The organism is Paracoccus versutus (assembly GCF_000763885.1).
GTDB classification, from domain to species: Bacteria; Pseudomonadota; Alphaproteobacteria; order Rhodobacterales; family Rhodobacteraceae; genus Paracoccus; species Paracoccus versutus.
Genome location: NZ_JRKO01000019.1, coordinates 1 through 98,325, shown reverse-complemented (window position 1 = coordinate 98,325; position 98,325 = coordinate 1). Strand labels below are relative to the sequence as shown.

Here is a 98,325-nt window from a genome sequence, read left to right as displayed (position 1 = left end):
CCCCCGCGGGAAGCCCCCGCGGAGAGAAAAGAATGTGCCGCGGGGCCCGTTCCCCCCCCCCCCCGCCCCCCGGCCCCACGGCGCCTGCCCCGCCGGCGCCAGTCCCTGGGGGGGGGGGGCGCTGGGGGCGCCGGCCGCGGGGGGGGGGGCGGCCCGGTGGGCCGCCGCGGGCGCCCCCCCCGCCGGAGCCTGCGCGACGGCCCCCGGCACCGGCAGATGCTTGCGGTCGATCTTGCGGTTCGGCGTCAGCGGCATCTTCTCAAGCCGCAGGATCCGCCCCGGCACCATATGCGCCGGCAAATGCGCAAGCAGAGCCTCGCGCAGCGCCTTTTCGCACAGTTCGGCCGCGCCGGTGACATAGGCCACCAGCCGCTTGTCGCCGGGCACGTCCTCGCGCACCAGCGCCACCGCCTCGCGCACGCCGGGCAGGCTGGCCAGCTGCGCCTCGATCTCGCCCAGCTCGATGCGGAAGCCGCGCAGCTTCACCTGGTGGTCGGCCCGGCCGATATAGTCCAGCCCGCCGTCCTCGCGCCAGCGCACCAGGTCGCCGGTGCGATAGATGCGTGCGCCCCAAGGCGCGGCGCGATCCGCCGGCACGAAGGGATCGGGGCGAAAGGCCGCCGCGGTCAGATCCTCGCGCCGCCAATAGCCGCGGGTCACGCCATGGCCGCCGATCCACAGCTCGCCCTGCGCGCCGGGGGGCACCGGCACGCCGTCGCCGTCCAGCACATAGACCTGGGTATTGGCGATCGGCCGGCCCAGCGTCACCGCGCCGCCGTCGCTCAGGTCGGCCACCGTGGACCAGATCGTCGTCTCGGTCGGGCCATACATGTTCAACACCCGCGCCCGCGTCGCCGCCTTGATCTCGGCCAGCAGCGAGGGCGGCAGCGCCTCGCCGCCCACCATCACGCATGTCAGCCCGGCCATGGCCGCCGCCACCTGCGGGTCCGAAACCAGGATGCGCGCCATGCTGGGGGTGCATTGCAGATGCGTCACGTTCCAGCGCCGGATCTGCGCCGCGATCGAGAAATCGCCCTCCTCGGGTTCGGCGCCATGCGGGTTCACCTCGGCCCGCAGCCGCGCCAGCAGCGGAAAGCCGGCCATCACCTGCTCGGGCGCGATGCCATAGTCGATCAGGCAGGCGATCTCGCCCACGCCGATGGCCTTCAGCTGCTCGACCCGCGCGATCCCATCCTCGAGGGAGCCGAACAGGCCCGAATCCTCGAAATAGCGCAGGAAGGCGAATTCCAGGATGCCGTCCAGCTCTTCCTCGCTGAGCGAGCCCAGGTCGATGGCCATCGGGTTGGTCATGCCCGCCGGGCGACGGAAGGCCGGGAAGTCCCAGGCATATTGCTTGACCAGCGCCGCGGCGCTCTTCAGGTAGTTCTTCATCGGCTCGCGGGCGATCTCGCGCGCCGTCTCGCGATCCTCGGCCAGGCAGGTATGCAGCATCAGCGTGACGGTGAAGCGCGCCGGATCATGGCCGGCCTCGCGCAGCGCGGCGTGGTAATCCTTGATGCGGCTTTCCACCGTGTCGATGCTTTGCCCCAGCAGGTGGGTCAGCACGTTCATGCCCAGTCGCCCGGCCTCGATCCAGGTTTCCGGGTTGCCGGCGACGGTCAACCACAGCGGCAGTTCCCTTTGCACCGGGCGCGGCTGCGTCACCACGCCGAACATGCTGCCGTCCTTGCGCGGGAACTCGACCGCCTCGCCGCGCCACAGCCGGCGCAACTGCTCGACGCCCTGGGCCAGCGCCGCCTTGTTGTTCGGCGGCGCGTTTTCCGGGCGCAGCACGAAATCGTCCGGCTGCCAGCCCGAGGCGATGGCCAGCCCCGCCCGCCCCGAGGTCAGGTTGTCGATCACCGCCCATTCCTCGGCCACGCGGGCCGGGTGGTGCAGCGGCAGCACGCAGCTGCCGGCGCGCACCGAGATGTTCTTCGTCACCGCCGCCACCGCCGCGCCCGAAACCGCCGGGTTCGGATAGGGACCGCCGAAGGCGTGGAAATGCCGTTCCGGCGTATAGACCGCGACGAAACCGTTCTGGTCGGCAAAGCGCGCGCCCTCCAGCAGCAGCTGGTATTTCTTCGGCCCCGGCCCGTCGTCGTTGCCCCAATAGAACAGGCTGAAATCCATGCCGCCCGAAACCTCGCGCCGCGGCTGGGCGGGGACCGAGGACACCGCCAGCCGCGATTCCTCGCCCGCGATCACCAGCCGAAGGCCGCGCGCCAGCGACCAGAAGATCTCCAGCACCGAGATGTCGAAGGACAGGCTCGTGACCGCCAACCAGGCATCGCCCGGCCGGTGCGGGATCACCGCGTCCATGCCGGCGAAGAAATTGGCGACGTTGCGATGCTCGACCATCACCCCCTTGGGCCGGCCGGTCGAGCCCGAGGTATAGATCAGATAGGCCAGGTTCTGCGGCCCGACGGCGCTGACCGGCGCCGCCACCAGCCCATGCGGCAGGTCGGTCGGGATGCCCACCACCTGCGCGCCATGCGCCGGCAGCCGGTCGGCCAGCCCGTCCTGCACCAGCACCACCCCGGCGCCGCTGTCCTGGATGTAAAGCTCGATGCGGTCGGCGGGATAGTCCGGGTCCAGGGGCACATAGGCGCCGCCCGCCTTCCAGATCGCCAGCGCGCCGATCACCAGCTCGGGCGAGCGGCGGGCGAACAGCCCGACCGGCTGGTCCGGGCCCACGCCCATCGCCACCAGCTTCGCCGCCAGCGCATTGGCGGCCCGGTCAAGCTGGCCGCGGGTCAGGGTGCGATCCTCGAAGGCCAGCGCCACGGCATCCGGGTCGGCCGCGGCCGTCTCGGCGATCAGCCCGTGGATGCAGGCCAGCCGCACCTCGGCCTGGGTGGCGTTGCGGGCGACCAGCAGCGCCTCGCGCTCATCCGCGTCCATCAGGGGGATGTCGCGCAGCGTGGTGGAGCCGGGCAGCGCCAGGCCGCCGTCCAGCGCGCGGGCCAGCCGCTGCGCCTGCGCGGGCGTGACGCGGGCCGGATCATGGTCCAGCCAGGCGCCGGTTTCGGTCAGGGTCACGCACAGCGCCGCATCCCGGACCCGGCCGCGGGCATCCAGGCTGAGCGCCAGGTCCGGCGTGGCCATGTCGCGCAGTTCGGGCGCGCGGTGCAGCAGGTCGGCCATGAAGAAGCCGCGCCTGGCCTGTTCGGCGATCTGCGCCGCCAGCGCCTGTCCCAGATCGGCCAGCGTCCGCTCGCCCGGCGCCTCGACCGCCAGAGGCTGCCAGTCGGCGACGATCCCGGCCGCCTCGGGCTGGGCCGCGGGCCGCAGGGCCAGGTCGAAGGCGGCCTGCCCCGCCAGCCGCGCCATCAGCGAGGCGGCCAGCGCGATCCGCGCGGGCCCCGCGCCGGGCATCAGCTGCACGCGCTGGCTGGAACCGGAGCCCTCGCCCGGCAGCACCGCCGGGTTCATCCGCGCCAGCCGCGCGCGCCAGAAGCCGTCATGCTTCGCCGCCTGCCCGGCCAGGTCGGTCAGCCGCGCGGCCTCCTCGCTGGAAAGCGGCGGGATCACCGTGCCCACCGGGGGCAAGTCGCCGGCAAAGCGCAGCCGCACCGCCGCGTCCGCCGCCGCGATCAGCGCCGAGGCGCCGTCATGGGACAGCACCGTGCCGGGCGGGGCCACGGCGGGCTCGATGCCCTCGAAACCCGCGACCAGCAGCACGCGGTCGGCCAGCCGGACCTTGGGCATGGCCAGCGGGTTCCAGTAGCCGCCATGGTCAAGGCCGCGCACCAGCGCGCCGATGCGCGCCGCGGCAGCCGTGAAGTCCAGCACCGCCGCCGCCTCGGGGCGCTTGTCGCGGCCGACATAGGTCCGCTGCGACAGATCCTGGCGCTGCCGCTGCGGGCCGGCGCCCTCGAGCTGCGCCACCACATCGGCAAAGCTTTCGGCCCCGCGGGCAAAGCAGCGCGCGTTCAGCGTCAGCGCGGTGTCGTCCTCGCGGATCTCGAACAGGCGCTGGGTCAGGATGTCGCCCTCATCCACGCCGCCCTCGATCATGTGCCAGGTGACGCCGTGCTGCGGCTCGGCCCCGATGATCGCCCAGACCGGGGCGTTCAGCCCCGCCAGCCGGGGCAGCGGCCCGTCGTGGAAGTTGATCGCGCCCAGCCGGCCGCGCGCCAGCATCTCGGGTCGCAGGATCGACAGGTTGGCGACGCTGAACAGCCAGTCGGCCGCGGGCGCATCGGCGGGCAGCGGCGCGTCCTGGTCCTCGACCGCCAGCCCGGCGCCCTGCGCCCAGTCGCGCAGGTCGGGATTGCGCGTCACCACGGCATTGATGCGATGCCCGCGCGCCAGCAGCGTCTCGGCCGCGTGGCGCAGCAAGGATTCGTTACCCACCAGAATCGCGGAAAATTGCGTCATGGCTTACCCTTTTCAACATGAACGGGCTTTGGTTGCGGGCGAAAGGCGTGGCGCGTCAGCTGCGCCAGATGGCCCGGCGGCCCATCCGGCTTGCGCCCCGACATAAGGCAGCGCAGGCGGAACACCCCCGCGCCCCCCAGATGGGCGACCGTGGCCCAAAGCGCACCCAGCCGCCCATGATGTTTCTCGAAATAGCGCCGCCGCGAATCGTACCAGTAATCCGGCGCGCGCTTCCATTCCTTCATGCCGGTGCTGACCGATCCGATATGCAGCACCAGGCTTTCGACGACGTAATGCGTCTGCCAGCCAGCCCGCGCCGCGCGACGGCACAGGTCGGTTTCCTCGTAGTAAAGAAAGAACCCCTCGTCGAAGAGCCCGATGCGCTCCAGCACCTCCATGCGGATCATCATCGAGGCCCCCGCCGACCAGTCCACCCGTCCCGAGACCTGGGGCTGGGGCAGCGAGACGACCTTGCGGCTGAGCAGGCGCGAGATCGGCCCGGTGCGGCTCATCGATTCGAACTCGCCCAATGCCGAGGGAAAGCGAAAGGCGGTGCTGTGCGGCATGTCGTCGGTGCCGCGCAGCCGCGAGCAGGCGATCCCGACCCGCGGATGCGCGCCCAGGTAATCGACCAGCGCCCGGATCGCACCGGGCTGCGGGATGGCGTCCGAATTGAGCAGATAGACCAGGTCGGCGCGGCGCCCGTCCGGCAGGCCCCGGCGGATGCCATGGTTGTTGCCGGCGCCAAAGCCGCCGTTCCAGCCCGATTGCACCACCGCGACGCGATCCGAAGGCCAGCCGCGCGCCTGCACGCCCGCCTGCATCGCCTCGTAGCTGCCGTCCCCGGAATCGTTGTCCACGATGGTCAACCCGCCGTCGATGCCCTGCATTTCGCGCAATGCGGCCTCGGCGGCCTGCAAGGACATCTCTGGCGTGCGCCAGTTCAGCACGATGACATGAACGCTGGGCGGGGCTGCATCGGGGTCCATGGTCACTCTGCCGCCTTGATCCTTGCCGGGGCGTCCGCATCGGCATCGCGCAGGATCTCGCGCAGGACCGAGGCAAGGCGGCGCACGTTCGGCTCCAGCACCATGGAATCGTGGTCGCCCGGCACCTCGATCACCCGCAGGTCGGGCATCCAGGGCGTCCAGCCGTTATCCTCGACCACATAGTCGCGGCCGGAATTGATCCAGCGCCCGCCCGTCACCTTCCAGCGCTTGTCGAGCGGCGGGCGGAACATCGCCACCGGCCCGTCCCAGACCGAAAGCCGCATCCGGGGCAGCGCCGCCAGGAAGGCCGCCTCGATGGCCAGGTCGTGGAAGGCGCCGGTCGCCTCGGCGCCGACCTCGGCCTCGACCGCCTTGGCCTTGCTGCGGCGCTGGAATTCATAGGCCACGCGGTCGCGCAGCCATTTCCAGACGAAGCCCGCGCCCCCCTCGCGCAATTCGCCCAGGCGGATCATCAGCCGGTCCTTGCGGCCGACCGGCTCGCGCAGCGGCAGGGGCGTGTCGAGCATGACCAGCATTGCCACCTCCTCGCCCGCCGCGCGCAACTGCCGCGCCATCTCATAGGCGGTCAGCCCACCGCCCGAGAAGCCGCCGATCAGATAGGGGCCGGTCGGCTGCACCTGGCGCAGCTCCGCGATATAGTCGCGGGCGGCCTCGGCGAAATCCTCATGCGGCTTGTCGTCGCCCAGCAGGCCGCGCGCCTGGATGCCCCAGAAGCGGCGATCCGGCCCCAGCCGCTGCGCCAGCTGGCGCAGGTTCATGATATTGCCGAACATGCCGGCGACCATGAAGAAGGGCGTGCCCTCGCCCCGCCCGCCCATGTCGACCAGGAAACGGAACCGCGGCCGGGCCGCGACCGGCAATTCGCGCACGTTGTCGGGCGAGACCAGCTCGCGCGGGCCGGTGCGTTCCTCGACCAGCGCGGCCAGCTGCGCGATGGTCGGCGCCTCGAACAGGGTCGAGATCGGCAGGTCGACGCCGAAGGCCTTGCGCAGTTGGCCGAACATGCGCACCGCGATCAGCGAATGCCCGCCCAGGTCGAAGAAGCTGTCCGCCGCGCCGACCTGGGCAATGCCCAGCAGCCCGGACCAGATCGCCGCCAGTTCCGCCTGGATGCCCGGCGCCGGGGCGACGAAATCGCTGTCGAGGTCGGGACGCTCGAACCCGCCCTCGGCGGGCGCGGCATCCTCGACCACCCCCGCCTCGGCGATCAGCGCCGGCAGGTCCAGCGACGAGACATAGACCTGAGAAAGCCCGGTCGAGATCGCCCGGCTCAGCATCGCAGGCCCGATGGCGGCCGGGATGCCCTGGCTGATGTTGTGCTGCAAGCGGCGCTCGGCCGGGGACAGGCTGCGGGGCGGCTGGCTGCGCGCGGGCGTGGCGGCGATGGCCGCCGCCAGCTTGCGCAGGGCAAAGCCGCGGATCTCGGCGACGACCGTGCCGTCCAGCGCGGCCAGGGTGATGTCGAATTGCGCCATGCCCTGCGCATCGGTGTTTTCGCCCGCATTGCGGATGCGGCTGACCACCTGCGCCGGCAAGGGCGCGTAAAGCCGGATCGCGCCATAGCCCATCGGCACCCACAGGTTCTCGGGCGTCCAGCCCTTGATCAGCTGCATGGCCCAGCCGGTCGCGATGTCCATCAGCGCCGGATGCGCCAGCCATTCCCCGGCCTCGGCGGCGTATTCGGGCGCAAGCGACAGCTCCGCCACGCCCTCGTCGCCGGTGACGCGATAGCGGCGCAGCACCTGCCAGCGCGGGCCGAACGCCATCCGGCCTTCCTGCGCCGAAGGCAGCGCCGCGCCCTGCCCGTCCCGGTCCCATGGCCCGCCGCCGGCCAGCGGCTCGGGCGCCGGTTCCTGCAAGCCCGCGACCAGGGCCGAGACATTCGGCTCGCCCTGCGGATCGTCGAGGATCTCGATGCGCATGGCATCGCCCTCGGGCGAAACGCGGGTGCTGACCAGCGCGGTGTCGGAAACCAGCACCGGGCGGCGGAATTCCAGGTCGCGGATCGCCAGCGGCAGGCTCAGCCCGCATTCCAGCGCCGCCTCGGCCACCAGTTCGATCCAGCCGGTGCCGGGCATCAGCGCCTGGCCCTGGGCGGTCTTGTGGCCGCCGATGATCCAGTCCTGCATCTTCAGCGCGGTGCGGAACTCGCGCCCGCCCGGCATGGGCAGGCTTTCGTCCAGCAGCGGCCGCCCTTGCGGCACCGCCACGGCCGAGGCCGTGTCCAGCCCCATCGCCCGCGCCGCCATGCCGGCATCGGCCCAGACGCCCCAGTTGACCGCGACAACCCGGCCCAGCGCCTGCGGTGCCGAGCGCGCCACCGCGTTCAGGTATTCGTTGGCGGCGACGTAATCCGCCTGCCCCGCCGGCGCGATCGCCGAGGAGGTCGAGGAGAACAGCACCGTCAGCTTCGCGGGATTTTCCGCCAGCGCCTCGATCAGCGCGCGGGTGCCCAGCAGCTTCGGCGCCAGCACGTCCCAGGCCTCGTCGTCGGTCTTGGCCGCGATCAGGCTGTCGCGGATCACGCCCGCGGCATGCAGCACCACGTCCAGGCTGCCGAAGCGCGCCCGCGTCTCGGCCACGGCGCGGGCCATGTCCTCGGGGCTGGTCACGTCGGCGCGGATCGCCAGCACCTCGGCGCCCAGCGATTCCAGTTGCCGGACCGAGGCCATGACGGCGGGCGAATCCACCCGGCCGCGCGTGGTCAGCGCCAGTTTCGCGCCGCCGCGCTGCGCCAGTTCGCGCGCGATGGCCTGGCCGATGCCGCCGAAGCCGCCGGTGATCAGGCAGGCCGCGCCCTGCGGGATGGCGGCCATGCCGTCATCCTCCAGCGCCACCCGCTCCAGGCTTTGTTCGAACCGCCGCCCGTCGCGCCATGCGGCGACGGCAGCGCCCGAGGGGGCCAGCGCCTCTTCCAGCAGGTTGGCGGCCAGCGCGTCCAGGCCCTTCGCCGGCAGGCGGATGTCCACCAGGCGGGCGCGGATATTCGGCATCTCATGCGGCATGACGCGGATCGGCCCGGCGGCGGTGGCCTTTTCCGGCACCGGGGCGGGTTCGTCCGCGACGCGCAGCGCGTCGTTGCAGATGGCGATCAGGTCCAGCTTTGCATCCGGCAGCTCGGCGCCGATGGCCTGGGCCAGGTGCAGCAGGCCGAAGAAGCCGCGCTCCAGCTGGCTGTTGAGCAGGCTGGAGCCGGGGCGGAACTTAGCCCCCTGCGTCACCGACCACAGGTGCAGGATGCGGTCGGGCACCATGTCCTGCCCGGCCAGCGCGGCCAGCAGCATCTCATAGCCCTCGCGGTCGGATTCGACCGGCAGCAGGAAACGGCCGTCGCCGCCCGCAACCGTCTTGTCGGCAAAGGTATCGCCCACCTCGACCACGGCGACGCGCTGGCCGCGGGCGCGCAGCGCCTCGGTCAGGCGCGCGGCAAGGCCCAGCTCGTCGGCAAAGACCAGCCAGGTCCGCGCGCCCTGCGCCACCGGCCCCTGCGGCCCGATCTCGATATTCGGCGAGGCGAGTTTCCACGCCGGACGCCAGCCCCAATCGGCGGGCGCGTCGATCCGGGCCAGTTCCGAGGCCGCCTCGGTCGCGGCATGGGTGGCGCGTTCGATGAAATAGCGCTTGCGCTGGAAGGCATAGCCCGGCAGCGACAGGCGCTGGCGCCGCGCGCCGCCCCAGACCTGGTCCCAGTCGATCTGCCCGCCGCAGGCCCAGAACCGCGCCAGGGCGCCCATGAAATAGCTGTCGTCGCTGGTCGCATGGTCACGGTGGCGCAGCGTGGAAATCACCTGGTTGGCGGCGACCGCCGGATGCGCCTTGGCCATGGCCTGCATGGCGCGGCCCGGCCCGACCTCGACGAACACCCGCCCCGGCACCTGCGCCAGATGGGCGATGCCATCGGCAAAGCGCACCGTGCCGCGCAGATGCGCGACCCAATAGTCGGGGCTGGTCGCCTCGGCCGCGGTCAAGGGCTGGCCCGAGCGGTTCGAGATGATCGGGATCTGCGGCGCATTCAGCGGGATCGAGGCGAGATAGGCGCGGAATTCGGCCAGGATCCCGTCGAGCAGCCGCGAATGCGCCGCGATCGAGATGGCGATGCGCTGGCATTCCACCTCGCGCGCCGCCATGCGCTCGGCAAAGCGGTCCAGCGCGGCATCGGGGCCCGAGACCACCGACAGGCCCGGCCCGTTCACCGCCGCCAGGTCCAGCCCCAGCTCGGCCAGCTCGGCCGCGAAATCCTCGGGCGCCAGCGGCACCGATAGCATGCCGCCCGCCGGCACCCGGTCGAACAGCAGGCCGCGCAGGCGCACCAGGCCGATGCAATCCTCGAAGCTCATCACCCCGGCGATGCAGGCGGCGGTATTCTCGCCCATGGAATGGCCGATCAGCGCGGCGGGGGTCACGCCCCAGCTGATCCACAGCTGCGCCAGCGCATATTCGGTGATCATCAGCAGCGGCAGCTGCAGCGAGGGCTGCAGGAGCCGCCGGTCCGCCTCGGCCTCGGCCCCCGGCTGGGGCAGCCACAGCGCGCGCAGGTCGGCGCCATGCGCGGCCGCCATGTGGTCGAGGCCGCGGTCCATCCATTCGCGGAACACCGGCTCGGTTTCGTAAAGCCCGCGCGCCATGCCGGCATATTGCGCACCGCCGCCGGGCAGCATGAACACCGCCTCGGCCGGGTCGCCGGCTTGCTGGTGGTCGAAGACCAGCAGCGGGTCGGGATCGGCCAGAAGCCGCGCCGCCTCGGCCGCATCATGCGCGACCAGCACGCGCCGGCGGTCGAACTGCCGCCGGCCCTGCGTCAGGGTAAAGGACAGATCGGCCATGTCCACGGCCGGGTTGGTCGCCAGCCAACCCGCCAGCGCGGCCGAATTGGCGTCCAGCGCCGCCTTGCTGCGGCCCGAGACGGCGATGATGTGGAACGGCCAGTCGGATTCCCCCGACGCCTCGGCCAGGGGCGGCTCTTGCACGATCACATGCGCATTGGTACCGCCGACGCCCAGCGAGTTCACCCCGGCACGGCGCGGCCCCGGCACCGGCCAGTCCGACAGCCGGTCGTTGACCTGGAACGGCCCGCCCTCGAAGTCGATGGCGGGGTTCGGCGCCTCGTAGCCAAGGCTGGCCGGGAGCTGCCCGTGATGCACCGCCAGGGCCGACTTGATCAGCCCGGCGCTGCCGGCGGCGGTGTCGAGATGGCCGATATTGGTCTTGACCGAGCCGATGCGGCACGGCCCCTGCCGCGTGCCGTCCGAAACCCGCGCATAGGCCTGGTTCAGCGCCGCGACCTCGATCGGGTCGCCCAGCGCAGTGCCGGTGCCGTGGCATTCGACATAGCCGATGCTGTCCGAGGAAACCCCGGCCATGACCAGCGCCTCGGCCACCGCCTGCGCCTGGCCCTCGACGCTGGGGGCCAGGTAGCCGGCCTTGGCCGCGCCGTCGTTGTTGATGGCCGAGCCCTTGATGACCGCCCAGATATGGTCGCCATCGGCCAGCGCGTCGCGCAGCCGGCGCAGCGTCACCACCGCCGCGCCGCTGCCGAAGACGGTGCCCTGCGCGCGATGGTCGAAGGCATGGCAATGGCCGTCGGGCGACAGGATCTCGTTTTCCTTGTAGAGATAGCCAAGGCCATGCGGCAGCTCGATGGTCACGCCGCCGGCCAGCGCCATGTCGCATTCGCCCGAGTTCAGCGACTGGCAGGCCATGTGGATCGCCACCAGCGAACTGGAACAGGCGGTCTGCACGCTGATGCTGGGCCCCTTGAGGTCGAAGACATGGCTGACGCGGGTGGACAGGAAATCCTTGTCGTTGCCGGTATGGCGCAGCAGGAAATGACCCACGCCATCGACCAGGTCGCGGTTCGAGCAGACGTTCCAGTAGTAATAGCTGCCCATGCCGCAGCCGGCCCAGACGCCGATATTGCCGGCGAAACGCTCGGGCGGATGCGCCGCATCCTCCAGCGCGTGCCAGCAGGTTTCCAGGAACTTGCGGTGCTGCGGGTCCATGATCGCCGCTTCCTTGGGCGAAAGCCCGAAGAACTCGGCGTCGAACTCGTCGAACTGCTCCAGCACGGCGGCCGAGGGGACGTAGTTCGGGTCCGACAGCCGCGCCCGCGACTCGCCCCGCGCGATCAGCTCGGCCTCGGGGATGCGGCGGATCGCCTCGACGCCCCGGCACAGGTTGTCCCAGTATTCGGCGATCCCCGCGGCCCCCGGCAACTGGGCGGCCATGCCGATGATAGCGATATCACCGTCTTCGACGGCGGGTTTGTCAAAGGCCATGCGGTGCCTCATTGAACTCGTGGAATGCCCCTGTGGGCAGCAATGACTTAACAACTGGCGCGCGTATCCGGCATAGCGAATCCCGCGCTTCGGACCAACCTATAAAACCGTCCGCAGGCCTGCCTTTTTAGGCAGAATCCGCTGGACCGCCGGCAGATCAGCCGACTCGCCCGCGCCCTGCCGCAGCCGGCGGGCATTGCCCAGCAGCGCCCCGGCGGTCAGCCAGGTCAGCGGCGTCAGGGTCGCATTCGGGATCAGGTCCAGCATGTTCATCGCCAGCATCAGCGAGATCGCGCCAAGCACCACCATCTCGGCCTTGCGCGGCGGATACCGGCCGCCCGGCATCGCCCGCAGCAGCGCCAGGATCGGCGTCAGCAGCAGCAGGAACTGCGCCAGGTAGCCGAAGATGCCCCGCGCCCCGATCAGGATCACCCATTGCCCGTCCGGGACCGAGGTCAGCCGGCCGTTATAGGGATCGTAGAACAGCGACCGCCCCCAGCCGCCCCAGCCGAAGGCCGGCCGCTCCATCGCGCGCTCCAGCAGTTCCTCTTCGTTCATCAGCCGGAACTCAAGCGAGCGCCCCCGCTCGGGCGAGATGGACATGGCCAGGTTGACGATGCCCTGCAGCGGCATCCACGGGGTGGTGCGCAGCGTCGGATAAGAGACGGCGGCGGTGGCCACCAGCGCCGCCACCAGCACCATCATGCGCGGCCGCGCAAAGGCCACCAGCGGCGCCGCCATCAGCGATTGCACCAGCGCCCCCGCCGATTTGCACAGAAAGACGATGCAGGCCAGGTAGACCGCGATCAGGATGTTGCGCCGCGTCGGCTCGTTGCGGGCAAAGGCGATGGCGGCCAGGAAGGCGGTCATCGTCATCAGCGCCACCCACAGCGGATGCTCCAGGAAGACGATGGGGCGATAGCCGCCATAGCGGATGGTCTGGACGAAATCGTGCTGGAAATAGCCATAGACCCAGACGTTGATCTGCGGGCTCATCCGCAGTTCGATCAGCATGGGAACGGTATAGCACAGGACGCCCAGCAGCAGGCTGCGCGCCCATAGCTGGGCGCCCCTGGCATTCCACAACAGCTTGTAGCCCAGGAAGAAGGGCAGCAGCAGCAGCGTCTGCACGATCAGGTCGGCCACGCCCTGGCTGATCGACATGGCCGGCCGATAGTTGACGCCGTCGATCAGCGGATCGGGATTGGTCAGCGCCGACAGGATGGGCGCGGCGAAGTTCATCGCCAGAAGCAGCATCACCCAGGGCCCCATGGGCGGCGGCGCGGGCTCGTTGCGGGCGCGCTCCTTGGTGACGAAATAGACCATGATGGCGGCGGCCAGCGCCGGGACCATGTGCTTGTTCAGGCCGGGAAAGGCGGGCACGTCGATCTCGACCAGCTGCGGCAGCAGCAGGTAGCCGGCAAAGATCGACCAGATCATCGCCTGCGCCCGCTCCATGCGCTGGAACAGCACCGCCACCACCACCGGCCAGGTCACCAGCACCATGAAGGCCAATATGGGCATGGCCCGACTCCCGTCCCCGCCTTGTCGACCGGCGGTGCGAAGGACGTTGCAATCCCCTCGCCGCCAACACATCCTGCCGTCGATTCCGGCCGGACCCGAGGGCTTATCATGCATTTCAGCTTTCCCGACGGCAATGCCGTCCGCGTCAATTGTCGGGATTCTTCCGCGCTGCTGGCCGCGGTGCGGCAGCGGCTGGCCGAGGGGCGCGGCTTCGCCATCGCCACGATCAACGTGGACCACCTGCAAAGGCTGGGCGAGGACGCCCGCTTTCGCAGCGCCTACGGCGCGCATGACCTGGTCTGCGCCGACGGCAACCCCATCGTCTGGCTGTCGCGCATCGCCGGCCGGCCGGTGGCGCTGGCGCCCGGCTCGGACCTGGTGCTGCCCCTGGCCGCCGAGGCGGTGCGGGCCGGCCTGCCGGTGGCGCTGATCGGCAGCAACGACGAATCGCTGGCGCTGGCCGCGCGCAGCATGCAGGCGGCGGTGCCGGGGCTGCGCGTCGCGCTGACCCATGCGCCGGGCTTTCCCTTCGACCCGACGGGCGAGGAAGCGGACCAGATCATCGCCCGCATCCGCGCCTCGGGCGCCCGGCTGTGCTTCCTGGCGCTCGGCGCCCCGCGGCAAGAGCTTTTCGCCATCCGCGCCCGCGACGCGCTTGGCGATGTGGGCTTCGCCTCGATCGGGGCCGGGCTCGACTTCCTGTCGGGCCACCAGCGCCGGGCGCCGCAATGGGTGCGGCGGATCAAGCTGGAATGGCTGTGGCGGATGCTGTCCAACCCGCGCCGGCTGTTCCTGCGCTATGCCAAGGGCTTCGCCATCCTGCCCGGCCACCTGCGCCGGGCGCTGGCCATCCGCGGCGAAAACCGGAAATAGGCCCGGCCCCTCAGCCCGGCAGGACCAGCCATCCGGCCTGCGCGGCCGCCAGGCGCACCTGCGCGCCGGGCTGGGGCAATGCCACCCCCGGTTCGTTGAAACGGTCCAGCACCACCTCGCGTCCCGCGGCCCGTGCCCGCAGCCGCTGGACCGAGCCCAGGAACTCGACGCCGGTGATCTCGGCCGGGATGCCCTCGGCGGCGATGCGCAGGCTTTCCGGCCGCGCCGCCAGGGTGATGCGGCCGGCGGGCAAGGGGCGGTCCAGCGCGATCTCGGCCCCCTCGACGCGGACGAGGCCGCGGGCCGGGTCCAGCACCTCGGCTTCGAAACGGTTCAGCGTGCCGACGAAGCCGGCCACGAAATCGGTCGCGGGCTGGTTGTAGATCTGCGCCGGCGTGCCGGTCTGGTCGGCGATGCCCTTGTGCATGACCACGATGCGGTCCGAGATCGACAGCGCCTCTTCCTGGTCATGGGTGACGAAGATGGTGGTGATGGCCAGCTGCTGCTGGATCTCGCGGATCTGGTTGCGCAGGCTGACGCGGATCTTGGCGTCCAGCGCCGACAGCGGCTCGTCGAGCAGCAGCACGCGCGGGCGCGGCGCCAGCGCGCGGGCCAGCGCGACGCGCTGCTGCTGGCCGCCCGAAAGCTGCCAGGGATAGCGCCCGCCCAGGTCCGGCAGGCCGATCAGCGCCAGCATCTCGGCCACGCGGCCGGCGCGTTCGGCGCGCGGCACCCCCGCGGTGCGCAGGCCGAAGCCCACGTTCTCGGCCACGGTCAGGTTCGGAAACAGCGCATAGGACTGGAACACCATGCCGATCTGGCGCTGGTTCGGGCGCAGGCGCGTCACGTCCCGCCCGTCGATCACCACCCGGCCCGCCGTCGGCGTCTCGAACCCCGCGACCATGCGCAGCACCGTGGTCTTGCCGCAGCCCGAGGGGCCCAGGAAGGACACGAACTCGCCCTTCTCGACGCCCAGGTCGAAGTCGTGGACCACCCTGGTCGGGCCAAAGGATTTCTGCAGATGGTCGAGGGTCAGGAAGGTCATTTCGCTTGCATCCGTGTGCCGAACAGGCGGGAGATCAGCTGCATCACCCCCATGCAGCCCCAGGTGACGGCAAAGGCGATCACCGCCAGCGCCGCCGGCTCATAGGCGCGGTTCGCGCCCAGGAGCTGCATGTAGGGGCCGAAGGCGGGACGGTTCAGCAGCGCCGCCATGGTGAATTCGCCGATGACGATGGCGAAGGACAGGAAGGCGCCGGACATCACCGCGCCCAGCACGTTGGGCAGGATCAGCCGGACGATGATCCGCGCCCAGCCGGCGCCCAGCGATTGCGCCGCCTCGGTCAGCGAGCGCACGTCCAGCGTGGAAAGCCCGGTATCCACCGCGCGATACATATAGGGCAGCGCCAGCGTGGCATAGCCGCAAAGCAGCAGCAGGTTGGTGCCCGAGGCGGTGCCGGTCAGCGGCAGGATCGAGCTGGTGTTGTAGAGCCGGATATAGCCGAAGACCACGACGATGGCCGGAATGACCAGCGGCAGCAGGGTGATGAACTCGATCACCGGGCGCAGCCGCGGCAGGCGCAGCCGCACCCAATAGGCGGTCGGCACCACGATCAGCACCCCCAGCAGGATGGTCAGAGCCGCCATGGCCACCGAATAGCTGAAGGTGGCGCGGAAATTCGGGTCCGACAGGACCGAACGATAGGCATCCAGCGAATATTCCCCGCGCCGCATCCGCAGCGAGAACTCGATGGTGCCGATCAGCGGCAGCAGGAAATACAGCCCGCCGACGATCAGCGCCGCCCAGGACCAGACCCGCCTCATTGCATCCACCGCTCGGCGCGGGCACGCATGACGACATAGGCGAGGTTCGCCAGTCCGGTGACGACGATCATGCCGAAGGCCATGGCATAGCCCAGGTGCGGGTCTTGCAGCACGTCGCCGCGGATCTGCGCGAACAGCATGATCGGCACGATGGACAGCGACGAGCCGGTCAGCGCATAGGCCGTCGCCACCGCGCCGAAGCTGTTGGCAAAGAGCAGCGCGAAGGTGCCCAGAAGCGACGGGAACAGGATCGGCAGCGCCACCATGCGCCAGTATTGGAAGGTGCTGGCGCCCAAGACCTCGGCCGCCTCGCGCCATTCGCGCTTGAGCCCCTCCAGCGCCGGGGTGATGATCAGGATCATCAGCGGGATCTGGAAGAACAGATAGGTCAGCGTCAGGCCCCAGAACGACAGCAGGTTGAAGCCCATGGCATAGATGTTGATGCCGAACCATTGCCGCAGCAGCATCGTGACCAGCCCCACCCGCCCCAGCGTGGCGATGAAGGCAAAGGCCAGCGGCACGCCGGCGAAATTCGAGGCGACGCCGGAAAAGGTCATCAGCGGCCCCTTGATCCAGCCCGGCACGCCCCCCATCACCACCGCCGCCGCCATGGCAAAGCCGATCAGGCAACCCAGCAGCGCCGAGGCCAGCGAGATCTTGATCGAGATGGCAAAGCTCGACACGATCCGCGGCGAGGCGAGCCCAGCCAGGTTGGCCAGCGTGAACTCGCCCTGCGGGTTCTGGAAGGCGCCGATGACGATGTTCATCGTCGGCAGCACCAGAAACAGCAGCGCGAAGGCGAAAAAGGGCAGGACGCCCAGCCAGTTCCAGCCGATCTGTCTCATTCCGCCTCGCCCGTTCGGGGCGGCCCCGCCGGTGCGGGCGGGGCCGCCGCGCCTTATTCCTGGACCGCCGCGCCGACGGTGGCGTCCCAGCCCTCGGTCACGACCTTCTTGTTGGCCTCCTGCTGCTCCAGCGTCGGGAAGATCGCCTTTTCATAGGCGTCCGCCGGGGGCAGCGCGTCCAGCAGCTCCTGCGGCACCTTGCCGCCCGCAACCAGGTCGTTGAAGCGGATCGGGTGGCAATAGCCTTTCAGCCAGCCCAGCTGGCCCTCGTCCGAATACAGGTATTCCATCCACAGCTTGGCCGCGTTCGGATGCGGCGCATAGGCCGAGATCGCCTGGACATAGACGCCCGCGACCACGCCGTCCTCGGGGATCACCACCTCGACCGGCGGGTTGCCGTTCAGGCCGTCGCGCCAGGACAGCAGGTTGTAGTCCCAGGCGGTGACGATCGGCGTCGCGCCCTGGGCGATGGTCGCCGACTTGCCGATGACGGGGACGAAATTGCCGGCCTTGTTCACCTCGGCCATCAGTTCCATGCCCTTCTGGCCCGAGGCCTCGCCCGGCTCGCCGCCATTCGCGATGCCGGCCGCCATGACCGAGATGATCGCCTGGGCCGAGGCGCGCGGATCGCCCGCCAGCGCAAAGGCGTTGGCGTATTCCGGCTTGGTCAGGTCTTTCCAGCTTTTCGGCGCCGCGTCGATCAGGTCGCTGTTCACGCCAAAGGCCATCACGCCGTAATAATCGCCATACCAATAGCCCTCGGCGTCCTTGGCATCGTCCGGGATCGTGTCCCAGGTCGCGACCTTGTAGGGCTGGATCAGCCCCTCGGCCTTGGCCTGCGGGCCGAAGGACAGGCCCACGTCGATCACGTCGGGCGCCTGCGGGCCCTTGTTGTCCTTGTTGGCGCGGATCGCCTCCAGCTCGTCGGCCGAGCCCGCGTCGGGGTTCAGCTCGTTGACCTGGATCTCGGGGTATTTCGCCTTGAAGCCCTCGATCACGCCGCCATAGTTGCACCAGTCATGCGGCAGGGCGATGGTGGTCAGCATGCCCTCGGCCTTGGCGGCCTCTTCCAGCGCCGCCAGATCCTGCGCCGAGGCGACACCCGCACCCGCCAGCAGGCTCAGCGCGGCCAGCCCCGCCGCGGTCGATTGAATGGTCATTGGTCAACTCCGTTCCAGAACACGCCCCATAGGCGGCTGGATGCCACCTAGCGGCCCCCCGTGACAGTCTTGCGACGGAACTCCCCTGTTGGCAAAGGTTTTTTCCAGCCTACCCTAGCCGCCCGGTCAGGGCACCAGCGCCAGCCCCACCTTCATGGCCCGGCCGCCGATGCGATATTCGGCCTCGATCCGGTGGCCGGGCCGGGCAGGATGCAGGCCGCCCAGCGAGCCCAGCGAGATCACCGAGCCCGGCTTCAGCTCATAGCCGCCCTGCTGGACCAGCCACAGCACCACGTCCAGCGGATGGCCCAGCAGCATCTCGCCCGAACCGGTCGCGACGCTCTTGCCGTCGAGCTTCAGGTTCACCGTCAGCGCCGCCAGGTCGGCGACCGGATCGCGCAGATCCGAAATCGGGATGCCGCGGCCCAGCACGCCGCGCCAAGGCGTCACGCCATAGGCCACCATCAGGGGCCCGGTCGGCATCACGTCCTTTTGCAGCGCCAGGTCGGGCAGCTCGATGAAGGGCCGCACGTCCCGAAGCGCGGCCGCCACCTCTTCGCGGGTGCGGGCCTGCATGATGGCGGAACTGCCCACGGTCACGACCAGGTCGGCCTCGAAGAACGGCTCGCGGCTGCCCGCAAGGCTCAGCCGCGCCCCGTCCGGCAGCAGCATGGGCGCAAACAGCGCGCCCGCCACCGGCTCGGTCACGCCGAAGCGTTCCTGCACCGGCTTCGAGGTGAAGCCGACCTTCACCCCCACCGGGGCGCCCAGTTCGGCCTCCAGCACGCTGCGGAAGCTGGCATAGGCGCAGGCCCCCTCCTCAAGCGTGCGCACCAGGGGGTCGGGCAGGCGCTGGCCGGCGATCCAGCCGCGCGCGGCATTCTGCATCAACGAGACATCCGGGCAGGCCGCGACGGCCACGCCCGCCAATGGCAGCATGATTGCGCCCAGAATCAACGATTTCATCGCCTCGCCCCAAAGACTGTTTTCCGCCAGACGATGCCGCAACAAAAGGCGGCTGTCACCGGGATTCTTGCGTCACCGGCGCAACTTGCCCGCATCCTGTTTGCATCGGCCCGCGCATCCCCTAGAAGAACGGGACCGCAGGCGACAAGGCTGGACATGAGCGACCAACCCACCCCGATGATGGCGCAGTATCTTGCGATCCGCGACGCCAACCCCGGCGCGCTGCTGTTCTATCGCATGGGCGATTTCTACGAGATGTTCTTCGAGGACGCGGTGGCCGCCGCCGCCGCGCTCGACATCGCGCTGACCAAGCGCGGCACGCATCTGGGCGAGCCGATCCCGATGTGCGGCGTGCCGGTCCATGCCGCTGAGTCCTACCTGCTGACGCTGATCCGCAAGGGCTTCCGCGTCGCCATCGCCGAGCAGATGGAAGACCCGGCCGAGGCCAGGAAGCGCGGCTCGAAATCCGTGGTCGCCCGCGACGTGGTCCGCCTGGTCACCCCCGGCACCCTGACCGAGGAATCGCTGCTCGAGGCGCGGCGGCACAATTTCCTGGCCAGCTTCGCCACGGTGCGCGAGGAATCGGCGCTGGCCTGGGTCGATATTTCCACCGGCGCTTTCCGCGTCATGCCCTGCCCGCCGGCGCGGCTGGCCCCCGAACTCGCCCGCCATGCCCCGCGCGAGCTGCTGGCCGCCGAGGGTTCGCGGCTGGACGAGACCGCCGCCGAGGCAGGCGCGGCGCTGACCGAACTGCCGGCGATGAGCTTTGACAGCGCCGCCGGCACGCGCCGGCTCTGCGCGCTGTTCCAGGTCGAGACGCTGGACGGCTTCGGCCAGTTTTCCCGCGCCGAACTGGCCGCCATGGGCGCCATCGCCGACTACCTGGAGCTGACGCAAAAGGGCCGGATGCCGCTGATCCGCCCGCCGGTGCGCGAGGCGCTTGGCGGCGCCATGCAGATCGACGCCGCCACCCGCCGCAACCTGGAACTGACCCAGGCGCTGTCGGGCGGGCGCGAGGGGTCGCTGCTGGCCGCCATCGACCGCACGGTGACGGCGGGGGGCGCGCGGCTCTTGGAACGCCGCATCAGCGCACCATCGCGCGACCTGGGCGAAATCCACGCCCGCCAGGCCGCGGTCGCGCATCTGGTGGACGACCCGCGCCTGACCGCCGACCTGCGCGAGGCGCTGTCGCGCGCCCCCGACATGGACCGGGCGCTGTCGCGGCTGGCGCTGGAGCGGGGCGGGCCGCGCGACCTGGCCGCGATCCGCGCCGGGCTGACGCAGGGCGCGGCCATCGCCGCCATGCTGGGCTGCGACCAGATCGCCGTGCTGGCCGAGGCGGCGCGCGACCTGACCGGCCATGACGCGCTGATCGACCTGCTCGACGAGGCGCTGGTGGCCGAGCCGCCCCTGCTCGCCCGCGACGGTGGCTTCGTTGCGCCGGGCTATGACGACGACCTGGACGAGACCCGCCGCCTGCGCGACGAGGGCCGCGGCGTCATCGCCCGGATGCAGGCCGATTACATCGCCGAGACCGGCGTCCAGAGCCTCAAGATCAAGCACAACAACGTGCTGGGCTATTTCATCGAGACCACCTCGACCCATGCCGAGCGGATGCTGGCCCCGCCGCTGAACGGGCGCTTCATCCACCGCCAGACCACCGCGAACCAGATCCGCTTCACCACGGTCGATCTGTCCGAGCTGGAGACCCGCATCCTCAACGCCCGCGACCGCGCGCTGGAGATCGAGCGCGAGATCTTCGCCCGCCTGGCCCGCGCCGTGCTGGACCAGGCCGGCCCCGTGGGACAAGCGGCCCGCGCCCTGGCCGAGATCGACCTGACCGCCGGTTTCGCCGACCTCGCCTCGGGCGAGGGCTGGGTGCGCCCCGAGGTCGACGCCAGCCGCGCCTTCGTGATCGAGGGCGGCCGGCATCCGGTGGTGGAGCGTGCGCTCAAGCGCAAGGGCGAGGCTTTCGTCGCCAACGACTGCGCCCTGACCGAGGGCGAAACCCCGGCGATCTGGCTGCTCACCGGGCCGAACATGGCCGGCAAATCGACCTTCCTGCGCCAGAACGCGCTGATCGCCATCCTGGCGCAGGCCGGGGGCTTCGTGCCCGCCCGCCGCGCCCATATCGGGCTGGTCAGCCAGCTCTTCAGCCGGGTCGGCGCGGCGGACGACCTGGCGCGCGGGCGGTCCACCTTCATGGTCGAGATGGTCGAGACCGCGGCGATCCTGAACCAGGCCGACGACCACGCGCTGGTGATCCTGGACGAGATCGGCCGCGGCACCGCGACCTGGGACGGGCTTTCCATCGCCTGGGCGGTGATGGAGCATCTGCACGCCACCAACCGCTGCCGCGCGCTCTTCGCCACGCATTACCACGAGATGACCAGCCTGTCGGCCCGCCTGCCCGGCGTCGAGAACGCCACCGTCGCCGTGCGCGAATGGGAGGGCGAGGTGATCTTCCTGCACGAGGTCAGGAAGGGCGCCGCCGACCGCTCCTATGGCGTGCAGGTGGCGCGGCTGGCGGGGCTGCCGCCCGCGGTGGTCGAGCGCGCCCGCGACATCCTGCACCAACTGGAAAGCGGCGAACGGCAGGGCACCGGCAAGCCCGCCGCGCTGCTCGACGACCTGCCGCTGTTCCGCGCCGCCCCCGCGCCGGCGCCCGCGGCCAAGGCCGAGCCCTCGGCGGTCGAGGACCGCCTGCGCGGCCTCAACCCCGACATGATCAGCGCGCGCGAAGCGCTGGACCTGGTCTATGAGCTGCGCGGGATGCTGGAGGGCGAGGCGTAAACGGCGGGGGCCGGACCGGCGGGCCCGATCCGCTTCCTCGGATTTTCCCGACCGGGCCGGTGCCGGTCGCAAGGATCATGAAAATGCGCCCTATTTTCGCGTCTTCCGGCGCGAAAATCCGTGCGACGCTTACCAGCCGGTAACGATTGCCGGTCTAGAACGGGGGCGAGCATACAGAAAACAGCGGAAGCCAGAATGCAACTGACATTGCTGCCCCAGCCCGACGGGCTGACGATCCGCGTCGATGAAAAACGCCTCGACGCCGCCATTGCCACCGCCTTCAAGGACCGCGTGCGCGGCATGATCGCCGGCGGCGGCGCGCAGGTGACGCTGGACCTGCGCGGGGTCGAGTTCATGGACAGTTCCGGCCTTGGCGCGGTAATCGCGATCTACAAGGCCATGCCCGCGGGGCGAAAGCTGACGCTGACCGGGCTGACCCCGAATGTCGAGCGGGTGTTCCACCTGACGCGGATGGACACCGTGCTGACAATCCGCAAGTCTGCCGAAATCCCCGCCGCGCGCCCCGAAGGCCCCGAAAGATGAGCGTTTCGCCCGAACCGGCCGGAAAGCGGCTTCGCCAGCCCCCGCCACCCCGCCAACCGATGTTCCACCGCATCTTCCGCGCCGATCCCGCCACGGTGCGCACCGCGCTGCTGTTCCTGCGCGAAAGGTTCGACGGCAGCGCCGGGGACGAGGTCATCGCCAAGCTGGAACTGGCGCTGGCCGAGGTGCTGAACAACATCTGCGAACACGGCACCCGATACGAGGCGCTGCGCCTGGGCGGCCGGCCGCATGCGCCGCTGATCCACCTGTGCGTCGCGCGCCATGTCGGCGGCATCGCCTGCGCGGTGACGGATGACGGCCGGCCGCTGCCCTCCTCCTGCCTCGACATGCACGACCTGCCCTGGACCGGCCCGCCACCCCAGGATGCCGAGGCGATCCTGCTGCTGCCCGAGGGCGGCTTCGGCTGGTTCCTGATCCAGGAACTGACCGCCTCGCTGTGCTATTTCCGCGAGGGGCGGCGAAACTTCCTGGCCTTCGTCGTTCCGGTGGCCGATCCGGGGCCGCAAGCCGCGCCCGCCCCCCCGGACGCCTGACCTCAGTTCAGGCCGAATTGCAGCGGATAGCGGCCGTCCTGGAATTCGCCGAACATCTCCGTCACCTCGGGATGTTCCAGCGGCTAGCCGGAATGATCCGGCACCAGGTTCTGCTCGGAGACATAGGCGACGTAATAGGTCGCCTCAGTTTCGGCATAAAGGTGATAGAACGGCTGGTTGCGCGAGGGGCGCGATTCCTCGGGGATGGATTCGTACCATTCCTCGGTATTGGAAAACTCCGGGTCCACGTCGAAGACCACGCCGCGGAACGGATGTTCGCGATGGCGCACCACCTGGCCCAGACTGTATTTCGCGCTCTTGGACGGAATCCGCATCTCACCGTTCCTGTTTGGCGCGGCTCTTACAACCACCGGGCGCCGCTGTCCACCTGTGGGGCCGCAAACCACCTGCCCGCCCTGGCGTTGACGCGAGGGCCGGGACATTCCGCATCGGGACGGGACGCAGCGCCGGGCCACAGTGCCCGCCCTATCGACGGCCGTGCCCGCGCTGCGGCTTGGCCCCCACCGGCCAGGCCCGCGCAACCCGGCGCTGCGGGCTGCGGGCTGCGGGCTGCGGGCTGCGGGCTGCGGGCTGCGGGCTGCGGGCTGCGGGCTGCGGGCTGCGGGCTGCGGGCTGCGGGCTGCGGGCTGCGGGCTGCGGGCTGCGGGCTGCGGGCTGCGAATGCCGCAGTTTCACCGGGCCGGCAAGGCCTCGCCCGGCTCCAGCGCCACGGTCGAGATCGACATCTTGGCCGAGCCTTCCTTCACCTGATCGGCATGGGCAAGATAGACCAGCACCTGGTTTTCCTCGTCATAGATCCGCTTGACCCGCAGCGACTTGAAGATCAGCGAGCGCGAGGCGCTGAACACGTCCTCGCCCTTCGGCCCCCGGCGGATGTCGCCGATCGTGACCGGGCCGGTCCGGCTGCATTCGATGGCCGAGTTCGACGGATCCTCGAACCAGTTGCCCTGGCTCAGCCGGTCGATCAGCGAGCGGTCGAAATAGGCCAGGTGGCAGGTCACGCCCTGCACCTGGGGATCGGCGATGGCCTCGACGATGATGTCGTTGCCGACCCAATCCACGCCGACCTTGCCGACCACCTCGGCCGAAACGGGCGCGGCCATCAGCGCCAGGGCGGCAATCCATGTCTTCATCTCGTTCTCCGGGGCAGCGAAACCGGACCAAGCATGGCAAGCCCGCACCGCCGCCGCAAGCCCCGCTGCCCGCGGCACCCCCCAGGCATGGGCCCGGCACCGCGGGCGAATCGCGCCACCCGCGGCGCCCCGGCAAAGCGCGGCGCAAAAGCCGCCCGTCCCCTGCCGGCAGGATCGCCATGCCGGCCCCCGAGAACCGGCCCGCGCAAGACCGGGGCTGACCCGTGCCGGCCGCGCGGGATCCCTGGACACACGCCGCACGAAATCCAAAGGCCGCGCACCGAAACGCCCACCCCGCCGGATAAGGGTTTCCCGCGCTCGACCGATGAATCTCCACCACCCGGCAAGGGGGGCCATCCAGCCGGTCCGGGCCGCGCGGCTCGCCGGACAGCGGCTTCCGCCAGGACCGCACCCCGCGATGCGCCCGCGAACGGTCCGGCGGCGTCAGCCCGATGGCTTCGCCCGATCCGGCCGTCAGCCCCGCTTGAGCCGGCTTTCGATCAGCAGGTCGGCCTCGTCCAGGATCGGATGCGCGACCGAGACGATATGCGCATTCACCCGCTTCAGGTCGCGCAGGATGTCCAGGTGCAGCGAAGAGGTCTGCTGGCTCTCCGCCCGCCCCTCGCGCAGCCGCATCAGGTGGCGCTGCGCCGACATGCGCTCCAGCCGGCGGATCTCGACCTTCTCCTCCATCAGCTGCCGCGCCAGGTCGCGGTCGCGGGTCATGAAGACGGTCTGGGCCAGCCGCAGGTTCTCGATGGTCATCAGGAACAGCCCATCGAGTTCGCGATAGCCCTCGTCGGAAAAGCGCAGGGCCAGCGCCGCCTTCTTGCGGATCTCGGGGCCGAGCCCCTTGTCGATGATGTCGCCGACATGTTCCAGGTTGATGACGTAATCCAGGATGGTGATGGCCTGGCGCCGCTGATCCTCGCCCGCCTCGCGGCCCAGGCGGGAAAGAAAGCTCTTCACCTCCTGCTGCATGCGATCCACCCGCTCTTCCAGCACGGAAACCTCGGCCAGCGGCGCATCGTCGCCGCGGTCGAAGGCGGTGTGGGCTTGCTGCAGCATCCGTTCGACCACGTCGCCGATGGCCAGCGCCGCGCGGCTGGCGCGGGCCAGCGCCACGGCCGGCGTGTCCAGCGCCTGCCCGTCGAGCAGCTGCGCCTCGATCGGCGGCGGCGCCTCATCCTCGTGCAGGATCAGCCCGGTCAGCCGCGTGACCAGCCCCGAGAAGGGCCAGATCGCCGCGGCCAGCACCAGGTTGAAGGCCAGATGCGCCTCGACCGCCAGCCCGGTTTCCGGCAGGGGCACGGCGGTCAGCACCTGCGCCGCCTGGCCCGCCAGGGGCAACGCGACAAGGCAACCGACGGCGCGCACGACCAGGTTGCCCAGGGCGACGCGGCGGGCGGCGATGCCCTGCCCGGCCGTGGCCAGCACTGGCGGGATCGCCCCGCCCAGGTTGGCGCCCAGCACCAGCACCACGGTCAGCGCCGGCTCCATCCCCAGCGACAGCACCAGCATCACCACCGCCAGCGAGGACGAGCAGATCACCGCAAGCCCCGCCGCGATGGCCAGCGCCACCGGCCAGGCATTGCCCAGCATGGCCAGGAAGGCCGCCATGGCCGCGGATTCGCGCAGGGGCTCGGTCGCATGGCCCAGCAGGCCCAGCGACAGCAGCATCAGCGCGATGCCGATCAGCGCGAGCCCGCCGCCCGACCAGCCGCGCCGGGACTGGCGGCGCATGGCATAGCCGGCCAGCAGCAGCATCGGCACCAGCGCCTCGATCCCCGAGGCGACGATCCAGGCGGTCAGCGCCGTGCCCAGGTTGGCGCCCAGCAGCACGATCTGGGCCATGCGCGGCCGGATCATGCCGCGATCCACGAATGAGGCCGTCATCAGCGCCGTCGCGGTCGAGCTTTGCAGCCCCAGCGTCGCCACCAGCCCCGAGGCGAAGGCCCGCAGCCCGGTGCGCGTGCCCCGTCCCAGCGCCATCTTGAGCCTGATGCCAAAGGCGCGCACCATCCCGTCGCGGACCAGGCCTAGCCCGAAAAGCAGCAGCGCCACGGCCCCGGCGAGTTGGAAGATGACGGACAGGGACTGCACGGCGCCTCACCTCCTGACACGCCACGCATGGCGCATAGGGCTGATATTTGGCCCCTCGTGCCAAGGGGTCAATGGATGCGTGGGATTTGAGACATTTCCCGCCGGTGCCCTGGCAAGCCTGCCACAGGGCCGGGCTCAGGGAGACGGGCTCAGGGGGCCGGGATCGGCTCGCGCCCCGCCTCGGTCAGCAGATGCAGCCCGGTTTCGTCGAAGACGACCACGCTCAGCGGCCCGCCATAGGCCGCGCCGGTGTCGATGGCCAGGCGGTTGCCGAAATGCGTCACCTGCTTGACCGGGCTGTGGCCATGCACCACCAGCAGGCCGTGATCGCTGGCATCGTCCAGGAAACCCTTGCGGATCCAGACCAGGTCGTGCTCGGTCTGCCGGGCCAGGTCGACGCCGGGGCGGATGCCGGCATGGACGAACAGCGCCTGCGGGACCAGGTGCCACAGCGGCAGCGCGTCCAGCCAGCGCAGATGCGCCTCGGGCACGGCGCGCAGCACCTCGGCATGGGTGCGGGCGGGGTCGCGGATCTCGACGCCGTAGGAGGCCAGCGTCTCGGCCGCGCCCAGCGAGGGATGCTCGAGCCAGTGCCGCCCCGAGGCCAGTCCGGGGTCGATCCATTCCGGCTGCCAGGCAAAGCGCGGCAGGAAACGGTCGTGATTGCCCTTGAGGACGATCCAGGGCAGCCCCTCGGCCTGCCCGCGCATCAGGTAGTCGACCACGCCGCGCGAATCCGGGCCGCGGTCCTGCAGGTCGCCGACATGGACCAGCCTGCCGCCACCGCCATGCGCGGCATCGTCGCGCGCGATCAACTCATGCGCCGCGCGCAACAGGTCGAGATGGCCGTGAATGTCGCCGATGGCATAGGTCCGCATGCAAGCCCCGCAAATGAAAACCCCCGGAGCCTAGTCCGGGGGTTCGCAAGGTTCAAACCTCGAATTGCAGCGGCCGCACCTGCAGGAACTTGCCGGTGGCGCGCAGCGCCTCCAGCGCCTCGGGCTTCAGCGTCTCGTCGAGATAGAGGATGGCGATGGCATCGTCCCCGGTCTTGGTCCGGCCCAGGGTGAAATTGGCGATGTTCACGCCCAGGTCGCCCAGGGTCATGCCCAGTGCGCCGATGACCCCCGGCACGTCGCGGTTGCGGGTGTAAAGCATATGCTCGCCGATCTCGGCATCGACATTGATGCCGCGGATCTGGATGAAGCGCGGCTTGCCGTCGCTGAACACGGTGCCGGCGATGGACCGCTCGCGCGTGTCGGTGACGACGGTGGCCTTGATATAGCCGTCGAAGACGCCCGACTTGGCCTGGGTGGTGGTCGCCACCTGCACTCCGCGCTCGGCCGCCATGACCGGGGCCGAGACCATGTTCACGTCCGGGTTCGTGGCCTTCATCACCCCGGCGATCACCGCGGCGTTCAGCGCCTTGAGGTTCATCTCCGAGGCGACGCCGTCGTAAAGCACGTTGATCGCCTTGATCGGCTCGTCGGTCATCTGGCCGATGAAGGCGCCCAGGTGCCCGGCCAGCTTCAGCCAGGGCCCCATCACCGCCGCCTCCTCTGCCGTGACCGAGGGCATGTTCAGCGCATTCTGCACCGCGCCGGTCAGCAGGTAGTCCGACATCTGCTCGGCGACCTGCAGGGCGACGTTCTCCTGCGCCTCGGTGGTCGAGGCGCCCAGGTGCGGCGTCACCACCACGTTCGGCAGGCCGAACAGCGGGCTCTCGGTCGCCGGCTCGGTGGCGAACACGTCCAGCGCGGCGCCGGCGACATGGCCCGATTTCAGCAGCGCGGCCAGCGCCTCCTCGTCGATCAGCCCGCCGCGGGCGGCATTGACGATGCGCACGCCCTTCTTGGTCTTCTCCAGGTTCTCGCGCGACAGGATGTTGCGGGTCTTCTCGGTCAGCGGCACGTGCAGGGTGATGAAATCGGCGCGGGCCAGCAGCTCGTCCAGCTCGACCTTCTTCACGCCCAACTCCTTGGCCCGCTCCTCGGACAGGAAGGGGTCATAGGCCAGCACCTTCATCTTCAGCCCCAGCGCCCGGTCGATGACGATGGAGCCGATGTTCCCCGCGCCGATGACGCCCAGGATCTTGTTGAAGACCTCGACCCCCATGAAGCGGTTCTTCTCCCACTTGCCCTCATGGGTCGAGACGCTGGCCTCGGGCAATTGCCGCGCCACGGCGAACATCAGCGCGATGGCGTGCTCCGCCGTCGTCACCGAGTTGCCGAAGGGCGTGTTCATCACGATGACGCCCTTCTTCGAGGCCGCCGGAATATCGACATTGTCCACCCCGATCCCGGCGCGGCCGATCACCTTCAGGTTGGTGGCACTCTCCAGCAGCTTCGCCGTCACCTTGGTGGCCGAGCGGATGGCCAGCCCGTCGTACTGGCCGATGATCTCGGCGAGCTTTTCCTTGTCCTTGCCGACATCCGGCAGGTAGTCCACGTCGACGCCGCGGTCGCGAAAGATCTGGACGGCGGTTTCCGAAAGCTTGTCCGAAACAAGAACCTTGGGCATTTCTCTATCCTCTGGATATGCGGGGGCCGGCAGCGCGCCGCAGGCGCTGCAACTCGGCTTCTTTCGTGTCCAAATATCCCGGGGTCCGGGGCAGCGCCCCGGTCCGGCAGCGCGCTCAGGCGACTTCCGCCTGCGCCTCGATCTCGGCCTCGAAGGCATGTTCGATCCAGGGCATCAGCGCCGCGACATCGGCCGTCTCGACGGTCGAGCCGCACCAGATGCGCAGGCCGGGGGGCGCGTCGCGATAGGCGCCGGCATCCAGCGCCACGCCTTCCTTCTCCAGCCGCTTGGCGACGGCCTTGGCGAAGGCGGCGCCGTCCCGGATCCGCGGATCGGTGAACTTCAGGCAGACCGAGGTGGTCGAGGCCGTGGCCGGATCCTCGGCCAGGTCGGCGATCCAATCCTTGCCGGCGATGAAGTCGCGCACGGCCTTCGCATTGGCCTCGGCGCGGGCGACCAGCGCCTTGCGGCCGCCGAGGGATTGCGCCCATTTCAGCGCCACCAGGTAGTCCTCGACGCACAGCATCGAGGGCGTGTTGATGGTCTCGCCCTTGAAGATCCCCTCGATCAGCTTGCCGCCCTTGGTCATGCGAAAGATCTTCGGCAGCGGCCAGGCGGGGGTATGGCTTTCCAGCCGCTCGACGGCGCGCGGGCTCAGGATCAGCACGCCATGCGCGCCCTCGCCGCCCAGCACCTTCTGCCAGCTGAAGGTCACCACGTCGAGCTTGTCGAAAGGCAGCTCCATCGCGAAGGCGGCCGAGGTGGCGTCGCAGATGGTCAGCCCGGCGCGGTCCGCGGGGATCGCATCGCCGTTCGGCACCCGCACGCCCGAGGTGGTGCCGTTCCAGGTAAAGACCACGTCGTTGTCGAAATCGACCTGGGCGAAATCCACGATCTTGCCGTAATCGGCCTTGCGGACCACCGCATCCAGCTTGAGCTGCTTCACGACATCCGTGACCCAGCCCTCGCCGAAGCTTTCCCAGGCCAGCATCTCGGCCTTGCGCGCGCCCAGCAGCGACCACAGCGCCATCTCGACGGCGCCGGTGTCCGAGGCGGGAACGATGCCGATGCGGTAATCCGCCGGCACGCCCAGCACGTCGCGGGTCAGGTCGATGGCCTCGGCCAGCTTGGCCTTGCCCACGGCGGCCCGATGCGAGCGGCCCAGCGGCGCGTCGGCAAGCATGTCCAGCGAGAAATTGGGGATCTTGGCGCAGGGGCCCGAGGAAAAGCGCGGATTGGCCGGCCGCGCGGCCGGAGCAGTCTTGCCCATGATGTTAGCCTTCCAGCTATGAAGCGCCGCGTTGGGGCGGCGTGTCCCGCTGATGGCCTTAGCGCCGCCGAAGGATTCCCGCAAGAAAAAATTGCAAGCCATGCATGCGACAGTTTTTCGGCATGAATCCGACTGATTGATCCGCCGCGGCGCATTGGCTAGTGCTGCCGGAAACAATCGCCAAGGGGGCCAGCATGTTCACCGTCACCATCCTTGCCGCGCCCAGCCGCGCGGACCTGTCCGCCGCGCTGGTCGACGACCTGCGCCGCGCCTGGGATGGCGGGCATGTCATCTGGCTGGCCCAGGGCACCGCCGCCGAATTTCCCCTCGCCGCCGAGCCGGCGGATTTCTGGCAGACATGGGAACGGCTGCAGGCCGAGGGTTTCGACCTGGCGATCCAGCCCACGCGCGGCCGGCGCAAGGCGGTGCTGCTGGCCGACATGGATTCGACCATGATCCAGCAGGAATGCATCGACGAGCTGGCCGATGTCGCCGGCGTGGGCGAGCGCGTCGCCGCCATCACCGCCCGCGCCATGAACGGAGAGCTGAACTTCCACGAGGCCCTACTGGCCCGCGTCGGCCTGCTGGCCGGCCTGCGCGAATCGGCCATCGCCGAGGTGCTGGACAGCCGCATCACCCTGGCCCCCGGCGGCCGGCAGCTGGTGGCGACGATGCATGCGCAGGGCGGCTATGCCGCGCTGGTCTCGGGCGGGTTCACCGATTTCACCGGCCCCGTCGCCCGCGCGCTCGGCTTCGACGAGCATCGCGCCAACACGCTCCTGGCCGAGGAAGGCGTGCTGACCGGCCATGTCGCCCTGCCGATCCTGGGCCGCGAGGCCAAGGTCGAGGCGCTGCGCGACATCACCGCCGCCCGCGGCCTGGCCCCCGCCGACGTGCTGGCGGTGGGCGACGGCGCCAACGACCTCGACATGCTCAAGCTGGCCGGCATGGGCGTCGCGCTGCACGCCAAACCCGTGGTCGCAGCCCAGGTGGGCTTGCGAATCAACCACGGCGACCTGACCGCGCTGCTCTATCTGCAAGGCTACGCGGCCGAGGAATTTGCCGCATAGGGCCGTCGGCCGCCCGCATCACCCCGCGGCAAAAGCGCAGGGCACGGACCCGCACGAACTTGCGATCATGACCCATCGGTGACAGAAGCAGGGGATGAATCCGCGCCTCAAAGCCCTGACCGTCCACCTGCTGACCGCGACCGGAGCGGTGCTGTCCATGCTTGCCCTGCTGGCCGCCGTCCGGGGCGAATGGTCGCAGATGTTCTTCTGGCTGGTCATTGCGCTGATCGTGGACGGCGTCGACGGCCCGCTGGCGCGGCGCTATCACGTCAAGACCAACTGGCCGACCTATGACGGCGTGTTGATGGACCTGATCATCGACTACCTGACCTATGTCTTCATCCCGGCCTATGCGCTGTTCATGTCGGGGCTTTTGCCGGGCTGGACCGGCTGGATCGCGATCATCGCCATCACCTATGGCAGCGTGATCTATTTCGCCGACACCCGGATGAAGACCCGCGACAATTCCTTTGCCGGCTTCCCCGCCTGCTGGAACATGGTGGTGCTGGTGCTGTTCGCGATCAAGCCGGACTTCTGGCTGACGCTGGCCATCGTCGTGGCGCTGGCGATCGCCATGTTCACCAATCTCAAGTTCATCCACCCGATGCGCACCGAACGCTGGCGCCTGGTCTCGCTACCCGTCACCGTGGCCTGGGTGGGGTTCTCGGTCTGGGCGGTGCTGGTCGATTTCCACCCCGAAAGCTTTGCCCGCTGGGGGCTGCTGCTCAGCTCGCTGTGGCTGATGTTCGCGGGCCTCGCCCAGCAGCTGACCGAGCGGCGGGCTTGATCGCCGGCCGTTTTGCCGGGAAGCTGCGCCCAGGGATCAGCCCAAGGGGGACGGGGATGCTTGCGAAACTGATGCAGACGGCCGCGCTGGCGGCCATTCTGGCCACGCCGGCGCTGGCGGCGCCGGATTCGATCACGCTGGCCATGGTGCTGGAGCCGCCGAACCTGGACCCGACCGGGGGCGCCGCCGCCGCCATCGACGAGGTGGTCTATGCCAATGTCTTCGAGGGCCTGACCCGCATCGCCCCCGACGGCAGCGTCAAGCCCGGCCTGGCCGAAAGCTGGGACAGCGCCGACGGCCAGACCTACACCTTCCGCCTGCGCCCCGGCGTGACCTTCCACGACGGCGCCGCCTTCGACGCGCAGGACGTGGTCTTCTCGCTCGACCGCGCCCGCGCGCCCGACAGCACCAACGCCCAGAAAACCCTGTTCGAGGGCATCGAGACCGTCGAGGCCCTGGACCCGCTGACCGTCCGCGTCACGCTCAAGGCGCCGGACGGCGGCTTTCCGTTCAAGATGGCCTGGGGCGACGCGGTGATGGTGGACGAGGCCAGCGTGGCCGGGATCGCCACCAGGCCCGTCGGCACCGGCCCGTTCCGCTTCGGCGAATGGCGGCAGGGCGACCATATCCGGCTCGACGCCTTCGAGGGCTACTGGGGCGAAAAGCCGGCGCTGAAAACCGCCACCTTCCGCTTCATCGCCGATCCCAGCGCCGCCTTCGCGGCGATGATGGCGGGCGACATCGACGCCTTCCCGATCTATCCCGCCCCGGAAACCCTGGCGCAGCTGCAGGCCGATCCGCGCTTCAAGGTGCTGGTCGGCACCACCGAGGGCGAGACGATCCTGGCCATGAACCACAAGCACCCGGCGCTGGCCCAGGCCAAAATACGCGAGGCCATCGCCCATGCCGTCAACCGCCAGGAAATCATCGACGGCGCCATGTTCGGCTATGGCACGCCCATCGGCACGCATTTCGCCCCCCATCATCCCGATTACGTCGACCTGACCGCGAAATCGCAATACGACCCCGAACTGGCGAAAACGCTGCTGGCCGAGTCGGGCACCCAGATCCCGACCCTGCGCCTCGCCCTGCCGCCGACGCCCTATGCCCGCCGCGGCGGCGAGATCGTGGCGGCCGAATTGCGCGCCGTGGGCATCCAGACCCAGATCACCAACATGGAATGGGCGCAATGGCTGGAACAGGTGTTCAAGAACGCCGATTACGACCTGACCATCATCAGCCATGTCGAGCCGATGGACATCGGCATCTACGCCCGCAAGGATTATTACTTCAACTACCAGAACCCGGCCTTCGACGAGACCATGGCCCGGCTCGACGCCGCCACCGACCCGGCGGAACGCTCGGCGCTGCTGAAACAGGCGCAGGAGATCATCGCCGGCGACCATGCCAACGCCTTCCTGTTCCAGCTGGCGAAGACCGGCGTCGCCAAGGCGGAAATCGAGGGGCTGTGGGAAAACGCCCCGATGCCCGCAAACGACCTGACCCAGGTGCACTGGACGCAATAGGGGCGTCGAGTCCGGCTTCTTCGTTCCCCAAATACCCAAGGAACGCCGCCACCCGCGCGGCGTTTCAGTTCTTCAGCACCAGGCACCGCCCGCCCAGGCCCCGCAGCCGGTTGCAGAAGGCATGGGCCTCGGACTTCGAGGAATAGCCGATCTGCGCGGTGAAAAGCTTCCTCGGCCCGCCCGAGATCTTGCGATGCACATAGCTCACGCGCTTGCCGCCCAGGATCGGCCGCAGCTGCCGGTTCAGCCGCGCGACCTGCGCGCTGGCCCCCGACTGGCTGGGATGGGTGGCGACGATCACGCCCCAGGGCCAGGGATGGTCGGGGGTCTGGAACTCGCGCAGCTTGCGCGCGCTGGCCAGGTCGATGCAGGCCTGGCGAAAGGGCCGCTCCTTGTCCAGCCGCACGTCCAGCCGCTGGGGCGGATCGTCGCGCCAGATCCAGGCGGTCTGGCCGGTGATCGCCTGGACATAGTCCTGCGTCTCCCAGGGCAGGCCGCCCCCTTGCGAGACGAAGCGCGCGGCGCGGTTCTCGCCGCCGTTATAGGCCACCGCGGCCAGGCCGACATTGCCGAAGCTCGCCGTCAGCGTCGCCAGGTAGCGCGCCGAGGCCTCGATGGCCTTGGCCGGGTTGAAGGGATCGTCCAGCCCGACCATCTCGGCGGTGCCGGGCATGAATTGCGCGATGCCCATGGCGCCGACCGGGCTGATCGCGCCCGGCTCGAACAGGCTTTCCTTCCACAGCAGCCGGGCGAAGAAATGCGGGTCGAGCCCGTTCTTCCCCGCCGCCCGCTCGATGGCCGAGCAGACATCGGGCACATAGGCGGCGACCGAAATGCAATAGGTGCCGTCATCCGTGCAGCGCAATTGGTCCGGGGGCGGCGGCGGGCCATGGACCGCGTCCTCCGCCGCCTGCGCGGGAAGGGCAAGGAAAGCGGCGGAAACGGCGGCGGTAAGGGCCAGAACCGGACGGCGCATGGTGAACCCGGATGGAGTGGTCGGATGTCCAATAGCAGGCAAGGCGCGGCTTGGGAACCGCGCCTGCGCGCTTACTGGGCCTTCTTGCCCTTGCCCTTGCCGCCCTGCCCGTTGCCCTTCCCGGCGGGTTTTCCGGCTTCCGCCGCCCTGGCCGATTTGCGCGCGGCGCGGGCGGCCTCTTTCTCGGCCGCCTTGGCCGCCTGTTTCGCCGCCTTGCGCTCGGCCTTCTCGGCCTCCTTCACCCGCTTCTTCTCGGCCCTCTCGGCCTCCTTGATGCGCTTCCTCTCGGCCTTGTCGGGCAGCGGCCGCACCGGGCGCGGGGACTTGGACGGCGCGGCAGAAGCGGGGGCGGCAGGCTCGGCAGCCACATCCGCGGCGGGCTCGGCCTGTTCGGCGCGGCGGCGCTTTTCGGCGGCGGCGCGGCGCATCGCCTGGGCCAGCGCCTTGCGCACCGCCTCGTCCTGTTCGCTTTGCTTCATCGCGCGCAGGTCGCGCTGCAAGGCGGCCAGCGCGGCCTGATCCAGCAGGCGCAGCGCCGCGGTCTGGGTCTGCTCGGCAATCGCATCCAGGTCGCGCGAGGCGGAGGCGGTCGGATCGGCGGGCTTGGCCATGGGCTTTCTCCTTTCAGGCTGGGCGGATCAGGGCGGAATCTGCCACGCCCGGCCGGCGCTGGCCAGAAAAAGAACGCCCCGGCCGTGGACCGGCCGGGGCGGGCATGGGGTCGGAACCGGAAGGCGCGGTTATTGCGCGGCCTGGGCCTCGGCGGTCTGCACCTCGCCCGCGGGCGCCAGGTAGCCGTTGGGCAATTCGACCAGCGGCCCTTCCAGCGCCAGGCTTTCGGCGCGGGTGCGGACCTTGACCGCGGTGCCGCTGGGGATCTCGTCGAACAGGTCCATGATGTCCTGGTTGAACAGCCGGATGCAGCCGGCCGAGGTCGCCTTGCCGATCGAGGACGGGTCCATCGTGCCATGGATGCGATACATGGTGTCGCGCCCGCCCTTGTAGAGATAAAGCGCGCGCGAGCCCAGCGGGTTGTCCACCCCGCCGCGCAGCCCGCCCTTGAGCGGGCCGTAAAGCTCGGGCTGGGTGCGGACCATGTTGGCGGTGGGCGTCCAGCTGGGCCAGGCATGCTTGCGGCCGATGGTTGCGCTGCCCTGGAAGTTCTTGCCCGCCTGGCCGACCGCGACGCCATAGCGCATGGCCTCGCCATTGCCCAGCACGTGATAAAGGAAGCGCGCATAGGGATCGACGACGATGGTGCCGGCGCCTTCGGGGCCGTTGTAGGGCACGCGCTGGCGGCGGTTGCGCTCGGTCAGATAGGCGGGGCGGACGGCGTTGATCTCGATCGGCTCGCCGTTGGGGCCGGTATCGGTCCGCGCGCCATAGACGCCGTGATCGGGCGGCGGTTGGGTCGGGGTCTCGGCGGCAGGCGCACAGGCGGCAAGGCCAAGGCCCACCACCAGCAAAAGCGGAACAAGGCGCATCGTTTTTCCCTTCATAGCGCACCGCGCCCAGGGGCGCGGCGGTGGCAGCTGTGAGATTGCGTCGAATGACGCGCCCGACCCGAGCAGAGGGCGGGCAAGAGTTGCAACCCCTTATCAGCCCTTCCGGTTCTGCGGCGTCAAGCCTTGGACCCGCCGGACATGCGCAATCGTTACCGAACTGTTGCCCAAACGCGCGATTTTCCGCGCCTGCCGGGCCCGATCCGCGGGATTCGGAACCGGCGCGGGGCCAGCGACGTTGGCTTGCCGATCGGCCAAGCGCCGCAAACCCGCAAGGAAAGGAAGCTTTTCATGACCCTGACCGCCTTGCTCATCACGCTCATCATCGGGGCGATCGCCGGCTGGCTGGCCGGGCTGATCGTCAAGGGCCATGACGAGGGGCTGCTGATGAACATCGTCATCGGCATCCTGGGCGCCGTGATCGCCGGCTGGCTGTTCCCGATGCTCGGCCTGGGCATGAGCGCCTCGGCCCCCATCCTCGGCACGATCATCTTCGCCACCCTGGGCGCGGTGATCCTGCTGGTGGTGCTGCGCCTCGTCAAGCGGGCCTGACACCGCGCCGCACGGCAAGAAAGGGGGCCTTTGGAAGGCCCCCTTTTTCCATGCTTGCCGCGATTTTCAGGCGCGGGCGGGTTGCAGCGCCGGCCGGCCCGCGGCCTTGGCGCCGCGCAGGTAGCGGGCATAGCCCAGATCCTCGGCCGCGATGTCGGGCTTGCGCCCCGAGATCAGGTCGGCGATCAGCCGCCCCGAGCCCGCCGACATGGTCCAGCCCAGCGTGCCGTGCCCGGTGTTGAGGTAAAGGTTCGGGATCGGCGTCGCGCCGACGATGGGCGTGCCGTCCGGCGTCATCGGCCGCAGCCCGGTCCAGAACAGCGCCTTTTCCGCATCGCCCGCGCCGCCGAACAGCTCGCCCACCGATTTCGCCAGCGTTTCCTTGCGCCGCGGATTCAGGCTCAGGTCGTAGCCGGCGATCTCGGCCAGCCCGCCGACGCGGATGCGGTCGCCCAGGCGGGTGATCGCGACCTTGTAGGTCTCGTCCATCACCGTCGAGACCGGGGCGCGGCTTTCGTCCTGGATGTCGATGGTCAGCGAATAGCCCTTGAGCGGATAAACCGGCAGCTTCAGGCCCAGGTGCCGCACCATGCGCGGCGAATAGGAGCCCAGCGCCAGAACATAGCGATCCGCGGTCAGCCGGCCCTTGTCGGTGCGCACGGCGCTGATGCGGCCGCCCTCGGCCTCCAGCGCCTCGATGCCGACGCCCCAGCGGAAGGTCACGCCCGCCGCCACGGCCATCTCGGCCAGGCGGTTGGTAAAGAGGAAGCAGTCCCCGGTCTCGTCCCCCGGCAGGCGCAGCCCGCCGACGATCCGCTCGGCCGAACCGGCCAGCCCCGGCTCGGCGGCGACGCAACCGTCGCGGTCCAGAACCTCGAAGGGCACGCCATCGGCGCGCAGCACCTCGATGTCCTTGCCGGCCGCATCCAGCTGCTGCTGCTTGCGGAAGACCTGCAAGGTGCCCTGCGTGCGCTCGTCATAGCGGATGCCGGTTTCGGCCCGCAGCTCGCCCAGGCAGTCGCGGCTGTATTCGGCCAGCCGCACCATGCGGCTCTTGTTGACGGCATAGGCCGAAGAGGTGCAGTTCCCCAGCATCCGCGCCATCCAGGAAACCCGCTGCCAGTCCAGCCTGGGCTGGATGACCAGCGGCGCATGGCGCTGGAACATCCATTTCAGCGCCTTCAGCGGCACGCCCGGCGCCGCCCAGGGCGAGGAATAGCCGGGCGAGATCTCGCCGGCATTGGCAAAGCTCGTCTCCAGCGCCGGCCCGTCCTGCCGGTCGATCACCGTCACCTCATGCCCGGCCTTGGCCAGATACCAGGCCGACGTGACGCCCAGGACACCGGCCCCAAGAACGATGATCTTCATAGTCGCGCACCCCCCAAAATCCGAGTCGAGGGCAAGGATAGCAGCCGGCACGGAAATGAAATCCCGATTCCGGCGGAAAATAGGCTTCATGCATCACATAATCATCGTATATACGGTATTTTCTCGAATATCCTTCGATCATATTGCGGATAGACGAAAGATCACCGCGATACGGCAAGAATCGGCCGGCCGGATTGCGGCCCGGCGGGGCTCTGCCTAAGCTTGGCCGGATTGTCCCAGGTTTTTCGGATCATGCCAGCAACAGCCCGCAAGAGCCCCTTTGCCCCGTTCCGCCACCGCGACTTCCGACTGCTGTGGTCGGCGACGCTGATCTCGAACTTCGGCGGGTTGGTGCAGGCGGTGGGCGCGGCCTGGATGATGACGCAGCTGACCGATTCGGCGACGCTGATCGCGCTGGTGCAGGCGTCGAACACGTTGCCGATCATGCTGTTCGCGCTGCTTTCGGGGGCGCTGGCCGACATCTTCGACCGCCGCACGCTGCTGCTGGGGGCGCAGGTCTTCATGGCCGCGGTCTCGGTGCTGCTGGCGGTGCTGACCTGGCAGGGCTGGATGACGCCCTTGCTGCTCTTGTCGCTGACCTTCCTGATCGGGGTCGGACAGGCGATCTACAACCCGCCCTGGCAGGCCAGCATGCAGGACCTGGTGCCGCGCGACGACCTGCCGGCGGCGGTGTCGCTGAACTCGGTGGGCTTCAACCTGATGCGTTCGGTCGGGCCGGCGGTGGGCGGGATCATCACCGCCGCCTTCGGCGCGGCGGCGGCATTCGCGGTCAATGCGGCAAGCTATATCCCGCTGCTCGGCGCGCTGATCCGCTGGCATCCGGTGACGCCGCCCCGCACCACCACGCCCGAGCCCTTCGTCGCCGCCGTGGGCGCGGGCCTGCGCTATGTGGCGCTGTCGCCGAACCTGATGCGGGTGCTGTCGCGCGGGGCGCTGTTCGGCTTTTCGGCCATCGTGGTCATGGCGCTGCTGCCGCTGGTGGCCAAGCAGAACCCCGCCGGGGGCTCGCTGCTGTTCGGGCTGCTGCTGGGCTGCTTCGGGCTGGGCGCGATCGCCGGCGCGCTGATCAACCCGCTGGTGCGCGAGCGGCTGGACAACGAGAACGTGGTCCGCGTCGCCTTTGCCGCCTTCGGCGCCTCGGCGCTGATGCTGGCGCTGACCGAAAGCACCTGGCTGCACGCGCTGGCCATGCTGCCCGCCGGGGCCAGCTGGGTGCTGGCGCTGTCGCTGTTCAACGTCACCGTGCAGCTTTCCACGCCGCGCTGGGTGGTGGCGCGCGCGCTGGCGCTTTACCAGACCGCGGTCTTCGGCGGCATGGCGGCGGGGGCCTGGATCTGGGGCTCGGTCGCCAACAATTACGACGTGAACACGGCGCTGATCGCCGCCTCGGTGCCGCTGTTCCTGGGCGCGGTGCTGGGCCATTGGCTGCGCATCCCCGAATTCGGCACGCTGGACCTGGACCCGGTGAACCGCTTTCGCGAGCCCGAGCTGGCGCTGGACCTGCGCGGCCGCTCGGGGCCGATCATGGTGATGATCGACTATGAGATCGACCAGCTCGACGTGCCCGAGTTCCTGCGGCTGATGGCCTTGCGCCGCAACATCCGCCGCCGCGACGGCGCGCGCAACTGGGCGCTGTTGCGCGACCTGGAACATCCCGAGCGCTGGACCGAAAGCTATCACATCGCCACCTGGGACGAATACGTGCGCCACAACCTGCGCCGCACCAAGGCCGATTTCGAGACCTACCAGGACTTGAACAAGCTGCATCGCGGGACCGAACCGCCCGTGGTCCACCGCATGATCGAGCGCCACACCGTCAGCCTGGACGACGACGTGCCGCTGATCGGCAAGCTGGAAGTGCCCTGAGCGCAAAGGCCGCTTTACCGCGCCCCGGCGCCGCACTAGCGTTTCCCCATGCTGCGCTATGTGATCCGCCGCCTGATCTCGCTTGGCCTGAGCCTGCTTTTGGCCTCGGCGCTGATCTTTTCGGTGGTCGAGCTGGTGCCGGGCGATCCGGCCAGCTTCATGCTGGGCACCGGCGCCCAGCCCGAGACGGTGGCGGCGCTGCGCCAGCAGATGGGCTTGGACCTGCCCTTGCCGCTGCGCTACCTGCATTGGCTGGGGGGCGTGCTGGCGGGCGACCTGGGCCACAGCTTCACCTACAAGACGCCGGTGGCGGGGATGATCCTCGACCGGATGCAGGTCTCGCTGCCGCTGGCGCTGATGGCGCTGGCGCTGGCGGTGCTGATCGCCCTGCCCATCGGCATGTTCGCCGCCGCAAGGCGCGGCCGGGCGGGCGACACCGGGGTCATGGCGGCGACGCAGGTCGGCATCGCGCTGCCGAATTTCTGGTTCGCCATGCTGCTGGTGCTGCTGTTCGCGGTGAAGCTGCGCTGGCTGCCCGCCGGCGGCTTTCCCGGCTGGGACCATCCCGCCGCGGCGCTGAAATCGCTGCTGCTGCCCGCCGTGGCGCTGGCCCTGCCGCAGGCGGCGATCCTGGCGCGCGTGCTGCGCTCGGCCCTGGTCGAGACGCTGGGCCAGGACTACATCCGCACCGCCCGCGCCAAGGGGCTGAGCGCCGGGCAGGCGCTGTCGCGCCACGCGCTGCGCAATGCGCTGATCCCGGTGCTGACCATCATGGGGATGCAGTTTTCCTTCCTGCTGGCGGGGGCGATCATCATCGAGAACGTGTTCTACCTGCCCGGCCTTGGCCGGCTGATCTTCCAGGCCATCACCCAGCGCGACCTGATCGTGGTGCAGGGCGCGGTGCTGGTGCTGGTGGCGGCGGTGATCCTGGTCACTTTCCTGGTGGACCTGTCCTATGCGCTGGTCGACCCGAGGCTGCGCAGATGAGGGCCTCGCTGATCCTGGGCGCGCTGCTTTCCGGGCTGGCGCTGGCCGCGGCGCTGGTCTCGTTCCTGTGGACGCCGGCCGACGTGACGCAGCTTGCCATCGCGCAAAAGCTGCTGCCGCCCTCGGGCCAGCATTGGCTGGGCACCGACCATTTCGGCCGCGACATGCTGTCGATGATCATGGTCGGCGCGCGCACCTCGATCGCGGTGGCGCTGGTCGCGGTGGGCATCGGCATGGGATTCGGCGTGCCGCTGGGCCTGCTCGCCGCAGCGCGGGGCGGCTGGATCGACGAGGTGGTCATGCGCGGCAACGACCTGGTCTTTGCCTTCCCCAGCCTGGTCATCGCCATCCTGATCACCGCGGCGCTGGGGCCCTCGGCGCTGAACGCGATCATCGCCATCGGGATCTTCAACATCCCGGTCTTTGCCCGCGTCACCCGCGGGGGCGCGCTGCCGATCTGGACGCTCGACTATATCCGCGCGGCGCAGGTGGCCGGCAAGGGCGCCAGCCGCATCAGCATCCAGCACATCCTGCCCAATATCGCCAACCTCTTGATCGTGCAGGGCACCATCCAGTTCAGCTTGGGGATTTTGGCAGAGGCGGGGCTGTCCTATGTCGGCCTTGGCGCGCAGCCGCCGACGCCCAGCTGGGGCCGGATGCTGGCCGAGGCGCAGACCATGGTGGCGCTGGCCCCGCATGTCGCCGTCATCCCCGGCCTGGCCATCGTCGTCACCGTGCTGGGGCTGAACCTGCTGGGCGACGGGCTGCGCGACGCGCTGGACCCCAGATTGCGCGGGTCGCCATGATCAGGACCGACAGGCTGGCCGTCGGCATCGGCGGGCATGACATCCTGCGCGGCATCGACCTGGCGCTGCCGCCGGGCCGGATCACCGGGCTGGTCGGCGAAAGCGGCTCGGGCAAGTCCATGGCGGCGCTGGCGATCATGGGCCTGCTGCCCCAGGGCATGGCGGCCGAGGGCCGGGTGGAGCTGGACGGCCAGAACCTGCTGGAACTGCCCGAACGCGAGCTGTGCCGCATCCGCGGCAAGCGCATCGGCATGATCTTCCAGGAACCGATGACGGCGCTGAACCCGCTGATGACCATCGGCGACCAGGTGGCCGAGGTGCTGCGCATCCACCAGGGCCTGGACCGCAAGACGGCGCAGGAGCGTGCCCGCGACCGGCTGGACCGCGTCGGCCTGGCCGCGCCGCGCTTTCCGCTGACGCTTTACCCGCACGAGCTGTCGGGCGGCCAGCGCCAGCGCGTCGCCATCGCCCTGGCCATCGCGCTGCGTCCCGACCTGCTGATCGCCGATGAGCCGACGACGGCGCTGGACGTGACCACACAGGCCCGCATCCTCGACCTGCTCAAGGGGCTGGTCCGGGACGAGGGGATGGCGCTGCTGCTGATCACCCACGACCTTGCGGTGGTCGCGGGCATCGCCGACCATGTGGCGGTCATGCAGCGCGGCACCATCGTCGAGGAAGGCCCGACCGAGCAGGTGTTCCGCCAGCGCCGCCACGCCTATACCCGCGCGCTTTTCGCCGCCTCGACCCACCAGCCGCGGCTGGTGCTGCCCCCGGCGCAGCCGCGGCCGCTGCTGCAGGTCGAGGGGGCGGTGCGCGAATACCCCCTGCCCCGCCGCGGCCTGGCCGCACCGCGTGAAATCCTGCGGGCGGTGGACGGGGTCGGCTTTCGCCTCGATGCCGGGGAATCGGTCGGGCTGGTCGGCGAATCCGGCTGCGGGAAATCGACGCTGACGCGGGCGATCCTGGGGCTCGACCCGCTGCAGGGCGGCCGCATCCTGCTGGACGGGCAAGAGGTGCGCGCCGGCCGCGCCATGGCCGCGGAGCTGCGCGCCAGGATGCAGGTGGTGTTCCAGGATCCCTTCGGCAGCTTCGATCCGCGCTGGCGGGTCGAGCGGCTGGTGGCCGAGCCCTTTCACCTGACCGGCCTGCCCCGCGACTGGCGCGAGCAGGTGGCCGAGGCGCTTTACGAGGTCGGCATTACCGGCGACGCCATGCGCCGGCACATCCACGAATTTTCCGGCGGCCAGCGCCAGCGCATCGCCATCGCCCGCGCGCTGATCATCAAGCCGCGGCTGATCGTGCTGGACGAAGCGGTCAGCGCGCTGGACGTGCGGGTGCGGGCGCAGGTGCTGGACCTGCTGGCGCGGCTGCGGGGCAGCCACGGGCTGGCCTATCTGTTCATCAGCCACGACCTGTCGGTGGTCCGCCAGATCACCGACCGGGTGCTGGTGATGGAAAAGGGCCGCATCGTCGAGGCCGGCCCCACCCACCAGGTGCTTGGGCAGCCGCAGCATCCCTATACGCAAAGTCTGCTGGAGGCGACGCCGCGCATCCCGGCGGCGTGGCAGGCTCACATTCCGGTCAACGGCCTTGCGCTTTCGCCGCCCGCTCCATAACTGCTGCGGACTTGTTCTAAGCGAGACGGGACATGACACGCGAAGATCACGGCAAGGGCCCCGCCGCCGGCCGCAGGAATCGCCCGGCCTCTGCGGGAAAGCCCGCCTTCCGTTCCCTGATGGGCAGCGGCCTGCCGGCCATGCCCGAATCACCGATTCCCGACCTGGCCCGGCGCAACCGCACGCCCGATCCGCTGCAGCCGCGCCCGGCCATGGACGGCGCGGGAAGCCGGACCCCTGCCGGCGCGCGGGGAACGCTGCGGCAACCGCATTGAATCTGCATGAAAATCGGCGAAATCCCAGCCGCGGGGCCTAAATGACAACAGGCCCCGCGCAGCCGCAGGGCCTGTTGCTCCTCCCCTGTCATGGCGGCCAGCCTCCCCGCGTAGCCGCCCAGGTATCTCTTGCCGATCAGGCTTCGATCAACTCTGCCTGACGCACGATCACTTGTGCCTGACGGATGGACGCTATGTCAACCAGTCTACCTTTGTATACCGTCGCGCCGGCGCCGGTCCGCTTGGCTTCCTCCATCGCGGCCAGGATCTCGCGCGCCTCGGTCACGGCCTTTTCGCTGGGCGAGAAGACCTCGTTGGCCAGCGCCACCTGCTTGGGATGGATAGCCCATTTCCCGACCATGCCCAGCGTGGCCGAGCGGCGGGCCTGCGCCCGGAAGCCCTCGTCGTCGCTGAAATCGCCGAAGGGGCCGTCCACCGGCAGCACGCCATGGGTGCGGCAGGCGGCGACGATGGCGGTCTGCGCCCAGTGCCAGGGGTCGGACCAGTATTTCGCACCCTCATGCAGCATGTAGTAGTTTTCCTGGGTGCCGCCGATGCCGGTGGTGGCCATGCCCATGCTGGCGGCGAAATCCGCCGCGCCCAGGCTCATCGCCTGCAGGCGGGGCGAGGATGCCGCGATCTCCTCGACATGGGCGATGCCGGCGGCGGATTCGATGATGACCTCCAGGCCGATGCGCTTCTGCCGGCCCTTGGCCGCCTCGATCGCCGTCACCAGCGCGTCCACCGCATAGATGTCGGCGGCATTGCCGACCTTGGGGATCATGATCTGGTCCAACCGCTCGCCGGCCTGCTCCAGCAGGTCGACCACGTCGCGATACCACCAGGGGGTGTCCAGCCCGTTGATCCTGACCGACAGGGTCTTGGTCCCCCAGTCGATGTCGCCGACGGCCTGGATCACGTTGCGGCGCGCCTGCTCCTTGTCGTCGGGGGCGACCGAATCCTCCAGGTCCAGGTTGATGACGTCGGCGGCCGAGCCGGCCATCTTTTCGAACAGCGCCGCGCGCGAGCCGGGGCCGAAAAGCTGGCAGCGGTTCAGGCGGGCGGGCGCGGGGGGTTGCGTGCGGAAGGACATGGCTTGCCTTTCGGGTAAGGATGTTTCAAACGGCGCTGCGAAACTGATAGATAATTGCTGCGGCTGCATCAAGCTGATTTTGCACCTGCGAAAACCCCCGCATCTTGACGCCCTGCCGCTTTCGGCGCAGGACCGCGCTAGCAGGCCCTGGGACAGGAGAAACGACATGACCCGCACCGTCTATCTGAATGGCGACTATCTGCCGGAAGCCGAAGCCAAGGTGTCGATCTTCGACCGCGGCTTCGTGATGGGCGACGGCGTCTACGAAGTGACCAGCGTGCTGGGGGGCAAGCTGCTGGACTTTGCCGGCCACATGACGCGGCTGACCCGTTCGCTGGCCGAACTCGGCATGGGCAATCCGCTGACCGACGACGAATGGCTGGCCGCGCATCGCCAGCTGGTGGCGCTGAACGAGGTGGTCGAGGGCATGGTCTACCTGCAAGTCACCCGCGGCAATCCCGGCGACCGCGACTTCGCCTATCCGCCCGAGGACACGCCGCAGACCGTGGTCATGTTCACCCAGTCCAAGCCCGGCCTTGCCGACAATCCGCAGGCCAAGACCGGCATCCGGGTGATCTCGATCCCCGACCTGCGCTGGCACCGGCGCGACATCAAGACGGTGCAGCTGCTCTATCCCTCGATGGCCAAGATGGAGGCCAAGCACCAGGGCGTCGACGACGCCTGGTTCACCGAGGACGGCTTCGTGACCGAGGGCACCTCGAACAACACCTATATCGTCAAGGACGGCCGGATCGTCACCCGCCCGCTGTCCAACGACATCCTGCACGGCATCACCCGCGCCTCGCTGCTGCGCTATGCGGCCGAGGCGCAGATGCAGATCGAGGAACGCCCCTTCACCATCGCCGAGGCGCAGGCGGCGGACGAAGCCTTCTTCACCTCGGCCTCGGCCTTCGTGATGCCGGTGGTCGAGATCGACGGCGTGGCGCTGGGCAGCGGCCGGCCCGGCCCGGTGGCGACCCGCCTGCGCGAGATCTACCTCGAGGAATCGCGCAAGTCCGCGATCTGACCCCCTGGGCGCAGATAGTCGAAAAGGCGCACGGGCCGGCCCCGCGCGCCTTCTCCATGACCCCTGCCCCCGATCAGGTCTCCGCGCCCTTGCGTCCAGGGTGATCGCGCCGACGTCGCGAACCAGGGTATCGCGCAGGATGGCCATGTCCTCGCCATCCAGCACCACGCGCATATCGTCGCCGTCCAGCACCAGCACATATTCCTCGGCGCCGGCATAGTCCTCGGCCAGGGTGATGGCGATGGTGTCCCCGCCGGCATAGGCGATGTCGGCCGCACCGCCCGCATCGCTGCGCAGCACGATCAGGTCGGCGCCATCGCCGCCCTCGACCAGATCGCCCGCCCCGGCATGGATCGCATCGTCGCCCGTGCCGCCCAGCAGCGTGTCGAGCCGCTCGGGGTCCGAGGCGTCGGGCGACAGGATCAGGTCGTTACCATGCTCGCCATCGATGAAGACCGCGCCGCCGTGATCCTCGATCCGGTCGCGGCCCGCACCGCCGATGATCGCGTGATTGCCCGAGCCGCCGTCGAGGGCGCCCAGGTCATGGGCGCCGTAAAGATCGTCGTCGCTCCCCAGGTCGATCTCGTCATTCCCGGCGCCGGCCCGCCCGCCTGGCATTCTTCCGTGGAGAAATATCCCGCAGGGGGAGTCCGCCGCGCCGGCGGCGGACGGGGGACGCGAAGTCCCCCGCGGCCGCGCCGCTTGCGCCGCTCAATGCCCCAGGATCTGGCTCAGGAACAGCTTGGTGCGTTCGGACCGCGGGTTGTTGAAGAACTCCTTCGGCGTGTTCTGCTCGACGATCTGGCCCTGGTCCATGAAGATCACCCGATGCGCCACCGCCTGCGCAAAGCCCATCTCATGGGTCACGCAAAGCATGGTCATGCCGTCCTCGGCCAGTTCGATCATCGTGTCCAGAACCTCCTTGATCATCTCGGGGTCCAGCGCCGAGGTCGGCTCGTCGAACAGCATGATCCGCGGGCGCATGCACAGCGCGCGGGCGATGGCCACGCGCTGCTGCTGGCCGCCCGACAGCTGGCCGGGGTATTTATGCGCCTGCTCGGGGATCTTGACCTTGGTCAGGAAATGCATGGCCGTCTCCTCGGCCTCGCGCTTGGGGATCTTGCGCACCCAGATCGGCGCCAGCGTGCAGTTCTCCAGGATGGTCAGGTGCGGGAACAGGTTGAAATGCTGGAACACCATGCCGACCTCGGAGCGCACCTTGTCGATGTTCTTCAGGTCGTGGGTCAGCTCGGTCCCGTCCACGATGATCTTGCCGGACTGGTGTTCCTCCAGCCGGTTGATGCAGCGGATCAGCGTGGACTTGCCCGAGCCCGAGGGCCCGGCGATGACGATGCGCTCGCCCTTGCCGACGACCAGGTCGATGTCGCGCAGCACGTGGAAGGTGCCATACCATTTGTTCAGCTTGACGATCTCGATCGCGGCTTCGTCGCTTGCGGCGGGGATCGCGGTGGTTCGGGTGGTCATATGCGCCTCCTCAGTGGTGGTCGCGCTTCAGCCGGCGTTCCAGATACATGGAATAGCGCGACATGCCGAAGCAGAGGATGAAGAAGATCGCGCCGACGAAGATATAGGGCTCCCAATAGGCACCCTTCCATTCGAAGCTTGCGCGGATGGTGTCGGCCATGGCCTTCAAGGGGTCGAACAGCCCGACGAAGACGACCAGCGTCGTGTCCTTGAACATGCCGATGAAGGTCGAGACGATGCCGGGAATGCTGATCTTCAGCGCCTGCGGCAGCACGATCAGCCGCTGCGCCTTCCAGTAGTCCAGCCCCAGCGCGTCGGCGGCCTCGTATTGGCCCTTGGGCAGGGCGGCCAGCCCGCCGCGGATCACCTCGGCCATATAGGCGGCGGCAAACAGCGTCACCATGATGATGACCCGCAGGATGATGTCGAAATTCGTCCCCGGCGGCAGGAAATAGTTCAGCAGCAGCGAGGCCACGAACAACAGCGTGATCAGCGGCACGCCGCGGATGAACTCGATGAACATCACCGCCAGCAGCTTGATCACCGGCAGGTCAGAGCGCCGCGCCAAGGCCAGGATCACCCCCAGCGGCAGAGAGAGCGCGATGCCGGCGACGCCGATGGTGATCGACAGCACGAAGCCGCCGAACTGGTCCGAGGACACCGGACGCAGCCGCAAGGGCAGCACCCCGGCCAGCACCGAAGCCAGCGGGCCGGCCAAGAGCAGCCACCAGGCCGCCGTCGCCATCACCGCCAGCGCAAAGGCCAGCAGCCCGAACCGCGCCGCCAGCAGCCGCCAGACCACGAACCCCAGGCAGAAGCCCGCCAGCACCATCGCCTCGCTCCACAGCGAGCCGCCCCAGAGCAGCCAGACGGCGATGAAGGGATAGGCCAGGCTCGCCAGCAGCGACCAGCGCGGGCGCGTCTCGATCAGCGCGGCCCAGAGCAGCATCAGCACCGCCATGCCCAGCAGCGCGCCCATGGGCGCCCCGAGCAGCGCGGCAAAGACGAAGGTCAGCGCCAGCGACAGGCCCAGCACCACGCGCCGCGCCTTGGTGCTTTCGGAAAACAAGACCGGCGCCAGCGCCAGGAACAGCAGGCCGAAGGCCAGCACCGGCCGCCAGTAAAGCGCCTGCGGATAGAAGCCGAACAGGAACTGGTTCCAGCGATGCTTGATCAGGGCGAAGCAGGCGCCCGTCGCGCCTTCCCCCCAGGTCTGGGCGATGATCTGGCGGCACTCGGCCATGCTGCCGGCGTTCCAGACCGAATGCGACAGCCACGGCCCCACGGTGCTGACCACCAGCCAGACGATGCCCAGCCCGACGAAGGTCAGCGCGATGTTCAGCGGCCCGGAAAACAGGTTCTCGCGCAGCCATTTGATCGCGCCGGTCTCGGCCAGGGGCGGCGGCTCGGGCGGCAGCATCGTCTCGCGCACATAGGCGACGGTTTCGGAATGCGTCTCGCTCATCTCACCGCTCCTTCAGCTTGACGCGGGCGTTGAAGATGTTCATCCCGGCCGAGATGATGAGGCTGAGCGCCAGGTAGATGCCCATCATCAGCACCATCGCCTCCATCTCGCGCCCGGTCTGGTTCAGCGTGGTGCCGCCCAGCGTGCCGCGCAGGTCCATGTAGCCGACGGCGATGGCCAGCGAGCTGTTCTTGGTCAGGTTCAGGTATTGCGAGATCAGCGGCGGCACGATCACCCGCAGCGCCTGCGGCAGCACCACCAGCGACATGGTCCGGCGCGGCCGCAGGCCCAGGGCAAAGGCCGCCTCGGTCTGGCCCTTGCTGACGGCCAGGATGCCGGCGCGCACGATCTCGGCGATGAAGGCGCCGGTATAAAGCGTCAGCGCCAGCCACAGCACCACCAGGGCGTTGTCCAGGTTGATGCCGTCGGCAAAGTTGAAGCCGCGCAGCACCGGCGGGATCAGGTGCAGGCCGAAATACCAGGTCAGGAACAGCACCGGCAGCGCGAACATCGCCAGGCTGATCCACCAGGTCGTCGGCCGCTTGCCGGTCCGGTCCTGGATGCGCTGCGCCCGGCTCCGCAGCAGCCGGCGCCCGACGAAGGCGGCGGCGATGGCCACGACGAAGGCGACGAAGGCCCAGCTGATCCCCTCGCGCCCCAGCGAGATGGTGCCGGGCGGGTTGGTCATGCCGATCGAGGGGATGGCGGTATAGCGGTTGGTCGGCGCGATGGTGTCGAACAGGATCATGCTCGCGGCCGGGTTCTCGCCGCGATAGGCGTTGGGCGGCGGCATCACCTCGGTAAAGATCGCAAGGCAGACCAGGATCCACAAAAGCAGGGGAATGTTGCGGAAGACCTCGACATAGACCGTCATCAGCCGCGCGATCAGCCAGTTCGAGGACAGCCGCAGCACGCCCACGATCACGCCCAGGACCGTCGCCGCGATGCAGCCCAGCACCGAGACGAGCAGCGTGTTCAGCAGCCCGATCACGGTCGCGCGCAGATGGGTGTCGTCGGAATTGTATGGGATCAGCTGCTGCGGGATGTCGTATCCGGCGCGCCGGAACAGGAAATCGAAGCTGAGCGTCTTGCCCATGGCGGACAGGTTGCGCAGCGTGTTGTCGATCAGCCAGCTCGCCGCCAGCATCACCAGGATGAAGACGATGGCTTGCAGGGTCAGCGAGCGATAGCGCCGATCATAGATCAGCATCGACAACCGGAACGGCGGATTGTCCGCCCCCGTATAAGCGACCATGTAGTAACCCCCTGTGACCGGCGGAAATGTCGGGCCTTTGGCCTCTGGCTTGCCGGTTTTCGTTCGGGGGCGCGCGGAGGGCACGCGCCCCCGCACGCCCTTGTTCAGATGCGATTACCGGAAGGGCATCGCATACATCAGACCGCCCTGGGTCCATTGCGCGTTCAACCCGCGCGCCAACCCGATCGGGGTCTGTTCGCCGATGGTGGCGGCGAAGATCTCGCCGTAGTTGCCGCCGGCCTTGATGGCGCGCTTGGCCCATTCGGCGTCAAGCCCGATCATCTTGCCCAGCTCGTCGGTGGTGCCCAGCAGGCGCTGGACCTCGGGGTTGTTCGAGCTTTTCGCCAGCTCGTCGATATTGGCCGAGGTGACGCCGTATTCCTCGGCCGCGATCAGCGCGTAAAGCGTCCAGCGCGTGATGTCGCCCCAGTTGTTGTCGCCATGGCGCACCGCCGGGCCCAGCGGCTCTTTCGAGATGATCTCGGGCAGGATGATGTGGTTTTCCGGGTCCGCGAAGCTGGCGCGGGTCGCGGCCAGGCCCGAGGCGTCGGTCGTATAGGCGTCGCAGGCGCCGGCCATGTATTGCTGTTCGCCCTCGGCGTTGCTGTCGATGTTGACCGGCTGATAGTCCATGTTGTTGGCCTTGAAGTAATCGGCCAGGTTCAGTTCGGTCGTGGTGCCGGTCTGGATGCAGATCGTGGCCCCGTTCAGCTCCTTGGCCGAGGAAACGCCCAGATCCTTGCGCACCATGAAGCCCTGGCCGTCGTAGTAGTTGACGCCGATGAAATCCAGCTTGAGGTCGGTGTCGCGCTGGAAGGTCCAGGTGGAGTTGCGGGCCAGAAGGTCCACCTCGCCCGAGGAAAGCGCCGTGAAGCGGGTCTGGCCGGTGGTCGGCACGTATTTCACCTTGGTCGCGTCGCCCAGCACCGCCGCGGCCACGGCCTTGCAGAAGGCGACGTCGAAGCCCGACCAGTTGCCGTTCGCGTCAGGGGCGGCAAAGCCGATCAGGCCGGTGTTCACGCCGCAGTTCAGCACGCCGCGGGCCTTGACCTCTTTCAGCGTGTCGCCCTCTGCGGCCAAAGCACCCGAGGCCGCCAGCGCGACCGCCGTCACAGAGCCGAAGAATACAGATTTCTTCATTGATTTCCCCACTGTTGTTCCGGGTCTCGCCCAGGAATGCGCCGTCTATAGGGCCGTTGGCGAGCCCGTTTGAGCAAGGGGCATTCGTTACCCCCATAAGCGGCATTGTGCCGATGGAGGCGGATGCGTCAAGAAAGAACCAAAACGCGCCCGTCAGCCGCGGCTGAGAAGCCAGAACCGCTCAGAATCGCGCATCGCGGCCAGCCGGCCGGCGGCCGCCTCGTCGGCCTCGTCGTCGCGGCCCCAGCGTTGTGCCTGAAATTCCTCGTCAATCCGGGACAGGGCATGGGCGGCCTCGGCGTCGATGCGGCCGCGGATCACCGCCAGCCCCAGGACCAGCGAGCCGGGCAAGGTCACCAGATCGTGCAAGGCCGTCAGGCCGAAGGGATCGAGGGCTGCGACCTCTGCGCGCAGTTTCAGCAGCGCGACCGGATCCTGCGGCACCGGGATCACGCCATGGGTGATGCGCAGCGGCGCGCGAAGCTCGGTCGCCGCCCAGTCGATCAGCGGATCCCAGCCCTCGGCCTGGGCGCGCACCAGCGCCTCGGGCGCATCGGCGCGATAGGACAGCAGGTCGGTGCCGCCATATTCGCCCAGCATCGCCGCCACCGCGTCGAATTGCGGCATGACCTTTTCGATGGCGGAATTGGCCGCGCGGGTCAGCGGCATGGCGTTGGGGTCGATCACATCCCGCACCGCCTGCCATTCCTCGGCCACGGCCAGCGCCAGCGCCTCGGTCGGCAGGCGCAGCGGCTGCTTGCCGGGCGTGCGCAGGGGACGTTCGTCCAGAAGCACGCTCCAGCCGCCATCGGCTTCCTTGTGGATCGCGACGGATGCCCAGAAACGGCGCGCCTTCCATTCACTCATCGGCCCACTCCAGCAGCGCGCGAGTCAGCGCGGGATAGTCGGGCGCGACCAGATGCGCGCCGGCGGCATCCAGTTCCTCGGCCGGGCAAAAGCCCCAGCCGACGCCGTAGCCGGCAACCCCGGCCGCCCGCGCCATTTCCATGTCGAAGGTGGAATCGCCCACCATGACCGCACGTCCCGCCGCGACGCCGGTTTCCGACAGCGCGCTTTCCAGCATCGCCGGATGCGGCTTGGATGGATGGCCGTCGGCCGATTGCCGGGTGATGAAGCGCCGGGTCAGCCCATGCGCGTCCAGGATCGCCGCCAGCCCGCGCGCCGGCTTGCCGGTGGCGATGCCCAACAGCATCTCGTCGCGCGCGGCCAGCGCGTCCAGGCAGTCCAGCGCGCCCGGATAAAGCGGCGGCAGCGCCCCCGCCGCGCGCGAGGCGATGAAGGATTCGCGATAGCCGGCCACGACGCGCTCGTGCAGGTCGGGACCGGCACCGGGCAAGAGCCGCGCCACCGCAACCGGCAGCGACAGGCCGACGATGGAGAGAATGCGCGCCGGCTCCATCTCGGGCAGGCCCGCGCCCTGCATGGCGCGGTTCATCGCCTGGGTGATCTCAAGCTGGCTGTCGACCAGCGTGCCGTCGATGTCGAAGATGACCAGTTTCATGCTGTCTCGGCAAAGGGGTCTTCGGGCACGTCGTTTTCCGACCAGCCCAGCGTCTTCCAGGTGCGGCTCATGTGATCGGGCAAGGGCGCGGTCACGGTGATCAGCTTCTTGGTGATCGGATGCTCGAAGCGGATCATGCGCGCGTGCAGGTGCAGCTTGCGGCTGATCTCTCCGCCCAGCTGGGCGCCCCAGCCGTCGCCCAGGTTCTCTTGCCCCGAGCCGCCGTATTTGCCGTCGCCGACGATGGGATGGCCGATCTCGGCCATATGGGCGCGCAGCTGGTGGGTGCGGCCGGTGACGGGCACCATGGCAACCCAACTGACGCGCCCGCCGAGCGCATCCAGCACGGCATAGTCGGTATGGGCGCGCTTGGCACCCTCGGTCGTGGCGACGGCCGAGGGGTGGACGGCCATCATCTTCTCGCCCTCGCCGCCCCGGCCGCGGCCGGGCGCCTTGACCAGCCCGTATTTGATCGAGCCCATGCGCGGATGCGGCACCCCGGCCACGGCGGCCCAGTAGATCTTGCGGGTCAGCCGGTGGCGGAACGCCTCGGAAAGCGCCCGCGCGATCCGGTCGGTGCGCGCCAGCAGCAGCACCCCCGACGTGTCCTTGTCCAGCCGATGCACCAGCTTGGGCCGGTCCTTGTAGCCGAACATCAGCGCCGCGGTCAGCCCGTCCACATGCCGGTCGCCCTGCCCCGAGCCGCCCTGCGAGGGCAGGCCCGGCGGCTTGTTCAGCGCGATGATATGCTCGTCGCGCCAGAGCACGCAGGACTGGATCATCTCGGCATCGGACTGCTTCACCGACGCTTTCGGCTGGGCGGGCGGCGGCGCGCCCTCGGGCAGCGGCGGCATGCGCACCTCCTGCCCGGCCTCGATGCGGGTATTGGCCTTGACCCGGCCGCCGTCGACGCGCAACTGGCCGGTGCGGCACCATTTCTCGACCGCGCCCTGGGTCAGCTGCGGGAATCGCTTCTTCAGCCAGCGGTCGATGCGCTGCTCGCCCTCGTCCGCGCCGACGCGGATGGTCTGCACGCCGCTCATGCGAAAAGCCCCCGGCCGATGGCCAGCCCGGCGATCACCGCCGCCAGCGACAGCAGGACCGAGCCCAGCACATAGCCAAGCGCGGTGGCGGCGGCGCCGCGTTCCCACAGCGTCATCGTGTCCAGCGCGAAGGCGGAGAAGGTGGTGAAGCCGCCCAGCACCCCGGTCAGCAGAAAGGGCGCCAGGTGCTGCCCGCCCCGATGCGCCAGCAAGGCCGCCAGCAGCCCCATGGCCAGGCAGCCGGCGATGTTCACGCTCAGCGTGCCCAGCGGAAAGCCGGGGGTCAGCCGCCCGGCCAGGATATTGACCCCATAGCGCGCCGCGGAGCCCAAGGCCCCACCCAGCGCGACCTGAAGGAAAGTGTGTTTCATGCTTTGTCCTCTGCCCGCCGCTTCTGACGCAGCCCGGCGAACCATTCAACGCGCTTTTTCAGCTCGCGCTCGAATCCCCGCTCGACGGGCAGGTAGAAGACCGGGCGCTTCATGCCGTCGGGGAAATAGTTCTGGCCCGAAAAGGCGTCCTCGGCATCGTGGTCATAGGCATAGCCGGCGCCATAGCCCTGTTCCGACATCAGCCCGGTCGGCGCGTTCAGGATATGCTTGGGCGGCATCTGGCTGCCCGAGCGCCGCGCCAGGGCGCGCGACGCCTTGTAGGCGGCATAGCCGGCATTCGACTTGGGCGCCAGCGCCAGATAGATCGTGGCCTGGGCCAGCGCCAGTTCGCCCTCGGGGCTGCCCAGCCGCTCGTAAAGCGCCCAGGCGTCCAGGCAATGGCGCTGCGCGGCCGGATCGGCCAGGCCGATGTCCTCGATCGCCATGCGGGTCAGGCGGCGGGCGAGATAGCGCGGATCCTCGCCCCCCTCCAGCATCCGCGACAGCCAGTAGAGCGCCGCGTCCGGGTCGCTGCCGCGCACCGATTTGTGCAGGGCCGAGATCAGGTTGTAATGCTCGTCGCCCGACTTGTCGTATTTCGCCGCGCGCCGCATCAGCCGCTGCGCCAGCGCCTCGGGGTCGAGCTTGCCCTTGACCTTCCAGGCCATCACCTGCTCGATCAGGTTCAGCACCGCGCGGCCGTCGCCGTCGGCCATCTCCAAGAGCCGATCGCGGGCCTCGCCGGTCAGCGGCAGGGCGCGGCCCAGTTCCTGCTCGGCCCGCTGCGCCAGGCGCTCGAGGTCCGCCAGGCCCAGCCGCTCCAGCACGATGACCTGGGCACGGGACAGAAGCGCGGCGTTCAGTTCGAAACTGGGGTTTTCGGTGGTGGCACCGACCAGGGTGATGGTGCCGTCCTCCATATGCGGCAGGAAGCTGTCCTGCTGCGCCTTGTTGAAGCGGTGGATCTCGTCGACGAAAAGCAGGGTGCCGCGGCCCTGGCTCCGGCGCAGGCGGGCGGCGTCGAACACCTTGCGCAGCTCCGGCACGCCGGAAAAGATCGCCGAGATCTGCACGAAGGCCAGGTCCGTCTCTTGCGCCAGAAGGCGGGCGATGGTGGTCTTGCCGACCCCCGGCGGGCCCCAGAGGATCAGCGAGGACAGGCTGCCGGCGCCCAGCATGGCGCCCAGCGGGCCGTCGGGGCCAAGAACCTTGTCCTGGCCGATGACATCGGACAGCCTGGCCGGGCGGATCCGGTCGGCCAGGGGACGCGCCACCGGGCGCGCAGCTTCGCCCGAGGTGGGCGCGGTGTCGAATAGGTCTGCCATGCGGGCGACATGTTACGCCGCCCGCATCATGCGCGAAAGGCCCTCCACCCTGCGCGCCGCATCAGTGCATCTTGGCCGCCAGGTTGATCGAGACGCATTGGAAATAGCCGTCGTCGATCCAGACCACCGGGCCCATGGCCTGCGCGTCCAGCCCGCAGGGCACCAGCCAGCGCGGCCAGGTCGAGGCGACCAGGCACACCAGACGCGAGGCGCCCAGTTCACGCGCCGAATTGGTCATCTCCTGCACCAGGTTGAAATGCACCCGGCGGCGTTCGCGCTGCGGGATGGTGTGGTCGACGAACAGCCGGCTGGCTTCCCAGGTGCCCGGCTCGACCGGCGCCTGTTCGTCCAGCAGGTTCTGCGGGATCGAGCCGCCCAGCAGGTCAAGCTGGGCATCGCGGATCATGTAGGAATACATGCCGCAGCGCGCCGTGGTGGGGGTCAGGCGCACGCCGGCCAGAACCCGGCCGTTTTCGTGGATCGCCACCCAGCGGCTCATCGGCGTGTCGTACTGGTCGAACTCCATGTCGTCGGTCTGGGGCAGGTTCCAGCGTTTCTGGACGATGAAGCTTTGCTTGCGGGCGCGGAAGATGTTGGCGAACAGCTCGCCGTGGTTGTGGAGGTTGGCGAAGGAAAGTGTGGTGGTCTGCATGGTCTTCTCCTGGGGTTCTTGGTGGTGGTGGCCCCCAGGTGTAAACCGCAACGGCGGACGAACCGTATTACAGCAAGCGGTAATCCTTGGCCCGTTGCAGCGCCTCGGCCGTCGTGCGCGCCATGAGTCGTTCGCGTGCCGAGATGAGACGTGCCTTGAATGCGCTTTCCGTTATACCAAGCTTGGCAGCCGCCGCTGCATGACGATCCCCCTCTGCGATACACCGAAGGGCCTCTTGCTGAGCCTTCGTCAGGCTCTCCGGCGGCTCCGTGATTTCGTGAAGCCGTCGTAGCGTTGCCGAGATCACATCGATCTCGTCATCCGTGAATTCCCGCTTGTCATGGGCGAAGGCCGCGATGGTGCGCGACTTGATCGGCCCATGCGCCACGACCAGACCATAGTGCAGCCCGTGATCGGCCGCGTCCTGGAGAATCGAAAACGGGTCTGGAATGGGCAGCACGCTCCACCGGCAGGCGCCGGTGGTCGAGAAGCCCCAGGCGATGGTGGGGTCGCGCAGGGCATAGGCCCGTTCGGAATAGCGCTGGGCCCATTCCTTGTTATAGGTCTGGAACTGCATCAACGGTGCAGCGAAACGAATGTGCAGCCCGATGAAATAGCCCGCCGGAGCAAGCTTTTTCAGCTTGGCGAGTGCTGCATTGATTTCCGCGCGAGACGACATGACTTTTTGGACAGATTGCGTTTTCTTCGGGTTACAACGAAAAATGGCACGGTTCTCAGTGTATTCAAGCAATACCGTGCTTGCGAGCGACGTTTTTCGGAATGCCGTCGGGTCAGCCCGTCGGCACGGCAAGGCATAGCCGTCTTTGCCCTCCGGGCGCAAGCCGTCGCGCTTGCTGCAATTCCCGTGCGTTTCCTAATGGACGGTGCAACTTTCGCACGAAAATGAACGGATTCGTTCCCCTTAGCCGCCGATCACATGAATCGTGGACTGTTGCAAAAAGCCCGCAGCCATGGCGATGGCTGCGGGCGTCAATGATCGCTTAACCCTAAGAAAGGGTTAAATTTCTTACGATTCGTCGGCAGCCGATTCGGCTTCCAGGCGGGCACGGTCGGCCGCGCCCTTGGCGCTGGTGTCGCGCTCGACGAATTCGATGATCGCCATCGGGGCCATGTCGCCATAGCGGAAGCCGGCCTTCATGATGCGGACATAGCCGCCCTGGCGCTCCTTGTAGCGGGCGCCAAGCACGTCGAACAGTTTCGCGACATGGGCGTCCTGCTTCAGCTGGGCGGCGGCCTGCCGGCGTGCGTGCAGATCGCCGCGCTTGGCCAGGGTGATCAGCTTCTCGACGATGGGGCGCAGTTCCTTGGCCTTGGGCAGGGTGGTCTTGATCTGCTCATGCTCGATCAGCGAGCCGGCCATGTTGGCGAAAAGCGCCTTGCGGTGCTCGTGGGTGCGGTTCAGGCGGCGATAGCCGCGGGCGTGACGCATGATGATCTCCTATGACGTCTTTTTGCTTTGTCCGGCGGCCCATGCGTGCGGGCCGCTCTCCTTGGGGCGGGATGCCCGTCTTGCGGGGGCGTCGCCGCCCCCGGAACTCAGAACTGGTCGTCGAAACGCTTGGCCAGATCCTCGATGTTTTCCGGCGGCCAGTCCACGACATCCATGCCGAGGTGCAGGCCCATGCCGGACAGCACTTCCTTGATCTCGTTCAGCGACTTGCGGCCGAAGTTCGGGGTGCGCAGCATCTCGGCCTCGGTCTTCTGGATCAGGTCGCCGATATAGACGATGTTGTCGTTCTTCAGGCAGTTCGCCGAACGCACCGACAGCTCCAGCTCGTCCACCTTCTTCAGCAGGCGCGGATCGAACTCCAGCCCGTCCTCGGCATCCGAGCGGGTGGCGGTTTCCGGCTCGTCGAAGTTGACGAAGACCGACAGCTGGTCCTGGATGATGCGGGCGGCATAGGCCACGGCGTCTTCCGGGGTCAGCGAACCGTCGGTCTCGACCTTCATGGTCAGCTTGTCATAGTCCAGAACCTGGCCCTCGCGGGTGGGCGTGACTTCGTAGCTGACGCGCTTGACCGGCGAGAAGATGGCGTCGATCGGGATCAGGCCGATGGGCGCGTCCTCGGGGCGGTTCTTGTCGGCGGCGACATAGCCCTTGCCATTGGCGACGGTCAGTTCCATGTGCAGCTCCGCCCCCTCGTCGAGGTGGCAGATGACATGGTCGCGGTTCAGGATGGTGATGCCGGCGGTTTCCTGGATGTCGCCGGCCTTGACCTCGCCCGGACCCTTGGCAGAAAGCGTCAGGCGCTTGGGCGCGTCGACGTCCATCTTCAGCGTCACGCCCTTGAGGTTCAGCACGACATCGGTCACGTCCTCGCGCACGCCGGGGACGGACGAGAATTCGTGCAGCACGTTGTCGATCTGCACCGAGGTGATGGCCGCGCCCTGCAGCGACGACAGCAGCACCCGGCGCAGCGCATTGCCCAGCGTCAGGCCGAAGCCGCGCTCCAGCGGTTCCGCGACCACGGTGGCCACGCGGGACGAATCGGCGCCCGGCTTGATTTCAAGCTGGGTGGGCTTGATGAGTTCGGCCCAGTTCTTGTGGATCATGCGTTTGCCTCCATACCAGTTCCCGCCCCATGACCGTGGCCGGAAACGCCCGAGGTGAAATGCGTAAAGCGCGCCCCGCACGGGACAGCCCCGCGCAGGACGCGTCAAAATCCCAAAGGATCAGACCCGGCGGCGCTTCGGCGGGCGGCAGCCGTTATGCGCGATCGGGGTCACGTCACGGATCGCCGTGATGTTGAAGCCGACCGCGGCCAGCGCGCGCAGCGCCGATTCGCGACCCGAGCCGGGGCCCTGCACTTCGACTTCCAGCGTGCGGACGCCGTGTTCCTGCGCCTTCTTGCCGGCGTCTTCGGCGGCCATCTGCGCGGCGTAGGGGGTCGATTTGCGCGAGCCCTTGAAGCCCATGGTGCCGGCCGACGACCACGAGATCGCATTGCCCTGCACGTCCGAGATCAGGATCTTGGTGTTGTTGAAGGACGAGTTCACATGCGCCACGCCGGTGGCGATGTTCTTGCGTTCCTTGCGCTTGATACGGGTTTTATCGCGTGCCATGTCCGTTCCCCCTTACTTCTTCTTGCCGGCGATGGGCTTCGCCGGGCCCTTGCGGGTGCGGGCATTGGTGTGGGTGCGCTGGCCGCGAACCGGCAGGCCGCGACGGTGGCGCAGGCCACGATAGGAACCCAGGTCCATCAGGCGCTTGATGTTCATCTGCGTCTCGCGGCGCAGGTCGCCTTCGACGGTATAGTTGGCGTCGATGTATTCGCGGATCTTCAGGACTTCGGCATCCGAGAGCTCGTTCACGCGGCGGGTCGGGTCGATGCCGACGGCGGTGACGATCTCGTCGGCGAATTTCGAGCCGATCCCGTGGATATAGGTCAGGGCGATCGGGACGCGTTTCCCGGTCGGAATGTTGACGCCAGCAATACGAGCCACGCGTGTTTCCTTTTCCATGTTGCGGTTCCGTAGCGCCGGAACCTTTTTTCACAACCAAAGACCCGAAAGCCAAGCCTCCGGGCCTTGAAGCGACACCCAGGACATCCGGGTGATTCTCTTGCGAGATGCTGCGAAATAAGGGATTCGCCGTCCGAGGTCAAGCCTAGGACGGGATCTTGTCCATCACCTTGGCGACCTGGGCGGCCACCTCGTCGATCTCGGCCAGGCCGTCGACCGGGTTCAGGTTGCCCTTGACATAGTAATAGCCGATCAGCGGCGAGGTCTTCTTGTAATATTCCATCAGCCGGGTCTTGAGGCTTTCCTCGTTGTCGTCGGCCCGGCGGCGCAGGTCGGTCGAGCCGCAGACGTCGCATTTGCCCGGCTCCTTGGTCGGCTTGGTCACGTCGTGATAGACCTCGCCGCAATTGCCGCAGGTGAAGCGGCCCGAGATGCGCGAGACCAGCGCCGCATCGTCCACCCGCATCTCGATCACGGCATCGATGCGCTGGTCCATCTCGGCCATCAGCGCCTGCAGCGCGTCGGCCTGCGCCAGGGTGCGCGGGAAGCCGTCGAAGATGAAGCCCTTGCCGCCCTGCCCCAGCTTTTCGCGGATCAGGCCGATGACGATCTCGTCCGTCACCAGCTCGCCGCGGTCCATCACCTCGGCCACGCGCTTGCCCATCTCGGTGCCCGAGTTGCGGGCCTCGCGCAGCATGTCGCCGGTCGAGAGCTGGACGAGCCCGCGCTCCTCGATCAGCCGCCGGGCCTGGGTGCCTTTGCCTGCGCCGGGCGGGCCCAGCAGAATGATGTTGATCGCCATGTCGTCGTCCCTCTCCTACCCTTTTTGGTGGGTTTACCCCTTAACGGCGCGCCGGCGCCTTGCGCGGCTTGGCCGCCGCCCCGGCCTTGCCCCGCTTGCCGCGCAGTTGCGATTTCTCGATCAAACCTTCGTATTGATGGGCGAGCAAGTGGCTTTGCACCTGGTTGATCGTGTCCATGACGACGCTGACCACGATCAGCACCGAAGTCCCGCCGAAATAGAACGGGATCGCCAGCTGGTCGCGGATGATCTCGGGCAGAAGGCAGACGAAGGCCAGGTAGGCCGAGCCGATCACCAGCACCCGCGTCACCACATAGGTCAGGTAATCCTCGGTGCGCTTGCCGGGCCGGATGCCGGGGATGAAGCCGCCCTGGTTCTTCAGGTTCTCGGCCACGTCCTCGGTCTTGAAGCTGACGTTGAAGGTGTAGAAATAGGTGAAGAACACGATCATCGCCGCGAAGAACAGCAGGTAGAGCGGCTGGCCGGGGCCGAAATAGGCCAGGATCGTGGACATGATCGGCCCGGTCTGGTTGCCCGAGAAGGTCGAGATCGTCACCGGCAGCAGCAGAAGCGAGCTGGCGAAGATCGCCGGGATCACCCCCGCCGGGTTCACCTTGATCGGCAGGTGCGACGATTGGCCGTCATAGACCTTCATCCCGACCTGGCGGCGCGGATACTGGATGTGGATCTTGCGCAGCGCGCGCTCCATGAACACCACGAAGGCGATCACCGCGGCGACCATGAGGATCACGCCCAGAATCACCGGGGTCGAGACGGCGCCCGAACGGCCCTGGGCCAGGAACTGCGCCAGGCTGCCGGGGATCTCGGCCACGATGCCGACGAAGATGATCAGCGAGATGCCGTTGCCGATGCCGCGGGCGGTGATCTGCTCGCCCAGCCACATCAGGAACATGGTGCCGCCGACCAGGGTGATGACCACCGAGGCGCGGAAGAACATCCCCGGCTCATGCGCCAGGTTGCCGTGTTCCAGGCTGACGGCCAGGCCCCAGGCCTGGAACAGCGCCAGCGCCACCGTGCCGTAGCGGGTATACTGGTTGATCTTCTTGCGGCCCTGCTCGCCCTCTTTCTTCAGCTGCTCCAGCGCCGGCACCATCGAGGCCAGCAGCTGCACGATGATCGAGGCCGAGATATAGGGCATGATGCCGAGCGCGAAGACGCCCATCCGCCCCAGCGCGCCGCCGGTGAACATCGACAGGATGCCGCCGATGCCGGCCTGGGCCTGCTCCATGAAGTTGCGCAGCGCGGCGCCGTCGATGCCAGGCACCGGGATATAGGTGCCGAGACGATAGATGATGAGAAGTCCGAGCGTGAACCAGATCCTCTGGCGCAACTCGGTCGCCTTGCCGAGCGCGCCCCAGGAAAGGTTCGCGGCCATCTGTTCTGCGGCTGACGCCATGCTTGTGCCCCTTCGTGGCAGCGCCGCCGGATCGTTTCCCGATCCCGCGGCGCCTGGAAAACTTGACAGCTATCTATGGGGCGCGGGCGCGCCCTTCAACAACTTATTCGGCCGCGGCTGCTTCTTTGGCCGGGCGGGTGACGGTGATCTTGCCGCCGGCCTTCTCGATGGCCTCGACCGCGGCTTTCGACGCACCGGCCACGGTCAGGTTCAGCGCGGCCTTGATCTCGCCCTTGGCCAGCACGCGCACGCCGTCCAGCTTGCGGCGGATGACGCCGGCGGCGACCAGCGCGTCCTCGGACACGTCGGCTTTCGCATCCAGCTTGCCCGCTTCGACGAAGGCCTGCAGCTGGCCCAGGTTCACCACCGCGAATTCCAGGCGATTCGGCTTGCTGAAGCCGCGCTTGGGCAGGCGGCGATACAGCGGCATCTGGCCGCCTTCATAGCCGTTCAGCGCCACGCCCGAACGCGAGGTCTGGCCCTTGATACCACGGCCGGCGGTCTTGCCCTTGCCCGAGCCGGGGCCGCGCGCCACGCGCTTTTTCTTGCGGTTGGCGCCGGGATTGTCGTGCAGTTCATGCAGTTTCATGTCGCTTCTCCTTGGCCGGAAACGCCCCATGAAGCGAAAGGGGGCGAACGCGGCGTTTCTTGCTTGTTCGAGTCGTGATCCCAAGGGAACACCGGCGGCTTCTATCGGCTGTTCACGGCTGGGTCAAGTTGGCATGGCCGAAGCGCCCGCGCCCCGCCGCTCCGGCAAGCCCATCGCCCGCTCAGCGCCGCGCCCGGCCCGTCCCGCGGGCCTGGGCCGTCTCAGAACTCCACCCACAGCCCCAGCCTGACCGCGCGCTCGCCCGGTCCCGACAGCGGCTCGACCAGGCCCAGTTCCAGCTTGGCAGGCCCGAACAGGTCGCGCACCGCCGAGACCGCGAGCTTGGCGGAAAAGCCGGTGTCCTCGCGATCCTCCAGCCGCAGCTGATGGATCAGCATCAGCGCCTCGGTCATGTGCCACCCCACCGTCACCTCGGCCTTGGTCGTCGCCTCGGCCGTCAGATAGCTCAGCGCCCTGGCGTCCCGAGCGGCCAGCGCAGCCATTTCCTCTTCATCCCTGAGCGCGCCCGCCAGCTTGTGGCGCAGCTCGGCCGATACCCAGCCCCCGCCCCGAACGCGCCGCAGCAAGGGCAGGTCGTCAAAAACCCTGCCCCAACCCAGCGTGGCCTGAGCCACCGGCATCGGCTGGCCGCGACGTTCCACCGCACCCAGGCCCAACGAGGCGGCCCAGCGGTCCGGCCCCCTGCCCCGGTCCAGCGCGCGCTGCAGCCAGACCAGGCTGCTGGTCTCGCCGGCGCTGGAGCGGCCCAGTTCGACCCCGACCGTCAGCCGCGGCCGACGCCCCAGTTCAGCGTAAAGCCCGGCATAGCTGTGCCCGGCGGCGTCGCGTTCGCCCGACAGCGCCAGGAACACGCCATTCACCGCCCGCGGCCAGGGACTGGCCGAGGCCGCGCCGGCCAGCAACAGGACGGCAAGCGCAAGGCAGAGCAGCGGGCGCGGCACATCTGGCTCCTTTCCTGCGGGCGCGGTCCTGGCGGCAGCCTAGGGACAAGCCGTTAGCAAAGGGTTAACGGGCCAAGAAAAAACGCCCCGGAGCAGCTCCGGGGCGTTTTCGATGCAATGCCTGGGAAAGACGTGGCGGGATCAGCCGCGCTCTTCCACGATGGTCACCAGATGCGGGATCTTGGCGACCATGCCGCGCACGGCCGGGGTATCTTCCAGCTCGCGGGTGCGGTTCATCTTGTTCAGGCCCAGGCCCTTCAGCGTCTCGCGCTGGACGGCCGGGCGGCGGATCGGCGAGCCGATCTGCTTCACGACGATGGTTTTAGCCATATGCCTGTCTCCTTACGCTTCGACGGCGGCTTCGGCCGGCTTGTCGTTGGACGGCAGGATCTCGGCCACCTTCTTGCCGCGGCGCTGCGCGACGTTGCGGGGCGAGGCTTCCTTCTTGAGACCGTCGATGGTGGCGCGAATCATGTTGTAGGGGTTCTGCGACCCCAGCGACTTGGCCACGACGTCCTGGACGCCCAGCATTTCGAACACGGCGCGCATCGGGCCGCCGGCGATGATGCCGGTCCCCGGAACCGCGGTCCGCATCACCACCCGGCCGGCGCCATGACGGCCCTCGATGTCGTGATGCAGCGTGCGGCCATCGCGCAGCGGCACGCGAACCAGCGAGCGCTTGGCCTGCTCGGTCGCCTTGCGGATCGCCTCGGGCACTTCCTTGGCCTTGCCCTTGCCGAAGCCGACGCGGCCACGCTGGTCGCCGACGACCACCAGAGCAGCGAAGCCGAAGCGCTTGCCGCCCTTGACGGTTTTCGACACGCGGTTGATCGCGACCAGACGGTCGGCGAATTCCGGGGTTTCCTCGCGCTCTTCGCGGCGACCCCGACGGTTTTCACGTTCTGCCATAAGGCATTCCTCATACGCTGGCGCGCGTTCCGCGCCGTTGAAGCCAATCCTGGTGGGCCGCCGACGGATCGGACGGCCCCCGGATCATCGGGGTGGCGCTGCCGCCACCCGCATTCGTCAGAACTTCAGGCCGCCTTCGCGGGCCGCATCGGCAAGCGCCTTGATCTTGCCGTGGAACAGGAAGCCGCCGCGGTCGAAGATCACCTCTTCGACACCGGCCTTCTTCGCACGTTCCGCAATGGCGGCGCCGATCTTGGCCGCGGCCTCGACGTTGTTCTTGCCGACCACGCCCAGATCCTTCTCGAGCGACGAGGCGGCGGCCAGGGTGACCCCCTTCACGTCGTCGATCACCTGGACGCTGATGTTCTTGGAAGAACGGTGGACGGAAAGCCGCGGACGGCCGTCCGAGATCTTCCGCAGTTTGTTCCGCACGCGCAGGCGGCGCTTCAGGAACAGCTCTCTCTTGTTCAGTGCCATTTCTCGCGCCCCTTACTTCTTCTTGCCTTCCTTGCGGAAGACGACCTCGCCCTTGTAGCGGATGCCCTTGCCCTTGTAGGGCTCGGGGCGGCGCCACTCGCGGATGTTCGCGGCGACCTGGCCGACCAGCTGCTGGTCGATGCCTTCCACCACGATCTCGGTCTGCTTCGGCGAGGTGATCGTCACACCGTCCGGCGTTTCGAAGTTCACGTCATGCGAATAGCCCAGAGCCAGCTTCAGGGTCTTGCCCTGCATGGTGGCGCGATAACCCACGCCCTGGATCTCGAGCTCTTTCTTGAAGCCTTCCGACACGCCGACGGTCAGGTTCTCGACCATCGAGCGGGTCATGCCCCACTGCTGGCGGGCGCGCTTCGAGGTGCCGCGCGGCGTCACCTTGACCGAACCTTCTTCCACCGACAGGGTCACGTCGTCGGTCGCGGTGAACGTGCGGGCGCCTTTCGGCCCCTTCACCTCGATCGTCTGGCCCTTGATTTCGGCCGTCACGCCCTTGGGGAGGGCGACCGGTTTCTTACCAATCCGAGACATCTCTGCCCTCCTTAGAACACGGTGCAGAGGACTTCGCCGCCAACATTGGCGTTGCGAGCCGCTGCGTCCGACATGACGCCTTTCGGCGTCGAGACGATGGAAACGCCCAGGCCGTTGCGAACCATCGGGATTTCCTTGGCGCCGGCGTAAACGCGGCGACCGGGTTTCGACACGCGGGCCAGTTCGCGGATGACCGGAGTGCCTTCGTAGTACTTCAGGCTGATTTCCAGTTCCTTGTGACCGGCTTCGGTCGTGGTTTCTTCATAGCCGCGGATGTAGCCTTCGGCTTTCAGCACGTCCAGGACCCAGGCGCGCAGCTTGGAGGCCGGAGTGCGGACGGTCGATTTGCCGCGCATCTGCGCGTTGCGGATGCGGGTCAGCATATCGCCGAGAGGATCGTTCATCGACATATTGCCCCCTTACCAGCTGGATTTGACCATGCCGGGGATCTGGCCGAACGAGCCAAGCTCGCGCAGCATGATCCGCGACAGTTTCAGTTTACGGTAATACGCATGCGGACGGCCGGTCAGTTGGCACCGGTTGTGCAGACGCGTGGCCGAGGAGTTGCGCGGCAGTTCGGCCAGTTTCAGGCTGGCCTTGAAGCGCTCTTCCATCGGACGGGACTGATCGTGGACGATCTCGTTCAGCGCGGCGCGCTTGGCGGCGTATTTCTGAACCAGACGCTCGCGCTTCTTCTCGCGCTCGACCATGGATTTCTTTGCCATATCTTCTTCCCTCCGCGATCAGCCGTTGAAAGGCATGTTGAATGCCTTCAGCAGCGACTTCGCTTCCGCGTCGGTCCGCGCGGTGGTGCAGATGATGATGTCCATCCCCAGAACTTCGTCGACCTTGTCGAAGTTGATTTCCGGGAACACGATATGCTCCTTCAGGCCCATGGCGTAGTTGCCGCGGCCGTCGAAAGCCGTGCCCTTGACGCCGCGGAAGTCGCGGACGCGGGGCAGCGCGATGTTGACCAGGCGATCCAGGAATTCATACATCCGGTCGCCGCGCAGCGTGACCTTGCAGCCCAGCGGCATCTCTTCCCGGACGCGGAAGCCGGCGATCGACTTCTTGGCCTTGGTGATGACGGCTTTCTGGCCTGCGATCAGCGACAGTTCCTCGGCGCCCTGCTTGACCTTCTTGGTGTCCTTGACGGCCTCGCCGATGCCCATGTTCAGGACGATCTTGTCCAGGCGCGGGATCTGCATGTCGTTCTTGTAGCCGAACTCTTCCTTGAGCGCGGCGCGGATCTGGTCCTTGTAGAGCGACTTGAGGCGCGGGGTGTAATTGGCTTGGTCCAGCATCAGATCACGTCTCCCGTGGTCTTGGCGAAACGGACCTTCTTGCCGTCTTCCACGCGGAAGCCGACGCGGGTCGCTTTGCCGTTCTTGTCCAGCAGCGCCAGGTTCGACAGGTCGATCGGCATGGCCTTGGCCACGCGGCCGCCCTGGCTCGTCTGGGTCTGGCGCTGGTGACGGATCGCGATGTTGACGCCGTCAACGACCGCCTTGTTCTCTTTCGGGAACACCGCGGCGATCTCGCCCTGCTTGCCCTTGTCCTTGCCGGTCAGCACGACGACCTTGTCGCCCTTCTTGAGCTTCGCAGCCATCACAGCACCTCCGGCGCAAGCGAGATGATCTTCATGAAGTTCTTGGCCCGCAGCTCGCGCACGACCGGCCCGAAGATACGGGTGCCGACCGGTTCGCCCTGGTTGTTCAGGATGACGGCGGCGTTGCGGTCGAAGCGGATCGAGGTGCCGTCCTCGCGCTTCACTTCTTTCGCGGTGCGCACGACGACGGCCTTGCGGACGTCGCCCTTCTTCACGCGGCCGCGCGGAATGGCTTCCTTGACGGAGACGACGATGATGTCGCCCACCGACGCATAGCGACGGTGCGAACCACCCAGAACCTTGATGCACTGCACCCGGCGTGCGCCGGAGTTGTCAGCGACATCCAGATTGGTCTGCATCTGGATCATTTGGTTACTCCCGACCTTTGGGGACCGGCACGACCTTGATCATGGGCCGGCCCCAGGGTATCGATTAAACTGGGCCTCAGGCCGAAACCTCGGTGGCTTCGGTCAGCACGGTCCAGCGCTTGGTCTTCGAGATCGGCGCGCATTCGACGATGCGAACGATGTCACCCACCTTGAACTGGTTCTGCGCGTCATGCGCGCGGTATTTCTTGGACGAACGCACGGTCTTGTGCAGCAGCGGATGCTTGAAGCGACGCTCGACCAGAACGGTGACGGTCTGTTCGTTCTTGTCGCTGACGACCTTGCCTTGCAGGATGCGTTTGGGCATGGACCGGGCTCCTTAGTTCGACGCCGCGGCTTCAGCCGCTTTCTGGTTCAGAATGGTTTTCACACGGGCCACGTCGCGGCGGACGGAGCGCATGCGGGCGGTCGATTCGAGCTGGCCGGTGGCCTGCTGGAAGCGCAGGTTGAACGCTTCCTTCTTCAGCGCGAGCAGCTGTTCCTTCAGCTGGTCGGGCGTCTTGTCTTTCAGTTCCTGCGCTTTCATGCGCCTTTTCCTTTCAACATCACCGGCGAGCCCCTGCCATGCAGGGCCACCCTGATTCCGGTGGAGTTTCATGATGAAGGCCTGCCCATACAGGCTCGGCCGGATTTTGGCAACCCCGATTGTCCCGAGGAGGCCGGAAATGCAGCGCCCCGCCACTGTCGCGGCGGGGCGCAATCTGGAAGCGGTGGCGAATTACCAGTCTTCGCGCGCGACGATGCGGGTCAGCACCGGCAGCTTCTGCGCGCCCAGGCGCAGCGCCTCGCGGGCGATGACGTCGTTCACCCCGTCGATCTCGAACATGATCCGGCCGGGATGGACGCGGGCGGCCCAGTAATCCACCGAACCCTTGCCTTTACCCATCCGCACTTCGGTCGGCTTCGAGGAAACCGGCACATCCGGGAAGATGCGGATCCAGACCCGGCCCTGACGCTTCATGTGGCGGGTGATCGCGCGGCGGGCCGCCTCGATCTGGCGCGCGGTGACGCGCTCGGGCTCGATGGCCTTCAGCGCATAGGAGCCGAAGTTCAGGTTGAACCCGCCCTTGGCCTCACCGTGGATGCGGCCCTTGTGCTGTTTGCGGAACTTGGTCCGTTTCGGTTGCAGCATTGCTTCTTCTCCTTAGCGCGCGTCGCGGTCGCGATCACGGCGCGGGCCGCGGGGCGACGGACCGTCCTGCGCTTCGGTCGCGCGGCGGTCGCGGGCCTGCGGATCATGCTCCATGATCTCGCCCTTGAAGATCCAGACCTTCACCCCGATGATCCCGTAGGGGGTCGAGGCTTCCGACAGCGCATAGTCGATGTCGGCGCGCAGCGTGTGCAGCGGCACCCGGCCTTCGCGATACCATTCGGTCCGGGCGATCTCGGCGCCGCCCAGGCGGCCCGACACGTTCACCCGGATGCCCAGGGCGCCCATGCGCATGGCGTTCTGCACCGCGCGCTTCATGGCGCGGCGGAACGACACCCGGCGCTCGAGCTGCTGGGCGATCGACTCGGCCACCAGCTGGGCGTCCAGCTCGGGCTTGCGGACCTCGACGATGTTGAGGTGCAGTTCCGAGGCGGTGTAGTTCGCCAGCTTCTTGCGCAGGGTCTCGATGTCGGCGCCTTTCTTGCCGATGATGACACCCGGACGCGCGGCATAGATCGTCACGCGGCATTTCTTGTGCGGACGCTCGATCACCACGCGGCTGACGCCGGCCTGCTTAGCTTCCTTGTGGATGAAGTCGCGGATCTTCAGGTCTTCCAGCAGCAGATTGCCGTAATCCTTGTCATCCGCATACCAGCGGCTGTCCCAGGTGCGGTTGACCTGGAGACGCATCCCGATGGGGTTTACCTTCTGACCCATTACGCGCGCTCCCCGGCTTCGATGGCCTCGACCTGACGGACCTTGATGGTGATTTCCGAAAACGGCTTCATGATCTTGCCGTAACGACCACGGGCGCGCGGACGGCCACGCTTCATGACCAGGTTCTTGCCGACCCAGGCCTCGGCGACGATCAGGTTGTCGACGTCGAGGTTATGGTTGTTCTCGGCGTTGGCGATGGCCGATTGCAGGCATTTCTTGACATCGCCGGCGATGCGCTTGGACGAGAAGGTCAGGTCGGCCAGGGCCTTGTCCACCTTCTTGCCGCGGATCATCGCCGCAACCAGGTTCAGCTTCTGCGGCGAGGTGCGAAGCATCTTGGTCTTCGCAAACGCCTCGTTCTCCGCCACGCGGCGCGGATTTTGTTCCTTACCCATGACGCTTACTTCCTTTTCGCTTTCTTGTCGGCGGCGTGACCGTAATAGGTCCGCGTCGGCGAGTATTCACCGAACTTCTGGCCGATCATCTCTTCGGTCACCGAGACCGGGATGTGCTTCTGGCCGTTGTAGACGCCAAAGGTCAGGCCGACGAATTGCGGCAGAATGGTCGAACGACGCGACCAGATCTTGATGACGTCCGACTTGCCGGACTCGCGGGCTTTCTCGGCCTTGCGAAGCACATAAGCATCGACAAAGGGGCCCTTCCAAACAGAACGTGCCATGGATTAACGCCCCTTCTTCGCGTGACGCGACCGCAGGATATACTTGTCGGTCGATTTGTTCGTGCGGGTGCGGTTGCCCTTGGTGCCCTTGCCCCAGGGAGTAACCGGGTGACGACCGCCCGAAGTCCGGCCTTCACCACCACCATGCGGGTGGTCGATCGGGTTCATGGCCACGCCGCGCACGCTCGGGCGGATGCCCAGGTGCCGGTTGCGGCCGGCCTTGCCGAGGTTCTGGTTCGAATGGTCGGCATTCGACACGGCGCCGATGGTGGCCATGCATTCCTGGCGCACCAGGCGCAGCTCGCCCGAGGACAGGCGGATCTGGGCATAGCCGCCGTCGCGGCCGACGAACTGGGCATAGGTGCCAGCCGAGCGGGCGATCTGGCCGCCCTTGCCGGGCTTCAGCTCGACGTTGTGGACGATGGTGCCGATCGGCATGCCGCTGAAGGGCATGGCGTTGCCCGGCTTCACGTCCACCTTGGCGCCGGCCACCACCTTGTCGCCGACAGCCAGACGCTGGGGCGCGATGATATAGGCCTGCTCGCCGTCTTCATATTTGATCAGCGCGATGAAGGCGGTGCGGTTCGGGTCGTATTCGATCCGCTCGACGGTCGCCGGGACATCGAACTTGGTGCGCTTGAAATCGACGATGCGATAGAGACGCTTCGCCCCGCCGCCCTTGCGGCGCATCGTGATCCGTCCGGTGTTGTTCCGGCCGCCGTTCTTGGTCAGCCCCTCCGTGAGGGACTTGACCGGGCGCCCTTTCCAAAGCTCCGAACGGTCGATCAGAACCAGCCCACGCTGGCCAGGCGTCGTCGGCTTATACGACTTGAGTGCCATGCTTTCTGTCTTCCGTTGCTTTGGACCAAAGCTAGGTCCGTTTCAGTCAAATGGCGACGGCCCCGCTGCCGGGGCCGTCGATTCGCAGGCTTCTATCAGAGGCCGGTCGAGACGTCGATGCTGTTGCCAGCTTCCAGCGTCACATAGGCCTTCTTCACGTCCGAGCGGACACCGGGGCGGCCGCGGAAACGCTTGGTCTTGCCCTTGGTGATGGTCGTGTTCACGGCCTTCACCTTGACGTTGAACAGGGCTTCGACGGCTTGCTTGATCGCCGGCTTGGTCGATTCCTTGGCCACCTGGAAGACATAGGCGTTGGCATCGCCCACCAGGGTGGCCTTTTCGGTGATGACCGGCTTGACGATCACGTCGTAATGTTCGGGTTTCACGCTCATTTCAGGCGAGCCTCCAGAGCTTCGACACCGGCGCGCGTCAGCACGAGCGTGTCGCGACGCAGGATGTCATAGACGTTGGCACCCATCGAGGGCAGCACATCGACGCCTTCCAGGTTGCGGGCGGCGCGGGCGAAATTCTCGTTCACCTCGGCCCCGTCGATCACCAGGACGCGCTTCCAGCCGTTTTCCTTGACCGCCTTGGCGACGGCCGCGGTCTTGGCTTCCGCGATGTTCAGGCTCTCCACCACGACCAGCTCACCCGCCGCGGCCTTGGCCGACAGCGCGTGCTTCAGGCCAAGCGCGCGAACCTTCTTGGGCAGGTCGAAGGCGTGGCTGCGCGGGGTCGGGCCCTTGTAGACGCCGCCGTGACGGAAGATCGGCGCCTTGCGGGAACCGTGGCGGGCGCCGCCGGTGCCCTTCTGGCGATAGATCTTCTTGGTCGAGTAGCTGACATCCGACTTGCCCAGCACCGAATGGGTGCCCGCCTGCGCCTTCGCACGCTGCCAGCGCACGACGCGGTGCAGCAGGTCCGCACGCGGTTCAAGCCCGAAGATGTCATCGCTCAGGTCGATATCCCCGGCCTTGCCGGCATCGAGCGTGATAACGTCGAGTTTCATCAGTTGTCTCCTTCGGGCGCGGCGGCCTCGGCAGGGGCGGCAGCCTCGGCCTGGGCAGCTTTCGAACGGGTCGCGGCCGGGAAAACGGTGTTTTCGGCCAGCGGCTTCTTCACGGCGTCCTTGATCGTGACCCAGCCGCCCTTGGAACCCGGCACCGAGCCCTTGACCATGATCAGGCCACGTTCGGCATCGGTCTTGACGACCTGGAGGTTCTGGGTGGTGACGCGCACGGCACCCAGGTGGCCGGCCATCTTCTTGCCCTTGAACACCTTGCCCGGATCCTGGCACTGGCCGGTCGAGCCGTGCGAGCGGTGGCTGATCGACACGCCGTGCGAGGCGCGCAGGCCGCCGAAATTGTGCCGCTTCATCGCACCGGCAAAGCCCTTGCCGATCGAGGTGCCGGCGATGTCGACATACTGGCCCTCGAAGTAATGGTCGGCGACGATCTCCTCGCCCACCTCGACCAGGTTCTCGGGCGAGACGCGGAATTCCGCGATCTTGCGCTTGGGCGCGACATTCGCCTTGGCGAAATGGCCGCGCAGCGCGGCGGTCGTGCGCTTGGCTTTCGCCTCGCCCGCGCCGAGCTGCAGCGCCACGTAGCCGTCTTTCTCGGCGGTGCGCTGAGCGATGACCTGCACGTTGTCCACGTGCAGCACGGTGACGGGCACCTGACGCCCGTCCTCCAGGAACAGCCGGGTCATGCCCAGCTTCTTGGCGATAACACCAGTCCGCAGCATGATGGCCTCCTTAAACCTTGATCTCGACATCCACGCCGGCGGCGAGGTCGAGCTTCATCAGGGCGTCAACGGTCTGCGGGGTCGGGTCGACGATGTCCAGCAGGCGCTTGTGCGTGCGGATTTCCCACTGGTCGCGGGATTTCTTGTCGATGTGCGGACCGCGCAGAACGGTGAATTTCTCGATCTTGTTGGGCAGCGGAATCGGGCCGCGGACCTGCGCGCCGGTGCGCTTGGCGGTGTTGACGATTTCCTGCGTGCTGGCATCCAGGACGCGATAATCGAACGCCTTCAACCGGATGCGGATATTCTGGCTTTGCATTCTCATCCCTCTTGCGGGGAGTTCAAGTTGAGAGGCTGACGACACACCACGCACCGCCAGCGTCGAACCGTATAAACAAGAGCAGGCCGCCTTGCGTGGCGGCCCGGCCCTGACAAGCCGATTCTTGGAAAACCGGCGATGATTGCGGGGATTTATCCGGTTCACGACCTGCGGTCAAGCTATCTTCACGCCGAACTCTGCCCTCATTGCGCGGGCTATCAAGGCGCTCTTGATCTGTCCCGGCACACGACGTGGCCATGCCGGAGAGCGCCCGCCGGTCGAAGCCATGTCGCGGGCGGGCGTCGCCATCCTGGATCCAGGAAAAGAAACACTGATGCGGCAAATGGCGCTTTACGCCGGCGCTCGGCTCCTGATCTTCGCCGAGGGATCGGCGATGCATGGGCGCCAGCTGTTGGGACGCGTCGACCAGAAGATCCTTGTCCTTCGGCGGCGCCCACAATCCCGGATGGCTTGGGCACAGTTGGAGCCGAAGTGCCGTAAGCTGGAATACGCGCCGATCATCAAGGCCTTTGCCATGCCCCTCCTCCTCAGGGCGTCCCCGTCCATCCCTACGGTATTGCCTTTTATAACAAGGATCCGCTGCTTAATACGCTGCGACGCAACGGCATCGACATTACGCCATATTGGGACGAAGAAGCCTATCGGCAGGCCATGAAGGTGGATGCTCATGCATGGTATCGGGGCGTCATGAGGCGGAGAATCATTCACCGCAAGAAAACCCTAGCGCATATCAGGACAGCATTCGATACGGCGGGCATCCCTGTTCCCTCCTGACGCTTTGCGGCACCTTCGGCAGGGCCCCTCCAAGCGCCCGGCGCGGCGTGCGTTGCTTCTTTCGTGCCCCAATATCCCGGGGTCCGGGGCAGAGCCCCGGCAGCCGCGCCCGGCAAGCACCCCCGCGGCCACCACCCCCGCGGCAAGGAAAAAGGCCGCCCCCTGCGGAGCGGCCCCTCATCGCGATATCCCTCGCGGGATCACCCGATGCTCCCGGAAGGGCCGCGGCTGGAAGCCGCCGCCCCAAAGGATCACTTCAGGATCTTCGACACCACGCCGGCGCCGACCGTGCGGCCGCCCTCGCGGATGGCGAAGCGCAGCTTCTCCTCCATCGCGATCGGCGCGATCAGCTCGACCGTGAACTTCAGGTTGTCGCCCGGCATCACCATCTCGGTGCCCTCGGGAAGCTTCACCGTCCCGGTCACGTCCGTCGTGCGGAAGTAGAACTGCGGACGGTAGTTCGCGAAGAACGGCGTGTGACGGCCACCCTCTTCCTTGGTCAGGATATAGGCCTCGGCCTCGAACTCGGTATGCGGCGTCACCGAGCCGGGCTTGGCCAGAACCTGGCCGCGCTCCACCCCGTCGCGCTCCACGCCGCGCAGAAGCGCGCCGATGTTGTCGCCGGCTTCCCCGCGGTCCAGCAGCTTGCGGAACATCTCGACACCGGTGCAGGTCGTCTTCTTGGTCGGGCGGATGCCGACGATCTCAAGCTCGTCGCCCACGTTAACCGCGCCGCGCTCGACACGGCCCGTCACCACCGTGCCCCGGCCCGAGATCGAGAACACGTCCTCGATCGGCATCAGGAACGGCAGGTCCACCGCGCGCTCGGGCGTCGGGATGTATTCGTCCACGGCGGCGATCAGCGCGCGGATCGAATCCTCGCCGATCTCCTTGTCGCGGCCTTCCAGCGCCGCCAGCGCCGAGCCCTTGATGATCGGGATGTCGTCGCCGGGATAGTCGTAGGACGACAGCAGCTCGCGCACCTCCATCTCGACCAGTTCCAGCAGTTCCGCGTCATCGACCTGGTCCACCTTGTTCAGGTACACCACCATGTAGGGGATGCCCACCTGGCGGCCCAGCAGGATGTGCTCGCGCGTCTGCGGCATCGGGCCGTCGGCCGCGTTCACCACCAGGATCGCGCCGTCCATCTGCGCCGCGCCCGTGATCATGTTCTTCACGTAGTCCGCGTGGCCGGGGCAGTCCACATGCGCGTAGTGCCGGTTGGCCGATTCGTATTCCACATGCGCGGTCGAGATCGTGATCCCCCGGGCACGCTCCTCAGGAGCCCCGTCGATCTGGTCGTAGGCCTTGAATTCACCGAAATACTTCGTGATCGCAGCCGTCAGCGTCGTCTTGCCGTGGTCAACGTGACCAATCGTCCCGATGTTGACGTGCGGTTTCGTCCGTTCAAACTTTGCCTTTGCCATGGGCATGGCTCCTTATGTTGACGGTGCGTGCAGCCACGCACCCTACGGGGTTGGTAGGGTGCGCGGTTTCCCACGCACCGCCTGGATTACGCGTATTTCTTCTGGATCTCGTCCGAGATGTTCTGCGGCACGGCCTCGTAATGGTCGAACTGCATCGTGAACACCGCGCGGCCCGAGGACATCGAACGCAGGTTGTTGATATAGCCGAACATATTGGCCAGCGGCACCATCGCGTCGATGACATTGGCATTGCCGCGGGTGTCCTGACCGCGGACCATGCCGCGACGGCTGGTCAGGTCGCCGATGATCGAGCCGGTATATTCCTCCGGCGTGACCACTTCGACGCGCATGATCGGCTCGAGCAGCTTGGCGCCCGCCTTCTTCAGCCCCTCGCGCATGGCGGCGCGGGCGGCGATCTCGAAGGCCAGGACCGAGGAGTCGACGTCATGGAAGGCACCGTCGATCAGCGCCACCTTGAAGTCGATCACCGGGAAGCCGGCCAGCGGACCCGAATCCATCACCGACTTGATGCCCTTCTCGACGCCCGGAATGTATTCCTTGGGCACGGCACCGCCGACGATCTTCGACTCGAACGAATAGCCCTCGCCCGGCTCGGTAGGCGTGATGACCAGCTTGACGCGCGCGAACTGGCCGGTGCCGCCCGTCTGTTTCTTGTGCGTGTAGTCGATCTCGGCTTCGCGCGAGATGGTCTCGCGATAGGCCACCTGCGGGGCGCCGATATTCGCCTCGACCTTGAACTCGCGCTTCATGCGGTCCACCAGGATGTCGAGGTGAAGTTCGCCCATGCCCTTCATGATGGTCTGACCCGATTCCAGGTCGGTCTCGACGCGGAAGGACGGGTCTTCGGCGGCCAGGCGCTGCAGGGCAAGGCCCATCTTTTCCTGGTCGGCCTTGGACTTCGGCTCGACGGCGATCTCGATCACCGGCTCGGGGAAGGTCATGGTTTCCAGGACCACCGGTTTCGCCGGGTCGCACAGCGTGTCGCCCGTGGTGGTTTCCTTCAGGCCCGCCAGGGCGATGATGTCGCCGGCGAAGGCTTCGTCGATCTCTTCGCGGTTGATGGCGTGCATCACCATCATCCGGCCGACGCGCTCGCGCTTGCCCTTGGTCGAGTTCAGCATCTGGTCACCCTTCTTCAGGGCGCCGGAATAGATCCGCGTGAAGGTCAGCGAGCCGACGAAGGGGTCGTTCATGATCTTGAACGCCAGCGCCGAGAACGGGTCCGAATCCGTGGCGTGACGGGCGATGTTGCGCTCTTCCGTCTCGTCGCCGGGGGCGAAGCCCATGTAGGCGGGAACGTCGGTCGGCGCCGGCAGGAAGTCCACCACCGCGTTCAGAAGCGGCTGCACGCCCTTGTTCTTGAAGGCCGAGCCGGCCATGACCGGGAAGAAGGACAGCGACAGCGTGCCCTTGCGGATCAGCTTGCGCAGCGTCGCCTCGTCGGGCTCGTTGCCTTCCAGGTAGGCTTCCATCGCCTCGTCGTCCTGTTCGACGGCGAGTTCGATCATCTTGCCGCGCCATTCCTCGGCGACGTCCTGCAGATCCTCGCGGATCGGCTGGCGAATCCAGGAGGCGCCCAGATCCTCGCCCCTCCAGACCCATTCTTCCATCTTGATCAGGTCGACGATGCCTTCCAGCTTGTCCTCGGCGCCGATCGGCAGGGCGATCGGGCAGGGGGTGCCGCCGGTGCGGTCCTTGATCATGGCGACGCATTTGAAGAAATCGGCGCCGATCTTGTCCATCTTGTTGACGAAGACGATCCGCGGAACCTTGTAGCGGTCGGCCTGGCGCCACACCGTCTCGGTCTGCGGCTCGACGCCGGCGTTGCCGTCCAGCAGGCAGATCGCGCCGTCGAGCACGGCCAGCGAACGCTCGACCTCGATGGTGAAGTCGACGTGGCCGGGGGTGTCGATGATGTTGAAGCGGCAACGCTCCTTGTCATCGGGGGTGAAGTCCGCATCCTCGTGGCGCTGCCAGAAGGTGGTGGTCGCCGCCGAGGTGATGGTGATGCCGCGCTCGGCTTCCTGCTCCATCCAGTCCATGGTGGACGCACCTTCGTGCGTCTCGCCCATCTTGTGGTTCTTGCCGGTATAGAACAGGATGCGCTCGGTCGTCGTGGTCTTGCCCGCGTCGATGTGGGCCATGATCCCGAAGTTCCGGTAGCGCTCCAGCGGATATTCGCGTGCCATAAAGGGCCTTCCTTCCGGTTACCAGCGGTAGTGGCTGAACGCCTTGTTGGCGTCGGCCATCTTGTGCGTGTCCTCACGCTTCTTGACGGCGGTGCCGCGGCCGTTCACCGCGTCGGCCAGCTCGCCCGCGAGGCGCTCTTCCATGGTGTGTTCGTTGCGCTTTTTCGAAGCGTCGATCAGCCAGCGGATCGCCAGGGCCTCGCGGCGCGAGGGGCGAACCTCGACCGGAACCTGGTAGGTGGCGCCGCCGACCCGGCGCGAACGCACCTCGACCGAGGGCTTCACGTTGTCGAGCGCCTCGTGGAAGACCTCGATGGGCTCGCGCTTGAGCTTGCCCTGGACGCGGTCGAGGGCGCTGTAGACGATACGTTCGGCAACCGATTTCTTGCCGTCGATCATCAGGTTGTTCATGAATTTGGTCAGCACGCGATCGCCATACTTGGCGTCGGGCAGGACTTCGCGCTTCTCAGCGGCGTGACGACGAGACATATGCGGATCTCCTTACTTCGGACGCTTGGCGCCGTATTTCGAACGACGCTGGCGACGGTCTTTGACGCCCTGGGTATCCAGCACACCGCGCAGGATGTGATAGCGGACACCCGGAAGGTCTTTCACCCGGCCGCCGCGGATCAGCACGACGCTGTGTTCCTGCAGGTTGTGCTTTTCGCCCGGAATGTAGGAGATGACTTCGAAACCATTGGTCAGGCGGACCTTGGCCACCTTACGCATGGCCGAGTTCGGCTTTTTCGGCGTCGTGGTATAGACGCGCGTGCATACGCCCCGCTTCTGCGGGCAGGATTGCAGGTGCTGCGACTTCGAGCGCTGCACCTTGGGCTGCCGCGGTTTGCGGATCAGCTGTTGGATCGTCGGCATTCGGTTCCCCGTCTTGCTTTCGTCAATACTCGCAGCCATCGGCTGCGCCACTTCTCGACGGCGAATCACGCCCATCGTGAAACGCCACAACCCATCCTGTCCCCGAAACCGGGGAGGACGGGCTGAATTACCAGAGGATCGGGGCATTCGGCCCGGATCATGACCACAGAGGTTCTGGGCCCCGATCAGATTCCTGACGGGTGAAGGCGCGTATATGGGCAAACCGGGGGTGAGTCAACAACCCCGCCGCCGCTCTTCACCCCGGCCACAGGCGCCGCGCGCCCTCGTCCAGTTCGGGCAGGTCGATGCGGAAACGGTCGGCCAGCAAGGCGGGCATCGCGGCCCCCTGCCCCTCGACCGGATAGCCCGCGCCGACCGCGCCGGAATCGTTGTCGCGGTGCAGCATCCGCGCATACATCACCTTGCCGGGCAAGGTCACGCCGGGCATGGACATCGCCACCTTCCAATGCGGGAAATGCAGCGCGCAGCGCCCGGCATCGGGTGGCAGGTAGATGGTCAGCGCCGCGCTGGCATTGTGGATCATCCGCAGTTCCGCGCCGATCCCCCCTGCCCCCGCGCGCAGGACCACGCCGCGGGAATAGTCGCAGGACAGCCGGCGCCTTTGCCGCCAAAGCGGCTGCATCGCCGCGAAATCGCGGCGGGCGTCGCGGATATAGTCCACCGCCACCGCATCGTCGTCGTCATGGCGGAAATGGCCGACGACATCGGCCCCCGGCTCGACATGGGGGGCGACGACGGCCATGCAGGCCTCCACATGCCGCTCCATCGGCGGGACCAGGGCCAGCCGCGCCTGCGGCATGATCCCGGCCAGTTCGCGCAGCCGCGACAGCCAGGGTTCGGGCAGGTCCGGCCCCGTCATCAGCACCAGGGTGAAATCCGGATCGGTCTGGGCCAGCCAGCCGGGCAGCGCGACATGCTCGAACCAGAACCAGCGCCGCGCCAGCCGCGCGGGATCATAGAGGAACGCCCGCCGCTCCTCCAGCGACTCGTGCGCGACCTGGAAGCCGCGCCCGCCGAGATAGGAAAACCGGCACAGGCCCAGCATCTGCACCCGCATCAACCCCTCCCCTGCAACCGCCGCTCGCGCAGGATGGTATAGATGCCCGCCCCCACCACCAGCGCCGAGCCGGCCCAGGTCCACAGGTCCGGCCATTCGCCGAAGATCGCCAGCCCCAGCACCACCGCCCAGACCAGCGAGGTATAGCGGAAGGGCGCGACGACCGAGATCTCGCCCACCCGCATGGTGGCGACGGCGGTGATATAGCCCACGGTCAGGAACCCCGCGGCCATCGCCAGCAGCGCGAACTCGGCCAGGGTGGGGATGCGCCAGCTTTCCGTCCAGCCCAGCACGAAGCCCGACAGCATCACCGCCAGCGCCGCGTAAAAGGCGATGGCCGAAGAGCCGACCCCGACCGAGAAGGTCCGCGTCACCAGGTCGCGCAGCACGATCAGCAGCATCGCCGCCAGCGCCACCGCCGACCACAGGTCGAAAGCCCCCGTGCCCGGCCGCAGGATCAGCAGCACGCCCAGAAAGCCGATGCCGACCGCCAGCAGCCGCCGCCAGCCTAGCCTTTCGTGAAAGAACAGCGCCGCCGCCAGCGTCACCGCCAGCGGCAGCGCCTGCATGATCGCCGAGATGTCGGCCAGCGCCATGCGCCGCAGCGCCAGCAGGTAGAACACCGTCGAGATCACGTCGGCCACCGTGCGCAGCGCCAGCGGCCAGACGTCGCCGCGCGGCACCCGCAGCCGGACGCCGCCCTGCGCCTGCGCGATCAGCACCATGGTCAGCAGCACCATGGCGCCGCGGATGGCGATGGATTCGTAGAGCGGCAGGCTTTGCGTCACCGCCTTCATCAGCGCGTCGTTGCAGATAAAGGCCGCCATGCTGAGCATCATCAGCGCCGAGCCGCGCAGGTTGTCGGCGGCACTGGCCGAAAAGACCTGCGGCTCGGCGGGCGGCCGACCCTTTCGACCCGATGAAAGAAGCGGCGTGCGCATGGCGATTCCCGGCGGTTTTCCAATGCTTAGGAAAGCCGCAGAAAGAAAGCCATAGCCTGTCAAGCGCGCCCGCAGCCGGTCGGCGGTTCCGCGGCCTTTTGGCCACGAACCGCCCTGGCGCCCCGGCCGCGAGCCGCTGTCCGGCCCATGGGAAACCGCGATCAGGCGTTGCGCCTGTACCACTGCTTCTTCCAGCCCGATCGGAATATCAGATAGCCGACCAGAACCAGAACGCCGCCGATGCCGCCATTCCTCAGCGCCCAGAAGAAGTTGGAGGTCAAGGCCAGCAAGGCGTCCAGCAGCATGGCCACGCCGAAAACCACCGCAAGCCCGCCGATGATGATCGGCCACAGGCTGCGTCGCAGGTTGGCCCCGCAGCCGGCGCAAACCGTAAAACCTTCCTTAACCTCCGAGCCGCAATGCCCACACAGCTGCATGGATGTTCCTCCTCGACAATCGTTACCCTGGCGTTACCCCGGCCGGCCGAAGCCCGGAAACGCAAGGGGCATCGGCAGGACGGCGGGCCGTTCACCGCAAGAAGGAGCCCAGGCAACCTTCGGCGGATAATGCCCGTGCCATGCAATCCCAGATTGCCGAAACGGAGGCAAGCCCGCGCCAGCAAAAAGGCCCGGCATCGCTGCCGGGCCTTTCCAGTTTCATCCGCGGGCGATCACTCGTCGCCGCCGACCTCGGCCGGGGTGTCTTCCGGCGCGATCAGCGCGGCGGCGGCTTCCGCCTCGGCGCGGCGCGCCTCGATCACCTCGTGGTCGCGATCGGTGGCGATGCGGCGCACGCGGGCCGTGGCCCCGCCGGTGCCGGCCGGGATCAGCCGGCCGACGATCACGTTCTCCTTGAGCCCGACCAGCTTGTCGCGCTTGCCCTGCACGGCGGCCTCGGTCAGCACGCGGGTCGTCTCCTGGAACGAGGCGGCCGAGATGAAGCTGCGGGTCTGCAGCGACGCCTTGGTGATGCCCAGCAGCACCGGCTCGCCGGTGGCCGGACGGCCGCCCTTGGCTTCGATCTTGGCGTTCTCTTCCTCGAACTCGTCGCGGTCGACATGCTCGCCCTTCAGCAGCGTGGTGTCGCCGCTGTCGAGGATCTCGATCTTCTGCAGCATCTGGCGGACGATCACCTCGATGTGCTTGTCGTTGATCTTCACGCCTTGCAGCCGGTAGACGTCCTGCACCTCGTCGATCAGGTAATCGGCCAGAGCCTCGATCCCCATGATGCGCAGGATGTCATGCGGCGCCGGGTTGCCGTCCATGATGTAGTCGCCCTTCTGCACGAAGTCGCCTTCCTGCACCGGGATGTGCTTGCCTTTCGGCACCATGTATTCGACCGGCTCCAGCGTGTCGTCGGCGGGCTGGATGGCGATGCGGCGCTTGTTCTTGTAGTCCTTGCCGAAGCGCACATAGCCGTCCAGTTCGGCGATGATCGCGTGATCCTTGGGACGACGAGCCTCGAACAGTTCCGCCACGCGGGGCAGACCCCCGGTGATGTCCTTGGTCTTGGCGCCCTCGCGCGGGATACGCGCCACCACGTCGCCGGCGCGGATCTCCTGGCCTTCCTCGACCGACAGGATCGCCTCGACCGACATCGGATAGGTGACCGGGTTGCCCTGTTCGTTGCGCACCGGCTCGCCATCCTGGTCGACGATGATGATCTCGGGCTTCAGCTCGTTGCCCTTGGGGGCCGAACGCCAGTCCGTCACGATCTTCTGCGTCATGCCCGTCGCGTCGTCGGTCTCGTCGCGGACCGAAATGCCGCTGATGAGGTCGACATATTTCGCGATACCCGCCTTCTCGGCGATGATCGGCAGGGTATAGGGGTCCCATTCGAACATCTTCTGGCCGCGCGCCACGGCATCGCCTTCGCGCACGAACAGTTTCGAGCCGTAGAACAGCTTGTGGCTGGCCAGCGTGTCGCCCGTCGCGCCCTTGATGTGCAGCTGCATGTTGCGGCTCATCACGATCAGCTCGCCATTGGCGTTTTCCAGCGTGCTTTCGTTCTCGAAAGCCACCGTGCCCTCTTGCGCCGCGGCGATGAAGGACTGCTGGCCGCCCTGGGCGATGCCGCCGATGTGGAAGGTCCGCATCGTCAGCTGCGTGCCCGGCTCGCCGATGGACTGGGCGGCGATGATGCCGACCGCCTCGCCGATGTTGACCAGCGTGCCGCGGGCCAGGTCGCGGCCATAGCACAGCGCGCAGACCCCGTCGTCCGATTCGCAGGTCAGGGCCGAGCGGATGCGCACGTTCTGCACGCCCGCCACCTCGATCTCGTCGGCCTTGCGCTCGTCGATCAGCTCGTTCTTGCGCACGATGACCACGTCCTCGCCCGGAACCAGCACGTCCTCGGCCGCGACGCGGCCCAGAACGCGCTCGGAAAGCGGGCTGACGACTTCGCCGTCGTTGACCGCGGCCGAGGCGGTGATCGCCCGCTCGGTGCCGCAATCATGCTCGCGGATGATGCAGTCCTGCGCCACGTCCACCAGGCGGCGGGTCAGGTAGCCCGAGTTCGCCGTCTTCAACGCGGTGTCCGACAGGCCCTTGCGCGCGCCGTGGGTCGAGTTGAAGTACTCAAGAACGGTCAGGCCTTCCTTGAAGTTCGAGATGATCGGCGTCTCGATGATCTCGCCGTTCGGCTTGGCCATCAGGCCGCGCATGCCGCCCAGCTGCTTCATCTGGCTGACCGAGCCCCGCGCGCCCGAATGCGCCATCATGTAGACCGAGTTCGGCTCCAGCTCGGCGCCGTTTTCGTCCTTCTTGGTGGCCGAGATGGTCTTCATCATGGCGTCGGTGACGCGGTCGTTGCATTTCGACCAGGCATCGACGACCTTGTTGTATTTCTCGCCCTGGGTGATCAGGCCGTCCAGGTATTGCTGCTCGAACTGCTTGACCTGGTCCTGCGTCTCCTCGACCAGATCCCATTTCGTCGGCGGCACGACCATGTCGTCCTTGCCGAAGGAAATGCCGGCGCGGAACGCCTCGCGGAAGCCCAGGCCCATGATCTGGTCGCAGAAGATCACCGATTCCTTCTGGCCGCAGTAGCGGTAGACGGTGTCGATGACGTTCTGGATGTCCTTCTTGCGCAGCAGGCGGTTGACCAGCTCGAAGGGCGCCTTGGCGTTCTTGGGCAGCAGCGCGCCCAGGCGGATGCGACCGGGCGTGGTCTCGAAGCGCTTGATGACCTCGTTGCCGTTCTCGTCGATCTGCGGCAGGCGGGCGGTGATGCGGGCATGCAGATGCACCGCGCCCGAGGCCAGCGCGTGTTCCACTTCCTCGAGGTTGGCAAAGACCATGCCTTCGCCCTTCATGCCCTCGCGCTCCATGGTCGTGTAGTAGAGACCAAGGACCATGTCCTGCGACGGCACGATGATCGGCGCGCCGTTGGCGGGCGACAGCACGTTGTTCGTGGACATCATCAGCACGCGCGCTTCCAGCTGCGCCTCAAGCGACAGCGGGACGTGGACGGCCATCTGGTCGCCGTCGAAGTCGGCGTTGAAGGCCGAGCAGACCAGCGGGTGCAGCTGGATCGCCTTGCCCTCGATCAGGATCGGCTCGAAGGCCTGGATGCCCAGGCGGTGCAGCGTCGGTGCGCGGTTCAGCAGCACCGGATGTTCGCGGATCACCTCGTCCAGGATGTCCCAGACCTCGGGACGCTCTTTCTCGACCAGCTTCTTGGCCTGCTTGACGGTGCTGGAAAGCCCCTTGGCCTCAAGCCGCGAATAGATGAACGGCTTGAACAGCTCCAGCGCCATCTTCTTCGGCAGGCCGCATTGGTGCAGCTTCAACTCCGGCCCGGTCACGATGACCGAACGGCCCGAGAAGTCGACCCGTTTCCCCAGAAGGTTCTGGCGGAACCGGCCCTGCTTGCCCTTCAGCATGTCCGACAGCGATTTCAGCGGGCGCTTGTTGTTGCCGGTGATGACGCGGCCGCGGCGGCCGTTGTCGAACAGCGCATCGACCGATTCCTGCAGCATCCGCTTTTCGTTGCGCACGATGATGTCGGGCGCACGCAGCTCGATCAGCCGCTTCAGGCGGTTGTTGCGGTTGATCACCCGGCGATACAGGTCGTTCAGGTCGGACGTGGCAAAGCGGCCGCCGTCCAGCGGCACCAGCGGACGCAGTTCCGGCGGGATGACCGGGATCACCGTCAGCACCATCCATTCGGGACGGTTGCCCGACTCGAGGAACGATTCAACGATCTTCAGCCGCTTGATGATCTTCTTCGGCTTCAGCTCGCCCGTCGCTTCCTTCAGCTCCTCGCGCAGCTGTTCGGCGGTGGCGGCCAGGTCGATGTTGGCCAGCATCTCGCGGATCGCCTCGGCGCCGATATTGGCGGTGAAGGCGTCGGCGCCATACTGGTCCTGCGCGTCGAGGAATTCCTCTTCGGTCAGCAGCTGGCCATAGCTCAGGTCGGTCAGGCCCGGCTCGATGACGACGTAGTTCTCGAAATAGAGGATGCGCTCAAGGTCGCGCAGCGTCATGTCCAGCATCAGGCCGATGCGCGAGGGCAGCGACTTCAGGAACCAGATATGCGCGACCGGGGCGGCCAGCTCGATATGGCCCATGCGCTCGCGCCGGACCTTTTGCAGCGTCACCTCGACGCCGCATTTCTCGCAGACCAGGCCGCGATACTTCATGCGCTTGTATTTGCCGCAGAGGCATTCGTAGTCCTTGATCGGGCCAAAGATGCGCGCGCAGAACAGACCGTCACGCTCGGGCTTGAACGTGCGGTAGTTGATGGTCTCGGGCTTCTTCACCTCGCCATAGGACCAGGCGAGGATTTCCTCGGGCGAGGCCAGCGAGATCTTGATTTCGTCGAACTGCCGCGGCGCAGCCAGCGGGTTCAGGGGATTGGTGGCAAGTTCCTGGTTCATTTCATGTCCTTTTCAGGCGCGGGGCAGGCGAAATCCATCATCCAAGCTCCATGAAGCCCATAGGCTCCGGTATGCGGAATGGTTTCGCGGGCGTTGTGGTGAGGCAGCCGACAATGTCTTGCGGCTGCCTGGAGCATCCTGTTCGCAGGCACGGCGTCGTTGTTCGAGTAATCGAATGTCGTTGCGACAAACTCATACCCTTTTTCTCGACGCGAGTTGCCATCTGCGATCCGTTCGATCTGCACCCCACAGCCCGCAAGGGCGATGAGGGAAGGCAGCATTCCGAAGCGACAGATGGCAATGCTCATGCCTTACTCGTCCTCCTCCGCATCCAGGAGTTCCATGTTGAGGCCCAGACCCCGGACCTCCTTGACCAGGACGTTGAACGATTCCGGCACGCCGGCCTCGAAATTGTCCTCGCCCTTGACGATGCTTTCATAGACCTTGGTCCGGCCGGCCACGTCGTCCGACTTGACCGTCAGCATCTCTTGCAGGGTATAGGCGGCGCCATAGGCTTCCAGCGCCCAGACCTCCATCTCGCCCAGACGCTGGCCGCCGAACTGCGCCTTGCCGCCCAGCGGTTGCTGCGTGACAAGCGAGTAAGGCCCGGTCGAACGCGCGTGCATCTTGTCGTCGACAAGGTGGTGCAGCTTCAGGACGTATTTCATCCCGACAGTGACCGGACGCGCGAACTGCTCGCCGGTGCGGCCGTCGAAGACGATGGACTGGCCCGAGGTGTCGAAGCCCGCACGGCGCAGCGCGTCGTTCACGTCCGCCTCTTTCGCACCGTCGAAGACGGGCGTCGAGATCGGAACGCCGCCGCGCACCGCATCGGCATGCTCCAGCAGGGTCTCGTCATCCATGCCCTCGAAGGTCTCGGCATAGAAGTCGTCGCCATAGCCGTTCCGCATCGCCTCGCGCACCGGGCTCATGTCGCCGTTGCGGCGATAGTCCTGCAACGCCTCGTCGATCTTGATGCCCAGGCCGCGCGACGCCCAGCCCATGTGGGTTTCCAGGATCTGGCCCACGTTCATCCGCGAGGGCACGCCCAGCGGGTTCAGCACCAGGTCGACCGGGGTGCCGTCGGACAGGAAGGGCATGTCCTCGATCGGCACGACCTTGGAAACGACGCCCTTGTTGCCGTGACGGCCGGCCATCTTGTCGCCCGCCTGCAGCTTGCGCTTCACCGCGACGAAGACCTTGACCATCTTCATCACGCCCGGAGGCAGGTCGTCGCCCTGGCGCACCTTTTCGACCTTGTCGTCGAAACGGTTGTCCAGCGCCCGCTTCTGCGCGTCGAATTGCTGGTTCAGCGCCTCGACTTCCTTGGCGGTGTCCTCGTCGGCGACGGCAAGCTGCCACCACTGGCCGCGGCTCAGCTGGCCCAGCAGGTCCTCGTCCACCACGGCACCGGCGCGGATGCCTTTCGGCCCCTTGACGACTTCCTTGCCCATGATCAGCGATTTCAGGCGCGCATAGATGTTGCGCTCCAGGATCGCCAGCTCGTCGTCGCGGTCGCGGGCCAGGCGCTCGACTTCCTCGCGCTCGATCTGCAGCGCGCGCTCGTCCTTGTCGACGCCGTGGCGGTTGAACACCCGGACCTCGACGATGGTGCCATAGGCCCCCGGCGGCAGACGCAGCGAGGTGTCGCGCACGTCCGACGCCTTTTCGCCGAAGATGGCGCGGAGCAGTTTCTCCTCCGGCGTCATCGGGCTTTCGCCTTTCGGGGTGATCTTGCCGACCAGGATGTCGCCCGGACCCACTTCGGCGCCGATATAGACGATGCCGGCCTCGTCGAGGTTGCGCAGCGCCTCTTCACCGACGTTCGGGATGTCGCGGGTGATCTCTTCCGGGCCCAGCTTGGTGTCGCGCGCCGCAACCTCGTATTCGTCGATATGGATCGAGGTGAACACGTCGTCGCGGTGGATCCGCTCGGAGATCAGGATCGAGTCCTCGTAGTTGTAGCCGTTCCAGGGCATGAAGGCCACGACCACGTTGCGGCCGATCGCCAGTTCGCCCTGGTCGGTCGAGGGACCGTCGGCCACGACCTGGCCCTTGACCACCCTGTCGCCTACCTTGACCAGCGGGCGCTGGTTGATGGTCGAGGACTGGTTCGAACGCTTGAACTTGCGCAGGCGATAGATGTCCACGCCCGCATCGCCCGCGCCCAGGTCCTCGGTGGCGCGGATAACGATACGCTGCGCGTCGACCTGGTCGATGATGCCGCCGCGACGGGCCATGATGGCCGCCCCGGAATCGCGCGCCACGGTCGCTTCCATGCCGGTGCCGACGAAGGGCGCCTCGGCCCGCAGCAGCGGAACCGCCTGGCGCTGCATGTTCGAGCCCATCAGCGCGCGGTTGGCGTCGTCGTTTTCAAGGAAGGGGATCAGCGCCGCGGCGACCGAAACCAGCTGTTTCGGCGACACGTCGATCAGGTCCACCGCCTCGACCGGGTTCAGCATGAAGTCGCCGGCCTGGCGGGTCGAGACCAGCTCCTGCACGAAGCGGCCTTCGCCGTCCAGCTCGGCATTGGCCTGGGCGATGGTGTGGCGCATCTCCTCGGTGGCGGACATGTAGATCACGTCATCCGTCACCTGGCCCTCGACCACCTTGCGATAGGGGGTCTCGATGAAGCCGTATTTGTTCACGCGGGCAAAGGTCGCGAGGCTGTTGATCAGGCCGATGTTCTGGCCTTCCGGCGTCTCGATCGGGCACATCCGGCCATAATGGGTCGGATGGACGTCGCGCACCTCGAAGCCGGCCCGCTCGCGGGTCAGGCCGCCCGGCCCAAGCGCCGACAGGCGCCGCTTGTGGGTGACTTCCGACAGCGGGTTGGTCTGGTCCATGAACTGCGACAGCTGCGAGGAGCCAAAGAACTCGCGCACCGCGGCCGCGGCCGGCTTGGCGTTGATCAGGTCCTGCGGCATCACCGTGTCGATCTCGACGCCCGACATGCGCTCGCGGATCGCGCGTTCCATGCGCAGCAGGCCGATGCGATACTGGTTCTCCATCAGCTCGCCGACCGAGCGCACCCGGCGGTTGCCCAGGTGGTCGATGTCGTCGATCTCGCCCTTGCCGTCGCGCAGTTCCACCAGCCCGCGGATACAGGCGATGATGTCCTCCTTGCGCAGGGTGCGCTGGGTGTCCGGCGCATCCAGGTCAAGGCGCATGTTCATCTTGACCCGGCCCACGGCGGACAGGTCATAGCGCTCGCTGTCGAAGAACAGGCTGCCGAACAGCGCCGAGGCGGCGTCGACGGTCGGCGGCTCGCCGGGACGCATGACGCGATAGATGTCCATCAGCGCGCCTTCGCGGCTCATGTTCTTGTCGGCCGCCATGGTGTTGCGGATATAGGGGCCGACGTTGACATGGTCGATGTCGAGGACCGGGATCTCCTCGATGCCGTTGTCCAGCAGCACCTTGAGCAGCCCGCCCGAAATCTCGCCGTCGCGGTCGTATTCGACGGTGATCTCGTCGCCGGCCTCGGCATAGATCAGGCCGGTCTGCTCGTTGATGATGTCCTTGGCGACGAAGCGGCCGATGATCTTTTCGAACGGCAGCAGCAGGTTCACGTCGCCCTGTTCGATCAGCTGCTTGACCAGCCGCGGCGTCACCTTGTCGCCGGCCTTGGTGATGACCTCGCCGCTCTCGGCGTTCACCAGGTCATAGGTCGGGCGGGTGCCGCGCACGCGCTCGGGGAAGAACTTCGTGACCCAGCCCGCGGCCTGCCCCTTGCCGGCGCGCTGCAGCTTGTAGTCCACGGTATTGTAGAAGGCATCCATGATGCCCTCCTGGTCCATGCCGAGCGCATAGAGCAGCGTCGTCACCGGCAGCTTCCGGCGGCGGTCGATGCGCGCGAAGACCAGGTCCTTGGCGTCGAATTCGAAGTCCAGCCACGAGCCGCGATAGGGAATGATGCGGCAGGCGAACAGCAGCTTGCCCGAGGAATGGGTCTTGCCGCGGTCATGGTCGAAGAACACGCCGGGCGAGCGGTGCATCTGCGACACCACGACGCGCTCGGTCCCGTTCACGATGAACGTCCCGTTCTGCGTCATGAGCGGCATGTCGCCCATGTAGACGTCCTGTTCCTTGATGTCCTTGACCGATTTGGCGCCGGTCGCCTCGTCGACATCGAACACGATCAGACGCAGCGTCACCTTCAGCGGCGCGGCATAGGTCATGTCGCGGCTCTGGCACTCGTCCACGTCGTATTTCGGCTTTTCCAGCTCGTATTTCACGAATTCCAGCGTCGCCGTCTCGTTGAAGTCCTTGATCGGGAACACCGACTGGAAGACGCCCTGGATGCCTTCGCCGTCCTGATGGCCCTCGGCGTCGCCGGAGCGCAGGAACAGGTCATAGGAGGATTTCTGAACCTCGATCAGGTTCGGCATCTCCAGAACTTCGCGGATATTGCCATAGTAACGCCGGATGCGTTTCTGGCCGACATAAGCTTGCGCCATAGAGGGTCTTACCTTTCGTCTTTCGCTTGCAGCGGCCGTCGGGGCCCGACCGGCGCAAGGCGGCGAATGAGGGGCGGGGTTCCATTCGTGCCGCGCGTCCCACCGCGAGGCTCCCGAACCCCGAACATGCCCTGAAGGAAGGTCTGGCGGACAAACCGCCCTTCAAGACAGGTTCGGCAGGGTCCGGGAAAACCCCGGACCCTGCCCATTTCTTGCAGTCAATCGGCCGAAACGGCCAATTACTTCAGCTCGACCTTGGCGCCAGCCGCTTCGAGCTTCTTCTTCATTTCCTCGGCGTCGGCTTTCGAGGCACCCTCTTTCACCTTGCCGCCGGCTTCGACCAGATCCTTGGCTTCTTTCAGGCCCAGGCCGGTGATGCCGCGCACTTCCTTGATCACGTTGATCTTGTTGGCGCCGGCGTCCAGCAGGACGACGTCGAATTCGGTCTTTTCCTCAGCGGCTTCGGCGGGGGCGCCGGCAGCCGGACCGGCCATCATGACCGCGCCGCCAGCGGCGGGCTCGATGCCGTATTCGTCTTTGAGGATGTTTTTCAGTTCCTGGGCTTCCAGCAGGGTCAGGCCCACGATTTCTTCGGCGAGTTTCTTCAGATCAGCCATTTTTCCGTTCTTTCCATTAAGTGTTCCAACGTCGGGGTTTCAACCCCACGACGGAATGGGGATTGCCTCAGGCGGCCTCGCGCTCTTCCAGAGTCGAGAGGATGCCCGCGATGTTGCTGGCAGGTGCGCCGATCGCGCCCGCGATGTTGGAAGCAGGGGCACCGATGCAGGCCACGATCGAAGCGATAAGCTCCTCGCGCGACGGCATCTGGGCCACGGCTTTCACACCGGCAGGGTCAAGCGCCGTGTCGCCCATGGCACCGCCCAGGATCACGAACTTGTCGTTCCCCTTGGCGTATTTATCCGCGACCTTGGCGGCAGCCACCGGGTCTTCGGAAAAGGCGAGCACGGTCATACCCGTCAGATAGTCGGCGATGCTTGCGCAAGGCTTCCCATCCAGGGCGATCTTGGCGAGCCTGTTCTTGGCAACGCGAACGGACCCGCCGGCTTCGCGCATCTGCGCGCGCAGGTCCTGCATCTGGGCAACCGTCATTCCCTCGTAGCGGGCAACCACCACGACGCCAGAGGCTTCAAAGATCTGGCCGAGTTCTTCGACCACCTGTTCTTTTTGCGCTCTATCCACGGTTTCACTCCAAGTTGGGGGTTTCCCCCCGGCTCTCACTTTCCAGCCGCCCGAACAGCGACTGGAGGGTCCGTGACGGTCCCAAGATCACCCGGAGCGAGGCCCGGAAAATGGTCTTGATCCCATCTCAGGAAGGACGATTAAGCGGCCCGGATCAAAGATCGCGTCCCGCACCCTCCGTCTCGGACAGGACGGGGCATCGCTGCCCCGCCATCCGCCGGCACCCTGTTGAAGGAAGCCGGCGAAATTCCTGCCGCGTTACTGCGCGGCGGTCGATGCCAGGTCCAGCGACACGCCCGGACCCATGGTCGAGCTGATCGAGACCTTCTTGACATAGGTGCCCTTGGCGCCCGAGGGCTTGGCCCGGTTCACCGCATCCACGAAGGCGCGGATGTTCTCGGCCAGCTTCTCGGCGTCGAACGAGGCCTTGCCGACGCCGGCATGGACCACGCCCGCCTTCTCGGCCTTGAACTGGACCTCGCCGCCCTTGGCAGCCTCGACGGCACCCTTCACGTCCATTGTCACCGTGCCGACCTTGGGGTTCGGCATCAGGTTGCGCGGGCCCAGGATCTTGCCCAGACGACCGACCAGCGGCATCATGTCCGGGGTGGCGATGCAGCGATCGAACTCGATCTTGCCCGACTGGATCGTCTCCATCAGGTCTTCCGCACCGACGATCTCGGCACCGGCGGCCTTCGCCTCGTCAGCCTTGGGGCCGCGGGCGAAGACGGCGACGCGCACGTCCTTGCCGGTGCCGTTGGGCAGGGTCACGACGCCGCGGACCATCTGGTCGGCATGGCGGGGATCGACGCCCAGGTTCATCGCGATCTCGACGGTCTCGTCGAATTTCGCGCTGGCGTTCTCCTTGACCAGCTTGACGGCTTCCTCGACAGCGAGGTTGGCCTTGCCGGCAAAGGCGGCGCGGGCGGCGGCTTGTTTTTTCGACAGTTTAGCCATGGCTTAGCCTTTCACCTCGATGCCGATCGAACGCGCCGAGCCCAGGATGATCTGCATCGCGGCTTCCACGTCGTTCGCGGACAGATCCTTCATCTTGGCTTCGGCGATCTCGCGGACCTGCTTGACGGTCACGGTGCCGGCGACCTGGCGGCCGGGCTTTTCCGAACCCTTGGCCCGGTTGCGCTTGCCCTGCGGCTTCAGGCCGGCGGCCTTCTTCAGCAGGAACGAGGCCGGGGGCGTCTTGGTCTCGAAGGTAAAGGACTTGTCGGCGTAATAGGTGATCACGACCGGAACAGGCGAGCCCTGCTCCATCTCCTGCGTGCGCGCGTTGAACGCCTTGCAGAATTCCATGATGTTGATGCCGCGCTGACCCAGGGCCGGGCCGACGGGCGGGGACGGGTTCGCCTGACCCGCCTTGATTTGCAGCTTGAGGCTGCCGACAACTTTCTTGGCCATCTGGCCCTCTCCTTATCATCACGCCCCGAAAAGGGGCCGACTTAGCGGTGCGGCTGGGCCCCGAAGGGCCGGCGCCTCCCGCAGACGATCACGCGGTCTTGGAGACCTGCGTGAATTCCAGCTCGACCGGGGTCGGGCGGCCGAAGATGGACACCGTGACCTTGATACGGTTCGCGGCCTCGTCCACTTCCTCGACCATGCCCGAGAAGCCCTCGAAGGGCCCGTCGGTCACGTTCACCTTTTCGCCCACGTCGAACCGGATCAGGTTGCGCGGCGCCACCTCGGCCCCGCCCTCGCCGGTGCGATGCAGGATCGCGTTCACCTCGTCGTCGCGCATCGGCATCGGCTTGCCCTGCGCGCCCAGGAAGCCGGTGACGCGGTTGATCGAGTTCACCAGGTGATAGGTCTTGTCCGACAGCTCCATGCGCACCAGCACATAACCGGGCATGAAGCGGCGCTCGGACGTGACCTTCTTGCCGCGGCGGATCTCGATCACTTCCTCGGTCGGGACCAGCACTTCGTCGATCTCGTCCTCGAGGCCCTTCTCGACCACGGCCTGGCGAATCGCCTCGGCGACCTTCTTTTCAAAGTTCGACAGGACGCTGACCGAATACCAACGCTTTGCCATGTCTCGATCGACCCCTGTTTCCTTCCGGGCGAGCCAAGGCCAACCCATTGAATTCCTTGTCCGCCCCGGCCTATCCCTTGGCAATCGCCGCAGGCGCCGGCCAAATTGAAATCGGCGCGCACGACCGAATCGATGCACGCCGTATCACGGGCAGGTCGGGCGGACATAACGCCCCCTGCCCTTCAATGCAAGCCCTCAGCTGCCGACCAGGTTGATGACGACCGAAAGGCCGGTCTTGATCAGCAGGTCGACGAGGAAGAAGAAGATCGAGGCCAGCGTCGCCATGATGAAGACCATGATCGTGGTCGTCACCACCTCGCGGCGGGTGGGCCAGGTGATCTTGCCAAGCTCGGCGCGGACCTGGCTGATGAACTGGACGGGATTGGCCATGGGTTTTCCTTCGGTCTTGCAGCGGGTCAGATAGCCTGCGCCGGCCGGCATTTCAAGCGCCGATCTGAGCGGCGGCGATCACGGCTCCAGGAACTCGACCCCCGGCATGGCGCGCAGGGCGGCGATGTCCTGCGCATAGTTGCGGGCCGAGCGGGCATGGGTCTCGTCATCCAGCAGGCGCAGCCGGGCATGGCCCGAGGCGGGCTGGAACCGCTCGCGCGCACGTCGCGCCAAGGTGCACTGGTCGACGCCCTCGCCCGATGCGGCGCGGCGCAGCAGCCAGTCATAGCCGGCCTGGGTCAGGCTGACGTTGGCGGGCGGCGGGTCGGGCACCTCGGCGGCAAGGCCGGCGGGCAGCAGCCGTTCAAGCAGCCGCAGACGCAGCGCGGGATAATCCTCGTAGCGCCACAGCACGATGCGCGAGACGCCCTCGACCGCCGCCAGCCGCCCGACCAGCCCCGCCCAGGCCGAACGGGCCGGATCGCGGTCGCCCAGATAGGCGGCGATGTCGATCTCCTTGCCGCCGGCGACCTGGAGCGCAAAGGCCGAGACGATGAAGGAGGCCGGATCGCGCAGCGACAGATACACCACCGCAGGCCCGCCGCCCGCCAGCGCGATGACATGCCGCAGCCGCTGTGCCGCGCGGGGATAGATCTCGCCGCGCCGGGAAAACAGCCGGCTGCGATGGGTCATGCCCAGGATGTTCTCTTCCGAGATCAGCAGATCGCGGCAGCCCTGCCGCATGTCCAGCAGCATCTGCCGGGCGGATTCCTGGTCCCGGCCGCCGATGCCCTGGGCCAGGACCGCGGACAGCGACAGCGGCCGGCCGCGCAGCATGGCCGGATCGACATAGGCCAGCCCGGCGCAAAGCAGCCGGTCGCGCACCTGGCGCAGGGAAAATTGCAGATGGGTCGAGGCGGTCTTGTGCGCCCCCAGATGTATGCTCAGCGCCATGGGATCTCGGCAGGGATCGGAAGGCACGCGGCATGACACGGAAGGCGGCTGGCAGGGGTTGGGGGACTCGAACCCACGACCCTCGGTTTTGGAGACCGATGCTCTACCAACTGAGCTAAACCCCTAAGCCGCGCGTCTGATTACGGCAGGTGAGGGCGCGGTTCAAGAGGGAAGATCACTCGGCCTCAAGAAACCCGCCCGATTGCCGCGCCCAGAGGCCGGCATAGATGCCGCCGCGCGCCAGCAGCGCCTCATGCGTGCCCTGCTCGACGATGCGGCCCTGCTCCATCACCACCAGCCGGTCCATGCGCGCGATGGTGGACAGCCTATGCGCGATGGCGATCACCGTCTTGCCCTGCATCAGCATGTCGAGCTGCGACTGGATCGCCGCCTCGACCTCGCTGTCCAGCGCCGAGGTCGCCTCGTCCAGCACCAGGATCGGCGCGTCCTTCAGCAGCACCCGCGCGATGGCGATGCGCTGGCGCTGGCCGCCCGACAGCTTGACCCCGCGCTCGCCCACATGCGCCTCCAGCCCGCGCCTGCCCTGCGAATCGGTCAGGGTGGCGATGAAATCCGCCTCGGCCAGTTCGGCCGCGCGCAGGATCTCGGCCTCGGAGGCATCCGGGCGGCCATAGGCGATATTGTCGCGGATCGAGCGGTGCAGCAGCGAGGTGTCCTGCGTCACCACGCCGATGGCCGCGCGCAGGGATTCCTGCGTGACCTGCGCGATGTCCTGGCCGTCGATCAGGATACGGCCCGATTCCAGGTCGTGAAACCGCAGCATCAGGTTCACCAGCGTCGACTTGCCCGCGCCCGAGCGCCCGACCAGCCCGATCCGCTCGCCCGGCGCGATGGTCAGGCTCAGGTCGTCCAGCACCGCGCCGCGGCCGGGCCGCGCCACCTCGCCATAGCGGAAGGTGACGCGGTCGAATTCGACCCGGCCCTCGGGCACCGCCAGCGGCCGGGCGCCGCGCGCATCCGTCACCATGCGCGGCAAGGACAGCGAGCCGATGCCGTCGCGCACCGTGCCGATATTCTCGAAGAGCGTCGCGAATTCCCACATGATCCAATGCGACATGTTGCCCAGCCGCAGCGCCAGCGGGATCGCGACGGCCACCGCGCCCACGTCGATCTGGCCATGGGTCCACAGCCACAGCCCCAGCGCCGTGACGGCAAAGACCAGGCCCGAGTTCAGCGTCGACAGCAGGATGTTCTGGATCGAGGCCAGCCGCATCTGCCCGTGCACGGTCTGCAAAAAGCCGTCCATGCTTTCGCGGACATAGGCTTCCTCGCGCGAGGAATGCGAGAACAGCTTGACCGTCGAGATATTGGTATAGCTGTCCACCACCCGGCCGGTCATCACCGCGCGGGCATCGGCCTGCGCCTCGCTGATGCGGCCGATGCGCGGGATCAGCCACCACAGCAAGAGCCCGTAAAACACGCCCCAGCCGACGAAGGGCAGCGCCAGCCAGCCGTCGGTCGAGGCCGCCAGCACCAGCGCGCCGATGAAATAGACGCAGACATAGGTCAGCACGTCCATGAACTTCATGGCGACTTCGCGCACGGCCAGCGCGGTCTGCATCAGCTTGGTGGCGATGCGGCCGGCGAACTCGTCCTGGAAATAGCTCATCGACTGGCGCAGCAGGTAGCGATGCGCCTGCCAGCGGATGCGCTGCGGGAAATTCCCCATCAGCGTCTGGTGCATGAGCAGCGAGAACAGAACCTGCAGCAACGGCAGGCCGATCACCAGGATGGCGCCCATCAGGATCAGGCGATTGCCCTCGAGCGCCCAGAAATTCTCGCGGTCGGCCGCGGCCAGCCGGTTCACCAGCTCGCCCAGATAGCCGAACAGCACCACCTCGGCCACGGCGATCAGGGCCGAGCAGGCGGCCATCGACAGCATGTAGCCCTCGGCCCCGCGCGAGAAATGCAGGATGAACCGCCACAGCCCCTGCGGCGGCATCCGCGGCGGATCGGCGGGATAGGGATCAAGCCGGCGCTCGAACCAGCTGAACATGACAGACCTCATTCGTATCAGGCCGGGCCCTTGCCCGGTTCGTTTCGTCGCACCGCCTCAGGCGGCCAGTTCCTCAAGCGCCGCGACATCGGCACGGGCCAGCGCGGCGGTGGCGCGGGCGATCCGCGCCACGGGCCAGTGCCACCATTGCAACGCCATGAGCCGGGCGATGGTGGCATCGTCAAAGCGCATCCGCATGACACGGGCCGGGTTGCCCGCGACCACGGCGTAATCCGGCACCACGCCGCCGACCACGGCGCCTGCGCCGATGATGACGCCGCTGCCGATCCGCGCGCCGGGCAGGATGATGGCGCCGTCGCCGATCCAGACGTCATGGCCGATCACCGTATCCGGCAGGCCGCTGATCTGGTCGATATAGTCGCCCACCCGCGCGTGATCGAAGATCGCAAAGGGATAGGTCGAGATCCCGGCCATCGGATGATTGGCCGAGGCGGTGACGATCCGCGCCCGGTCGGCGATCTGGCAGAACCGCCCGATCACCAGCCGCTCGGGCGCGCCGGCATAGGTATAGGGCGCCAGCCGCGCCGCCCAGTCCTGCGGCGGGTCGAAGCTGCTGGCATAGGTGAAATCGCCGATCTCGATATTCGGATGGTCGATCACCCGGTTCAGATGCACCAGCCCCCGGTTCAGGGTGCCGTCGGGAAAGCGCATGGGATGGGGCAAAGCCGCATCAAGGAAGTCAGCCGTCATGGGAATTCTCTTCAATCCGTCCGTGAAAGGTCAGATCTGCGAGTTGTCCATGACACCGTTCTCCCCTGTTGCGGCGGGCACCATAGCCGGATTTCGCCGCCGAGGCAACCGGGGGCGCGACGCCTGCGATCGGGGGCTCTGCCCCCGCCCCTGCGGGGCTCCCCCGGAGTATTTGGAAAACGGAGAAGGCGCATGCGGCGCGCGGCCTGCGGTCACAGGTGCCGCGTCTCGGGCGCGGGATTCCACCAGGCGTCATGCGCCCCGTCGGCATAGAACACCGGCGCGGCGATCAGCTCGGCCTCGGGCACGTCGTCCAGGGCGCCGACGCAGACCTGGACGAAGCGACCGCCCATCTCTTCCAGGTTGCCCTCGGTCCACAGCCGCGTACCGCAACGGGCGCAGAACATGTGGTGCATGTCCACCCCGTCCTGCTGCCGGCGCGGGGTCTCGGCCAGCATGCCCGCGCCATGGGTGATGCGGAAGCGCTCCGGGTCGGGCAGGCGCATCTCCCAATAGCGCATCTTGCGGCAGAAGCTGCAATTGCAGCGCATGGTGCCCTGCGACAGCTCGCCCTCGGCCTCGAAGCGGACGGCGCCGCAGAAGCAGGATCCGCGATAGAGGGTCATGCCGGTTCTCCGTGGTGGACGGCCTCGACATTGTTGCCGTCGGGGTCGAGGACGAAGGCGCCGTAATAGCCCGGATGATATTCCGGCCGCAGCCCCGGCGCGCCGTTGTCCTGCCCGCCCGCGGCCAGCGCGGCAGCATGGAAGGCGTCGACCGTGGCGCGGTCGGGCGCGGCAAAGGCGACATGGGTGCCCGGACCCGCGGGCCGGCCGCTGCCGATCCAGAAGAACGGCTTGCCCGCGAGGCCATAGCCCAGATGCGCGCCATGGCCGCCGGTCATCTCCTCGGTTACCTCCATCAGCAGCTCGATCCCCAGGGGCGCCAGCGCCCGGTCGTAGAAGGCGCGCGAGCGGGCAAGGTCCGAGACGGGAAATCCGATATGGTCGATCATGCGAAATCTCCTTTCCCGGCAAGGATCGCCCCGCCCTGCTGACAATTCGCGTCAGGAGAGCTTTTCGGCGAAGAAGTCCAGCGTCCGCTGCCAGGCAAGCTCCGACGCCGCCTCGTCGTAGCGCGGCGTGGTGTCGTTGTGGAAACCGTGCTGGGTGCCGGGATAGAAGAAGGCCTGGTATTCCTTGCCCTGCTCCTTCAGCGCCGCCTCGTAGGCGGGCCAGCCCGCGTTCACGCGCTCGTCGTTCCCGGCGTAATGCAGCATCAGCGGCGCCTGGATCTGCGCCACCTCCTCGGGCCGGGGCTGGCGGCCGTAGAAGGGCACCGAGGCGGCCAGTTCGGGATAGGCCACCGCCAGCGCGTTGCAGACCCCGCCGCCATAGCAGAAGCCGACTGCGCCCACCTTGCCGGTCGAATCGGCATGGTCGCGCAGGAATTCGTGGACGGCGAAGAAATCCTCCATCAGCTTCACCGGGTCGAGGCTGGCCTGCATCTCGCGCCCCTGGTCGTCATTGCCGGGATAGCCGCCAAGCGGGCTCAGCCCGTCCGGCCCGAAGGCCAGGTAGCCCGCCTTGCCGAGCCGGCGCACGACATCCTCGATATAGGGGTTCAGCCCACGGTTTTCATGCACCACCAGCACGGCCGGAAGCTTGCCCTGCGCCCCGGCCGGCCGCGCCATCAGCCCGCTGATGCGGCCATTGCCCGCGGGGCTGTCATAGCTCGCGGTCTGGGTCGCGATGGCGGGATCGTCGGGCGGCACCTGCTGGGCCAGGGCGTAATCCGGCCGCAGCGCCTCGAAGATCGCGGCGGCGCTCATCCCGGCGGTGGCGAATTGCGCCGCCTGCACCATGAAATCCCGCTTGCTGATTCGGCCATGCACGTAGCCGTCGAAGATCTCGAGGATGCGGGGATGGAAATCGGAAGCCTTCCTGCGTTCGGTCATCGTCCTCTCCCTTTGCCTGCTGGCGCAAGGATAGCATGACCCCCCCCCCTCTCCGCTCTTTTTCCCGCGCCGCTCTCCCGCCCGGCGCGGCGTGCGCTGCTTCTTTCGTGCCCCAATATCCCGGGGTCCGGGGCAGAGCCCCGGCAGCCGCGCCCGGCAAGCACCCCCGCGGCCACCACCCCCCCGGCAAGGAAAAAAGCCCCCCCCCGCGGAGCGGCCCCCCATCGCGAA

93 protein-coding genes, 1 tRNA gene and 1 pseudogene are annotated in these 98,325 nt (G+C 67.5%); 13 read left to right on the top strand and 82 right to left on the bottom strand.

What is annotated here, in order from left to right; genetic code table 11:
• The 4 genes from IT40_RS10555 to IT40_RS10540 form a co-directional block, all read right to left on the bottom strand.
• Window positions 1–4,383 (bottom strand): MupA/Atu3671 family FMN-dependent luciferase-like monooxygenase (locus IT40_RS10555; protein WP_036754295.1); only part of this gene is annotated, 4,383 nt, incomplete at its 3' end.
• Window positions 4,380–5,372, bottom strand: coding sequence for a glycosyltransferase family 2 protein (locus tag IT40_RS10550; protein WP_036754293.1), 993 nt, complete (start codon window positions 5,370–5,372; stop codon window positions 4,380–4,382). The genes IT40_RS10550 and IT40_RS10555, both read right to left, overlap by 4 nt.
• Window positions 5,373–5,374: 2 nt before the next feature.
• Window positions 5,375–11,668 carry a type I polyketide synthase gene (locus IT40_RS10545; protein WP_036754290.1) on the bottom strand — a complete coding sequence of 2,098 codons (6,294 nt, stop codon included), beginning with the start codon at window positions 11,666–11,668 and terminating at the stop codon, window positions 5,375–5,377.
• A gap of 99 nt (window positions 11,669–11,767) precedes the next feature.
• The gene (locus tag IT40_RS10540; RefSeq protein ID WP_036754287.1) at window positions 11,768–13,192 is read right to left on the bottom strand and encodes a hypothetical protein; all 1,425 of its coding nucleotides are present in this window, start codon (window positions 13,190–13,192) and stop codon (window positions 11,768–11,770) included.
• A 108-nt stretch (window positions 13,193–13,300) separates the two neighbouring features.
• On the opposite strand from IT40_RS10540, the gene IT40_RS10535 reads away from it, so the two are divergent.
• Complete coding sequence (locus IT40_RS10535) at window positions 13,301–14,065, top strand: WecB/TagA/CpsF family glycosyltransferase (RefSeq protein WP_036754286.1); 765 nt, start codon at window positions 13,301–13,303, stop codon at window positions 14,063–14,065.
• Window positions 14,066–14,075: 10 nt separating this feature from the next.
• Here the strand turns inward: IT40_RS10535 and IT40_RS10530 are convergent, their stop codons facing one another.
• The 5 genes from IT40_RS10530 to IT40_RS10510 all read right to left on the bottom strand — a co-directional run bounded on the left by IT40_RS10530 (window position 14,076) and on the right by IT40_RS10510 (window position 18,860).
• Window positions 14,076–15,110, bottom strand: a complete 1,035-nt coding sequence (locus tag IT40_RS10530) for an ABC transporter ATP-binding protein (RefSeq protein ID WP_036754284.1) — start codon at window positions 15,108–15,110, stop codon at window positions 14,076–14,078.
• A complete protein-coding gene (locus IT40_RS10525; protein ID WP_036754282.1) occupies window positions 15,107–15,889 on the bottom strand; it encodes an ABC transporter permease in 783 nt (260 codons plus the stop codon). The genes IT40_RS10530 and IT40_RS10525 overlap by 4 nt, the downstream gene beginning before the upstream one ends.
• Entirely contained in the window at window positions 15,886–16,734 is an 849-nt protein-coding gene (locus tag IT40_RS10520; RefSeq protein WP_036754280.1) for an ABC transporter permease, read from the bottom strand. Before IT40_RS10520 ends, IT40_RS10525 begins: the two co-directional genes overlap by 4 nt.
• Before the next feature lie 53 nt (window positions 16,735–16,787).
• The gene (locus tag IT40_RS10515) at window positions 16,788–17,894 is read right to left on the bottom strand and encodes an ABC transporter substrate-binding protein (RefSeq protein WP_036754279.1); all 1,107 of its coding nucleotides are present in this window, start codon (window positions 17,892–17,894) and stop codon (window positions 16,788–16,790) included.
• Between the two features lie 126 nt (window positions 17,895–18,020).
• Window positions 18,021–18,860 (bottom strand): 2-keto-4-pentenoate hydratase, encoded by an 840-nt coding sequence (locus IT40_RS10510; protein WP_036754277.1) that lies wholly within the window; start codon window positions 18,858–18,860, stop codon window positions 18,021–18,023.
• 156 nt (window positions 18,861–19,016) lie between these two features.
• On the opposite strand from IT40_RS10510, the gene mutS reads away from it, so the two are divergent.
• The 3 genes from mutS to IT40_RS10495 all read left to right on the top strand — a co-directional run bounded on the left by mutS (window position 19,017) and on the right by IT40_RS10495 (window position 22,750).
• A complete protein-coding gene (gene mutS / locus IT40_RS10505) occupies window positions 19,017–21,653 on the top strand; it encodes a DNA mismatch repair protein MutS (RefSeq protein WP_036754275.1) in 2,637 nt (878 codons plus the stop codon).
• A gap of 195 nt (window positions 21,654–21,848) precedes the next feature.
• On the top strand, window positions 21,849–22,196 hold the full coding sequence (locus tag IT40_RS10500) for an STAS domain-containing protein (protein ID WP_036754272.1): 348 nt from the start codon (window positions 21,849–21,851) through the stop codon (window positions 22,194–22,196).
• Window positions 22,193–22,750, top strand: coding sequence for an ATP-binding protein (locus IT40_RS10495; RefSeq protein ID WP_036754270.1), 558 nt, complete (start codon window positions 22,193–22,195; stop codon window positions 22,748–22,750). Before IT40_RS10500 ends, IT40_RS10495 begins: the two co-directional genes overlap by 4 nt.
• 2 nt (window positions 22,751–22,752) lie before the next feature.
• Here IT40_RS10495 and hspQ read toward each other — a convergent pair.
• The 6 genes and pseudogenes from hspQ to IT40_RS10465 all read right to left on the bottom strand — a co-directional run bounded on the left by hspQ (window position 22,753) and on the right by IT40_RS10465 (window position 29,797).
• Window positions 22,753–23,085, bottom strand: a pseudogene (hspQ, locus tag IT40_RS10490) (heat shock protein HspQ).
• A gap of 357 nt (window positions 23,086–23,442) precedes the next feature.
• On the bottom strand, window positions 23,443–23,904 hold the full coding sequence (locus IT40_RS10485) for a CreA family protein (RefSeq protein WP_036754268.1): 462 nt from the start codon (window positions 23,902–23,904) through the stop codon (window positions 23,443–23,445).
• A 474-nt stretch (window positions 23,905–24,378) separates the two neighbouring features.
• On the bottom strand, window positions 24,379–26,007 hold the full coding sequence (locus IT40_RS10480; protein ID WP_036754265.1) for a Na/Pi cotransporter family protein: 1,629 nt from the start codon (window positions 26,005–26,007) through the stop codon (window positions 24,379–24,381).
• 149 nt (window positions 26,008–26,156) lie between these two features.
• Window positions 26,157–26,885 carry a metallophosphoesterase gene (locus IT40_RS10475; protein WP_036754262.1) on the bottom strand — a complete coding sequence of 243 codons (729 nt, stop codon included), beginning with the start codon at window positions 26,883–26,885 and terminating at the stop codon, window positions 26,157–26,159.
• 52 nt (window positions 26,886–26,937) lie between these two features.
• Window positions 26,938–28,527 (bottom strand): phosphoglycerate dehydrogenase, encoded by a 1,590-nt coding sequence (gene serA, locus IT40_RS10470; protein ID WP_036754259.1) that lies wholly within the window; start codon window positions 28,525–28,527, stop codon window positions 26,938–26,940.
• Window positions 28,528–28,642: 115 nt separating this feature from the next.
• On the bottom strand, window positions 28,643–29,797 hold the full coding sequence (locus IT40_RS10465; protein ID WP_036754314.1) for a phosphoserine transaminase: 1,155 nt from the start codon (window positions 29,795–29,797) through the stop codon (window positions 28,643–28,645).
• A 194-nt stretch (window positions 29,798–29,991) separates the two neighbouring features.
• On the opposite strand from IT40_RS10465, the gene serB reads away from it, so the two are divergent.
• The 3 genes from serB (at window position 29,992) to IT40_RS10450 (ending at window position 33,180) form a co-directional block, all read left to right on the top strand.
• Window positions 29,992–30,867, top strand: a complete 876-nt coding sequence (gene serB, locus IT40_RS10460; protein WP_036754311.1) for a phosphoserine phosphatase SerB — start codon at window positions 29,992–29,994, stop codon at window positions 30,865–30,867.
• Window positions 30,868–30,961: 94 nt separating this feature from the next.
• Window positions 30,962–31,654: a CDP-alcohol phosphatidyltransferase family protein gene (locus IT40_RS10455; RefSeq protein WP_036754257.1), complete on the top strand. Its 693-nt coding sequence runs from the start codon at window positions 30,962–30,964 to the stop codon at window positions 31,652–31,654.
• A 56-nt stretch (window positions 31,655–31,710) separates the two neighbouring features.
• Window positions 31,711–33,180 carry an ABC transporter substrate-binding protein gene (locus tag IT40_RS10450; protein ID WP_036754255.1) on the top strand — a complete coding sequence of 490 codons (1,470 nt, stop codon included), beginning with the start codon at window positions 31,711–31,713 and terminating at the stop codon, window positions 33,178–33,180.
• Window positions 33,181–33,244: 64 nt separating this feature from the next.
• Here IT40_RS10450 and IT40_RS10445 read toward each other — a convergent pair whose 3' ends face one another.
• The 3 genes from IT40_RS10445 to IT40_RS10435 all read right to left on the bottom strand — a co-directional run bounded on the left by IT40_RS10445 (window position 33,245) and on the right by IT40_RS10435 (window position 35,640).
• On the bottom strand, window positions 33,245–34,156 hold the full coding sequence (locus IT40_RS10445; RefSeq protein ID WP_036754252.1) for a lytic transglycosylase domain-containing protein: 912 nt from the start codon (window positions 34,154–34,156) through the stop codon (window positions 33,245–33,247).
• A 71-nt stretch (window positions 34,157–34,227) separates the two neighbouring features.
• The gene (locus tag IT40_RS10440) at window positions 34,228–34,767 is read right to left on the bottom strand and encodes a hypothetical protein (protein ID WP_036754248.1); all 540 of its coding nucleotides are present in this window, start codon (window positions 34,765–34,767) and stop codon (window positions 34,228–34,230) included.
• Window positions 34,768–34,896: 129 nt separating this feature from the next.
• Window positions 34,897–35,640: a L,D-transpeptidase gene (locus tag IT40_RS10435; protein WP_036754309.1), complete on the bottom strand. Its 744-nt coding sequence runs from the start codon at window positions 35,638–35,640 to the stop codon at window positions 34,897–34,899.
• 309 nt (window positions 35,641–35,949) lie between these two features.
• On the opposite strand from IT40_RS10435, the gene IT40_RS10430 reads away from it, so the two are divergent.
• On the top strand, window positions 35,950–36,210 hold the full coding sequence (locus IT40_RS10430; RefSeq protein ID WP_036754307.1) for a GlsB/YeaQ/YmgE family stress response membrane protein: 261 nt from the start codon (window positions 35,950–35,952) through the stop codon (window positions 36,208–36,210).
• A gap of 66 nt (window positions 36,211–36,276) precedes the next feature.
• Here IT40_RS10430 and IT40_RS10425 read toward each other — a convergent pair whose 3' ends face one another.
• Entirely contained in the window at window positions 36,277–37,578 is a 1,302-nt protein-coding gene (locus IT40_RS10425) for a D-amino acid dehydrogenase (protein WP_036754241.1), read from the bottom strand.
• Window positions 37,579–37,830: 252 nt separating this feature from the next.
• Here IT40_RS10425 and IT40_RS10420 point away from each other — a divergent pair, with 252 nt between their 5' ends.
• The 4 genes from IT40_RS10420 to IT40_RS10405 are packed head-to-tail and all read left to right on the top strand — an operon-like array spanning window position 37,831 to window position 42,877.
• Complete coding sequence (locus tag IT40_RS10420; protein WP_036754237.1) at window positions 37,831–39,465, top strand: MFS transporter; 1,635 nt, start codon at window positions 37,831–37,833, stop codon at window positions 39,463–39,465.
• A gap of 48 nt (window positions 39,466–39,513) precedes the next feature.
• A complete protein-coding gene (locus IT40_RS10415) occupies window positions 39,514–40,452 on the top strand; it encodes an ABC transporter permease (protein WP_036754233.1) in 939 nt (312 codons plus the stop codon).
• The gene (locus IT40_RS10410) at window positions 40,449–41,258 is read left to right on the top strand and encodes an ABC transporter permease (RefSeq protein ID WP_036754231.1); all 810 of its coding nucleotides are present in this window, start codon (window positions 40,449–40,451) and stop codon (window positions 41,256–41,258) included. The genes IT40_RS10415 and IT40_RS10410 overlap by 4 nt, the downstream gene beginning before the upstream one ends.
• Window positions 41,255–42,877, top strand: coding sequence for an ABC transporter ATP-binding protein (locus IT40_RS10405; RefSeq protein ID WP_036754228.1), 1,623 nt, complete (start codon window positions 41,255–41,257; stop codon window positions 42,875–42,877). The genes IT40_RS10410 and IT40_RS10405 overlap by 4 nt, the downstream gene beginning before the upstream one ends.
• Window positions 42,878–43,288: 411 nt before the next feature.
• Here the strand turns inward: IT40_RS10405 and IT40_RS10395 are convergent, their stop codons facing one another.
• Window positions 43,289–44,245, bottom strand: a complete 957-nt coding sequence (locus IT40_RS10395) for an L-malyl-CoA/beta-methylmalyl-CoA lyase (protein WP_036754223.1) — start codon at window positions 44,243–44,245, stop codon at window positions 43,289–43,291.
• A 166-nt stretch (window positions 44,246–44,411) separates the two neighbouring features.
• On the opposite strand from IT40_RS10395, the gene IT40_RS10390 reads away from it, so the two are divergent.
• Entirely contained in the window at window positions 44,412–45,272 is an 861-nt protein-coding gene (locus IT40_RS10390) for a D-amino-acid transaminase (protein ID WP_036754220.1), read from the top strand.
• Window positions 45,273–45,983: 711 nt separating this feature from the next.
• Here IT40_RS10390 and IT40_RS10385 read toward each other — a convergent pair.
• From IT40_RS10385 to yghX, 62 genes are all read right to left on the bottom strand, one after another.
• Window positions 45,984–46,757, bottom strand: a complete 774-nt coding sequence (locus tag IT40_RS10385) for an amino acid ABC transporter ATP-binding protein (protein WP_036754218.1) — start codon at window positions 46,755–46,757, stop codon at window positions 45,984–45,986.
• Between the two features lie 10 nt (window positions 46,758–46,767).
• Window positions 46,768–48,222: an amino acid ABC transporter permease gene (locus IT40_RS10380; protein WP_036754216.1), complete on the bottom strand. Its 1,455-nt coding sequence runs from the start codon at window positions 48,220–48,222 to the stop codon at window positions 46,768–46,770.
• 1 nt (window position 48,223) lies between these two features.
• Window positions 48,224–49,477, bottom strand: a complete 1,254-nt coding sequence (locus IT40_RS10375; RefSeq protein ID WP_036754213.1) for an amino acid ABC transporter permease — start codon at window positions 49,475–49,477, stop codon at window positions 48,224–48,226.
• Between the two features lie 114 nt (window positions 49,478–49,591).
• Window positions 49,592–50,617 carry an amino acid ABC transporter substrate-binding protein gene (locus IT40_RS10370; RefSeq protein ID WP_036754210.1) on the bottom strand — a complete coding sequence of 342 codons (1,026 nt, stop codon included), beginning with the start codon at window positions 50,615–50,617 and terminating at the stop codon, window positions 49,592–49,594.
• 153 nt (window positions 50,618–50,770) lie between these two features.
• Window positions 50,771–51,484 carry an ATP12 family chaperone protein gene (locus IT40_RS10365; protein WP_036754208.1) on the bottom strand — a complete coding sequence of 238 codons (714 nt, stop codon included), beginning with the start codon at window positions 51,482–51,484 and terminating at the stop codon, window positions 50,771–50,773.
• A complete protein-coding gene (locus IT40_RS10360; RefSeq protein ID WP_036754206.1) occupies window positions 51,477–52,139 on the bottom strand; it encodes an HAD-IA family hydrolase in 663 nt (220 codons plus the stop codon). The genes IT40_RS10365 and IT40_RS10360 overlap by 8 nt, the downstream gene beginning before the upstream one ends.
• On the bottom strand, window positions 52,136–53,182 hold the full coding sequence (locus IT40_RS10355; RefSeq protein WP_036754203.1) for an RluA family pseudouridine synthase: 1,047 nt from the start codon (window positions 53,180–53,182) through the stop codon (window positions 52,136–52,138). Before IT40_RS10355 ends, IT40_RS10360 begins: the two co-directional genes overlap by 4 nt.
• Window positions 53,179–53,553, bottom strand: coding sequence for a fluoride efflux transporter CrcB (gene crcB / locus IT40_RS10350; protein ID WP_036754200.1), 375 nt, complete (start codon window positions 53,551–53,553; stop codon window positions 53,179–53,181). Before crcB ends, IT40_RS10355 begins: the two co-directional genes overlap by 4 nt.
• Window positions 53,550–54,878, bottom strand: coding sequence for a replication-associated recombination protein A (locus IT40_RS10345; protein WP_036754198.1), 1,329 nt, complete (start codon window positions 54,876–54,878; stop codon window positions 53,550–53,552). Before IT40_RS10345 ends, crcB begins: the two co-directional genes overlap by 4 nt.
• A gap of 61 nt (window positions 54,879–54,939) precedes the next feature.
• On the bottom strand, window positions 54,940–55,530 hold the full coding sequence (locus tag IT40_RS10340) for an acyl-homoserine-lactone synthase (RefSeq protein WP_036754195.1): 591 nt from the start codon (window positions 55,528–55,530) through the stop codon (window positions 54,940–54,942).
• A 67-nt stretch (window positions 55,531–55,597) separates the two neighbouring features.
• Window positions 55,598–56,209: an autoinducer binding domain-containing protein gene (locus tag IT40_RS10335; protein WP_011747126.1), complete on the bottom strand. Its 612-nt coding sequence runs from the start codon at window positions 56,207–56,209 to the stop codon at window positions 55,598–55,600.
• 348 nt (window positions 56,210–56,557) lie between these two features.
• The gene (gene rplQ, locus IT40_RS10330) at window positions 56,558–56,980 is read right to left on the bottom strand and encodes a 50S ribosomal protein L17 (protein ID WP_036754193.1); all 423 of its coding nucleotides are present in this window, start codon (window positions 56,978–56,980) and stop codon (window positions 56,558–56,560) included.
• A gap of 107 nt (window positions 56,981–57,087) precedes the next feature.
• Window positions 57,088–58,104 carry a DNA-directed RNA polymerase subunit alpha gene (locus IT40_RS10325; RefSeq protein WP_036754191.1) on the bottom strand — a complete coding sequence of 339 codons (1,017 nt, stop codon included), beginning with the start codon at window positions 58,102–58,104 and terminating at the stop codon, window positions 57,088–57,090.
• 120 nt (window positions 58,105–58,224) lie between these two features.
• Window positions 58,225–58,614 carry a 30S ribosomal protein S11 gene (gene rpsK, locus IT40_RS10320; protein WP_011747123.1) on the bottom strand — a complete coding sequence of 130 codons (390 nt, stop codon included), beginning with the start codon at window positions 58,612–58,614 and terminating at the stop codon, window positions 58,225–58,227.
• Window positions 58,615–58,626: 12 nt separating this feature from the next.
• Window positions 58,627–58,995, bottom strand: coding sequence for a 30S ribosomal protein S13 (gene rpsM / locus IT40_RS10315; RefSeq protein WP_036754304.1), 369 nt, complete (start codon window positions 58,993–58,995; stop codon window positions 58,627–58,629).
• A 163-nt stretch (window positions 58,996–59,158) separates the two neighbouring features.
• The gene (locus IT40_RS10310) at window positions 59,159–59,815 is read right to left on the bottom strand and encodes an adenylate kinase (protein ID WP_036754188.1); all 657 of its coding nucleotides are present in this window, start codon (window positions 59,813–59,815) and stop codon (window positions 59,159–59,161) included.
• 40 nt (window positions 59,816–59,855) lie between these two features.
• Window positions 59,856–61,232, bottom strand: coding sequence for a preprotein translocase subunit SecY (gene secY, locus IT40_RS10305; RefSeq protein ID WP_072462396.1), 1,377 nt, complete (start codon window positions 61,230–61,232; stop codon window positions 59,856–59,858).
• Between the two features lie 103 nt (window positions 61,233–61,335).
• The gene (gene rplO, locus IT40_RS10300; protein WP_036754184.1) at window positions 61,336–61,821 is read right to left on the bottom strand and encodes a 50S ribosomal protein L15; all 486 of its coding nucleotides are present in this window, start codon (window positions 61,819–61,821) and stop codon (window positions 61,336–61,338) included.
• A 221-nt stretch (window positions 61,822–62,042) separates the two neighbouring features.
• Window positions 62,043–62,783: a hypothetical protein gene (locus tag IT40_RS10295; RefSeq protein WP_052095853.1), complete on the bottom strand. Its 741-nt coding sequence runs from the start codon at window positions 62,781–62,783 to the stop codon at window positions 62,043–62,045.
• A gap of 141 nt (window positions 62,784–62,924) precedes the next feature.
• Window positions 62,925–63,113 (bottom strand): 50S ribosomal protein L30, encoded by a 189-nt coding sequence (gene rpmD / locus IT40_RS10290; protein WP_036754182.1) that lies wholly within the window; start codon window positions 63,111–63,113, stop codon window positions 62,925–62,927.
• A 12-nt stretch (window positions 63,114–63,125) separates the two neighbouring features.
• Window positions 63,126–63,692, bottom strand: a complete 567-nt coding sequence (gene rpsE / locus IT40_RS10285; protein WP_036754180.1) for a 30S ribosomal protein S5 — start codon at window positions 63,690–63,692, stop codon at window positions 63,126–63,128.
• Between the two features lie 117 nt (window positions 63,693–63,809).
• Window positions 63,810–64,169 carry a 50S ribosomal protein L18 gene (rplR, locus tag IT40_RS10280; RefSeq protein ID WP_036754177.1) on the bottom strand — a complete coding sequence of 120 codons (360 nt, stop codon included), beginning with the start codon at window positions 64,167–64,169 and terminating at the stop codon, window positions 63,810–63,812.
• A 12-nt stretch (window positions 64,170–64,181) separates the two neighbouring features.
• On the bottom strand, window positions 64,182–64,715 hold the full coding sequence (gene rplF, locus IT40_RS10275; RefSeq protein WP_036754174.1) for a 50S ribosomal protein L6: 534 nt from the start codon (window positions 64,713–64,715) through the stop codon (window positions 64,182–64,184).
• An 11-nt stretch (window positions 64,716–64,726) separates the two neighbouring features.
• Complete coding sequence (rpsH, locus tag IT40_RS10270; protein WP_114535287.1) at window positions 64,727–65,125, bottom strand: 30S ribosomal protein S8; 399 nt, start codon at window positions 65,123–65,125, stop codon at window positions 64,727–64,729.
• 9 nt (window positions 65,126–65,134) lie between these two features.
• The gene (gene rpsN, locus IT40_RS10265) at window positions 65,135–65,440 is read right to left on the bottom strand and encodes a 30S ribosomal protein S14 (RefSeq protein ID WP_024844062.1); all 306 of its coding nucleotides are present in this window, start codon (window positions 65,438–65,440) and stop codon (window positions 65,135–65,137) included.
• 18 nt (window positions 65,441–65,458) lie between these two features.
• Window positions 65,459–66,019, bottom strand: a complete 561-nt coding sequence (gene rplE / locus IT40_RS10260; protein WP_036754171.1) for a 50S ribosomal protein L5 — start codon at window positions 66,017–66,019, stop codon at window positions 65,459–65,461.
• Window positions 66,019–66,324 carry a 50S ribosomal protein L24 gene (gene rplX / locus IT40_RS10255; RefSeq protein WP_036754169.1) on the bottom strand — a complete coding sequence of 102 codons (306 nt, stop codon included), beginning with the start codon at window positions 66,322–66,324 and terminating at the stop codon, window positions 66,019–66,021. The genes rplE and rplX overlap by 1 nt, the downstream gene beginning before the upstream one ends.
• A complete protein-coding gene (gene rplN / locus IT40_RS10250; RefSeq protein ID WP_010400243.1) occupies window positions 66,324–66,692 on the bottom strand; it encodes a 50S ribosomal protein L14 in 369 nt (122 codons plus the stop codon). The genes rplX and rplN overlap by 1 nt, the downstream gene beginning before the upstream one ends.
• Before the next feature lie 76 nt (window positions 66,693–66,768).
• Window positions 66,769–67,017, bottom strand: a complete 249-nt coding sequence (rpsQ, locus tag IT40_RS10245) for a 30S ribosomal protein S17 (protein WP_036754166.1) — start codon at window positions 67,015–67,017, stop codon at window positions 66,769–66,771.
• A 12-nt stretch (window positions 67,018–67,029) separates the two neighbouring features.
• Window positions 67,030–67,236 (bottom strand): 50S ribosomal protein L29, encoded by a 207-nt coding sequence (rpmC, locus tag IT40_RS10240; protein WP_036754163.1) that lies wholly within the window; start codon window positions 67,234–67,236, stop codon window positions 67,030–67,032.
• 192 nt (window positions 67,237–67,428) lie between these two features.
• On the bottom strand, window positions 67,429–67,842 hold the full coding sequence (gene rplP / locus IT40_RS10235; protein WP_036754161.1) for a 50S ribosomal protein L16: 414 nt from the start codon (window positions 67,840–67,842) through the stop codon (window positions 67,429–67,431).
• Between the two features lie 12 nt (window positions 67,843–67,854).
• Window positions 67,855–68,577 carry a 30S ribosomal protein S3 gene (gene rpsC / locus IT40_RS10230; RefSeq protein WP_036754157.1) on the bottom strand — a complete coding sequence of 241 codons (723 nt, stop codon included), beginning with the start codon at window positions 68,575–68,577 and terminating at the stop codon, window positions 67,855–67,857.
• Window positions 68,577–68,972, bottom strand: a complete 396-nt coding sequence (gene rplV / locus IT40_RS10225) for a 50S ribosomal protein L22 (protein WP_024844055.1) — start codon at window positions 68,970–68,972, stop codon at window positions 68,577–68,579. Before rplV ends, rpsC begins: the two co-directional genes overlap by 1 nt.
• A gap of 5 nt (window positions 68,973–68,977) precedes the next feature.
• Entirely contained in the window at window positions 68,978–69,256 is a 279-nt protein-coding gene (gene rpsS / locus IT40_RS10220; protein ID WP_010400236.1) for a 30S ribosomal protein S19, read from the bottom strand.
• Window positions 69,257–69,259: 3 nt separating this feature from the next.
• Window positions 69,260–70,096 (bottom strand): 50S ribosomal protein L2, encoded by an 837-nt coding sequence (gene rplB, locus IT40_RS10215; protein ID WP_036754154.1) that lies wholly within the window; start codon window positions 70,094–70,096, stop codon window positions 69,260–69,262.
• A gap of 95 nt (window positions 70,097–70,191) precedes the next feature.
• Window positions 70,192–70,488: a 50S ribosomal protein L23 gene (locus IT40_RS10210; RefSeq protein ID WP_024844053.1), complete on the bottom strand. Its 297-nt coding sequence runs from the start codon at window positions 70,486–70,488 to the stop codon at window positions 70,192–70,194.
• Entirely contained in the window at window positions 70,485–71,105 is a 621-nt protein-coding gene (gene rplD, locus IT40_RS10205) for a 50S ribosomal protein L4 (RefSeq protein ID WP_036754151.1), read from the bottom strand. The genes IT40_RS10210 and rplD overlap by 4 nt, the downstream gene beginning before the upstream one ends.
• A complete protein-coding gene (rplC, locus tag IT40_RS10200; RefSeq protein ID WP_036747352.1) occupies window positions 71,105–71,842 on the bottom strand; it encodes a 50S ribosomal protein L3 in 738 nt (245 codons plus the stop codon). The genes rplD and rplC overlap by 1 nt, the downstream gene beginning before the upstream one ends.
• Before the next feature lie 10 nt (window positions 71,843–71,852).
• Window positions 71,853–72,161: a 30S ribosomal protein S10 gene (rpsJ, locus tag IT40_RS10195; RefSeq protein WP_010400227.1), complete on the bottom strand. Its 309-nt coding sequence runs from the start codon at window positions 72,159–72,161 to the stop codon at window positions 71,853–71,855.
• 1,046 nt (window positions 72,162–73,207) lie between these two features.
• The gene (gene tuf, locus IT40_RS10185; protein ID WP_036754146.1) at window positions 73,208–74,383 is read right to left on the bottom strand and encodes an elongation factor Tu; all 1,176 of its coding nucleotides are present in this window, start codon (window positions 74,381–74,383) and stop codon (window positions 73,208–73,210) included.
• Window positions 74,384–74,469: 86 nt separating this feature from the next.
• Complete coding sequence (fusA, locus tag IT40_RS10180; RefSeq protein WP_036754143.1) at window positions 74,470–76,593, bottom strand: elongation factor G; 2,124 nt, start codon at window positions 76,591–76,593, stop codon at window positions 74,470–74,472.
• Between the two features lie 18 nt (window positions 76,594–76,611).
• Entirely contained in the window at window positions 76,612–77,082 is a 471-nt protein-coding gene (gene rpsG, locus IT40_RS10175) for a 30S ribosomal protein S7 (RefSeq protein ID WP_036754140.1), read from the bottom strand.
• Between the two features lie 12 nt (window positions 77,083–77,094).
• On the bottom strand, window positions 77,095–77,466 hold the full coding sequence (rpsL, locus tag IT40_RS10170; RefSeq protein ID WP_010399029.1) for a 30S ribosomal protein S12: 372 nt from the start codon (window positions 77,464–77,466) through the stop codon (window positions 77,095–77,097).
• A gap of 256 nt (window positions 77,467–77,722) precedes the next feature.
• Window positions 77,723–78,544, bottom strand: coding sequence for a putative rhamnosyl transferase (locus IT40_RS10165; protein WP_036754136.1), 822 nt, complete (start codon window positions 78,542–78,544; stop codon window positions 77,723–77,725).
• Complete coding sequence (locus IT40_RS10160; protein WP_036754133.1) at window positions 78,544–79,485, bottom strand: DMT family transporter; 942 nt, start codon at window positions 79,483–79,485, stop codon at window positions 78,544–78,546. Before IT40_RS10160 ends, IT40_RS10165 begins: the two co-directional genes overlap by 1 nt.
• 161 nt (window positions 79,486–79,646) lie before the next feature.
• A complete protein-coding gene (locus tag IT40_RS10155) occupies window positions 79,647–79,922 on the bottom strand; it encodes a zinc ribbon domain-containing protein (RefSeq protein WP_036754129.1) in 276 nt (91 codons plus the stop codon).
• A gap of 233 nt (window positions 79,923–80,155) precedes the next feature.
• Window positions 80,156–84,364, bottom strand: a complete 4,209-nt coding sequence (gene rpoC / locus IT40_RS10150) for a DNA-directed RNA polymerase subunit beta' (protein WP_036754126.1) — start codon at window positions 84,362–84,364, stop codon at window positions 80,156–80,158.
• Window positions 84,361–84,672, bottom strand: coding sequence for a hypothetical protein (locus IT40_RS28535; protein ID WP_139294139.1), 312 nt, complete (start codon window positions 84,670–84,672; stop codon window positions 84,361–84,363). The genes rpoC and IT40_RS28535 overlap by 4 nt, the downstream gene beginning before the upstream one ends.
• Before the next feature lie 3 nt (window positions 84,673–84,675).
• Entirely contained in the window at window positions 84,676–88,824 is a 4,149-nt protein-coding gene (rpoB, locus tag IT40_RS10145) for a DNA-directed RNA polymerase subunit beta (RefSeq protein WP_036754123.1), read from the bottom strand.
• 239 nt (window positions 88,825–89,063) lie between these two features.
• Window positions 89,064–89,441, bottom strand: a complete 378-nt coding sequence (gene rplL / locus IT40_RS10140; RefSeq protein ID WP_036754120.1) for a 50S ribosomal protein L7/L12 — start codon at window positions 89,439–89,441, stop codon at window positions 89,064–89,066.
• A 67-nt stretch (window positions 89,442–89,508) separates the two neighbouring features.
• Window positions 89,509–90,024 carry a 50S ribosomal protein L10 gene (rplJ, locus tag IT40_RS10135; protein ID WP_036754117.1) on the bottom strand — a complete coding sequence of 172 codons (516 nt, stop codon included), beginning with the start codon at window positions 90,022–90,024 and terminating at the stop codon, window positions 89,509–89,511.
• A gap of 258 nt (window positions 90,025–90,282) precedes the next feature.
• A complete protein-coding gene (gene rplA, locus IT40_RS10130) occupies window positions 90,283–90,981 on the bottom strand; it encodes a 50S ribosomal protein L1 (protein ID WP_036754114.1) in 699 nt (232 codons plus the stop codon).
• 3 nt (window positions 90,982–90,984) lie between these two features.
• Entirely contained in the window at window positions 90,985–91,437 is a 453-nt protein-coding gene (gene rplK, locus IT40_RS10125; RefSeq protein WP_036754111.1) for a 50S ribosomal protein L11, read from the bottom strand.
• Window positions 91,438–91,525: 88 nt separating this feature from the next.
• A complete protein-coding gene (gene nusG / locus IT40_RS10120) occupies window positions 91,526–92,065 on the bottom strand; it encodes a transcription termination/antitermination protein NusG (protein WP_036754109.1) in 540 nt (179 codons plus the stop codon).
• A gap of 195 nt (window positions 92,066–92,260) precedes the next feature.
• Complete coding sequence (secE, locus tag IT40_RS10115) at window positions 92,261–92,455, bottom strand: preprotein translocase subunit SecE (RefSeq protein WP_024845742.1); 195 nt, start codon at window positions 92,453–92,455, stop codon at window positions 92,261–92,263.
• Between the two features lie 78 nt (window positions 92,456–92,533).
• Window positions 92,534–93,409 (bottom strand): hypothetical protein, encoded by an 876-nt coding sequence (locus tag IT40_RS10110; protein WP_036754106.1) that lies wholly within the window; start codon window positions 93,407–93,409, stop codon window positions 92,534–92,536.
• 49 nt (window positions 93,410–93,458) lie between these two features.
• Window positions 93,459–93,534: transfer RNA gene (locus tag IT40_RS10105), tRNA-Trp, on the bottom strand.
• A 50-nt stretch (window positions 93,535–93,584) separates the two neighbouring features.
• A complete protein-coding gene (locus IT40_RS10100) occupies window positions 93,585–95,426 on the bottom strand; it encodes an ABC transporter ATP-binding protein (RefSeq protein WP_036754103.1) in 1,842 nt (613 codons plus the stop codon).
• 57 nt (window positions 95,427–95,483) lie between these two features.
• Window positions 95,484–96,137 carry a CatB-related O-acetyltransferase gene (locus IT40_RS10095; protein WP_036754100.1) on the bottom strand — a complete coding sequence of 218 codons (654 nt, stop codon included), beginning with the start codon at window positions 96,135–96,137 and terminating at the stop codon, window positions 95,484–95,486.
• A gap of 212 nt (window positions 96,138–96,349) precedes the next feature.
• The gene (locus IT40_RS10090) at window positions 96,350–96,763 is read right to left on the bottom strand and encodes a GFA family protein (RefSeq protein WP_036754097.1); all 414 of its coding nucleotides are present in this window, start codon (window positions 96,761–96,763) and stop codon (window positions 96,350–96,352) included.
• Complete coding sequence (locus IT40_RS10085) at window positions 96,760–97,152, bottom strand: VOC family protein (protein WP_036754094.1); 393 nt, start codon at window positions 97,150–97,152, stop codon at window positions 96,760–96,762. The genes IT40_RS10090 and IT40_RS10085 overlap by 4 nt, the downstream gene beginning before the upstream one ends.
• 51 nt (window positions 97,153–97,203) lie before the next feature.
• Entirely contained in the window at window positions 97,204–98,094 is an 891-nt protein-coding gene (gene yghX, locus IT40_RS10080; protein ID WP_036754091.1) for a YghX family hydrolase, read from the bottom strand.
• Window positions 98,095–98,325 lie beyond the last annotated feature (231 nt).

Bases quoted from the DNA above. Each gene is read 5' to 3' on its own strand.
- rpsC (WP_036754157.1), bottom strand. From the start codon at position 68,577: ATGGGTCAGAAGGTAAACCCCATCGGGATGCGTCTCCAGGTCAACCGC.
- IT40_RS10420 (WP_036754237.1), top strand. From the start codon at position 37,831: ATGCCAGCAACAGCCCGCAAGAGCCCCTTTGCCCCGTTCCGCCACCGC.
- IT40_RS10110 (WP_036754106.1), bottom strand. From the start codon at position 93,409: ATGGCGCTGAGCATACATCTGGGGGCGCACAAGACCGCCTCGACCCAT.
- IT40_RS10375 (WP_036754213.1), bottom strand. From the start codon at position 49,477: ATGGTCGCTTATACGGGGGCGGACAATCCGCCGTTCCGGTTGTCGATG.
- rplA (WP_036754114.1), bottom strand. From the start codon at position 90,981: ATGGCTAAACTGTCGAAAAAACAAGCCGCCGCCCGCGCCGCCTTTGCC.
- IT40_RS10310 (WP_036754188.1), bottom strand. From the start codon at position 59,815: ATGGCGATCAACATCATTCTGCTGGGCCCGCCCGGCGCAGGCAAAGGC.
- rpmD (WP_036754182.1), bottom strand. From the start codon at position 63,113: ATGGCTAAAACCATCGTCGTGAAGCAGATCGGCTCGCCGATCCGCCGC.
- rpsS (WP_010400236.1), bottom strand. From the start codon at position 69,256: ATGGCACGTTCTGTTTGGAAGGGCCCCTTTGTCGATGCTTATGTGCTT.
- rplR (WP_036754177.1), bottom strand. From the start codon at position 64,169: ATGGCACTGAACAAGAGAGAGCTGTTCCTGAAGCGCCGCCTGCGCGTG.
- IT40_RS10520 (WP_036754280.1), bottom strand. From the start codon at position 16,734: ATGAGACAGATCGGCTGGAACTGGCTGGGCGTCCTGCCCTTTTTCGCC.
- IT40_RS10355 (WP_036754203.1), bottom strand. From the start codon at position 53,182: ATGAGCGGCGTGCAGACCATCCGCGTCGGCGCGGACGAGGGCGAGCAG.
- rplC (WP_036747352.1), bottom strand. From the start codon at position 71,842: ATGCTGCGGACTGGTGTTATCGCCAAGAAGCTGGGCATGACCCGGCTG.
- IT40_RS10335 (WP_011747126.1), bottom strand. From the start codon at position 56,209: ATGTCGTCTCGCGCGGAAATCAATGCAGCACTCGCCAAGCTGAAAAAG.
- IT40_RS10410 (WP_036754231.1), top strand. From the start codon at position 40,449: ATGAGGGCCTCGCTGATCCTGGGCGCGCTGCTTTCCGGGCTGGCGCTG.
- IT40_RS10455 (WP_036754257.1), top strand. From the start codon at position 30,962: ATGAATCCGCGCCTCAAAGCCCTGACCGTCCACCTGCTGACCGCGACC.
- IT40_RS10535 (WP_036754286.1), top strand. From the start codon at position 13,301: ATGCATTTCAGCTTTCCCGACGGCAATGCCGTCCGCGTCAATTGTCGG.
- IT40_RS10430 (WP_036754307.1), top strand. From the start codon at position 35,950: ATGACCCTGACCGCCTTGCTCATCACGCTCATCATCGGGGCGATCGCC.
- rplX (WP_036754169.1), bottom strand. From the start codon at position 66,324: ATGGCTGCGAAGCTCAAGAAGGGCGACAAGGTCGTCGTGCTGACCGGC.
- IT40_RS10395 (WP_036754223.1), bottom strand. From the start codon at position 44,245: ATGTCCTTCCGCACGCAACCCCCCGCGCCCGCCCGCCTGAACCGCTGC.
- secY (WP_072462396.1), bottom strand. From the start codon at position 61,232: ATGGCGTCAGCCGCAGAACAGATGGCCGCGAACCTTTCCTGGGGCGCG.
- rplB (WP_036754154.1), bottom strand. From the start codon at position 70,096: ATGGCACTCAAGTCGTATAAGCCGACGACGCCTGGCCAGCGTGGGCTG.
- IT40_RS10465 (WP_036754314.1), bottom strand. From the start codon at position 29,797: ATGGGCAAGACTGCTCCGGCCGCGCGGCCGGCCAATCCGCGCTTTTCC.
- rplL (WP_036754120.1), bottom strand. From the start codon at position 89,441: ATGGCTGATCTGAAGAAACTCGCCGAAGAAATCGTGGGCCTGACCCTG.
- rpsL (WP_010399029.1), bottom strand. From the start codon at position 77,466: ATGCCGACGATCCAACAGCTGATCCGCAAACCGCGGCAGCCCAAGGTG.
- crcB (WP_036754200.1), bottom strand. From the start codon at position 53,553: ATGAAACACACTTTCCTTCAGGTCGCGCTGGGTGGGGCCTTGGGCTCC.
- rpsJ (WP_010400227.1), bottom strand. From the start codon at position 72,161: ATGCAAAGCCAGAATATCCGCATCCGGTTGAAGGCGTTCGATTATCGC.
- IT40_RS10385 (WP_036754218.1), bottom strand. From the start codon at position 46,757: ATGACCACCCGAACCACCGCGATCCCCGCCGCAAGCGACGAAGCCGCG.
- rpsE (WP_036754180.1), bottom strand. From the start codon at position 63,692: ATGGCAGAACGTGAAAACCGTCGGGGTCGCCGCGAAGAGCGCGAGGAA.
- IT40_RS10515 (WP_036754279.1), bottom strand. From the start codon at position 17,894: ATGACCATTCAATCGACCGCGGCGGGGCTGGCCGCGCTGAGCCTGCTG.
- serB (WP_036754311.1), top strand. From the start codon at position 29,992: ATGTTCACCGTCACCATCCTTGCCGCGCCCAGCCGCGCGGACCTGTCC.
- IT40_RS10160 (WP_036754133.1), bottom strand. From the start codon at position 79,485: ATGCGCACGCCGCTTCTTTCATCGGGTCGAAAGGGTCGGCCGCCCGCC.
- IT40_RS10100 (WP_036754103.1), bottom strand. From the start codon at position 95,426: ATGTTCAGCTGGTTCGAGCGCCGGCTTGATCCCTATCCCGCCGATCCG.
- IT40_RS10415 (WP_036754233.1), top strand. From the start codon at position 39,514: ATGCTGCGCTATGTGATCCGCCGCCTGATCTCGCTTGGCCTGAGCCTG.
- rpsH (WP_114535287.1), bottom strand. From the start codon at position 65,125: ATGTCGATGAACGATCCTCTCGGCGATATGCTGACCCGCATCCGCAAC.
- rpsN (WP_024844062.1), bottom strand. From the start codon at position 65,440: ATGGCAAAGAAATCCATGGTCGAGCGCGAGAAGAAGCGCGAGCGTCTG.
- rpsK (WP_011747123.1), bottom strand. From the start codon at position 58,614: ATGGCACGCGATAAAACCCGTATCAAGCGCAAGGAACGCAAGAACATC.
- IT40_RS10390 (WP_036754220.1), top strand. From the start codon at position 44,412: ATGACCCGCACCGTCTATCTGAATGGCGACTATCTGCCGGAAGCCGAA.
- IT40_RS10155 (WP_036754129.1), bottom strand. From the start codon at position 79,922: ATGCAGCTGTGTGGGCATTGCGGCTCGGAGGTTAAGGAAGGTTTTACG.
- IT40_RS10095 (WP_036754100.1), bottom strand. From the start codon at position 96,137: ATGACGGCTGACTTCCTTGATGCGGCTTTGCCCCATCCCATGCGCTTT.
- rplK (WP_036754111.1), bottom strand. From the start codon at position 91,437: ATGGCCAAGAAAGTTGTCGGCAGCCTCAAGCTGCAAATCAAGGCGGGT.
- rpsQ (WP_036754166.1), bottom strand. From the start codon at position 67,017: ATGCCCAAACGCATCCTGCAAGGCAAGGTCGTCAGCGACAAGAACGAA.
- rpsG (WP_036754140.1), bottom strand. From the start codon at position 77,082: ATGTCTCGTCGTCACGCCGCTGAGAAGCGCGAAGTCCTGCCCGACGCC.
- IT40_RS10365 (WP_036754208.1), bottom strand. From the start codon at position 51,484: ATGAGTGAATGGAAGGCGCGCCGTTTCTGGGCATCCGTCGCGATCCAC.
- fusA (WP_036754143.1), bottom strand. From the start codon at position 76,593: ATGGCACGCGAATATCCGCTGGAGCGCTACCGGAACTTCGGGATCATG.
- IT40_RS10550 (WP_036754293.1), bottom strand. From the start codon at position 5,372: ATGGACCCCGATGCAGCCCCGCCCAGCGTTCATGTCATCGTGCTGAAC.
- IT40_RS10370 (WP_036754210.1), bottom strand. From the start codon at position 50,617: ATGAAGAAATCTGTATTCTTCGGCTCTGTGACGGCGGTCGCGCTGGCG.
- IT40_RS10545 (WP_036754290.1), bottom strand. From the start codon at position 11,668: ATGGCCTTTGACAAACCCGCCGTCGAAGACGGTGATATCGCTATCATC.
- rplN (WP_010400243.1), bottom strand. From the start codon at position 66,692: ATGATCCAGATGCAGACCAATCTGGATGTCGCTGACAACTCCGGCGCA.
- rpoC (WP_036754126.1), bottom strand. From the start codon at position 84,364: ATGAACCAGGAACTTGCCACCAATCCCCTGAACCCGCTGGCTGCGCCG.
- IT40_RS10540 (WP_036754287.1), bottom strand. From the start codon at position 13,192: ATGCCCATATTGGCCTTCATGGTGCTGGTGACCTGGCCGGTGGTGGTG.
- IT40_RS10510 (WP_036754277.1), bottom strand. From the start codon at position 18,860: ATGAAATCGTTGATTCTGGGCGCAATCATGCTGCCATTGGCGGGCGTG.
- rplQ (WP_036754193.1), bottom strand. From the start codon at position 56,980: ATGCGTCACGCCCGCGGCTATCGCCGCCTGAACCGCACCCACGAGCAC.
- IT40_RS10405 (WP_036754228.1), top strand. From the start codon at position 41,255: ATGATCAGGACCGACAGGCTGGCCGTCGGCATCGGCGGGCATGACATC.
- rpoB (WP_036754123.1), bottom strand. From the start codon at position 88,824: ATGGCGCAAGCTTATGTCGGCCAGAAACGCATCCGGCGTTACTATGGC.
- IT40_RS10210 (WP_024844053.1), bottom strand. From the start codon at position 70,488: ATGAGCGTGAAACCCGAACATTACGACGTGATCGTCAAGCCGGTCATC.
- IT40_RS10440 (WP_036754248.1), bottom strand. From the start codon at position 34,767: ATGGCCAAGCCCGCCGATCCGACCGCCTCCGCCTCGCGCGACCTGGAT.
- IT40_RS10530 (WP_036754284.1), bottom strand. From the start codon at position 15,110: ATGACCTTCCTGACCCTCGACCATCTGCAGAAATCCTTTGGCCCGACC.
- IT40_RS10500 (WP_036754272.1), top strand. From the start codon at position 21,849: ATGCAACTGACATTGCTGCCCCAGCCCGACGGGCTGACGATCCGCGTC.
- IT40_RS10345 (WP_036754198.1), bottom strand. From the start codon at position 54,878: ATGGCAGACCTATTCGACACCGCGCCCACCTCGGGCGAAGCTGCGCGC.
- rplF (WP_036754174.1), bottom strand. From the start codon at position 64,715: ATGTCTCGGATTGGTAAGAAACCGGTCGCCCTCCCCAAGGGCGTGACG.
- IT40_RS10475 (WP_036754262.1), bottom strand. From the start codon at position 26,885: ATGCGGACCTATGCCATCGGCGACATTCACGGCCATCTCGACCTGTTG.
- IT40_RS10325 (WP_036754191.1), bottom strand. From the start codon at position 58,104: ATGATCCACAAGAACTGGGCCGAACTCATCAAGCCCACCCAGCTTGAA.
- IT40_RS10495 (WP_036754270.1), top strand. From the start codon at position 22,193: ATGAGCGTTTCGCCCGAACCGGCCGGAAAGCGGCTTCGCCAGCCCCCG.
- IT40_RS10340 (WP_036754195.1), bottom strand. From the start codon at position 55,530: ATGCAGACCACCACACTTTCCTTCGCCAACCTCCACAACCACGGCGAG.
- rpmC (WP_036754163.1), bottom strand. From the start codon at position 67,236: ATGAAAGCGCAGGAACTGAAAGACAAGACGCCCGACCAGCTGAAGGAA.
- secE (WP_024845742.1), bottom strand. From the start codon at position 92,455: ATGGCCAATCCCGTCCAGTTCATCAGCCAGGTCCGCGCCGAGCTTGGC.
- IT40_RS10090 (WP_036754097.1), bottom strand. From the start codon at position 96,763: ATGACCCTCTATCGCGGATCCTGCTTCTGCGGCGCCGTCCGCTTCGAG.
- IT40_RS10435 (WP_036754309.1), bottom strand. From the start codon at position 35,640: ATGCGCCTTGTTCCGCTTTTGCTGGTGGTGGGCCTTGGCCTTGCCGCC.
- rplE (WP_036754171.1), bottom strand. From the start codon at position 66,019: ATGCTGGACCAAGCCAATTACACCCCGCGCCTCAAGTCGCTCTACAAG.
- yghX (WP_036754091.1), bottom strand. From the start codon at position 98,094: ATGACCGAACGCAGGAAGGCTTCCGATTTCCATCCCCGCATCCTCGAG.
- IT40_RS10360 (WP_036754206.1), bottom strand. From the start codon at position 52,139: ATGAAACTGGTCATCTTCGACATCGACGGCACGCTGGTCGACAGCCAG.
- IT40_RS10525 (WP_036754282.1), bottom strand. From the start codon at position 15,889: ATGAGGCGGGTCTGGTCCTGGGCGGCGCTGATCGTCGGCGGGCTGTAT.
- IT40_RS10445 (WP_036754252.1), bottom strand. From the start codon at position 34,156: ATGCGCCGTCCGGTTCTGGCCCTTACCGCCGCCGTTTCCGCCGCTTTC.
- IT40_RS10085 (WP_036754094.1), bottom strand. From the start codon at position 97,152: ATGATCGACCATATCGGATTTCCCGTCTCGGACCTTGCCCGCTCGCGC.
- rplP (WP_036754161.1), bottom strand. From the start codon at position 67,842: ATGCTGCAACCGAAACGGACCAAGTTCCGCAAACAGCACAAGGGCCGC.
- rplD (WP_036754151.1), bottom strand. From the start codon at position 71,105: ATGAAACTCGACGTTATCACGCTCGATGCCGGCAAGGCCGGGGATATC.
- tuf (WP_036754146.1), bottom strand. From the start codon at position 74,383: ATGGCAAAGGCAAAGTTTGAACGGACGAAACCGCACGTCAACATCGGG.
- nusG (WP_036754109.1), bottom strand. From the start codon at position 92,065: ATGGCAAAGCGTTGGTATTCGGTCAGCGTCCTGTCGAACTTTGAAAAG.
- serA (WP_036754259.1), bottom strand. From the start codon at position 28,527: ATGCCCAAGGTTCTTGTTTCGGACAAGCTTTCGGAAACCGCCGTCCAG.
- IT40_RS28535 (WP_139294139.1), bottom strand. From the start codon at position 84,672: ATGAGCATTGCCATCTGTCGCTTCGGAATGCTGCCTTCCCTCATCGCC.
- rplO (WP_036754184.1), bottom strand. From the start codon at position 61,821: ATGAAACTGCATGAACTGCACGACAATCCCGGCGCCAACCGCAAGAAA.
- rplV (WP_024844055.1), bottom strand. From the start codon at position 68,972: ATGGGTAAGGAACAAAATCCGCGCCGCGTGGCGGAGAACGAGGCGTTT.
- IT40_RS10380 (WP_036754216.1), bottom strand. From the start codon at position 48,222: ATGAGCGAGACGCATTCCGAAACCGTCGCCTATGTGCGCGAGACGATG.
- IT40_RS10485 (WP_036754268.1), bottom strand. From the start codon at position 23,904: ATGAAGACATGGATTGCCGCCCTGGCGCTGATGGCCGCGCCCGTTTCG.
- IT40_RS10450 (WP_036754255.1), top strand. From the start codon at position 31,711: ATGCTTGCGAAACTGATGCAGACGGCCGCGCTGGCGGCCATTCTGGCC.
- IT40_RS10165 (WP_036754136.1), bottom strand. From the start codon at position 78,544: ATGCGGGTGCAGATGCTGGGCCTGTGCCGGTTTTCCTATCTCGGCGGG.
- IT40_RS10425 (WP_036754241.1), bottom strand. From the start codon at position 37,578: ATGAAGATCATCGTTCTTGGGGCCGGTGTCCTGGGCGTCACGTCGGCC.
- mutS (WP_036754275.1), top strand. From the start codon at position 19,017: ATGAGCGACCAACCCACCCCGATGATGGCGCAGTATCTTGCGATCCGC.